Here is a 112,906-nt window from a genome sequence, read left to right on the forward strand (position 1 = left end):
CAGGTGCCCCAGCCAGAACGCCTGGGTGTCGGTCAGTCGGTGCGTCATGATTACCTCCGTTGAAACCACGGAGGCAGTCTGGCGAATCCGGCTCAGGCCGTTAAGATGGAGTTCGTGGACCGCTTACGGATTGTTCCTCGGGCTGGGTATCATGAAGCGTTTTGCCGTGAGGTGCTCGGGATGGGTCAAGTTGATGCAGTGACGGCTTGGCGAGCGCGTCAGCATGGGCCGTGTATTCATCAAGGCCAGCAAGCAGCTGTTTGTCGTCCGGACGCCCTGTTTTATTCAAGTTCATCGCGCTTTACTGGCCAAGGTGGCATTGATCTTCAGGAAAAGACACCACAAAGCAGCCATGGCACGGGTGCGTTGTACGCGGTGAGCGTTTAGGCCACATCTGCCTTGAGTCGTACCCCCAGTGCTTTCAGAACCCGGTTAATCGTGTCAAATCGGGGTTTGGCACCGGGGGCCAAGGCTTTGTAAAGACTCTCGCGCCCAAGTCCAGCCGCGCTTGCGACCTCACTCATCCCCTTGGCGCGGGCGACATTCTTGAGCGCTTCAAGCAGCTCATCCATATCACCATCGGCGAGAACCTCGGACAGGTAGCACGCGATTACCTCATCGTTGTCCAGGTACTGCGCAACATCGAAAGCGGTGATGCCGTATTTTTCATAAGCTTGTTGGTTAATAGTCATGGCGGTTCTCTCCTATGCCCCAAGATCGGCGGCCATGCGCTTGGCCTTCTCAATGTCTTTGTCCTGGCTGGCCTTGTCGCCACCGAGCAGCAGAAGATAGATCGACTCTCCCTGCTGGGTGAAATACACCCGGTAACCGGGTCCGGTCGGGATGCGCATCTCCCAAACACCGTCTTTTAGGTCCTTGCAGTCACCAAAGTTGCCCTTGCCCGCACGATCAATCCGGCGAACGATGCTGGCTTTCCCCATCGGGTCTTTCACCTTCCTCAGCCAATCCTTGAATGCTCGGGTTTGTTCGATGGTGTTCATATGTTAAGCGTATCTAATTGGATACGATGCCGCAAGAAGCTTGCGCTTTTTCCCTACCGTTTCACGCGGATCTGTGAAGAGCCAAGAAAAAGGGCAAGGTCACCGATTCGTTCTACGTCGGCGGCGATCAGGTGAAGGTTGGGTATGTCTTTCGGAACGGCTTCGAGTGCCGCGCTTTACCGGGAAAAGCGGCTTTAGGCAAAAGCGGAGGCCGTCTTTTGGCCGTAGCTTATGCCTGTCCGGCAGCAGCCATTCATTAACATTTTATTGCCACTCAATCTTGAGGTCTTTATGGGACTGTGCGCAGTCGCGCAAATAAAGATTAATGAGGCTCTGATACGGAAGATCTTTTTCCTCGGCCAAGTTTTTAAAATACGCGATGGTGTCCTCATCCAGTCGGATCGTAACCTGCTTCTTGAGCTTTTTGGCGTAAGGATTCTTAACGGACTCTGAGAAATCGTAATGATCACGCATATCTATACCCTTCATAAGTCTTTCGTTCTCGCTTGTTCGCCTTTCGCGCAGAAATGATTCGAATAATCTCACCGTCTCTAACGCAGTGACATACCACCAGCAAACGAGAATGGATGCTCGTTCCGAGGAGTATGAATCTATCCTCCTCATCAGAATGATCTGGGTCTGCTATTAAGCGGCCAAACTCGTCTGTAAAGGTGGTTTTGGCCTCGTAGAATGAGACGTCATGCTTGTTGCGGTTAGCGGCGTCATTGTCAGGATCCCAGTCAAAGGAAAAGTGTTTCATTAATTACATTATAATTATAATGCATCTACTGTCAAGGTGCCGAGTTAAATACCGCCAACAGTAGTTAAATCGAGTCTGCCGTTCCTCTCTGTGTCAGCCTTGCTGTCCAAGCTACACGATCAATCCAGGAACAATGCTGGCTTTCACATCGGGTCTTTGACCTGGGCGCTCTTGCAGTCAACTCTTTGTTGGTGTTGTATGCGGTCCTCGCAACGCTTGGACCAGATGGCGTAGCCGGTCAGAGCCGCGGCGCCGATGATCCCCAGGAGGATCCCCGAGGTCACACGTCAGAGCGGCCATGACCGGCTCTATCGTCACGCTCACATGATGGTTTCTCGAGCTGAGTATCATTAAGCGTTCCGCCGTCAGATGCTAGAGATGGGTCAAGTTCATGCGCTAACGGCTCAGCGAGCGCGTCAGCATGAGCGGTGTATCCATCAAGGCCAACAAGCAGCTGTCGTTCATCAAGAGGCGATGTATTATTTATAAGACACTAACCCAATGCTGGTTCCGGCATAGTTTCCACGCCTCAGCGCCATCCCATTACTCCGATAGATTGTCTGGGCTTCCAAGTTCGTTGCCGGCAGGCCCGCCAACAACGCCCTGGAGCCCGCGTTTTTTGACCCAGGCAATCGCGATGGCATCCATGTCCTCGGCGGGAATCTCAACGCTGAGACTGTCAATCATGCGCTCAGCCATTGTCTCCTTGGCAACCGAAAACTCGGTAGGCTGATTGATTTCCAGAAACACGCTTTCCGGCTCCGATCCGAGGTAGACTTGGTGGTAAAGGTGATAGCGCTCACCGGCTGCGATTGATGCCTTCGTGCTCATGGTGTCCTCTTTCAGTTTTAATGAGCTTGGTGATTGCGATCTGCTCTTTATCGGTGCTTTTCGCGGTCTTCGCAACGCTTGGACCAGATGGCGTAGCCGGTCAGAACCGCAGCACCGATGATCCCCAGGATAACGGCGGCCAGAACACCGGTTTCATGACTCATTATTCGCCTCTCCGTATTGGTCTGAAAACCTGCGGTATTGGCGCCAACGGCTGCCCGTGATCCAAGTTTGGTCGATCGCACCAAATGCTACAGATCCAGCGCTCCCGCGTGGTTGTCAAAGGCATCCGCTTCCCGAATGTAGCGCTCGAACGACTTTTGATCTCGATGGCCAGAGACCTTTTTGATGTCGTGATGGCGCTTGCCCTGGCGGTGGGCTTCAGTGATGAACCCCGCCCGGAAGCTATGGGGTGAGTAGCCCTGCTGTGATAAGCCGCTTTGGTCCAGGGCGTCTTTGAGGATCCGGTAGAAGCTGTTGTCGCTGAGTGCGCCTGCACCCTGGCGGCCTTTGGGGGATACCGAACGAAAGATCGCCCCTCGGGGTATGCCGCTCATCTCGATGTAGCGCCGCAGCTGGTAAACCGGGCACAGTTCCGGCGTATTGGGAAGGGCGATGATGGGTTTGGTCTCCGTACGCCCGCTGCGGTTGGTTTTGCTGTCGCGGATGTAGAGTTCCATTCCCTGATCGACAAAGATAACGTCGTCAATGCGCAGCCGGACCAGCTCACCGCGGCGGAACGCGCCGAAAAACGCCAGGCAGAACATGGTGTAGTTGCGGTAGTCGCGAACGTCCTCAAGGGTGATGGCACTGAGCAGTTGCCTCAGATGCTCAGGTGTCAGTGCCGGCGCGCTGTTCGCACGTGTATCCTGGGTTCGGGCCATGCCTTTAAGGACCCGTCTGACGTAGGTGCCTTTAACCGGGGAGGCAAGCCCGTGCATCTGGTGCCAGAGGTGGAGGCTGTTGGCGTAGCGCTTAACGGTGCTGTATTTCTTACCAGAACTCTGAATCTGATCGGACAGGAAGTTGGCGATTTCGGTCTCATCAGCGGGCAGCTGACCGCCCCAGCGGCTGAACACCTTGAGATCCGCTTTGACCGCGCGCGTGCTGTTCATCGACAGGCTGTCGATGATCAGCCGCCGCGATGTGGCATTAAGCTGCGGGGCGTTAGCGACAACCCGGGATGGATCCTCCTGGGTGTCAAACTGGACTGGACGCGCAAGCGGCTGCAGTGATTGGCTCATGCTTATCTTCCTTACACGGGAACTGTATATATAACCAGTTTTGCGTATGTGTGCAAGGTCTCAGCTGGAAGCCAACGATCGCCTGTCTCGCAGAAAAAGGCGCTCGTACTAGCGCTTGGTTAAGTTGATGGCTGGAAGGCGTCCGCGTCAGCCGCCATCCATGCCTCGTGAAGTCACGGGTACCGCCAACGGCTCAAGCGTTAGGATCTTGTTCCGTGTCTGCTGCTGGTCAATGCGCAGCTGATCAATCAACTGGCTCAGCGCATGGTGTTGGCTGTCGCTCAGGTTCTGGCTGGCGACCTCATCCAGTAATGTCATCTGGACGTGTAAGTCCTGGAAGTGGCCGAAACGTTTTTGTCGCTCCTTGAGGCCGCTGATGTTGCCGGCCAGATGGTCGGAGTCCAGGTCGATCAGGTAACGTACGCGTTTCAGTGACTTGCGAACCTGATGGAAATCCGTATCCGTGGACGTCGGGGTAAGCGCGTTGAACAGTCTGTCATGACGCGCAATCTGTTCGTCGAGGGTGTAGCGGATTCGCTTGCGCTTGATTCGGTTTGCAAGCTTGGCAACTGTGTCCCCTTGAACCAGTTTGCTCCAGCGTTGCATGTCTTTGGCGTACTGGTCGCTGTCCAGAACCTGGCAGAGCCGGAGGTGTTCGTCGGCCTGTTTTCGTTGGAACCAGGTTTGCAGATCCAGTGCGTCTATGGCCTCTCGCCGCTCCGGCACCTCGCGCCAGTTGGACAGAGTCTCCAGGAATACATCCAGATCCCGGAGATGGCTGGTTTCGCGGCCCTGACGCTTCAGTCCCTTAAGGCCCTTTTTTAGCGTGCTGTCCTTGAGGATCCGTTCCATTGACTCGCCAATGGCGCGGCTGCGTCGGATATTAACCCGGAACTGATGCAGAAATTCAGGGTCATACCCCCGGCGCACACCCGGCTCCAGTGCCTCAATCAGCCTGGCCTGGTGTTGCAGGCTTGCTGGGATCCGTTTTTTGATCTTTTTGCCGCCCATCCCCGGGGCTTTCGGTGCATTGCGGCGGAAGAGCTTGTAGTCAAGGTGTTCCGGTAGTAGTACGTCGCTGCACTCGCCGGTCTGGCGCCCAACCTGACGCCATGAGCGACCGGGCAGGGTGATCTGAACCGCCCCGCCCGTGGGGAGAGCCTGTAGTGGTATGTTGAGAAGCCGGTTGGCAAGGTTAAGCAGCGCCGGGTTGTGGCCGATGATCACAAGTGGCGACTGCGGGGTCTGGGATTGGAGCCATGAGAGAAGCCTGCCCCGGTCGAAGGTATAGAGCTCGTTATGAACCTGCACCTGTACTGTATCGCCGTCGGGCAATGCACCAACAATGGCTCTGGCGGTCTGCTGAGCGCGCTTCGCCGGGCTTATGAATAACGAGCCTTCGAACGCACCAGCGTCTCGCAGCGCGGGGCTGAGGGCACTGGCCTGGCGCCGGCCACGCTTTTTGAGCGGTCGCTCGTCGTCGGGTCGGCTTTCATCTTTCCAGCTCGATTTGCCGTGGCGCACAAGAAACAGAGTTTTCATGATTAAACTCCTGCGGGTGTTGGCGAACAGGGCCAGATCGAAGCTGGCGTTTCAATGGGCTCAGCTGTCGTCCAGCAGTTGCCGGTAGCGCGTGAGCACCGTCTCATCCCCTGCCGGGTACTCCGGTGCCAGGGTCCGCAGCGTGTCCGCTAGAAGACCGGCGACTATGGCGCGGGCTTCAGGTTTGTTGTCGGCGGGGATGATGTGCCACGGCGCCTCCGGTATATGAGTGGCAGCGATGGCCTCTTCCGCGTAGCCCATCAGTTCGTCCCGGCGTTGCCAGCCTTCGATGTCCGAGGGGTCGAACTTCCAGCGTTTGTGGGGTTTCTCGAGGCGCTTGCGCAGGCGTTTTTCGTGCTCCTGCTCAGAGGTGTGAAGCCAAAACTTGAGTATGCAGGTGCCTTCCCGCGTCAGGTGCTGTTCAAACTGGCGCAGTGAGGTGTAGCGCCCCTCCAGCTCCCCCGGCCCAGAGTGCCACACCGGCCAGGCCCTTTCGGCAATGACGGCTTCATGGTGGCTGCGGTTGAACGCCGAGACCTCCCCGAACGCCGGAAGGAAAGGCGTGACGCGCCAGAGGAAGTCGTGCCTTGTTTCGCTGCCGGTGGGCCGCGAGAAAGACCAGGCGTGGAAGCCGGCCGGGTCCATGTAGGTGGCCAGCGTTCGGATCAGGCTGTCCTTGCCGCTGGCGTCCGGGCCGTGGACCACCACTAGCAGAGCTTTTTCCTGGTTGGCCCAGAGGCGGCGCTGGTATTCGCCGATGGCCTTCAGGCTGGTATCAAGACCCGGCAGGGCCTCGGGGTGCTTCGCGCGGCATGAGTAGTGGCTCAGGTGGGGGTGTTTGGGGTTGAACTGCCAGTCCATGGGGCCTCGATCAGGTGGCGGAATTGGTCTGTTCAGCGTAGCCCATTTCCCGGGCCGACCTGTAGGAGCGCGCTTGCTCGCGGTGGTTTGGATATCGCTTGCGGGGCGAACTCTACAGAGGGTGGAGGCTGCGTTGCTTTTACTAAAACCAGGGCATATAATTCCAAATATATGTAAAAGAGGGGTGATTATGGGCCAGGTGACGATCTATCTGGATGACGAGACTGAAAAAAAGATGATCGAAAATGCCAGGGGCATGAAGCTTTCTAAAAGCAAATGGATTGCCGGTGTGATCCAGGAGAAGCTGGTGGATCAATGGCCTGATACAGTGCGGGAGCTTCCGGGAAGCTGGGGTGACTTCCCCTCACTGGAAGAGCTGCGAGCTGGAGAGAGCACTGATGCAGAGCGGGAAGCACTTTAATGTGGGTGCTGGATACCAACACGCTGATTTACTTTTTCAAGGGTGAGGGCCGGGTTGCGGAGCGGATGCTGGCGCGGGCGCCCCAGGATATTGGCATCCCCGCTATTGTCCTCTATGAACTGCAGGTTGGTATCGCCAAATCGGCATCGCTGGAAAAGCGTTCGAAGCAGCTCGCGGAACTTACCTCAGCGGTGCAGGTCCTGCCTTTTCACCAACGCGAGGCAAAGGCAGCTGCAGAAATCCGCGCCACCCTGGAGAACGAAGGCCAACCCATCGGCCCCTGTGACACCCTGATTGCCGGCACGGCGCTGGCTCATGGCTCCATTTTGGTCAGCCGTAATACCCGTGAATTTGAACGGATCGACCAGTTGCGTTTGGAGGATTGGTTCTAAGACAGATTAATTGAATCTGCTACTCCCGCAGGGATTCCAGCTTCTGGTCGCTGCTTAAAGGTTGAACTGACAGAACCCCGACATCCAGATCGCTCCCGGGTCTTTGCTGACCACTGGCGACGGAACCGAACACAACAATCAGCCGCACTCCCTCAAAGGGCTGCAGTGCCTGGATGATCTGATGTTCAGTCGTATGGTCCATAAATGCATCATGGCACGCGGATGAAACAGCACCAATCACGTGCCCGGTAGAAGAGAGTCCCGCTCGCAATCCTTGGGGTATCGTTTGTGGAGCGAGTTGCTACAGGAGGTGAGGAAACCGCTTGGGCACGGCGCTGAGGGGGATGCGTTCCTGTTCCAGGCGGGGCTGATCGCCATAGTCGCCGTTGAGCAGGGCGTGGTAGAGAGCCTGTTCCGCCTCGGTGAGGTTGGGGAGTTGGTGGTGGGTCGGTTTGGGCTCCGTGCCCATGAGCGACTGGTAAGTATTGAGGGTGGCGGCGTCCATCAGCAGTGAGCGGGTGTGTGGCAGGACGCTGCGCAGCTGGTTGAGGATGGCGAGGCCGTGGGTATCAATGTCGCCCCAGTAGTAGACGGGCTTTTCCTGGAGCCAGCCGGCCTCGGCAAGAAGTCTGTCCACGCCATAGCCCTGGCCGAAGATGACGATGGCGTCCGCCACTGGCGGGAAGGCGAGGGCGGTGATGTCGTTTTCCACGATCAGCACTGTCTCGATAGCCAGATTCAGGCCGTTGAATTCATGGACGGGGATCTGGAGATCACTGAGTCCGTGCAGGGTGTGGGCGGCGTCCAGAATGCGGAAACGGACTGTGGCGGGTTTGCTGGCAAAGCCGTAGCGGCGCTCGAACTGGTTGGCGCCGGGATCGATCGCGGCTTCGGGCAGCATGCGGTCAAGTAGCTGCGTGAGCAGTTTTCGGTGGCCCTCAACGAATTTGGTATCCACGCCGGGCAGATCCAGCTGGCGCAGGTAGATGCCCGGGCGCGGATTGTCTCTCAGCCAGTGCATGACAGCGCGCAGGCGCGGCCACTGGTCGTGGTGTTCAAGTACGGCCAGCGGATACGCCAGGGCCCAGTCGTGGAGTTCTGGGAAATCCGTGATCAGCGCATGGAAGCAGGCGCTGAAGCGCTCGGCCTGGCGCCGGTGGCGTATAAAGCCCAGTGCCTGTTCGGGCGTTTCGAACACGACCGCGCTGGGAATCTCGTTACGCCCGAGCTGGCGGTGGTTGCGGCTTTCCCACTCCAGCGAGAAATCCCCGCAGCGGGCTTGCTGTTGCCATTGGCGCGCCCATTCGCGGGCTTGCGGGAACTGCTCCAGAAGTTGCTTTGGGTCGGGTTTTTTCAGTGGCAGGCGCAGGGGGAAGTGCGCTTGCGGTTGCTGCCAGGCGCGCAGCAGTTCCCCCTTTTTGCCAGCGCTTGCGCAGGGTGGAGGCGACATCTTCCGGGGTGCTCCAGGGGCCGGAGGTGCTCATGCAGGGTGCTCGCGCTTGTGCTTCTCCGCCCGGTACTCCTCAATGGTGAGGTTGCGCAGCAGCGACTCACGCCCTTGCGGGTTGTACACAAAGCCCACCTGGGCCACGTAGGGTTCGATGATGTGGATCTTCTGCAACGGGGTGATGATCAGAAGCTGCAGGTTCAGCCGCTGGAACAGCTCCAGGCCGAAGCGGGCGGATTCGTCCGAGCCGCGCCCGAAGGCCTCGTCGATCATCACGAAGCGAAAGCTGCGTGAGTGCACCGCGCCCCATTCGAGCCCGAACTGGTAGGCCAGGCTTGCCGCCAGCACCGTGTAGGCCAGTTTCTCTTTCTGGCCGCCGGATTTGCCGCCGGAGTCGGTGTAGTGTTCGTACTCGGTGCCGGTGACGCTGCCCTCGGTACAGGCTTTGAGACTCTGCTGGAATTCGCGGATGTCCGGGTCCGGGTTGGTTTCAGCCTCCAGGCGGATGTAGCGCCCGGGGTTGTACTCGATGTCCGCCAGTGAGCGGTTGATCTGTTCGATGCGTTCGCGGATCAGTGCCTGCTCCTGATAGAGCTTGCCCTGGAAGCCGGCGATCTCCTGGATGGTGTTTTCGTTGAGCAGGGTCTTGAACTTGTGCTCAAAGCGCGGGAGATCGTCCTCTTTGAGGCTGGTGAGCAGGGCACGGTATTCGCCGGCAGCGTCGATACTCGCATCCATTTCCTGGGTGTCCAGTGGCCAGCGGCTGGCGAACTCATTCATCGCCCGCAGGATTTTCTCTTCCAGGTTTCGGATGCGTTTGGCTTCGTTGTCGAGTTTGCGCTGCAGCCACTCGCGCATCTCCTGCTCGCGGTTGGCGCAGGACTCGACGGTGAGCTGGTGCTCGCCCAGGGCCTGTTCGCGTAGACTATCCAGCTCCTCGAACCAGGGCTGATCCTGACCCTGTTGCTCGAGCAGTGTGTTCAACTCCTCGAGTTCGTTCCGGGCGTTCTGCTGTTTCTCCCGGGTGACGGCAAGCTGGCCGGAGAGCCGTTCCTTTTCGTTTTCGCTTTCCTCGATGCGTGTTTCCAGGGCATCGAGTTGCTCGTTCAGTGTCTGCAGCTGGTCGCTGGCCTTTTCAAGCTCGGTCTTTTCCCGCTCCAGCTCGGCAATGGCCCGCGCCGGCGTGTGCCAGTTGATCTCGCTGTAGTCCTGGATGGCCTGAAGTTTGACCAGGGTATCGCGCTGGTCGTTCAATTCCTCTTTCTGACGTTTGATCTCCGCCAGTTCGGCCCCCAGTTGCTGGATATCGCGTTCAAGGTCCGCCTGCTGGTTTTCCAGGGTGGCGATCTTGTCCTGGTTGCTCCAGCCGAGCATGAAGCGGCTGCGGTCGTTGAGCCGGTGGCGGTCGTCCTTTTCGTGGCGCTGCTCGTTGGTCTTGATCTGGCCGGCGCGGGTAATGGCGCGCGGCTCGCGGCGGAGCTGGGCGAGATCGTCGCAGCAGGCGTAGTCGAAGCGTTTGGCCAGTTCTTGCTCAAGCCAGGGGTGGAACTCGGAGTCGGGCTTGATGTCGAGCTTGGCCACCAGTGACCGGGCGTGGAGCTGTGACGGGGCGGTCACTCGGGGGTGACTGACGCGGAAATACACCAGCCGGCCCTTGAGGTGGGTCTGCTCGACCCATTCGGCAACGGCGCTGTAGCGCGCCTCCGGCACCAGCAGCGAGAGCGCGAAGTTGTGCAGTACGCGTTCGGCGGCGCCTTCCCAGTCGCTTTCATCCTCGCGCACGCGAATCAGTTCGCCGGCAAAGGGAAGGGCGTCCTCGTTCAGTGACAGGTCCTGGCACAGGCGCTCGCGGATGCGGATCTGGGCACTGGCGATGTTGGAGCGGCGCTGGCGCAGGGAATCGAGCTCGTCGCTCAGGCTCTGGTGCTCGCTGCGCCTCTGGCGAAGGGTGACCTCGGCTTCGGTGTTGCGGTTGGTCAGTGTCTGGTCGCGCTCCTGCAGCTCGCTGCGCTGGGTCTCAAGCTGTGTGAGGTTGTCGCCGAAGGTCTCCAGATCCGGGTGCTGGGTCAGGCCCAGCTGGCCGGCCAGGGTGGCGTAGTGTTCGGCTTTGCTCTGGCGCTGGTTGCGTTCGTCCTGGCGCCGGGCGATGTCGGTCTTGAGTTGTTCAATGCGGTCACCGCCGCGCTCGCCGATGGCCTGGCGCAGCCGGTCGCGTTCGCCGCGCTGCTCGGTCAGGGTGCTTTGCTGCTGCTCAAGCCGGCGTTGCTGGCGTTGGTGCTCTTCCGCGAGATTGTCCAGGCGTTTGTGCAGCAGTTGGCTCTTGTGGTGGGCGAAGTAGCTTTTCAGAGCGTCGCGGCACTGTTCCCAGTGCTGGTGCTGTTGCTGCAGGCTCTGATGCTCGTCGCAGTCGCCGACCAGCGGCTCCAGCGCCTCCATCTGGGCGCGGGCTTTGAGCACCGCCTCGTGGGCGCGGTTGAGGTCATCGAAGTGCTCGATCAGATCGTCGATGCGTGGGCCCACGTCGAAGGCCTCGAGCATGTGCTCGCGCACAAAGCCAGTGAGATTGCCGACTGATTTCATGGACACCGTCTGGTGGAACAGCTCCAGGGCCTGGTCATTGTCGATGCCGAACAGGCGGCGGAAAGCGGCCTCGTATTTGGCGAAGCTGTCGTGGATCTGGATATGGGGATTGTCGCGCAGGCGCTTGCGCAGGGTGTTGATGTCGGCGTTGAAGTTGGCGAAGTCGGTTTCGATGGCCAGATCCTGCTCGGCCACGATATGGATGCGCTCGGGCTGGCCCTGCTGGTCTTTGTGCCAGAACAGCTGGGCGAGGGTGACGGTCTGGTCAAATCCGGCGTTGTAGAAGCTGGCCAGGATCACCGAATAGCTGTTGTGATCACGCAGGGCTACGGGCCTGGCATTGGGGCCGGTGTCGCTGCGTTCGGATTTGTAGTAGCCGAGCACGTAGGAGCGCAGTGAGCGCTCCTTGCTTTCGGCGCCGGCGGCCTTGTTGTAGGCCGCACGCTGGGGCCGGACAAGTAGTGTGGTCATGGCATCCACCAGGGTGGACTTGCCGGAGCCGATGTCACCGGTCAAAAGCGCGTTGCGCCCGTCCAGGTTCAGTCGCCAGACGTGGTGGTTGAAGGTGCCCCAGTTGAGCACTTCCAGGCGCTGCAGGCGGAAACCGGCGAGCTGATCGTCACTGGCAAAATCGAGAAGCTGCTCCTGCATTGCCATCACTCGGTCCCGTCGTCGGTATGGGTGGCATCGCTGTCATCCGCGCTGATGTGCTCGCGGTAGGCCTGGAGTTTCTGGTCGAATTCGTTGAGCCACTGGGCATCCACGTAGGCCTTGATGATGCGTCGGACCTCGATCTTGTCCTTCTGGCCTTTCAGGCGGCGGATGAAGCCGAGTTTTTCGACGTTGTTGAGGTGGGTGTCGATGCGGTCGACCAGTTTTGCCTCGTTGGATGTCTCCGGCAGGAAGGTGCGCATCATGTTGACGATGTCCTCCCGGTCCAGAATCAGACGCGGGTCGCCGCCCTCGGTGTCGGACTCGGCGAGCTTGCGCCGCAGCAGCGCGATCAACAGGCTGACCGGGTACGACAGGGGCCGCCTTGGGCATCAGCTGGGGTATGTCGGCGTCGTGGTCTTCAGAGGTGTCCGAGGTCAGCCAGGCGTAGCCCTCGCTTTCGTCCACCCGCAGCGCCAGACCCATCACGGCCACATAGTCGCGGATACGCGGCTGCAGGTGGAGAAGCTGCTGCCACAGCCGCGGGTCGTCCTGCTCGAAGATCACGCCTTTGAGCAGTTTCACCACAATGGGCGACAGCGGGTTGGCCTCTCCGGATTCAGTGGCGTTGGTGGGCTCTTCCAAGATCAGCTCCGGGCTCGGGTGAACAGGACCAGCGGGGCTCGGGCATGGCGCCGGGTGCCGTCATCGTCCTGCCATTCTATGGTCTGGGGTTGTGTTTCATCAAAACTGGCTCGCGGGTCATCCCCGGCCAGTGAGAGGTAGCTCACCAGTTCCGCCAGACCGACCTGTAATGGATGGTTGCTTATGACATCCGCTAGGGTGACCTGTGAGCTGTGGCGCAGCTCGCGGGCAATGGCGGACTGAAGTCGGGCCTTATCCACCACGACCTGGTTGAACAGTGCCTGCGGGTCGACATCGGTTTCATCGCCGGTGGCCACGCTGGTCTCCAGCACCGGGCGCAGCGGCGGCGAGAACAGCGGCCGTTCCATAGGCAGATTGATGTCCGCCTTGGGGGATTCCAGCGTCATCCAGGTGCCATCCAGCGGGTCCCCGCGCAGGGCGATGGCGTGGGTTTCCGCGGATTGGATGAGCTGCATGATGCGCTTGTTCTCAAGAAAAGCCTGATCATCGAGAAACCGCCGCAATTGCGCCGAAAGCCGGGCCACGGTGCGCTGGGTCTGCTCTCCCGCCTCAAGCCAGTCGTAGTGGACGCGCTTGATGCGCGGGTCCGGGGCCATCTGCTGGACGGCCTCCAGTGACAGAACCTGCTCCAGGCCCTCCGTGAGCTGCTGCTGGCGGGTCGGCGACATCAGAAAATCCCAGAAGGCACGGAAGGTGCGGCCCTGGTCGGAGTCGGCGATGGCGTCGCGCTCGCCGAAGATCTCGTCGAGCAGCTCGCCCTTGCGGCCTTCCCAGGTGGTGATCTGTTCCCGGGCCTGGCGGTCGAGCTGGCGGAAGTTCTGCTCCACCTCGCGGAAGTCGGACAGCAGCTCGCGGGCGGTGGTGCTCAGCTGCTGGAAGCGCTCGCGCACGGCCGTTTCTTCCATGATCTCGATGTCACCGCTTTCCACTCGTGCGATCTCGTCCTCGATTTCGGCCTTGCGCCGCTGTAGATCGTTCAGCCGTGTCTGTTTGTCCGTCTCCACCCCTTCGAGCATCTGCTGGAGCAGATCGAACACCGTTTTCAGGCGCGACTCGGTGCCCACGAACTGGCGCTCGATGAGACTGTTGAGCCACTGGATGACCTTTTCGGCAGCCGGCGTGAGATCAAAGTGCGCTTCGTCCGAGTTGGCCGGATAGAACTTGCGCAGCCAGCCCTTGTCGTTGTCCGCCCAGTCGTTGAGGTAGTGCGCGGCCGTCTGCGGGAAGGCGTCCTCGCCCTCGGTCTCGCGCAGGTTGAACAGCCGGTCCTCCAGGCGGGCCTGCAGGTGGGATTCGCTCAGGCTGCGCTCGTTGGGCTGGATGAACACCTCATCGAGAAAGCTGATGGTCAGCGGGGCATGCTGGGCCTGCAGCAGTTTCCAGGCCGGGTGATGGCGGCGCAGCTGGGCAGCGGTGTGGTAATCCAATATCGAGCCCTGAATGTTGGGTGCCGGCTTAGGCCGGAGCAGGAGCCTCTCTGAGGTTTCTGATGAAAGAGCGCACGAACACCGCGAACACGCTCAGCATGCCACCAAGCATGGTGGCCAGGATGCAGATGAGCGCGCGCTGCGGGCCGCTTTTCTCCTGTGGGACGACGGCCGGGTCGATGGTCTGGAATACGTATTCGTTCTGGGCGTTGGCGAGCATGACGGTGCGGGTTTCGCTTTCAATGAGCTGGTAGAAGACCTGCTGCATGCCGGTGATGCTGGTCTCGTCCACCTGGTTTCGCAGGTAGTTGATACGGCTCTGCGCTTCTTCAACGTCTTTCTGGCGCATGTGCTCGTTGATATCGGCGATCAGCTGATCTACCCACTGCTGGGCGGCAACGGGCGAGAGGCTCTGGATACTGACGGTGATCATGCCGGTGTCGCTTGAGTCGGAGACCGAGAGCATCCCGCTGAAGCGTTTGACCAGATCCCAGTCCGTCGGCTCCAGGCTTTCGCCTTCTTCATCCTGTTGCCACTCGCCGGTTTCCGGGTTGTAGACCTCGCGGTTGATGATCCATTCGCGGGTCTCGGTGTTCCAGCCCTCGGTGGCCATCAGGGGCACGGCAAGCTCATGGCGGCGGATGAAATCACTGAGAAAGGCCCGCGACTGCAGGATCTGCTTGGCGATGACGGTTTTGGAGCCGCCACCCTCGCCGATGTTGACGCCGGCCATGCTGGCAAGACTGCCGAGCTGGCCGCTGATCTTAGGGCCCTGTTCCTCCGTCGCGGGCGCGACCATGGCCTCGGCGCGATACATATTGGGCTGCATCAGGGCGTAGACCACACCACCAACGGCGAAAACCAGGGTGATGCTGATGATCAGCCATTTGCCGTGCCACAGGGTGAGAAAGAGATCGCGCAGGTCGATCTCGTCGTCATCCCCAGCGGCGTTATAGGTCGGTTGTTCGCTCATGCCGTGTTCCCGTTTGCGTTGCTGAACATCAGAGGCCATCAATGGCGGCGGCGCCGAGTGACATCTGGTAGATGATCTGGCTTACGTCCGTCCACAGCTGCAGCTGGCTGAGCTGGTCCACATCCAGCGGCATCACAACGGTGTCACCCGGGCTGAGCTGGGTGCGGTTTGAGGCGAACCAGTTGCTGCGGTTGGGCAGTGACACGGAGCCATTCGCCCGGATGATGTAGACGCGGTCTTCATCGGCCTGGCTGTTGGGGCCGCCACTGCGCTCGATGTAGTCGTTCAGGGTCAGGCCCTGGTCATGCAGGTGACTGGTCGGGAACTGGACCTCGCCCAGAACTGAGACTGATTGCGGTTGCTCGGGTACGGTGAGTGAGTCGCCGTCCTGCAGGCGGATGCTTTGGTAGTCCGGGTCACGCAGCGCGCGTTTCAGGTCGATGACCATGCGCCCAACTGCCCGTGCCTCACTGATGCGATCCAGCAGCTCGCGGGTCTGCTGTTGGCCCTGTTTCTGGTTGGTGAAATCCTCTCCCTGGATCTGCTGGCCGAGCAGCCGGCCCTGGAGTTTTTCCTCGGCTTCTCGGAGGCGTTTGCGCTCGCGCTCTTTCAACGACTCCCGTGTGAAAACAGCCCCTTCAGGGAACGCGTATTGGGTGAGTCCGCCTGCGCGCTCGACGACCTCTTCCAGACTCTCTCCCTTTCTCAGGCTGTAGGTGCCGGGGAAGCGGATCTCGCCTCCGAGCGTGACGGTGCGGTTTTCATTGAACGCGGGAATGGACTTGATCTGGACCCGATCCCGGCTCTGCAGGTGGAAATCGTCGATTGTGCGGTCATTGGCCAGGGGTGTCACATCGAGGGTGCGGATCACGCGACTGCCATCGCCCTGATCGTCGCGCTTCAGGCGTGAGACTTCAGCTTCTTCCAGAGAGGCGCCGTCTTTGAGGCCACCGGCGAGCTTCAGCAGGTTGCTGAGCGAGCGCTCCTGAGTAATCGGGTAGCTGCCCGGGTAGCGGACTTCGCCGCTGATGGCGGCAACTGGCGCCGGCTGGTTCGGGGTCGATTCCTTGCGCAGGCGCTGGATAACGTTGCCCATCATCTGTTCGCGTCGCCACTGCTTCAGCTCGTTCCAGCGTTTTGCTTGTTCATCGGAGAGTTCGTTGTTGCTGGCGAGCTGGTCCATGCGCTGCACCAGAGTCCGGTCCTCACCGTTGGTTTCCGCTTCCTCATAAGCTGCTGCTGGCAGATCCGCCTTGGCGAGATCGGCGAAGAACAGAATCCGGTCTTTTTCCTGCAGTTCCGGGTCTGCATCTGACCCTGGGTTTTCAACGACCGCTCGCGGATTGATGAAGTGGGCGGCAATGAGGTCGGTTTCAGGGTCCCTGCGGATGAGCAGGGCAGCGGTATGATCGGCGGCCTCGTCCAGGTCGGTTCCCAGGTTGGCGATCAATGAGCTCAGGCGCATGCCCGGCATCCAGGCGAAGCGTCCGGAGCGAGTCACGGCGCCCTTCAGTTCCACATACTGGCCGGTGACATCGGCGATTGAGGGGATGCGGATATGATCGCCAGCCTGAACGGGGGCGTTCATCCCTTTCGGCTGTGAGGCGTCCACCTCGCCGAGCATCCGCAGGAAGTCATCATTGATGCGTTCGATTCGGACCCGCTTGGGGTAGGCCTGCTCGGTCATGCCGCCGGCCAGCGCAATGACTGACTCCAGCGTGGTTTCACCGCGCAGCTCGTAGCGGGCCGGACGCCGGACCTCACCGCCGACGCTGACGCGCTTGCCGACCGGCGGAATGAAGATCACATCGCCGGCCTGCAGGCGCGCGTCATCGCTGCTGTCGCCTTCCAGAAGAAGGTCGTAGAGATCAAAGGTGCCGATGACCTCGCCGTCGCGTTTGTGCTGAATGCGCCGCAGTGAGCCGGTTTTTTGGATGCCGCCGGAGACGAACAGCGCGTTGGTGAGCGTCGACAGCGAGCTCACGGTGTAGGCGCCCGGATTGCGTGCCTCGCCCAGCACGAATACGCGCATGCTGCGCAGCTCACCCAGGCGCACGCTGGATTCAACCCCAATGAAACGGTCGGTGACCATTTTCTGGATCTCGTTGCGCAGTTCGTTGAAGCTCAGGCCGGCCACGCTGAACGGGCCGATCTCCGGGATAGCAATGGTGCCGTCGCGGCCCACGGTGAGGTTGTACTGGCCGGTTTTCTTGCCATAAAGCTGCAGTTGGATGGTGTCACCGGTGCCGATGATGTAGCCAGTGGGCACGGGCACTTCTGTGACCGGCGCGAAGGTGGAGGGCTCGCCCTTGAACAGGTCATACCCGAATGCGTTCAGGGCATCGCTTTTGTCGGCTTTGCGGGCCTTTTCGTTGGCTTTGTCGTTCTCGCTTTCAGCGTCGCCGTTTCCGTTCTTACTCTTCGTGGGCTGCACTACCGGCGCGTCCGGTTTTTCCAGGGAACTGTCGCCGCCGCTGTTTCGCTGGCGCAGCTGGTCAATATCCACGCCATATTGCTGGGCCAGCTGTTCCTGTTGCGACTGGGGCAGGGACATGAAGCGGTCGACCTGTGACTGGGACAGGTTCTGTGCGCTACCGGTGAGAGGTAACAGCAGCAAGAGCAGGGCAGTAATAAGCCGGTTTGTAGGCATGGTGTTTCGTTCTTTCCTGTCGTGAGTACGGATTCTGGCTGTCATCAGAAGCGGTAGCGCCATTGGGCGGCAATACGCCATTGGTCGATCTTGCCGCTGAGGGTTTCAATCTTGGCATCGGAGTAGCTGGCTTCGCCGCTCAACCAGCCGCCGGCGACCTGAGTGCCAAGGTTGAGGGCCAAGTGTGTGACTGACTGGTCACGTCGGGGCACGAAGTAGCGCACGTCGTTCGAGCCGGGCTTTACGGTGGTTTCGCCATCGGTGTTGAGCTCAACGTGCGACAGCCGCGCACCCAGGTTGGTGCCGCTTGTGAGAAAGTGCCATCCGCCCAGGGTCAGCATGCGGGCATCGCCCCCCTGGCTGGCGGCCATGGTGCGTCCGTAGTAGTGCTGCCCAGTGTTGTAACGGCTGTGGCTGTAGGTGATGTTGGGTATGGCGTCTCCATTGAAATCATCCGCAATGGTGTTGCTGTATTCAACGAACCATTGCTGTTCAGCCGAAAACCAGTGGGTGGCGGCATCCGCGCCGAACAACCAGGATTTGCGAGCGGGGAAGGCGCCGGCTTCGTCCTCGCCCATCATCTGGGTGTAAACGCCCAGTGTGGTGGCGCCGACGTCCATGCCGTAGCGGATGTCGACCGCCCCCAGCTGGTCGCCGGGGTCGTTTTCTTCGAGCTGGCCGTTATCCCGGCCGATCAGTGCGTTCCAGTAGGTCGAGCTGCTTTCGGGGTAGCCCTTGCCGCCGAGCATGATCAGGCGTGAAAAACCAATATCCAGGCCCTGAAGCGGGCGCAGGGTCAGGCGCACGCCAAGAACCTTGGGGTCCGGAACCGTGCGTTCGCCTTCGAGCTCGCCCAGAAAGGCGGTGGCATCCCAGGGACCAATCCAGCTCAGCCAGTTGGATTGCGGGGCGGTGGCGTTGCGGCGGTTGATCCAGACCGAGGGAATGGGGCGCGCGTTATTGGACAGAATCAGACTTGATTGCCACCCGGGGCCCCACCAGCGTTCAATACTGCCGACGCCGAAAACCCAGTTGCCGGCAGAAAACGCTAGGTAGGAGCCATCCGCCCGGACTTCGTCGTCGTCATCCGGTGACTGGGTGAACGACGGTGACAGGCCCAGCGCCCAGTGGTTGCCGATCCATTCCAGCGTGAGTCCCGCTTGCCCACTGTCCTGGGGGCCTGCGTTGAAACCCTGGATGAGGGCACCCTCACTGGCGCTGGCCAGCGAGGCCTCGGCCCGGAAGCCGCGCTCGGCCTGGCGTTTACGCTCGAATTTGAGGTAGTTCAGCGTGGTGTCCGGCGTGGCGGCTGAGGCCCGGGTGTTCTGGTAGCCCTGCTCGAGGTTGCCCCACATCAGTGGCCATGTGGAGGTGGTGCGGTTCATAGCGCCCCTGTCCGCCAGCTTCTGGGCGGAGTAGCGGGCGCGGATGTCGCCGGGGTCAAGCCAGGGCGCGGCCATGGCCGGGAGGCCGGCTCCGAGTATGGCGGCGCCGACAAGGGCCCTGAACACAGGAGTCATTTTTTGAGCGTGATCCATACTGCTGTTGATTCCCTGGAGAGCTCTCTCGAGGGAATGAATCTACCATAGATGCAGATCGTCTCCAACGCGTTGCTGATGGTCTTATAATGAAGACAGACTGGCTCTGTGTAAGAATGCGCCTACATTCGGAGGGAGTAACGCCTGCCATGGGACGTTGGCTGTATTCATTGTGTCTGTATCTGGCATTGCCCGGTGTTCTGGCGTTTCTGGGGTACCGGAGCCTGCGCGAGCCGGGGTATCGCTCCAACCTGCGCCAGCGCTTTGGGCACGTGAGGCCGGATGGCGCGCAGCCCATCTGGGTGCATGCGGTCTCGGTGGGCGAGGTGCTGGCGGCGGCGCCGATGGTGCGGCGACTCATGGCCCGGTTCCCGGAGCACCCAATTGTGATGACGACCATGACCCCGACGGGCGCGGACCGGGTGCGGGATGTGTTTGGTGATGAGGTGGCGCACCGCTATGTGCCCTATGACCTGCCGCACATGGTCAACCGGTTTCTGACGCGGGTGCAGCCGGTGGCTCTGGTCATCATGGAAACGGAGGTCTGGCCCAACATGGTGCATGCCTGCGCCCAGCGCCGGATTCCGGTGATTCTGGCCAATGCCCGTCTTTCGGAAAAATCCGCTGGCGGTTACGCACGGTTGATGCCGCTGGGTCTGCCGCCGTTCCATAAACTGGACTGGATTGCGGCCCAGGCAAAGGCGGATGCCGAACGGTTCGTGGCCGTTGGGGCGGAACCGGCGAAGGTCACCGTCACCGGGTCGATCAAATACGATGTGAGCATTGGCGACCAGGCACGGGCGGCGGCGGCAGGGCTGCGTGAGCTGGTTGGGGAAGAGCGTCCGGTCTGGATTGCGGCCAGTACTCATGAAGGCGAGGAGGGGCCGGTTCTGGAGGCGCATTCGCGGTTGCTTGAGCGCCACCCGGAGGCGCTTCTGATCCTGGTGCCGCGCCATCCTGAGCGCTTTGGCACCGTGGCACGGCTTATTGGTGACAGGGGACTGACCATGGCGCGCCGTGCGGCTGGGGATGATCCCGCAGAAGCCCAGGTTTATCTGGCGGATACTATGGGCGAGCTGCTGATGCTGTTCGGATGCGCCCGTGCGGCCTTTATGGGCGGATCGTTCATTGCGCGTGGCGGGCATAACCCGCTGGAGGCGGCGGCGTGGTCGCTGCCGGTGCTTTCCGGACCGCACGTATTCAATTTTGCCAGCGTCTACAAGCAGCTCAGCACCGAGGGTGGTGTGGCGTTTGTTCATGACGGCGATGAGCTGGCGCGGCAACTGATCCATTTCTTTGACGAGCCGCGCCTGTGCACGGCAGCGGGTGAACGGGCCCGCGCCGTTATGGATGCCAACCAGGGGGCTCTGGATCGGCTCTATGAGGGGGTGTGCTGGCATATCCGCGGGTAAACGCACTTAATGCAAAAATCTTGGCCTCTATCTATAATGCAAACGCTCTTTCATTATTTTGCAAACTTAACGTGGTAGAGGCGACTTCATTTCTGATCAATATTCCAATCACCCTTCTGATGACGAAATCGACCTGGTGGATCTTGCCCGGGCGTTGATACGGCGCCGCTGGGTGATCATCGGTACCTTTCTGGTCTTTACGTTGGGAGCCGCGTTCTATGCGTTCTCTCAGGAGCGGGTCTATGCATTCACCACCAGTATTGAGCTGGGTGAGTTCGGGCCGCAGGAGTATGTGGCCAGCGCTTCAGGTACCCAAAACACCATTGAGGAACGTATTCTGCTGAGTGTGAAGCGGGCTTACCTGAAGGAGCAGGACCTGGAGCGGATGCCGTTTGATGTCTCGGTGGCCACCTCCGAGGAGAGCAGTTTTGTGAACCTGGTGACCCAGGCGCCGCTGGATCAGCAGGCGACGGTCGCGGCATTCCATGAGCGCATCTATAAGCGGCTGCGGGATGAGCACCAGTCGCGCCTGACCATTCTTGAGAACGAGAGTGATGCCAAGCTGAAGAACCTGCGTGCGTCACTCAAGGCCGAGAAGCGTCGGATGGAGGCACTCGAGGGGATGGCGGTGACCCCCAACCAAAAGGCTGGTAACGGTGAGACCCGGACGCAGACGCAGGCTGGTGAGGAAGTGCGCGCGACACTGACCAGCTCGGATGCGGCCCTGACGCTGCTGCTGAGCCAGCTGCAGCTGAATGAGCGGATTTCCGAGCGCGAGCAGCGCATGAATGAGATCCAGAGACAACTGCGCGAGGAAAAGACCCGCCGCTCGTGGATCAAGCCTACCCGAGCGGAGGACCTTGCCATTGCCTCCCTGAGCCCGGTGGGCACCAGCCGTTCCCTGATTCTGGTTCTGGGGGCGCTGCTGGGGGGTATGCTGGGCGTATTCATGGCGTTTTTCGCTGAATTCGCCGCCCGGGTGCGGGAGGTGGAAACCGGATAGGGGTCAGCCCTCCAACTCCGTGAGGATCATCAGCGCCTGCTCACGGCTGTTGCCGCATACGTCGTGCTCCGCCTGGAATGCCTCGCACACGGCGGGACGGCTGGGGTCACCGAAAAGCTTGCAGTGATGGTTCTCATCGAGTTGCACACAGGGCGTGCCGGCGGGCTTGCCGTTGGGCATGCCGGGGATGGGCGATGAGATGGAGGGCGCTATGCAGCAGGCGCCGCAGCCGGGTCGGCATTCGAAGTGGTCGGTCGAGGTCATGATCCGGGGGAGTCCGCCCGCAGTGGGTTTGCGGGCGGTATTGTGCAGCGCCTAGAAGGACATGCCAAGTTCCACGGAGCCGCCGACTTCTTCACTACTGGCCAGTGCCCCTGCCTCGATGCGCAGGGCCCAGGGCGAGAGGGCGAAACCGGCGGTGTACTGGGTCTCTTCCTCAATGCCGTTGGCTCCGGTCTCGCTGGCCAGGTTCTGGCGGGCGCCGGCGCGCAGGTTGATCCAGTCGTAGACGTTGAATTCACCGCCCAGAGCGACCCACTGCTGATCCGCCGCCGGGCCGATGCCTTCGTTCTTGGTCAGATCCACGTCCGCGGTGAGGGTGTGCCAGCTGCTGGTGTGGGCCACGCCGACGGTAACGAGGGGGTCCAGTGTCATTTCTTTCTGGTCGTAGATTTTTGAAAGGTTGTTATCTTTTACCGTTTTCAGAGTCTGCGGGATCAGGTTGCGCACGGAGGCGCCCAGCCGCCACTGGTTTTCAGCGCCCAGGTCGGTGCTGGCGCCGATGTCGACGTTGATGTGGGAGTCGTCGGTTTCGTATTCGGCGGCGTCAAAGTCGTCCTCGTCAAAGTCATCCACGCCCTGGGCGTAGTCGAAGGTGCGCATCTGCACGAGTTTGGGGGTGACGCCGATGTTCAGGTCCTGGCCCTGGATGTTGAAGGAGGTTGCCAGGGTCAGGCCGATTTCGCCGACGGCGCTGGCGAGGACGCGGCCGTCTGATTTGGGATTGATTTCGCCAGAGTCGTAAAGTGAACCAAGGGCGTTTTCAATGTCATTAGCGTTTTTCGGATTGTTGAGGTTTGCGACTCTGTCCAACGCCTCCAGATCTTTCGGATCAATACGGCTTTCTACGGTGGCACGGAGCTGTGCGTTTGCGTGTAAGCCCACACCCAATGTGGGCGAGGGCACCGCGAACAGAGTGCCCAAGCCGCCGTCGCCGCGCACGAATTCGTTGTTAACGCCGCGCAGCTGGGTGGCCAGTTGGCCGGCCTGATTCTGGGCGGTATCGATATCGGATTGGCTTGGGTTGTTGGAGTTAATGCTGTTAATGGCGGTTTCCAGCTGTTCGATCGTATCCTGGATCTGATCAACCTCGTCCACCACGTCCTCGTTTTCAGCGTACCGCGCGTTCACAGAGGGCAGCGTGACCGCGAATCCATCGTTCCAGCCGCTGTGATCGGCCGCCAGCAGCGATGGGTTGAGCAATGCGGCGCCACTGGGGCGGGCTGCCGCCACACCGGTGCCGCCCATGCCGAAGGCGCGCGCGTCACTAAACTGGGGCGGCGCGGCCTGGGCGCTGGCGGCGGTGGTGGCAAGGGCCACTGCCAGTGAGAGGCGGGAGAAAGGGGTGGCTAAGAAGCGTGAAGGCATTGTCATGGTTGCTCTGTCCTCTGCATCGGCGGTCATTAATGAATACAGCCTAGTTGATTGAGTGGCGAAGGCCACTTTGAAACACCTGTGGAAACGACTTTTTACATCGCGTTTCAAGGGCGCGCCCGCAGGGCAGCGATCAGATCTGGCGTGACACTTGCTTGCTTTCCCTCACACGCGTTGTGAACCGGTGACGTGCCATCGCTTGTGGAAGTTGGTGCTGGTCAGCCGGGGTGCAGGGAGGCAAGGGGTTGCCGGTGTCAGGGAGGGGTTGCGGAATTGTTAACGGGTCTGGAGAGAGCATGAACCTCAGGTTTGTGGGTTTTTGGGTCACCATCATGATGGTCTGCGTTGTGCCGGGCGCCTGGGCGGCGCCGGAGCAGAGCGAGGCCGTTAAAGGGCAGACGGTGTCGGTGCACTTTCCCCGGCGGGTGCGGCCCCAGCCTGCGATCTCCATTGTTGGTGGGATTGAATCGGCTGGACCTAAGGCGGTGGCTTCAGAAGCGGCTCCGAGCCGCCTGTGGCCACGGCCTGATAACGACGGCAAGCGTGCCTGGAACCAGCTGTATCAGCTGAAGACAGCGCCCACCGAAGCGGAACCAGGGGGCTGTGCGGATGACTATGCCAGGTCCCTGCGCCGGCGGGTGGGGGTGACGCGCTTCCAGCTTCTGGATTCCGAGGGCGCTGTTCTGGGCCGGCTGGACAATGTTGCGAAGGCGCTGCCGCGGATGCTGACCGAGGCATTGAGCGCGCGCGAGCGTGTTCTGATGCATTCGGCCTTTGATCGTCAGCTTTACGATCGGACCTTCAATGCGCCCACAGTCCAGGCGGTGGACCGGCGTCTGACCCGGGCCTCGGAACTGACCCGGGCGATGGGGGTGCAGTTCGTGATCTCGGGGGTCGTGCGCGATATTGGCGTGGAAGATCCGGGGGCCTGGGGGACGTCAACGGCGTCCTGGCTGGGGCGCGGGCTTGGGATCAGTAACCAGCGGCGCCGGCTTGCATTGGATCTGTTCGTGTATGACGGGCTCAGCGGGATGATTGTGATGCAGGATCAGATTGAGGTCCGTGGTGACTGGGGCCGTGCGCCAGAGGCGGATGTCGGGTTCGCCACGCCGGCGTTTTTAGCGACTGACTTTGGTGCGCGTATTGCGGAGCGGGTTTCGGAGCTGGCTGACACTGTGGTGGAAAAGCTGGCGTGCCAGCCGTTCATCGCGTCGGTTGAGCGGGTGGATGGCGAGCGCGTCCGCATCAGTGCCGGTGCGGACTCCGGGTTGCGGCCGGGACAGAGTATGGAGCTTCTGCGCGCTGAGCGCTATCTGGACCAGCCCGGGGCTTACCCGGCGCTGCGGCCCATAGGGCAGACCCTGGAGGTTGAGCAGGTTCAGCCGCGGTTCAGCAGCGGCCATCTGCCGGTGGAAGGCGGACGGATCAACGTGCGGCGCGGCGACCGGGTTGTGGTCTGGTAGTCACTCCTGCTCACGCCGAGCGATGGTCTGGATCTGTTCGACCATGGCGCGCAGGCCATTGCCACGGGTTGGCGAGATGTGGCGCATCAGGTCCAGTTCTTCAAACAGGCCCTCAAGATCGACCGTCAGAAGCTCTTTGGGTGTCCGCCCGTTGAGGGCGATCATGATGATGGCGGCCAGGCCGCGCACAATCATGGCGTCGCTGTCAATCAGCAGGTAAAGGCGGCCGCTTTCCGGGTCTTTGCGGTGAATGAGCCAGACCTGGCTCTGGCAGCCGTGGACGTAGTTCTGTTCGCGCCTCTCGGCCTCCGGGAAGGGCGGCAGCTTCTTGCCCAGGTCCATGATGTAGCCGTAGCGCTCTTCCCAGTCGTCAAGCAGCTCGAAGCCGTCCTGCACATCCTCGGTGGTGATGTCGGTGCCGAGTTCGGTGTTGGTAAAGTCGGCGGTGGTTTCAGCAGTCATTACAGCAACCCCAGTTCCAGTTTGGCTTCGTCGGTGAGCATCTCACTGCCCCAGGGCGGGTCGAAGGTGAGTTCCACTTCAACGTCCTCCACATTGGGCACGGACTCTACTTTACGCTTAACGTCATCGGCAATCACCGGGCCCATGCCACAGCCCGGTGCGGTGAGTGTCATCAGGATGTAGGCGTGGTTGCCGTCGCTGTCGCGCCAGACCTTGCAGTCGTAGATCAGGCCCAGATCGACAACGTTAACGGGGATCTCCGGGTCGTAGCAGGTCTGGAGTGCTTCCCACACCTGGTCCTCGTTGATGCTGCCGTCGCTGGGGGTTTCAAATTCGCTTGCCGCTACCTGTTTGCCGATGGCGTCCGCGTCTTTGCCGTCAATGCGTGCCAGGTTGCCGTTCACGGCGACGGAGAAGCTGCCGCCCAAAGCCTGTGTGAGAGTCACGAAGGTACCCTCGGGGATGTTGATGGCGGTGCCGGAGGGCACCAGCCGGGCTTCAACATCGCGCTGGGTTACGACAACTTCCCGATCCTGCATAGTCTGTTCCGGTTGCCTCAGTTCACCGCAAAGCTTTCGCCGCAGCCGCATTCGGCGGTGGCGTTGGGATTGCGGAATTCAAACATACTGTTGACGCCCTGTGTAATGAAACCAATCTCGGTGCCACCCACCATGGTGAGGTCGGTGCTGCTGACGTAGACGGTGACGTCATCGGCTACCGGGAAGGCAATGTCGTCTTCACCGGGTTGCTCCACGAAGGATGTGGTGTATTTGAACCCGGAACAGCCGGATTTCTTGGTGCCAAGGCGTACCCCGGCCATTTCCGGGCGCTTTTTCAGTTGTTCGCGACTGTGATCGATGGCGGCTTCGGTCATGGTGACGCCGGTCTGTGGCGTTACAGTTTCCGCTGTCATCTTGCCCTCCTGATTCCGATGGGCGATTGTGTTTCTTACTTGCCGGTGAACAGGCGCTGGATCTTCTGCAGACCCTGGAAGAACGAATCCACCTCTTCCACCGTATTATAAAACGCGAATGAGGCTCTGGCAGTCCCTGCAATGCCAAAATGCTCCATAAGCGGCATGCAGCAGTGATGGCCTGTGCGGATGGCAATGCCCTGCTGGTCCAGCAGGGTGCCCAGATCGCTGGGATGCAGACCCTCGAGCCAGAACGAGAGCACGGGTACCCGGTTGGGCGCCTGGCCGTAACGGGTCAGGCCGGGGAAGTCGCCGACCCAATCGTCCACGCGCCGGCCCAGGGCGGTCTCTGCCTCATGAACATTGTCATGGCCCAGGTCGTTGAGGTAGCGCATGGCGGTGGCCAGCCCGACGGCCTCGGCGATGGCCGGCGTGCCGGCCTCGAAGCGGTAGGGCGCTTTCTGGAAGCTGGTGCCCTCAAAGCTTACCCGGTGGATCATCTCACCACCGGTCTGGTAAACGGGCCATTCGTTAAGCAGGTCTTCTCGGCCGTACAGCACGCCGATGCCGGTGGGGCCGAACAGCTTGTGGCCGGAGAACACGTAGAAGTCACAGTCCAGCGCCTGTACGTCCGCACCCAGGTGCGGGATGGCCTGGGCGCCGTCGACCAGGGTGTACGCGCCCACCTGCTTGGCGGCGGCAACCATCGCCGTTGCCGGGTTGATGGTACCCAGAACGTTAGATACTTCGGTGATGGCGAAGACTTTTGTGCGCTCACTGAGCTGGTCACGGAAGCTCTGCTGATCCAGCTCGCCCTCGGGGGTGACCTCGATCACCTTCAGGGTTGCGCCGGTGGCCTCGGCCAGCATCTGCCAGGGCACGATGTTGGCGTGGTGTTCCATGCGCGAGACCAGGATCTCGTCACCCTGCTTCAGGCTGCGATAGAACCCGTTGGCCACCAGGTTGATGCCTTCGGTGGTGCCGCGTGTCCAGATGATCTCATTGGCGCTGGCGGCGTTGATCTGGGCGCGCACTGTTTCGCGGGCACCCTCGAACAACGACGTGGCGCGGTCGCCCAGGGTGTGGGCGCCGCGGTGTACGTTGGAGTGGGTCTCGCGCAGGTACTGGGTCATCGCCTCCATCACCGCCTGCGGCTTCTGCGACGAGGCGGCGTTGTCCAGATAGATCAGAGGCTTACCGTTGATCTGCTGCTCGAGAATGGGGAAATCCGTGCGCACCTGCTCCAGGTTCATTCAGCGGCCCTCCTGAAGCTGGCCTCGATGAAGTCCGTGAGGCGGGTGTTGACCGCCTCGCGGATGTCTTCGAGCGGCACTTGGCCCACCAGCTCATGCACGAAAGCCATGCTGAGCATGGTAGCAGCCGTGTCGCGGTCGATGCCGCGTGAGGTCAGGTAGAACAGCGAGCTCTCATCCAGCTGGCCGACGGTGGCGCCGTGGGCGCAGGTGACGTCGTCCGCATAGATCTCTAGCTCCGGCTTGGTATCGATCTCGGCGTTGGTCGACAGCAGCAGGTTTTTGTTGTTCATATCCGCGTGCGACTGCTGGGCGTCCGGGTGGATATGAATGCGACCGTTGAACACGGCATGTGAGCGATCCGCCGCTAGGCAGCGGTAGTTCTCGTCGCTGTCGCAGTTGGGCACCACATGGTCAATGGCCGTGTGGTTGTCGTAGTGCTGGCGGTCCTGGGTCAGGGCGATGCCGTTAAGCCGGGTGTAGCCGCCCTGGCCTTCAAGGCGCACCTGCAGATCGTGGCGGCGCAGGTCGCCGCCAAAGCCGATGCAGTGGCTGTCAAGCCGGGCATTGGCGCCAACCTTCACGCCGGTGGCGCCGACCTGGCGGACGTTGACCGGGTCCATGCACAGGCGGATGTAGGTGATATTGGCGCTGTCATCGAGCAGCAGCTCGGAGACGCTGTCCACCAGTACCGGCTGCTCGCCGTTACTGATGAACTCTTCCACCAGCGTCATCTTGCTGCCCTGGCCCGCTTCGACCATCAGGCGCGGGTAGTTGGAGCCGCTGGCGCCGGCATCCGTGACGTACTGCACGTATACTGGTTTGTCTACGCTGATGTCGGCGCCCAGCCGGATCAGCAGGCCGTCTTCCAGGCGCGCGGTGTTGAGCGCGGCGAGCTGGGTGGTGCCGTGATCCAGCGTGGTATCCAGTTTTTTCGCCACGCTTTGCGCAGTGACGTCGTCTAGGTCGGCGAACCGGCGGATGTCAACGCCGCTGGCAGTGGGCAGCTCGCTGTGGTCCAGGTCCACCACGCCATTGCGGATTACCAAACGGTAGATGCCTTCCACGCTGCGGTAATCGGCATCGCCGGTGGCCTGGGTCAGCGGTGCCAGTTCCGGATCCAGCTTGAGGTAACGGCTGGAGTATTTCCAGTTTTCGGTCCGGCGGTTGGGCAGGGCCATGCCGGTGATGGCGTTGCTGCGGATGTCGCGCAGGCTTTTCAGCGGCGCGGGCAGCTGCTTTCCGCCTTGCGGTGTGAAGGCAGTGTCCAGCGGTGTTGCGGGCGTCTTGTGCGCAAGTGTCATGGAACCTCCTTAACCGGCTGCTTCCGCTTCGTTGATGCCGAGCCAGCCATAGCCGTGTTCTTCGAGTTCCATCGCCAGCTGCTTGTCGCCGCTCTTGATGATCTGGCCACCGGCGAGCACGTGCACGACGTCCGGCACGATGTGGTTGAGCAGGCGCTGGTAGTGGGTAACAACCAGGAAGGAGCGGTTGTCATCGCGCAGGGTGTTGACGCCGCCGGCTATGGTTTTGAGGGCGTCGATGTCGAGCCCGGAGTCGGTCTCGTCGAGGATGCCCAGGCGCGGTTCCATCAGCAGCATCTGCATGATCTCGTTGCGCTTTTTCTCGCCGCCGGAGAAGCCTTCGTTGACGCCGCGCTTGAGGAAGTCGGTATTGAGGTCGACCTGCTTGGCTTTTTCCTTGGCGAGTTTCATGAAGCTGGGGGCGTCGAGCTCGTTCTGGCCACGGTGCTTGCGCAGGTTGTTGACGGCCTCGCGCAGGAACTGAAGGTTACTGACGCCGGGAATTTCGACCGGGTACTGGAACGCCAGGAACAGGCCGGCAAGTGCACGTTCTTCTACTTCCAGATCGAGCAGATTATGGCCGTCGAACAGGATTTCGCCGTCGGTTACTTCGAAGGCTTCATGGCCGACGAGGACCTGGGCGAGGGTGGATTTGCCGGAACCGTTGGGGCCCATGACGGCGTGCACTTCGCCGGGTTGGATGTCGAGGTTGATGCCCTTGAGGATGGGGGTGCCCTCGACGCTGGCGTGGAGGTTTTTGATGGTCAGCATGTGGGTGCTCTCTATAGCGTTTTCAGTTGTTTCAAGACTGATGATTTGTTGCCTGCGGCGGGTATGGCACTACTCACCGGGAATCGCTGTGAATACGTCCGTGTACGCTGCTCTTCCGCCATCCATGGCTCCAGAGCTTCCCGGTGAGTAGCGCCACACCCGCCTCGATTCGCACGCCCTGAATACGCAGGGCTCGAGCCTGGATCAGCCGACGGACCCTTCCAGGCTCACTTCCAGCAGTTTGCCGGCTTCGACGGCAAATTCCATGGGCAGTTCCTGGAAGACTTCCTTGCAGAAGCCGTTGACGATCATGGACACGGCCTGTTCCGGATCGATGCCGCGCTGGCGGCAGAACAGCATCTGTTCGTCGCTCACCTTGGAGGTGGTGGCTTCGTGTTCCACCGTTGCGGAGCTGTTTTTGTTCTCGATGTAGGGGAACGTGTGGGCGCCGCAGGTGTCGCCGATCAGCAGCGAGTCGCACTGGGTGAAGTTGCGCGCGCCTTCGGCAGTGGGCTGGAACTTCACCAGGCCGCGGTAGCTCTGGTCGCTGTGGCCGGCGGAGATCCCCTTGGCAATGATGGTGCTGCGGGTGTTCTTACCCAGGTGGACCATCTTGGTGCCGGTGTCGGCCTGCTGGTAGTTGTTGGTCAGCGCCACCGAATAGAACTCGCCGACGCTGTTGTCGCCCTTGAGCACGCAGCTGGGGTATTTCCAGGTGACGGCGGAACCGGTCTCGACCTGGGTCCAGGAGATCTTGGAGTTTTTGCCACGTGCCATACCGCGCTTGGTGACGAAGTTGAAGATGCCACCTTTGCCGTTTTCGTCACCGGGATACCAGTTCTGGACCGTAGAGTACTTGACCTCCGCGTCGTCGAGCGCGACCAGTTCAACAACGGCGGCGTGGAGCTGGTTCTCGTCGCGCTGGGGGGCGGTGCAGCCTTCGAGGTAGCTCACGGAGGCGCCTTCATCGGCAATGATCAGCGTGCGCTCGAACTGGCCGGTGTTTTCCGCGTTGATGCGGAAGTAGGTGGACAGCTCCATCGGGCACTTGACGCCCTTGGGCACGTACACGAAAGAGCCGTCACTGAACACGGCGGAGTTGAGTGAGGCGAAGTAGTTGTCGCCACGTGGCACAACGGAGCCGAGGTACTTCTTCACCAGCTCAGGATGCTCCTGCAGAGCTTCGGAGATGGAGCAGAAGATCACGCCTGCTTCGGCCAGCTTGTTCTTGAAGGTGGTGACGACGGAGACGGAGTCGAAGACCGCGTCCACGGCGACGTTGCTGTACGCGCCGCCTTCCTGTTCCGCACCTTCGTCACTGCCACCGACTTCGGCCTCTGCCGGGGTGCCAGCACCGGCGACGCCGGCGAGCGCTTTCTGCTCGTGCAGCGGGATGCCGAGTTTTTCATAGGTGCGCAGCAGCTCAGGGTCGACCTCGTCGAGGCTCTGCGGCTTGTCGGTGTCTTTCTTGGGCGCTGAGTAATAGGAAATGGACTGCAGGTCCACTGGTTCAAAGTTAACCTTCTGCCAGTTGGGCTCAGTCATCTCCTGGAACTGGCGGTAGGCTTCCAGGCGCCATTCGAGCATCCACTCCGGTTCGCCCTTGATCTCGGAAAGACGCTTGATAACGCCTTCGTTCAGACCGGGCTCGAAGGTGTCCGATTCGATGTCGGTGACAAAGCCGGCTTCGTATTCGTGCTTGACGAAGTCTTCGGGCTTATTGGATTCGGCCATGGCTGCAACTCCACTGTTTTCGGGCCCGCGCTGCGTGGCGCCGGCCTTTCATGAACGGATAAATTCGGAGAAGACAGCGTTAGCGGATGTCTTGCCGGAATTCATCCAACCCCAAATGCATGCGCTTTAAGCGCCCACTGGTTTCTACGCCCAGCCTTTTTATGCAGCCCAATTGTACAAAAGTTGAGTGTTTTTGTCAGGTATTTATTCAGCGTACTTCGGGTCACGCCAAAATCTGTTGGTGACCATGATTATACGAAAATGAGCATGGCCAGGGTTAATCGTGTTGATAGGGGATCTGTACGAGTAGAATCCGCATTTTCAAAGGTCAGCAGTAACCCATGAACAGATGCTGAGGTGGTGCATTTGCCGGCCATGCAGATTGGCCCGATCCGCTCAGAGTGCCTGGTTAATGCCCGTGCAGACACGGACATGTTTTGCCCGATAGTGCGCAGCGCCCTTCCTATTGTCAGAAACGTGTCACAAGCCCGCGCTAGTTTGGGTCGAGCTCGATCAGAGCATTAACCATAAACAAGGAGATGATCTATGTTGCGGCAACAGCACGGCAGAGTCTGTTTTCAGTTAGCGCTTGCCCCACTGACTATGGGATTAGCCATCACGCTGGGCGGTTGCGTTGGCGACGACGGCGACCAGGGACCACGAGGCGCGCAGGGGCCGTCAGGCCCGGAAGGGCCTCAGGGGCCGTCAGGTCCGGAAGGGTCTCAGGGGGCCGCGACGGTTGCCCTTGAGCAAACCGGTCGATATGCCCCAGTGGACGCCCCCTTCGACGAGGGCGCAGCGGAAATCGTCTCTTACAACAAGGGCACCCAGGAAATCTTTCTGGTGAATGCCAACGCTGGCGTAGCTCAGATCCTGAATATCAGCTCGCCCGCTAACCCCACCAAATCGGGGGATGACATTAATGCTGCCTCCGATGTGGAGGACGACAACGGGCTGAATGACGGGGCTATGGGCGATGTCAATTCCGTGGCGGTCGGGGGTGGCACCGTCGCCGTAGCCGTAGCCGCCGACGACGAACAGGCCAACGGCTATGTGGCCTTCTACCAGGCCAGCGACCGCACCTTCCTGGGTAGCGTGAAAGTGGGCGCCCTGCCGGACATGGTGACCTTCGCCGATGACAGCACCGTGCTGGTCGCCAATGAGGGCGAGCCCAATGACGACTACAGCAATGACCCCGAGGGTTCGGTAAGCATCATTGACCTGAGCGGTGGGGTGGCCTCGGCGTCCGAACAAAAAGCCGGGTTTACGGCCTTCAACCAGGGCAATGCCAAAGCCGGCGAGCTGCCCGACGACGTGCGGATCTTCGGGAACGAGGGCGTTCAGGGGCTGGGAGTGACCAGCGTCGCGGATACCGACCCGGCAACGGTCACGGTGGATGATGCTTCCGGAATCTCGGTTGACCAATGGGTGACCATCGCCAGTAACGACGATCCCGTCGCCTACCGCGTCACTTCCAAATCTGGAAACACCCTCACCCTCCACGACGAGCTGGACGGTGACACGAAAGAATACGATCAGCTCGGCGATCTCGCCGTCTACCCCTACGAGGGCGGTTCCACGGTCGCGCAGGACCTGGAGCCGGAGTACATCACAGTCGCCGAGGATGGCAAGACCGCTTGGGTTAGCCTTCAGGAGAACAACGCCCTCGCCAGGGTGGACTTGGCCGCTGCCGAGATCAGCGCCATCCAGGCCCTGGGTTTCAAGAACCACAATGTCCCCGGCATGGGCCTGGATGCCAGTGACGAGGATGGTCCGGCGGAAGAGGGCGCGGTCAATATCCAGACGCACCCCATCTCCGGTATGTACATGCCGGACTCGGTGGCCTCCTTTACCCAGAATGGAGAGACCTACGTGCTTACCGCCAACGAAGGGGACGCCCGGGAATACGACGCCCTTAGTGAAGAGATTGCCCTGGATGCTTTCGAGGGCCAGATTGATAGTGACTTCGATTACTCAGATGTCTTCAAGGATGAAAACGCCGGCGATCTGGATTCTACCTTCACACTGGGTGACGAGGACGGCGACGACAAAGTGGAAAAGCTCTACAGCTACGGTGCACGTTCTTTCTCCATTCGCGATGGCCAGGGCAATCTGATCTTTGACAGTGGCGACGAGTTTGCACGCAAGGTCGCCGAAGTGGCGCCTGAGCACTTTAACGTCGATAACGACGACGACCTGGGCGCTGAAGAGCGGAGCACCGCCAAAGGCACCGAGCCGGAGGCGTTGGCCGTTGGTGACGTGGATGGCCGCACCTTTGCTTTCATCGGCCTCGAGCGCCAGGGCGGGATAATGGTCTATGACGTGACCAACCCCCACGCCGCCGAATTCGTCCAGTACACCTCGAATCGGGATTTCACAGAAGACCGTTTCCTAAAAAAGGATGTGGATAACGACGGCGACAAGGAAGAGGTGGCCAACCCTGCGGCGGGCGACATCGGTCCGGAGGGCATGGCTTTCGTCCCCGCCGCTGCCAGCCCGGGTGATCGCCCGCTACTGATCGTGGGTAATGAAGTTAGTGGGAGCACATCCATTTACAGGATCGTCCTGCGCTAAAGCCAGCGCCTGGACATGAGTGGCACTGACGGGCCCCGATCTGGGCCCGTTTTTAGTGCAGCTATAGTCAATGCTTGAGGCCAAACCGGTACGTCAGTGCGGAAGTTTCAGTCGCAGTGCCAGCGGTACGGTGGCGGCCGAAAAGAGTGTGATGAAGCCCACGGCGGCAAGGGCCTGGCCGCTTGTATCGGCGGCGACGCCGCCGATGAGCGGGATCACGAATGCGAAGGTGTAGCCGATTGTGAAGTTACCGGCCGAGAGCTTCCCTGCCTCGCTGCTGCTGACAAGCTGTGGGGGCAGAGATACGATCAGGATCAACAGGATACCCGCGAAGAAGCTCATCAGGACGGCGAAGGCGACACCGACCCAGCCGTCCACGAGGATGAACCCGAGCATGGTGGTAACGCTGAGCCCCGCGCTCCAGAGGATCGGGCCGCGCCGGCCTACCCATTGCCGGGCCATCCAGAGCATCAGGGTCGAGGCGGCCACCTGGGCGAAGTTGAAACAGAGCAGCGTGGCATCAAGGCGTGCGAGTTCGCCCCGTTGTTCCAGCACGCTGGCCATGTAGGCATTGGTGCCGAAGAACAGCGAGGATGTGCCGGCCAGCAGCAGACCGAGTTTCCACATGAGTGGATCCCGCAGCCGGGGCAGCCATTGCGCATTGCCATCCCCGCCGTTGTGGCTGGTTTTCGGTACTAGGAGCAACAGGGCGATCAGGGCCGCCGGCAGCGACCAGACCAGCAGTGTTAGGCGCCAGCTTTCGCCGGTCAGGGGCATGATCACGGGCAGGGTAAGACCGGCACCGACGAACTCACCCATCAGCATGCCGTTCATGTAGCAGGCGGAACCCAGAGCGACCCGGGTCGGAGACAGCCAGCGCGGCAACAGGGCCGGCAACGAAGGCTGCATGACGGCGATGCCGAGGCCCATCAGGGCGCTCGCGGTCAGGAGCAGGACAGGACCCTCGGCGAGCCCTCGGCCCGCTGACATCACAGCGACGACCCCAAGGGCGGCAACCAGCGCGTTGCGTGGGCCCAGGCGCATGATGAGAAGCGATCCCATGAGGGCGCCCAGCGCCAGCATAAGGACGGGGAGGGTGGTCAGGGCCCCGATGTGGGTCTGGCTCAGGGTCAGTTCATCGGCAATGGCAGGTGCCAGGGCCGGGGCAACCAATATGGGCAGGCGCATGTAGAGACCGGCCAGCCAGAGCAGCGCCAGAAGGCCAGCGTCGCGATGCACGTGACGGTCCAGAACCATAAACCTCTCCGGATTTCCCGCGTTGTGGTGTCGGGAAATGCTTACATCAATGCACTGTTGTGGGGCAGGCTAGGCCCGGAAGCGACGCCGGGCCATGGGGAGAAACCGAGATGCGGGGGTCAGAAGTGGTACTGGATGGAGCCGCTGAGCAGGCCCAGGTCGTCGTCAGATGATGTGGCGCTGCCATAGTCGACACCGGGAATGTAGTCGAAATCCGCACGCAGGTAGAGGTTGTCGGTCACGCCCATCTGGGCACCCACACCAGTGCGCACACTGAAGCCGCTGTCATCCGCTGAGCCACTGCTGGCGTTCAGCTCGGAGTTCCAGAAAAGGCCGCCCACTTTGGCGAAAACATCAATGCGCTCAGCCAGTGGCAGGTGCACCAGACCGGTAATGTCCAGACCCTGAAGGCTGAGGTCAGTACTGGGCGAGTCGGCGAGCTCAAAATCCTGACTCTGGGTGTAACCGACTTCCACCCCGAAGTTCGACAGCAGCCGGGCGCCACTATAGACCCGGAAAAAGCTGGCTTCATCGTCGCAGCTTGAGCCGCGGTTATCGCAGGCGTCGGACAGGGACGCGAGGCCACCGCTGACGCCGGAATAAGGGTATTCATAGTCCCCGTTGGTCTGCGCCTGCAGAGGGAGGGCAGTTGCGATCAGGGCGATGGCGGGAAGAAGTCGATTCATGGTGGCGCCTCATCTGCTGGAATTCGCTGTAGGGGGCTGATTATGTGAGCAGAGGTATAGCCGCTGAGGCTATCTCTGTCAACGTGTGCGGCGCCGCACACCGGTCGCAAGAGCAAATGCACGCGGGGCTGATCTGTGGTTTGCTGCACATCCTGTTCCGGGGTTAAGGAGGTCATGGTGGCAAGTGATTCTGAGAAGGTTCTGGCGCGATTGCTGGAGGCGCACGTCCAGCATGAGCTGGCCCGCATGGATACGAATGCGCTGCGCGAGGATCTGGAAAGGGAGGTGGGTTATGTTTTTGAGGCGGCGGATCGCATCCGGATGAATGATGTGATCAGCGCGGAGACGGTCAACGGCATCATCCACCGCCACACAGTTGCACGTGAGATGCCGGCGGTCATTCCAGAGATGGCGGCGACCTTCACCCAGGAAGTGATTGGTTCGGCGTTTCACCGCCAGGCAACGCTGGCGGACATCATGGATCGGCAGCGGCTGGAGGGGTTCGTGGACCAGGTGCTGCTGCTCAGGGAGCAGCGACAGCAGCTGATCGACCGGATGCTGGATCAGCCGGTTTACCGGGAGCTGGTGGCGAACCTGATGTATGAAGCCATCGTGCGCTACGTCTATGAGGAGAACCTGCTGAGCCGTCGGGTGCCGGGGGTTGGTTCAGCACTCAGGTTCAGCTCGAAGATGCTCAACAAGGCGGTTTCCGGGCTGGATGAGGTCTGGGAGAAAAGCATCAAGAGCTCTATTTCGCGCAATGTGGAGAAGCTGACCCGCCAGAGCGCGGATTTCCTGGCTGAGCACCTGACGGATCAGGAGCTCAAGACCAGCGTGATGGATGCCTGGGATGCTTTCTGCGACCGCCCCCTGGAGGAGCTGGCGCAGGGTCTGGGCGAGGTGGAGTGGAGCGAGTTCGTGGTCATGGGGTATGACTATTGGCTCGCTTTCCGCAAGAGCGACTATTACCGCAACGCCTATGAAACGGTGGTCAACCGGCTGTTCGAGTTCTACGGGGATCGCTTTCTGGGGGAGTTGCTGGCCGAGTTCAATATTGACCAGGCAACGGTGATGACGGAAGTGGATGCAGTCCTCCCCCAGGTACTGGAGGCACTGAAGGCGAACGGTCTGCTGGAGGGGATTGTGCGCCGGCGGCTTGAGGCGTTCTACACCAGCGAGGCAGCGCTTTCGGCACTGGCGGAATAATGCGTACAACCTGTGACAGGAAACACATTTCCAGTTTTATGGCCTGTTACTGCAGTGCCAGCGCGTTATCCTCGGCGCGGCCTGTTTCGCAGCAGTAAGGGAGAATGAAAACCATGTCATCCAGGTTTGTTGTGCCATTTCTGGCCTGCCTGGCGGCGCCAGTGTGGGCCCAGGGCCCGTCCTTTTCCTTCGCTGAAGCTGGTGTTGCCCTCTACCCCAACTTTGAGAGCGAGACTCTTCTGGGGGCGCAGGTGCGGGGCAGTCAGACTCTGGCCCCGGAGTGGTTCATGTTGGGCGGGCTCAAGGCACTGACCGGGGATATCGACGTTACCGCGATCCACGGGGGTGGGGGCTACCGCTATGCAATGGATCACCGTACGGATGTCTGGGGTGGGCTGACGCTGGAGTATCAGGAAGTGCAAGTTGAGCGGTGTGTTACCAATACGTTCCAGGGGACCAAGTCATGCTCAGACGCCAGCACGGATGATGTGGCGCCGGGCCTGCGGGGCGGCATCCGCCGTCAGCTGCACCGGGACCTGGAAATCGGGGCTTCCGCGCGCTACATCAGTGGTGACATGGATTATCTCGGGGTCACCGGTACCGCCCGTTACAGTTGGCAGCGCAATGTGAGCGTGCTGGCGCAGGCCGATTATTACGATGGCAACGTCGGCATCATTGGCGGCCTGACAATGCACTTCTGAACCCCGAACGGCCTTCAGGCTGCTGAGTGGCGGGTGTTGCTGTCGCTTTCAGGCGGCATCCGGTAACGCGTCATCACCTCGCCGTTGTCCACGCTCTCGAGCGCGACATTGAACCCCCAGAGCCGGTGCACGTGCCTGAGCACCTCCTGAGTGTCGTCGTCCGCCATGGGGATGCCATTGACCCGGGTGTGGCGCAGCAGCAGTGAACGGTCGCCGCGGGTGTTCACGTTCCAGACCTGGATATTGGGGTCCTTGTAGCTCAGGTTGTACTGGCGGGCGAGTTTCTCGCGCACGCGCCGGTAACCCCGGTCGTCGTGAATGGCCTTGATCTCGTAGGCATCGTCGTCTTCCTCGTCGGCAATGGCGAACAGTTTGAGATCCCTCATCACTTTGGGGGAGAGGTACTGCAGGATGAAGCTTTCGTCCTTGAAGTTGCGCATGGCGAAATCCAGGGTCTGGCGCCAGTCACCGCCGGCGATGTCCGGGAACCATTCCCTGTCTTCCTCAGTGGGGGTCTGGCACATCCGCTTGAGATCCATATAGATGGAAAAGCCCAGAGTGTAGGGGTTGAGCCCGGAGTAGTAGCGGCTGTCGAATGGTGGTTGATAGATGACTGCCGTGTGGTTCTGGTAGAACTCCAGCATGAACCCGTCGTCCACCAGACCTTCCTCGTACATCTGGTGAATGATGGTGTAGTGCCAGAAGCTAGCCCAGCCCTCGTTCATCACCTGTGTCTGGCGTTGCGGGTAGAAGTACTGGGCAATCTTGCGCACGATGCGCACCAGCTCGCGCTGCCAGGTCTCCAGCAGGGGGGCGTTCTTCTCGATGAAATAGAGCAGATTTTCCTGCGGCTCTTCAGGGAAGCGCCGCTGCTGCGATTCGGGGTCGTCATCGCCGCCCATCTCGGGGATGGTTCGCCAGAGGTCGTTGACCTGTTGCTGGCGGTACGCTTCGCGCTCCTTCTGGCGCCGGCGTTCTTCCTCGGCGGAAATCGGGGCGGGGCGTTTGTAGCGGTCCACGCCCTGGTTCATCAACGCGTGGCAGGAGTCGAGTATGGCCTCGACTTCCTCTACGCCGTGGCGTTCCTCGCATTCGGCCACATAGTTGCGGGCGAACATCAGGTAGTCGATGATGGAGCTGGCGTCAGTCCAGGTGCGGAACAGGTAGTTGTTCTTGAAAAACGAATTATGGCCGTAGCTGGCGTGGGCGATGACCAGCGCCTGCATCATCATGGTGTTCTCCTCCATGAGATAGGCGATGCAGGGGTTGGAGTTGATGACGATCTCATAAGCCAGTCCCATCTGACCCCGCCGGTAGCCCTTCTGCGTCTGGACAAACTGTTTGCCGAAGGACCAGTGGTGGTAACCCACGGGCATGCCCACGGAGCTGTAGGCATCCATCATCTGTTCGGCACTGATCACCTCGATCTGGTTGGGATAGGTGTCCAGCCCGAAGTCGGCGGCGATGCGGGCGATCTCGCGGTCGTACTCCTCGATCAGCTCAAAAGACCAATCGGCACCACTGGATAGGGGCTTGTTCATGGCCACCTCCTCAGGCGGTTTTCGGTTCGAACAGTTTGCGGAAAACCGGGTAGATCTCGCTGGCGTCCGACAGTTGCTGCATGGCGAAGCGATCCGGCGCGTTTGCCTGCACCGCTTCGTATTCCTGCCACAGGGCCTGGTGCTCGTGGGGAGTGATCTCCACGTATGAGTAGTACTGCACCAGCGGCAGTATCTTTTCTTGCAGAAGCTGGCGGCACACGGGTGAGTCGTCGTTCCAGTTGTCGCCGTCCGAGGCCTGGGCCGCGTAGATGTTCCAGTCGTCGCTGGGGTAGCGTTCCTCAATGATGCGGTGCATCAGCTTGAGCGCGCTGGAGACGATGGTGCCGCCGGTCTCGCGGGAGTAGAAGAACTCCTCCTCGTCCACCTCCTTGGCAGCGGTATGGTGGCGGATGAACACCACCTCGATGCGCGTATAGTTTTTCTGCAGGAACAGGTACAGCAGGATGAAGAAGCGCTTGGCCATGTCCTTGTGCGTTTGGGTCATGGAGCCGGAGACGTCCATCAGGCAGAACATCACGGCACTGGTGGAGGGCTTGGGCTCCTTGCGGTGCTGGCGGTAGCGCAGGTCGATATCATCAATCCAGGGGATGCGCTTGACCTGGCGTTTGAGTTCGTCCCGCTCCTGCCGGAGTGTCTCAAGCTGGCTCTCCGCGCGAAGGGCAGGATCCGCTGAATGCGGTTGCGTCTCCAGCTCGCCAATCTGTTGCTCCAGCTCTTTGATCCGGCGTTTACGCGTTCCGGCCAGGCTGATGCGCCGGGCATAGGCCTTGCGCAGCGAACGCACCACATTGAGCTTGGCGGGCGTGCCGTCTGTGGTGAAGCCGGCGTGGACGTATTGGAAGGAGTCCGTGCTTTTGAGCTTCTTGCGCACCAGAAAGGGCAACTCAAGGTCATCGAACAGGAAATCCAGAAACTCTTCCTGGGTGATCTGGAACACAAATTCGTCCATGCCTTCGCCCTGATCGCTGGCCTGGCCCTGGCCGCTGCCACTCCCGGCGCCTTCCTCCGGCTTGGGCAGCCGGTCTCCGGTGACGAATTCCTTGTTGCCCGGGTGAACCATTTCGCGGTTGCCACCGGCACCGTGGTGGAAGACCGGCTCGTGAATGTCCTCGTTCGGGATACTGACCTGTTCGCCCTGCTCCATATCGGTGATGGAGCGGTTATGAACGGCTTCTGACACCGCTTTTTTGATGTGCTTGCGGTAACGGCGCAGGAACCGGTTACGGTTCACGGCGCTTTTGTTTTTGCCGTTCAGGCGACGGTCAACGACGTGACTGATCCCCATTAAGACACCTGCTTACCCTACTGGGATTTCCGGACCCGCAGATACCACTCCGCCAGCAGCTTGACCTGCTTCTCGGTGTAGCCACGCTCGATCATCCGGTCCACAAACTGCTGGTGCTTACGCTGGTCGTCCTCGGATGCTTTGGGGTTGAACGAGATTACCGGCAGCAGCTCTTCGGTGTTTGAGAACATCTTCTGCTCGATCACGCTGCGCAGCTTCTCGTAGCTGAGCCACGAGGGATTCTTGCCGTTGTTGCTGGCCCGCGCGCGCAGTACGAAGTTGACCACCTCGTTGCGGAAATCCTTGGGGTTGCTGATGCCGGCCGGTTTCTCGATCTTCTCGAGTTCTTCGTTGATGGCGGCGCGGTCGAACATTTCCCCGGTTTCGGGATCGCGATAGTCCTGATCCTGGATCCAGAAATCCGCATAAGTGACGTAGCGGTCGAACAGGTTCTGGCCGTACTCGGAGTAGGACTCCAGATAGGCGGTCTGGATCTCCTTGCCGATGAAGTCGACGTACTCCGGCGCCAGGAACTCCTTGATGAAGCGCAGGTAGCGCTCGTGGGTCTCGGGCGGAAACTGTTCCTGCTCGATCTGCTTCTCTAGGACGTAGAGCAGGTGCACGGGGTTGGCGGCTACTTCGGTGGTGTCGAAGTTGAACACCTTGGACAGGATCTTGAACGCGAAGCGGGTGGACAGCCCGTCCATGCCCTCGTTGACGCCGGCCGCGTCCCGGTATTCCTGGATCGATTTGGCCTTGGGGTCGGTGTCCTTGATGTTCTGACCGTCGTAGACCTTCATCTTGGAGTAGATGCTGGAGTTCTCCGGCTCTACCAGGCGCGAAAGAACCGTGAACTGCGCCAGCATGTTGAGGGTGTCAGGCGCGCAGGGGGCGCCTGCCAGTGAGCTTTCCCTGAGCAGCTTCTCGTAGATCTGCTTCTCTTCGGTAACTCTCAGGCAGTAGGGAACCTTGACGATGTTCACGCGATCCAGAAAGGCTTCGTTGTTCTTGTTGTTGCGGAAGGTCTGCCACTCGGACTCGTTCGAGTGGGCCATGATAATGCCGTCGAACGGGATCGAGGACATGCCCTCGGTGGTGTTGTAGTTGCCTTCCTGGGTGGCGGTCAGCAGCGGGTGCAGCACCTTGATGGGCGCCTTGAACATCTCCACGAATTCCATGATGCCCTGGTTGGCGCGGTTCAGACCGCCGCTGAAGCTGTAGGCGTCGGGGTCGTCCTGGCTGTAGTCCTCCAGCATGCGGATGTTGACCTTGCCCACCAGTGCCGAGATGTCCTGGTTGTTGTCATCGCCAGGCTCAGTCTTGGCGATGGCGGTCTGGTCAAGGATTGAGGGGTATTTCTTGACCACCCGGAACTGACTGATGTCGCCGCCGTATTCGTGCAGGCGCTTGACTGCCCAGGGCGACATGATGGGCTTGAGGTAACGCTTGGGAATGCCGTATTCCTCTTCAAGGAGCGGGCCGTCTTCTTCCGGGTCGAAAAGCCCCAGTGGCGATTCGTTCACGGGCGAGCCCTTGATGGCGTAGAAGGGGACCTTCTGCATCAGCGACTTGAGTTTTTCCGCGAGGGATGACTTGCCGCCGCCAACGGGGCCGAGCAGGTACAGGATCTGCTTCTTCTCCTCCAGGCCCTGGGCGGCGTGGCGGAAGTAGGAGACGATGGTCTCGACCGCCTCCTCCATGCCGTAGAACTCGGAGAATTCCGGGTAACGTTTGATGACTTTATTCTGGAAGATGCGGGAGAGGCGTGGGTCCAGAGAGGTATCGATAAGCTCCGGTTCGCCGATGGCGAGCAGCATGCGCTCGGCGGCGGTGGCGTAGGCAGAGGAATCCTCTCTGCAGATTCTGAGGTATTCCTCGAGGCTCATCTCTTCTTCCTTGGTTGCCTCGTAACGGTCCTGATAGCGCTGCAGTATGCTCATGCTTGGCCCTCTTGCTGTGACCTGGTGTGGGCCCGGGCGGAACGCTGGCCGCACTGGGGCCCCCTAGTGTCAGTTCATCATGCCTCTGTTCCGTGGATTCTGTTTTCAATTATGGGTAAGTCGGCGCACGTTGCGAGCCTGATTCGTTTTTCTGTGACTCGTTTGTGACCGGATGCTTTCTATTGAGACTAGTAGACGGTGGTGGGGTTGAACAGGGGCGTGTGGATTAAGGTTTCTGATCGGCGAGGGAGGATGGTCCGCGATCTGTTTCTGGGCGCAGACTTTGGGGGGCGCCGAAGGGGGTGGGCGCTTGAGTATGCCCTCCGCGATGTTTGCGCGGAGGGCATGACGCTCAGTCCGGAATGTCCGTTACCGCGCCGCCGGAGGCGGAGTTCACGGTCTTGGCGTATTTGGCCAGGGTGCCGCGGCGGTATTTGGGGGCCGGTTTCTGCCATTGGGTGCGGCGCTGTTCCAGTTCTGATTCGCTGATATCAACGTCGATCCGGTTGGTTTCGGCATCGATTGTGATGGTATCGCCGTCCTGGAGCAGGGCGAGTGGGCCGCCGTCGACGGCCTCGGGGGTGACGTGGCCGACGACGAAGCCGTGGCTGCCGCCGGAGAAGCGCCCGTCGGTGATCAGCGCTACCTGGTCGCCCAGGCCGCGGCCCATGATGGCGGAGGTGGGGGTCAGCATCTCGCGCATGCCCGGGCCGCCCTTGGGGCCTTCATAGCGGATGACTACTACGTCGCCGGCCTGGACGGTGCCGTCGTTGATACCCTCCTGGGCGTCCTCCTCGGACTGATAGCAGCGGGCGGTGCCGGTGAAGCGAGTGCCCTCCTTGCCGGTGATCTTGGCCACGGCGCCGGTGGGTGAGAGGTTGCCGTAGAGGATGCGCAGGTGGCTGTCCGGTTTTATGGGGTTGTCGAAGCTGTGGATGATGTCCTGGCTCTCCGGGTAGGGCTCCACGCCTTCAAGGTTCTCGGCGAGTGTTTTACCGGTCACCGTCAGGCAGCCGCCGTGCAGCAGGCCGCGATCAAGCAGTATCTTCATCAGCGGCTGGATCCCGCCGATGGCGACCAGCTCAGACATCATGTACTGCCCGCTTGGGCGCAGGTCCGCCAGTACCGGGACGCGCTTGCCGATCTCGGTGAAGTCATCCAGCGACAGTTCCACGCCGATGGTGTTGGCCATGGCCAGCAGGTGCAGCACCGCGTTGGTGGAGCCACCCAGCGCGATCACCACGGTGATGGCGTTCTCGAACGCCTGGCGGGTCATGATGTCCGAGGGTTTGATATTCTTCGCGATCAGGTCCAGCACCGCCGCACCTGCCGCCCGGCAGTCCTCCTCCTTGGTCTTGGAGACCGCGTTCTGCGCGGAACTGTCCGGCAGGCTCAGCCCCAGCGCCTCGATGGCCGAGGCCATGGTATTGGCCGTGTACATACCACCACAGGAACCGGGTCCCGGAATCGCCGTTTCCTCGATCTGCTTCACGTCGATCAGCGACTTGTCGCCCTTGGTGTAGGCGCCAACTGCCTCGAACACCGACACCAGGTCCGTGTGGTTCTCGCCCGGCTGGATGGTGCCGCCGTACACAAAGACCGAGGGCCGATCCAGCCGCGCCATGCCCATGACCAGCCCGGGCATGTTTTTGTCGCAGCCGCCGATGGTGACGATCCCGTCAAACCCCTCACAGCCGGTCACCGCCTCCACCGAGTCCGCGATGATCTCGCGCGAGACCAGCGAATACTTCATGCCCTCGGTGCCATTGGCGATGCCATCCGAGATGGTGATGGTGTTGAAGATCACGCTCTTGCCACCGGCCTCATCCGCGCCATTACCGGCATGCTCCGCCAGTTTGTTGATGTGCATATTGCAGGGCGTGACCATGCTCCAAGTGGAGGCGATCCCGATCTGGTTCTTCTGGAAATCCTCATCCTGGAACCCCACCGCCCGGAGCATGGCCCGGCTGGCGGATTTGCCGACTCCGTCGACGACTTGGCTGGAATAGCGGCGGTTATTGTCTTCGGCCATGGCGTGACTCTCTTCCTATCTGCACTTTTCGTTTTGGTTTACCGGCGTTCACCGTGGCACTGGAAGTAAGGGAGCGGGGAGTCCTGGACAGGACTCCCCGCTCCCTTACCGCAATAAGCTGGAACGCTGGTATGGTGATTCGGTAAACCGACATAGTATCGCGACACAGAACTCAGGGTAAGAGAATCCATCAATGTGGCAGCAACGCATTCTCCAATTATCCCCAAAATCCAAGGGCTTTCACCTCATCACCCACGAAGTCCTCGACCAGCTCGCCGAGATCACTGACATCCAGATCGGGCTGCTGCACCTGTTCATCCAGCACACCTCCGCCTCCCTGAGCCTGAACGAAAACGCCGACCCCAGCGTGCGCGGCGACATGGAACGCCACTTCCGCCACGCCGTGCCCGAAAATGCGCCATACTACGAACACACGATGGAAGGCCCCGACGACATGCCCGCCCACATCCGCTCCGTAATGCTCGGCGAATCCCTCAGCCTGCCGATTGGACAGGGCCGGCTGCTGTTGGGCACCTGGCAGGGCATCTACCTGGGCGAGCACCGCAACAACGGCGGCGCCCGCAGGGTCGTGGCCACCCTCAACGGCGACTGAACGGGAGCAGCACGTGATACCCGAGCACCTGACCGTACGCCTCAAGGAATGGGAAAGCTGGCTTCTGGAAAAGCCCGACCACGAGCATGGTCAGGCAGGGGCCTTCGCGCGTCGCCAGCTCAGGGTCGGTTATGCTGTGGGGCGGGACCTGATGGCTGGCCAGCTCAATCTGCACGCCATGAGTCTGGTCTATACCACGCTACTGTCGATGGTGCCACTGTTAGCGTTGAGCTTCTCCGTGCTCAAAGCGATGGGCGTACACAACCAGCTGACACCGCTGCTCTATCAGTTCTTTGAGCCGCTGGGCCAACAGGGTACCCAGATGGCGGATCAAGTTATCACCTTCGTGGACAACATCAAGGTTGGCGTTCTGGGGTCAGTCGGCCTGCTCCTGCTGGTCTATACCGTGATCGCGCTGGTGCAGAAAATCGAGCGCTCCTTCAACATGGTTTGGCGCGCGCCCATGGGCCGTTCGATGGGTCAGCGCTTCTCCAATTATCTGAGCGTGATCACCATCGGCCCACTACTGATGGTTTCGGGGATTGGGCTGTCCGCCACGGTTTTCGGTTCCGATATCGTTCAGCAGCTCAGTCAGATCGAGCCCGTCGGCACTCTGATCGCCGTAACCAGCCGCTCAATGCCTTTTCTGATCACCGTAGCGGCTTTCACCTTTGTCTATATTTTTGTGCCCAATACCCGGGTCCGCTTCCAGAGCGGGCTGATGGGTGGGCTGGTAGCTGGGGTGGCCTGGCAGGCGGCGAGTCTGGCCTTTGCTTCTTTCGCTGTGAACGCCAGCAGTTACGAGGCCATCTATTCCAGTTTTGCCATCGGGATCCTGTTGCTGATCTGGCTCTACATCAACTGGATTATTCTGCTCTCCGGGGCCAGCATCAGTTATTACCATCAGCATGAGCAGGCCATTTCCTCGCGGCGGGAAGTACGCTCTTCGCCAGAAGTGGAAGAACGCCTGGCAATGGCTCTGATGGAGCGCGTTGCGTCGGCTTTTGATCAGGGGAGCAACCCGCCGCGCCAGGAACTGCTGGCGCAGGATTTCGGCATCCCCGGCGATATTACGCAGCGGGTGAGTGACAAGTTGATCCGGTCCGGCGTCCTTCATCCGGGAGGCGATGACGGCGAGGAATTGATCCCGGGGCGCTCGCTGGATCGGATACAGGTCCGGGATATCCTGGAAGCCGCTCGCCACGACGAGGACCGGCTTGCCTGCCGCTTACCGGCCACACAAGGGGTTATCTTTTCCGAGCTGGAGGATGAGCGCCTGGGACTGACGTTGCTGGAGCTGGTGCGCGACGCTAATAGCCCTTTCTCCTAAACCCCCTTCATCCCGGCACGTTCTGTTGACGTATGCTTAACTGTAGTGACCCAGTGGTCGACAGTTGTGAGCGCCGTGTCATCCAAAAAACCAGTTCCGGCCCTACTGGCCTTGCTCATCGTAGCGTTAATGCTGGCTCTGCCCTGGCTGGCGGGCGCCCTGACGCAGCGTGATCATTATGGGGTGGGCACCGCTGGCCCCGTTCCGGATCTTCCCCAACTCAGTCGGGATCGGATGGAACAGCAAAGCATTGCGGCGACCTTTGTGTTTTTTGGTTATCAGGGGTGTACTGCTTCATGCCCCGCTCAACTGGTTAATATGCGTAAGCTCGCCAACCAGCTGGATCGCGATGATGTTCGATTCCTCTACATCACCCTCGCACCGGCTGATGTAACGGCCTCTGACCTGAGGCAATGGTTGCATACTCTGGGACCCGCTTTCGTCGGTCATCACCCCGAGGATGCTGACCATGCCCGCCGGCTCATCCAGTCTTTCGGCGGTTTTTCAGATCGATACAATGAATCGATGGCGCGCTTTTCGCACAGTGCAGACCTGTATCTTGTGGCCCGTAATCGCCAGATGCTGCGCTACTCAGGGGTTGCGTTGGATCTGGCACGGGTGCAGCAGGACCTTGTCGCCGTTACTGACTAACAACACAGGCTAACGTGGAGCTGTAAGACCATGACAATCCAGACTCAGGACGCTCGCGAGCGTCTACCCAATGACCAGTTGATGTTCGGGCTCCTGATGGCTCACGTTCCGGTGGTGGGGCTGATCATACCCTGGGGGTATGACACCACCGCCTTTGCGCTGACCGCGTCCGTGGCGCTGGGCCTGATCGTGGGTCTGGCCTATGCCACGCTCCGGGGGCAGCGGGCGTTTTCTGTGGTGGTTGCCATGGCCCTAATGGCGTTTTCAGCGATCATGATCCAGGCCCAGATGGGCCGGATCGAGATGCATTTCCACATCTTCGGTGCCCTGGCTTTTGTGGTTCTTTATCGGGATTGGCTGCCGGTGGTCGCCGGGGCAGCCGTGATCGCGCTCCACCACCTTGCGATGACAGCCTTGCAGCTAGGGGCCGTATCGTTGGGTGATATGCCGGTGATGATCTTCAACTACGGCTGCAGTTGGGGTATTGCGTTTCTGCACGCGGCATTTGTGGTGTTTGAGGCGGCCATACTGGTGTTCATGGCGCTGCGTCTGGGGGCTGAGAAGAAGCGTACCCAGCGCATGCAGGAGCTTGTTGAGCGTGTCGCTGGTGACGGCGACTTGGGGATGCGGTTGAGTGGCAGCGAACAGGATGCCAGCGCGGCGGCGTTCAACCGGCTGATGGATCAGTTTGAACAGCTGGTGAGCCGTGCCTCGGGCCTGTCCGAGCAGCTCCAGTCGGTTTCCTCACGTCTTGATGAACTCTGTGAAGACACGACCTCCGCTTCTGATAATCTGCAGAGTCAGACTGCCCAGGCTGCTTCTGCGATGGAAGAGATGACGTCGTCGGTGCGCGGGGTGGCGGATAACGCGGCTCAGGGCTCTGAAGCCGCCAAGAGTGCGGCGACCCGGGTCAGCAGCAGCCGCACCGATGCCGACCAGGCACAGACGGTTACTGAAGCCAGCCATGAGGCCATGGAGCAGGCCAGTGGTGTCATCCGCCGATTGAGTGAACAGGTCACCGAGATTCATGGGGCGGTCAGCGCCATCAATGAGATCTCTGATCAGACCAACCTGCTGGCGCTCAATGCGGCGATTGAGGCGGCGCGCGCTGGCGAACACGGGCGGGGATTCGCTGTTGTGGCGGATGAAGTGCGTAACCTCTCCCAGCGAACCCAGTCTTTCACCCAGCAGGTCCAGACCATCGTCGGTCAGCTGAATGATGGTAGTGAACAGGCACTGGCGGCCATTGATATGGGAACAACACGCTCAGGGGAGGCGCTGCAGCAGATGACGCGTGTCAGCGAGGGGGCTCAGGAGCTGGAAACACTGGTGAACGATCTCAGTGGACTCAGCAATCAGATTGCCGTGGCCGCAGAGCAGCAATCGTCCGCCGCGGACGAGATCAGCAGCAGCGTTCAGGCTGCGGCGGATGAAAACGCTACCGTAACGCAGAAATCCGGCGAAACCCGTGAATCAGCCGCGGAGGTGCGCTCCCTCGCGGGCGAGATTCAACAGCTCATGGGCGGTTTCAGCATGAAGCGCGATTGAATCGCGCTCATTGCGCCATGCCGTCGTAGTCGGCCTCAGGCAGCTGGCCATTGCGTTTGAGTGCTCGCAGCTGCTTGTCCCATGCATCGGCCAGCGACTGAGCGTTTTCCAGAGCGCGTGAGACAAAGAAGTGAACGCCGAGCTGCCCAATGATGTCTCTGTCCAGCCCATTCAGCTGATGGTGTGCAATGGTGGTTTCCGCCGGGGTCTGGTAATTGAGCAGGTAATCAGCTCGATCAAACTGGATCATCCGCAAGGCTGACTTATGGCCATTGGCCTCGATGATCTGCATCGCATCACGGTGTTCTTCAAAGAAGCGCCCCAGCTGACCGTAGGTATAGCCTTTGATCAGAATGACGCGCTTGTCTTTCAGCTCGTTCACATTCGATATTGATTCCGTACTTTTCTGGCGATAGAGCGCAATTGTGAGCTTGGCAGCCGGCTCCTGGGATTCGACAGCGGTGTCGGTTAACCGGTGCAGCCCCGCGGCGCCCAGAGTGAAGGCTGTCTCGCCCGATTCCATCTGGCGGTAGAGCCGCGTTGCCGGATGCTGCACAAAGCGAACCGGCTGATCCATACCCTCAAAAACGCGCCGAGCCAGTGCCACCAGATACCCCTTTGAACGCCCTTCATCATCCGTGTAACCGAAGGGCGGGAGGTTAACGTAACCAAACTCCAGCTCTTTCGCTTCTGCTGACGCAGGCAGGGACAGGAGCATGACAAAAAGCAGTAAGAGACTGACGCATGAAATGGGCAAGCTTATGCGTATCATTGATTACCTGGCGGAAAGAGGGCATTAATGAGGCCTAGACATTCTATAGACAGCCCATGCGGTTTGTCCGCCGATGTTCGTAAACAAATTCAAAACCTTGAGCAATGCGATCGTATAGGGCGGGGCGACACCTGTTAACTGCTTCACAGAACACCGTTTCCATACTAATGGGCTTTTTCTCGCACCGGCGTGATAAGCTCAAAAGCATGGGCATTGAGCTCAAGGCGCCGTGTTATGATCAGGGCGGGAACTGACACGTAATTTCCAGCCTTTCCGGAAACGTCCCCGAACGAGGATTACCTTAATCATGGCCCCGTGTCTGGTATCCAGGCTCCGGGGTGGCCCCTGGGAAAATCCGCAAGCGCCTGGAGTCAGATTTTCAAACCTATCGGCGGGGGGTGCTTAGAACATCGTCGCCCCGAAGATAAAGGTCAGTTGCGCCAGACCCGCCAGGAAGCCCAGTGCGGCGCCGGCGGCGATGAGCTTGATCTCGTCCTCCTGGAAGCAGGGGCGCAGCAGTTGTTGGAACTCCTCCGGGGACAGCTCGACCATGCGCCGGCGCATGATGTCCTCGACGGCGCTGGCGCGGTCATTTTCGAACATGGGGTCGTCAAAGGTTTCCTCAGCAATCTCGATGGACAGGTCGCCTACACGCTGTTTGAGATGGGCGAAGGAGGTGGGGCCGAACGCAACCTGGGTGAAGGCTTTGCCCATGCCGGCGGTTTCGTCCACCAGCTTCTTCATGTGTTTGCGCACCAGATTACGGGCGCGGTCGGCTTTGGGGCCGTTGAGGATGGCATCCACCAGGTTGCCCACGGTCAGGATCTCGTGGGTGACGAGGTGGCAGAACGCGTTGGCCACCTCCGGCTGGCGGCGCAGGAACTGGCCCTGGAGGCGGAAGGGGCCGATTTTAACCGGGTAGAGTGGCCGAAAGATGAAGTTGAGCGCAATCCAATTGGTGGCCCAGCCCACCAGCAGTCCGAAAAAGGGCAGGATCCAGCCGGCCTGAAAGTAGTACCAGACGATCATCTGGATGATCCCGAAACCGAAGCCGAAGTAGAGCCCGGAGTTGATGATGAACCGGAACTCTTTCTCGCCGCATTCCAGGAAAATGCGGTTGAGCAGCGAGCGATCTTCACCGAGCTGGGTGACCACCATGTTCTGGATGTCGAGCAGGTCTTCGGCATTGGCGGAGAAGTCATCAACCAGGTTGTCCACCAGTTCCGGTGAACGCTCGCGCACCCGCTGATAGACTTTTTCGCGCGCTTTCTGGGGCAGGTTTTCCCAGAAGGTGGGGTGTTCCGCCAGCATGATCTCGTCCACGTATTCCTCGGTGCGCGGCACCGTGTGGTCCACAACGTACTGGGTCAGCACCCGCGGGTCGATGTACTCAAAGATTTCCTGAACGGTACCGATCTTGGAGATGGTCGAGTCCACGGCGATGCGCGCCATCTTCTCGGCCTTGGAGGGAATGATGCCATGCCAGCCAAGGAAGGGGCGGATGCCGATGAATTCCTTGGGGTAGAAGGTGAGATTGATGGCCATCCAGTTGGTGATCCAGCCGATGAGCGCGGCGATTACCGGGATGCTCAGGTACTTCCAGAATTCCGGGGTGGTGAACAGATCCATCATTCACTCGTTTCCTTACTGCCGGATTGGAAGTCGCCCCAGAGCCATTGGCACAGGCCAATAGCTGCGACTGGCGCGGTTTCAGTGCGCAATACCCGCGGGCCCAGGGCCAGTGGGGCAAAGCCGGCGTTGGCGGCGGCGCTGAGTTCGTCCTCGTTCAGCCCACCCTCAGGGCCAATGAGCAGGGCGATGGAGGCTGGCGTCACTGCTTGCCTGCCAGTGGCCTGGCCTTCGTGGTGGAGGACAAGCCGTGCCTCCTGATCACACGCCGCCAACCAGTCGTTCAGTCTGAGCGGCGCGTGAATCACAGGGATCCGGGCCCGACCGCATTGTTCCGCGGCGCTGACTGCGACCTGTTGCCAGTTCTTCAGGCGCTTACGTTCGCGTTCCGGGTTGAGCCGTACCTCGCAGCGAGCGCTGTCCAGAGGCTGGATGGCCGTGACGCCCATTTCCGTGGCCTTCTGGATGGCGTAATCCATGCGCTCGCCCCGGGAAATAACCTGGCCCAGAGTGATCGCCAGCGGGGATTCCGTGCCGGGATCGTGCGGTGATTCAATACGCACGGTGAGCCGTTTGCGACCCGCTTCCAGGATTTGCGCTGGGTAGTCCAGGCCGTCGCCGTTGAACAGCACCACCCGATCGCCCGCATTCATGCGTAGGACGGTACCCGCGTGATGGGCGCCGTTGCCGGTCAGCGTGTGTTCACCCGGCGCCAGTGGCTCCGGGGTGTGGATCCGGGGGGTGCGCATCGGTGCCTCAGTCCCTGGTGGCCTTATCGATACCTTCCGTGGCCACGGTCGCCAGGTGCCGGATCTGGTCCTCGCTGATCACGTACGGCGGCATGAAATAGGTGACATTGCCCAGGGGGCGCAGCAGCGCCTCGCGGGTGATCGAGTGCTGATAAACCCGAAGGCCGCGGCGTTCCTGCCAGGGGAACGGTTCCATGGTTGCTTTGTCTTTGACCAGCTCCATGGCCTGGATCATGCCGTGCTGGCGGATGTCGCCTACGTGCGGGTGCTCGCGCAGGTGCTCAACGCTCTCACCCATGATGCGGGCTTTCTGGCGGTTGGCTTCGATGACGTTGTCGTCCCGGAAGATGTCGAGCGTGGCCCTGGCGACGGCACAGCCGATGGGGTTGCCGGTGTAGCTGTGCGAGTGCAGGAAGGCTTTCATGGTCTCAAAGTCGTCGTAGAACGCCTCAAAGACATCATCCGTGGTCATGGTGATCGACAGCGGCAGGTAGCCGGCGGTCAGGCCCTTGGACAGGCACATGAAATCCGGCGAGATGCTGGCCTGTTCGCAGGCGAAGAGGGTGCCGGTGCGGCCGAAGCCCACGGCAATCTCATCGGCGATCAGGTGGATGTTATAGCGGTCGCAGGCCTCGCGCAGTTTTTTCAGGTAGATGGCGTCGTACATGCGCATGTGGCCGGCGCACTGGACCAGGGGCTCGACGATGACGGCGCAGACATTGTCGGCGTTCTCCGCCATGAGCTTTTCCATGTGTTCGAACTGGCGCAGGGCGTAGTCTTCCCAGCTCTCGCCCTTTTCCCGGTAGAAGGCGTCCGGGGCAGGGGCCGTGAGCATCTCCATCAGCAGCGGCTCGTAGGTCTCGCGGTACAGGCCCACATCGCTCAGCGCCAGCGCACCCAGAGTCTCGCCGTGGTAGCTGTTGGAAATGTTGATGAAGTTCTTTTTCTGCGGCTTGCCGGTGTTGCGGAAGTAGTGGTAGCTCATCTTGAGTGCGACCTCGATCGCGGATGAGCCGTTGTCCGCGTAGAAGCACCGGTTGAGGCCTTTGGGGGTTACCTCGATCAGTCGCTCGGAGAGATCAATGACCGGTTCATGGGTGAAGCCGGCGAGCATGGCGTGCTCAAGCTGCTGAGTCTGCTGGTTGATGGCCTCGTTGATGCGCGGGTTGGCGTGGCCAAACAGGTTCACCCACCAGGAGCTGACAGCGTCGATGTAGCGGTTGCCATCAAAGTCATAGAGCCAGACGCCTTCACCACGCTTGAAGGGAATCAGTGGCAGGGTTTCGTGATCTTTCATCTGGGTGCAGGGGTGCCAGACGGCTTTCAGGTCACGCTCGATCATCTCGCGGTTGGATGTCACGACTGCCTCCCGGGGAATTGTTTACAGATGCATCAATGGGAGAATGATGATACGGGCCCGGGCCCGGCCATGGAAGGGCTGTGGTGACGGGGGTGGATGGGAGAGGAGCAAGCCCGGCGCCCGACAGCTGTGAACGCCTGCGGGACCTACTCCCATCGGTGACGGCGGTGTTCAGAATGCGATCTTTTCCTGCACCTGCTCATCCAGACCCAGGTTCCTCCAGATGCGCATGCTGGGATCGGCCTGGTTAAGGGTATAGAAATGCAATCCTGGCGCGCCGGCATCAAGCAGCTGCTCACACATACGGGTGACAACTTCTTCACCGAACTGCTGGATGGAGTCGGTGTCGTCACCGAACGCTTCCATCTGTCGGCGGATCCAGCGGGGTACGTCCGCGCCGCACATCTCACTGAACTGGCAGACTTTCTGGAAGTTCACGATCGGCATGATGCCGGGAACCACCGGAATGTCCACGCCCATCTTCTCCAGCCGGTCGATGAAGTGGAAATAGCTCTCGACGTTGAAGAAGTACTGGGTGATGGCGCTGTTGGCACCGGCTTCAACCTTGCGCTTGAAGTTCATCAGGTCCGCTTCGGCACTCGGGGCCTGCGGATGGAATTCGGGATACGCGGCCACTTCCAGTGAGAAGTGGTCACCGCTGTGTTCGCGGATGAATTCGACCAGCTCATTGGCGTAGCGCAGCTCACCGTAGCCGGTATTGCCCATGCCGGAGGGAATGTCGCCACGCAGGGCCACGATCCGCTCCACGCCCCCTTCTTTATAGGTATCGAGGAGTTCGGAAAGGATCTCCTTATTGGCCCCGACGCAGGACAGGTGCGGCGCGGTTGAGATGCCTTTCTGGTTGAGTTCGAGCACTGTGTTCTTGGTGCCTTCGCGGGTGGAACCGCCAGCACCGAAGGTGACCGAGAAGAATTCGGGGTCGAGCGTCGCGAGCTTGTCGCGCGTCTGGTGCAGAGTCTCAGCGCCTTTGTCGCTCTTCGGGGGGAAGAACTCAAAGCTGAAACGTCGCTTGAACTGCTTCTGGCTTTTCATGGTTGTGTTCCTTTCGGGCCCTTGGCCCGGTCAATCACTGATCCAAAACCGGGAAAACCGGGGCCCAGGAGGCCCCGGTTGAAACCTGTACGGATCGTTCCCGATCAGTACTTGTAAGTTTCCGCCTTGAACGGCCCTTTGACCGGAACGCCGACGTACTCGGACTGATCTTGGGTCATACGGGTAATGGTGCCGCCGAAGCCTTCGACCATGTACTGGGCAACTTCTTCGTCCAGTTCCTTCGGCAGGACGCGAACGTAGAGGTTGTCCTTCTTCTCGCTCTCTGGCAGATCGGCGAACTTGCGTTCGAACAGATACATCTGTGCCGCGACCTGGTTGGCAAAGGAGCCGTCCATGATCCGCGACGGATGGCCTGTGGCGTTACCCAGGTTAACCAGGCGCCCTTCAGCCAGCAGGAAGAGATGGTCGTCCTTAGAGCGATCACGGTAGATCTTGTGGACCTGCGGCTTGATCTCGTCCCATTCCCAGTTCTCGCGCATGTAAGCGGTATCGATCTCGTTGTCGAAGTGACCGATGTTGCACACGATGGCGCCGGATTTAACGGCCGCGAGCATGTGCTTGTCGCAGACATCCACGTTACCGGTGGTGGTTACGAGTACGTCAGTGTCCTGCAGAAGCTGCTTGTTGAGGCAGTCCGCAGTACCCTTGTTCTCGCCGTTGATGTAGGGAGAAACAACTTCGTAGCCGTCCATGCACGCCTGCATGGCACAGATCGGGTCGATCTCGGTGACACGCACAATCATGCCTTCCTGACGCAGTGACTGGGCTGAGCCCTTGCCAACGTCGCCATAACCAACCACCAGGGCTTTCTTGCCGGCCATGAGGTGGTCGAGTGACCGCTTGAGTGCGTCGCTCAGGCTGTGCTGGCAACCGTACTTGTTGTCGTTCTTGGACTTGGTGACCGAGTCGTTCACGTTGATCGCCGGCACCTTGAGGCTGCCTTCCTGGATCATGTGCTCGAGACGGTGAACGCCAGTGGTGGTTTCCTCGGAAATACCGTGGCAGTTCTTGAGGATTTCCGGATACTTTTCGTGCAGCATCTCGGTCAGGTCGCCGCCGTCGTCCAGGATCATGTTCGGTTCCCAGCCATCAACGTCAGCACCGATGGTGCGCTCGATGCACCACTCGTACTCTTCTTCGGTCTCACCTTTCCAGGCGAATACCGGAACGCCAGTCGAGGCGATGGCGGCAGCGGCCTGATCCTGAGTGGAGAAGATGTTGCACGAGGACCAGCGCACGCTAGCGCCCAGGGCGGTCAGGGTCTCAATCAGCACGGCCGTCTGCACGGTCATGTGGATGCAGCCCATCACGTTGGCGCCTTTCAGCGGCTGCTGTGCACGATACTTCTCGCGCAGCTTGATCAGCGCCGGCATTTCGCTTTCGGCGATGGCGATTTCCTTGCGGCCCCAGCCGGCAAGGTCGATATCAGCGACTTTGTAGTCAGTAAAATTACTGTCCAAGGGCATTATTAGTACTCCTGATTTTTTGAGGTCATTCTTTGTCGTTGCAGGGGTGGCCCGAAGCCGCCCCTGCAGGGTCGAGATTGATTACTTGGCTGCGGCCTTCAACTCTTCCGCTTTGTCCGTCTTCTCCCAGGGGAAGGCGGTGAAGGTTTCACCATTAACGGTTTCCTGGAACGGTTCGCGGCCGAAGTGGCCATAACCGGCAGTGTGGCGATACATCGGGTGCAGCAGATCCAATTGCTTGGTCAGCGCATAGGGACGCAGATCGAAGGTCTTGCGAACCAGCTGCTCGATCTGACGGTCATCCAACTTGCCAGTGCCGAAGGTGTTGATGGAGATAGATGTCGGCTCGGCAACGCCGATGGCGTAGGAGATCTGGATCTCGCACTTGTCAGCCAAGCCGGCAGCGACCACGTTCTTGGCAACATAACGGCCGGCATAGGCCGCGCTGCGGTCAACCTTGGACGGATCCTTACCGGAGAAGGCGCCGCCACCGTGGCGTGCCATGCCGCCGTAGGTGTCAACGATGATCTTGCGACCGGTCAGACCCGCATCACCTACCGGACCACCGATTTCGAAGTTGCCGGTCGGGTTGATGTGGAACTTGGTGTCGTTGTGGATCAGGTTGGACGGAATCACGTCCTTAACGATTTCTTCCATGACTGCTTCACGCAGCTGGTCCATGGACACGTCCGGGCTGTGCTGTGTAGACAGGACAACGGCATCGATACCGGAGACCTTGCCGTCTTCGTAGCGGCAGCTGACCTGACTCTTGGCGTCCGGGCGCAGCCAGTCAAGCTTATTGCTCTGAAGCAGCTCGGCCTGACGCTCACACAGACGGTGTGCGTAGCAGATCGGGGCCGGCATCAGCACATCCGTCTCGTTACAGGCGTAGCCGAACATCAGGCCCTGGTCGCCCGCGCCCTGGTCTTCCGGCTTGGAGCGGTCAACGCCCTGGGCAATGTCAACGGATTGCTTGCCGACAACGTTGATGAAGGCGCAGGTGTTGCCGTCAAAGCCAACGTCGGAGTCGTTGTAGCCGATGTCGGTGATCGCCTTACGTGCGACTTCTTCAAACTCGATGTTGGTGTTGGTGGTGATCTCACCGGCAATCAAGCACATGCCAGTCTTGACCACAGTCTCACAGGCGACACGCGCATAGGGGTCGTCCTGCAGGATGCGGTCAAGAATGGCATCGGATACGGCGTCGGACAGCTTGTCCGGATGACCTGCTGTTACCGACTCGGATGTAAAGAGACTATAGTCACTCATGCTTGCTTTCCTCCTTTTGAAGGTTAATAAAGGTCATTGGGGAAGCCGGTTCGCTAGCCCGTGAACTCCCTGACCTGGATCTGAAAACCATTGCGCAGGCCGATAAACAGGGTTTCACCCTGTTTCAGCCCTGCGTCTGCTGCCCACCCCGTTAGTTCTTCCGGCTCAAAGCCTTGCCAGATGTCACCGCAGTTATCCCTGACCCAGCTCTGTTCATGCCGGCAGAGCTCACTGATCATCAGTCGGCCCCCGGGTTTCAGCAGCTGGGCGCTGTCGCGGAAGATGTTCGCGGGGCTGGCCACGTGGTGCAGCACCATGTTGGCCGCCACCAGATTGAACCTGTCTTCGCGTTCAATCACATCAGGGCACTCGCCATGTAAAAGACGCACGTTAGTGAGTCCCTGCTGTTCACAGTACTGGGCGGCGCGCTCAAGCATGGCCTGGACGTTGTCTACAGCTACCACGTCGCTGAAGCAGTTCGCCAGTACCGGCAGAAAAGGGCCTTCACCCGGCCCGATCTCCAGCGCATTACCGCTGCCATCGCAGGGGTAGCGCCGGTGGATCAGCTCTGCCACCGGCTGCGCGTAGCGCTGGTGATTGGCGATCAGCTCCTGCTGCTCCCGGAAACGCCGGGCATGGCGCGCGAAAAAGATCTGGGACTGTTCCGAGCGTTGACGCCGTATCGTACGAATCCGCTCCAGCAGTTCCTCAGTGAGCTGGATCTGGTCCACGGCTTCAAAGATGGAGCGAACGGCGGTGTAACGCGGTTCGTCTCCAGTCCGCAGCAGCGGACGCCGATAGAAGGTGGCGTTGCCCTCCCGCTGGGGTTCAAGCAATCCAGCCTGAGTCAGCACCTTCAGGTGGTGGCTCATACCGGACTGGCGCATGTTAAAGAGCCGGCACAGCTCCATGACCCCGAAGGTGTCGCGTTGCAGGACACGAAGTATATCGAGTCTCAGCGGTTCGCCCGCAGCCTTGTAGAGGCCGCCCAGCGCATGGAGCGCTGTCTCGGTATCTGCGGATTTGACGTGTGCCGTTGAATTCATTGCCCCTACTCTACGGTTGGCGCTGAAGAAAGGTCAACAGCTATATCAAAAAAAATTGATATAGCGATGGTAAAAAGAGCGGCTGACATTTGCTCAATCGGGTGGCGATCGGTGAAAATACGCGCCTCTTGAAACGGTCCAGTGGGCCGTAGCCAATCAGCCAGTGGGAGACAAAATCCGATGCCGTCGCGTAAAGACCTTGCCAATGCAGTACGCGCGCTCAGTATGGACGCGGTGCAGAAGGCGCAGTCCGGCCACCCAGGTGCGCCCATGGGGCTGGCCGACGTGGCCGAGGTTCTTTGGAATGACTTTTTCAGACATAACCCGGCGAACCCCGGCTGGCCGGACCGCGACCGTTTTGTCCTCTCCAATGGCCATGGCTCCATGCTCCAGTACAGCCTGCTGCACCTCAGCGGTTACGACCTGGGCATTGAGGACCTGAAACAATTCCGCCAACTTCACTCGCGCACGCCGGGGCATCCTGAATTCGGCTACACCCCGGGCGTCGAAACCACGACCGGGCCGCTCGGGCAGGGCCTGGCCAATGCCGTGGGTATGGCACTGGCCGAGAAAAATCTTGCGGCCCAGTTCAATCGCGATGGCCATGAGGTTGTGGGTCACCATACGTACTGCATCGTTGGCGATGGCTGTCTGATGGAGGGCATCTCCCATGAGGCGGCCTCGCTGGCCGGCACGCTCGGCCTTGGCAAGCTGGTGGTGTTCTACGATGACAATGGCATCTCCATCGACGGAGACGTCAGTGGCTGGTTCACCGACGATACCGCGAAGCGCTTTGAGGGCTACAACTGGCAGGTGATTCCAGGGGTGGATGGGCACGACCCCGAGGCGGTCAGGAGTGCCATTGAGCAGGCGCGTGGCAACCATGAACAGCCCACGCTCATCTGCTGCCGCACCGTGATCGGCTTCGGGTCGCCCGGTAAGGCGGGCTCAGAGAGCAGCCATGGTGCGCCGTTGGGTGATGATGAGATCGAGGCGACCCGTAGCAACCTTGGCTGGCATCATGGCGCGTTTGAGGTACCGAACGAACTGTATCAGGGCTGGGATGCGCGCGAGGCTGGGGCCGCCGCCGAGAACGACTGGCATGAACGCCTTGCCGCCTATGAGAAAGCGCATCCGGAGCTGGCGGCTGAACTTAAACGCCGGCTGGCCGGTGATCTGCCTGATGATTTCTCGCAGAAGGCTCAGGACTATATCCAGCAGTGCCAGGAAAGTGGCGAGAACATGGCGACCCGCAAGGCCTCGCAGAAAACCCTCAATGCCTATGGGCCGGCGTTGCCCGAGCTGGTGGGCGGTTCCGCGGATCTGGCCGGTTCCAACAATACGCTCTGGAGCGACTGTCAGCCGATCACGGCTGCTGATGCCAGTGGCAATTATGTCTATTACGGCGTGCGCGAGTTCGCGATGACCGCTATAGGCAGTGGCATGGCGCTGCACGGCGGCATTGTGCCCTATGTGGCGACCTTCCTGATCTTCATGGAGTACGCACGTAACGCCACGCGTATGGCCGCGCTTATGAAGCAGCGCAATGTGCTGGTCTACACCCACGATTCCATCGGGCTGGGTGAAGACGGGCCGACCCATCAGCCGGTGGAGCAGCTGGCCTCTCTTCGCCAGACGCCGAACATGAGTCTGTGGCGTCCCTGTGACACGGTGGAGACGGCGGCTGCCTGGAAGGCCGCACTTGAGCGCACGGACGGCCCTAGTGCGCTGGTGTTTACCCGTCAGGCGCTGGCGCACCAGGAACGTGATCAGCAGCAGGTTGCTGATATTGCCCGTGGCGGCTACATCCTGTCGGATTCCGACGGTTTCCCGGAGATCATCCTGATTGCCACCGGCTCTGAGGTAGCGCTCGCTCAGGAAACCGCGGCGCAGTTGCGTGATCAGGGTCGTCAGGTGCGAGTGGTGTCCATGCCCAGTACTGATGTCTTTGACAGTCAGCCGGCTGAATACCGTCAGAAAGTGTTACCGGCTGAGGTCACCTGCCGTGTTGCGGTTGAAGCGGGCATTGCCGATTACTGGAGTAAGTACGTGGGCATGGAAGGGCGCGTGCTTGGCATGACCACCTTTGGTGAGTCCGCCCCGGCTGGTCCGCTGTTCGAGGCGTTCGGCTTTACTGTGGACAATCTGCTCGCCATCAGCGAGACCCTGCTGGACGATATGGCGTGAACGGGGAGCGACCGATGGCGGCTCGGGTAGCGATCAATGGTTACGGGCGCATCGGTCAATGCCTGCTGCGCGCGCTTTATGAGAATGGCTATCGTGATCGGCTGCAGGTTGTCGCCATCAATGAGCTTTCTGACCCTGAAACCATTGCGCACCTGACCCGTTTTGATACGACCCATGGCCGCTTTGCCGGTCAGGTGGCGGTCAGCGGGGAAGGCCTGATCGTCGATGGTGACCCCATCCGCATTGTGCGCGAGCCGGATGCGGCGACACTGCCCTGGGGTGACATCGGGGTCGATCTGGTGCTTGATTGTACCGGCCTTGGCGCTACGCGGGAGCAGGGGCAGAAGCATCTGGATGCCGGTGCTGGCCGGGTGCTGTTTTCCCAGCCCGGCGATGCGGATCTGGATGCCACACTGGTCTACGGCGTCAACCATGAAACCCTGAGCGCCGGCGACCGCATCGTTTCCAACGCGTCCTGCACCACCAATTGCATTGTGCCAATCATCCAGGCGCTGGATGCGGCCTATGGGATTGAGCAGGGCGCGACCACCACCATCCACTCGGCGATGAACGATCAGCCGGTGATCGATGCCTATCACCATCAGGATCTGCGCCGTACCCGCAGTGCCTTCCATAACATGGTGCCGGTGGATACCGGGCTGGCTCGCGGGATCGAGCGGTTGCTGCCTGCCATGGTCGGGCGCTTCAGTTCGGTGGCGGTGCGGGTGCCGACCATCAACGTTTCGGCCATTGATATGACGGTAACGGTACGCTCGGAGACGGACACGGCGTCGGTGAACGGGGTGTTGCAGGCGACCGCGGCGGCATCGCTGGATGGCATTGTTGGTTACACCGAGGAGCTTCTGGCGAGTACGGATTTCAACCATGATGCCCGCTCCGGGATTGTGGACGCGGGGCAGACCCGGGTCAGTGGGGGGCGGATGGTTAAGGTGTTGTGCTGGTTTGATAATGAGTGGGGGTATGCGAACCGGATGCTGGATGTGGCTCGGTATTGGGCCTCTCTCTAGTTTGCACCGACCAGACAGGGATGTGGCTGCAGGTGCCGAAGTGGGGGTACCCTTTCCGGGACCGCTGTGAACCCATCCCTGGGCGCCGGCGCGGCGGCTTCCTGCCGCCGAGCCTCCGGGAAAGGGCACCCCCACTCCGTCACTCCGGCTTTGCTGGTGTCGCTGAGCCGGAGAACGGCTGGTTTCGGGTAGAGTTTTGAAAATTCATCGTTAGTCGCGCTTTTGAGGAATCGCACCAATGAGCATTAAACGCATGACCGACATGGATCTGAAGGGCAAGCGGGTTCTGATCCGGGAGGATCTGAACGTGCCCATCAAGGATGGTGAGGTGACGGGGGATGCCCGTCTGCGGGCGTCGCTGGAGACGATCAGTGCGGCCCGGGATGCCGGTGGGCGTGTGATGCTCATGTCGCATCTGGGGCGCCCGGAGGAGGGCGTCTATTCCGAGGAGGATTCCCTCAAGCCGGTGGCGAAGCGCCTGGGTGAGCTGCTGGGGCAGCAGGTGCGGGTTCTGGATGACTACCTCGATGGCGTTGAAGTTGCCGAGGGTGAGGTGGTGCTGTGTGAGAACGTGCGCTTCAACAAGGGCGAGAAGAAGGACGATGAGGCGCTGGCGAAGCGTTATGCGGCGCTGTGCGATGTGTTCGTGATGGATGCCTTTGGGACGGCGCACCGGGCGCAGGCGTCCACGCACGGGGTGGCGAAGTTCGCGCCGGAGGCGTGCGCGGGTCCGCTGTTGGCCGGGGAGCTGGATGCGTTGACGAAGGCGCTGGATAACCCGCGGAAGCCGGTGGTGGCGATTGTGGGCGGCTCCAAGGTGTCCACCAAGCTGACGGTTCTGGAGCAGCTTTCCAAAGTCGTTGATAAGCTCATTGTGGGCGGTGGTATTACCAACACGTTCCTGGCGGCCAGTGGCAAGCCGGTGGGCAACTCGCTGTGCGAACACGACATGCTGGATGAGGCGAAGGCGCTGATGGAGAAAGTCGAGATCGCCCAACCCACGGATGTTGTGGTCGCGAGCGAAGTGTCCGACAACGCCCGGGCCACTACCAAACAGGTGGCGGATGTCGGTGGGGATGACATGATCCTGGACATTGGTCCGGACACCTCAGCGGCACTGGCCGAGGAGCTCAAAGGGGCGAACACCATTATCTGGAACGGGCCTGTGGGTGTGTTCGAGATTGAGGCGTTTTCCCATGGCACGCGCAAGCTCGGTGATGCCATTGCCAGTAGCGGTGCGTTTTCTCTGGCAGGCGGGGGTGATACCGTAGCTGCCATTGACGAATTCGGTCTGAGCGACCGGATTTCCTACATTTCGACCGGTGGGGGCGCCTTCCTGGAGTTTGTGGAGGGTAAGACGCTGCCGGCGGTTGCCGTACTTGAGGAGCGCGGCGCTTGAGCGCCGTCACCCAACCTGATAATAAGGAGAGGCCGACATGGCACTGATTTCCATGCGACAACTGCTGGACCATGCCGCCGAACACGGTTACGGCGTGCCAGCATTCAACGTGAACAATCTGGAGCAGATGCGCGCCATCATGATGGCCGCAAACAAAACGGACAGCCCAGTGATCGTTCAGGCGTCCGCGGGGGCGCGTAAGTACGCCGGTGCCCCATTCCTTCGCCGCTTGATGGAGGGCGCAGCCGAGGAATGGCCGCATATTCCGATTGCTGTGCACCAGGATCACGGCACCAGCCCGGCGGTGTGCCAGCGCTCCATCCAGCTCGGTTTCACCTCTGTGATGATGGACGGTTCCCTTGGTGAGGATGGCAAGACGCCCATGGATTACGACTACAACATGGGCGTTACGCGCCAAACCGTTGAGATGGCGCATGCCTGCGGTGTGTCCGTGGAAGGTGAGCTGGGTTGTCTGGGATCGCTGGAATCCGGTGAAGCCGGCGAGGAAGACGGCGTGGGCGCCTCCGGCAAGCTCAGCCAGGACCAGATGCTGACGGATCCGGAAGAGGCGGCTCAGTTCGTCAAGGATACCTATTGCGACGCGCTAGCGATCGCCATCGGCACCAGCCACGGCGCCTACAAGTTCACCCGCCCGCCGACCGGCGACATCCTGGCCATTGACCGTATCAAGGAGATCCACGCGCGCATTCCGGATACCCATCTGGTGATGCACGGCTCGTCCTCGGTTCCGCAGGAGTGGCTGGACATTATCAACGAGTACGGCGGTGAGATTCCGGAAACCTACGGTGTTCCGGTGGAAGAGATCGCGGAAGGCATTCGCCATGGCGTGCGCAAGGTGAACGTCGATACCGACCTGCGTCTGGCGGCCACCGCTTCGGTACGCCGTTTCCTGGCTCAGAACCCGGCGGAATTTGATCCGCGCAAGTTCATGAAAGAAGCCCTCGCCGGTATGTACGATGTGTGCGTGAAGCGCTACGAGGCGTTTGGCACAGCGGGCAATGCCAGCAAGATCACGCCGATCAAGCTCGAGGACATGGTCAGCCGTTACGACAGCGGCGAGCTGGATCCCAAAGTCAACTGAGCTCTGGTCATTCGCGCCCCTCATCAAGCATGAAGGGGCCGCGATCGCGGCCCCTTCCGGCATCCGAAGCAGCCTCCGGCCCTATTCACGACTTTCGGGTTGAGGGTCGGGATCTTTGAAGTCGCGGATAAAGATGCCCCAGAAGGCGGTGAACAGGGCTGCAATCAGCGGGCCGATAACGAAGCCATTGACGCCGAACAGGATCAGCCCGCCCAGGGTGGAGAGCAGTACCATATAGTCCGGCAGTTTGGTGTCGCGTCCAACCAGGACCGGGCGCAGCAGGTTATCGATCAGTCCGATGACCACGGTTCCGAACAGCACCAGTATGATGGACTGGATCCAGTTGCCGATGGCGAACAGGTAAATCGCCGCCGGAACCCAGATCAGGCCGGCACCCACTGCAGGGATCAGCGACAGTACCCCCATAACCACGCCCCAGAGGATGGCCGCCGGCAGCGCCAGAGTCCAGAAAATGAACCCGCCGAGAAAGCCCTGGATCGCGGCGATGACGACGTTGCCCTTGATGGTGGCGCGGGTGACCTCAGCAAACTTGCCAAGCAGCAGCTGTTCGCGTTCCTGGCTCAGAGGGATGGCCTGGCCGATGAGATTGCGCAGGTGATCACCGTCACGCAGCAGGAAGAACGCCAGATAGAGCATGACACCAAAATGGATGAAGAATCGGGCCGTGTTCTGCCCGATGTTGAGCGCCGACTGGGCGAAGAACTGACCGCCCTGCATCACGGTTTTGACCGCGCGTTCGCGCAGTGACTCGATGTCAACGCCAAAGTATTCCAGGGCGGTACCAATGAACGGAACAGTCTCCCCGATTCGGTCCATAAAGGCCCGGGGATCGATTTCACCCGCCTGGATCTGCTGGTAAAGATTGACGCCCTCAAAGACGAACGAAGCAGCCACGAACAGGGTCGGCAGGATCACGATGGTCAGGCAGAACCCTAGCGTGGCCAGAGCTGTAATATTCGGCCGCTCGCCCCAGAGTCGTGTAAAATACTGCTGTGCCGGGAAGAAAATGATGGCAATGGCGCAGGCCCAGAAAATGGCGCCAAAGAACGGCTGCATCAGATACAGAAAAAGCGCTGTGACGATGAGTAGCAGGAACAGGAAGCTGCGCTGTTCGAGACGTGCCTGCATGGAGTGGATCCTTCCCGGGTTGATGAGAGCAGAGGATACTGCGGGCGATGACGGATGCACAAACCAACAATGACAGCTGGCCGGTGCCGGCGGGTGAAACCGAAGCGGAAACCGGGGTGCGAAAAAGCCGGTTCATAGCCAGGGCGGCACCGGCTTTGAGCCGGGAAGAAGCGCTGGCTTTTGTGGCGCGGGCGCGCAGGGAACACCCCGAGGCCCGGCATCACTGCTGGGCCTGTGTGATTGGCGCCCCGGGCAGGGCAACCAGTGCGGCCATGAACGATGATGGTGAGCCATCAGGCACAGCCGGCAGGCCGATTCTCAATGTGATTGAGCATAAGGGGATTGGCGACATCGTGGTTGTCGTCATCCGCTACTTCGGCGGCGTGAAGCTGGGCGCGGGTGGTCTGGTGCGTGCCTATGCGGGCGCGGCGGAAGCGGTTCTGTCATCGCTGGCTGTCGATCACCGTGAACCCAAAGCCACGTTGAAGCTTGAGGCCGGTTTCGCGGATGAGCAGCCCCTGCGGCTGGCGTTGGATCGGCTGGGTGGCGAGCTCGAAGCCATTGAGTACGCGCAGGGGATTTCCACTCGCATTTCTGTTCCCGAGACGGCGCGCGAGGCACTTTGCTGCTGGGCCGCTGATCGAGGCCTGACAGTGACGGCGTTCTCCCCCTAGAAGCGAAGTTGGGCGCCGATGCCGTTCGCGGTCAGGTAGACATTGGTCCGCACCTTAACTGCGGCCTGCCCGATGCCGATCACGTTGGCCTCGCTCATGGTACGCGGAAAAGTCCAGAGCTTGATCTCATTGACCAGCATTCCGGTTACCGCCACCTGTAGCGCGTCATCATGGCGGCCATCCCCTTCGGCGATGGCGTGATAGGCGCCGCTATTAACGATCAGCGACCCCACACGCCCGCGCCAGCCCGTACGGCTCTGTTCGGCTCGGGCCAGCGCCCTGGCATTGCGGCGGGCGTCATCCAGCGCGCCCGTGCCATCCCGGTCAATGGCATGGTGATCCTGATAGGCCGCCAGGTGGGGGGGTGTTTTGATGATGGTATCCAGTAATCCAAGTGTTGAGGTGATGGCACGCACCCGCGCGTCATACTCATCCGCTTGGGTTTCAGCGGTGGCGCTGGAAAGCGCGCTGAAAGCGGCGGAGCCGGCGAAGAAAAGGCTCCAGCGCTGGCGCCAGGTCTGGGCGCTGTCCAGGCCCTCCGCCATGACCTGGTCGAGCGTCTGCCATTGCGGCTGCTGTTGGGCTTTGGCGGGCAGGGTAGCAACGGCTGTTGCTAATAGAGGGCCAGCTATCAGCAGGCGGGTTGAACGGCCCATTGCGCTCCTCCGGATCAGTCGTGATTGCGTTTGAGCCGGTATTGTGGGCATGTACAGCCCTTCGATGATGTGATGGAGCGCACTGGAGCGGAGTTTCTTGCCATTCATCAAAGGGGTCCGGTATCCTCCGCAACAATGTCCAGCCCTAGGAGCACCCCGAACTGATGCTGCCTGCCGTTCTTTCCGGATTCATTCTGGCGCTGTTCGCCCCGCTGATCTGCAGGGTGGCCGGTGACCGGTGTGGCTGGGTGTTCGCGCTGCTTCCAGCAACCCTTTTCGTGTGGTTTGCGGGGCTGCTTCCGGACGTCATGGCCAATGGCGCCCAGGTGGTGCGTTACCCATGGTTCCCGGCCATGGACGTCAATCTGGATTTCCTGGTGGATGGTCTGTCGCTGATGTTCGCATTGCTGATCAGTGGCATCGGCACTTTTATTCTCATCTATGCGGGAGGTTATCTGAAAGGCCACGCCTTCCTGGGGCGGTTCTATGTGTGCATGCTCAGTTTCATGGCCTCTATGCTCGGGGTGGTGCTGTCGGATAATCTCGTGACGTTCTTTGTGTTCTGGGAACTGACCAGCATCACCTCCTATCTGCTGATTGGTTTTGAGCACGAGGACGTCAAGGCCCGGGCCAGCGCCCTCCAGGGTCTGTTTGTAACAGTTGCCGGGGGGTTGGCCCTGATGGCCGGGCTCATCATGCTGGCGACCGTGGCAGGCTCCTATTCACTGAGCGGTGTGCTGGCCTCGGAGGCGGATCTGATCGGTCATGAGTGGGCCGTGCCCATGCTGCTGTGCATCCTGGCGGGCGCGTTCACCAAATCGGCGCAGGTGCCGTTCCACTTCTGGCTGCCCAACGCCATGGCCGCGCCCACTCCGGTTTCAGCCTTTCTGCATTCGGCCACCATGGTGAAAGCCGGGGTCTATCTTCTGGCGCGGCTGAACCCGGCGCTGGGCGAGGCCCAGCTGTGGACACTTCTGCTCAGCCTGTTCGGCGGCCTGACCATGTTCACCGGTGCCTTCCTGGCCATCACCCATACCGGGGCGAAGAAAGTGCTGGCTTATTCCACCATCATGGCGTTGGGCACCCTGGTGATGCTGATCGGCATAGGCACCCATTACGCGCTGGTGGCCTTCGCGACCTTCCTGATAGCGCATTCGCTGTATAAGGGGGCGCTTTTCATGATCGCAGGTATCCTGGATCACGAGACCGGTACCAAGGATGTGGCGGAGATGGGAGGGCTGGCACGGCTGATGCCAGTTACTGCGATAGCAGCGGCGGTAGCCGCGCTGTCGCTTGCAGGGTTGCCGCCGCTGCTTGGTTTTGTTGGTAAGGAACTGATGTTTGAGGCGGTGCTTGAGGCGCCTGCCTGGCAGCGTCTTCTGCCGGTGCTGGCGGTTGGAGCGGGTATTGGCGTGATGGTGGCGGCTGGCATTATCGCCATCAAACCCTTCTTTGGTGAGCGCCGTGAAACTCCGAAGCACCCGCATGAGGCGCCGTTGTCCATGCTGGCCGGGCCTGTGGTTCTGGCCGGGCTGTCGCTTTTGTTCGGGGTGGCTCTGTTCATCCCAGAGCAGACTCTGGTGGGCCCCGTTGTGGCATCGCTCGGCGGTGTGGCTCAGAAAGTGCACCTGTCCCTTTGGCATGGTGTGAATCTGCCCCTGATGTTGTCGCTCGGCTGCCTGTTGGTGGCCGTGGTGATCCTGCGCTTCTGGTCGAGTCTGCAGCCGCAACTGGCTATTGTGCGAGACGGGCTCGGGCGCTTTGGTCCCGAAGCGGGGTATTTCCGCATCATGGAGTGGCTGACCCGCATTGCTACCTGGCAGACCCGGGTGCTGCAGAATGGCACCATGGGCAACTACATGATTACGCTGGCGCTGACCACCGTCGGTATTACTGGCTTCACACTGTTTACCCAGTATGGTCTGCCACTGCGGCTGCCGGTGCCTGATTCCGGTTTTGCCGCAGGAATCGCTCTGCTTATGGTGATGTCGGCTTTCTTCGCCACGAGTACAATCTCACGGCTGGGGGCTGTCGCCGCCATGAGTGTCGTCGGGTTTGCCGTAGCTCTGATTTTCATTCTTTTCAGTGCGCCTGATCTGGGCATCACTCAGATTCTGGTCGAGACGCTGACCGTGATCCTGCTGGTTCTGGTGCTTTTCCGGCTGCCTGGGTTCACGCGCATGTCGTCGCCGCTGGAACGCGGGCGTGACATCATCGTGGCGGTGCTGTTCGGCTCGCTCATGACTGTATTGATTCTGGCGGCGACCGAGGTACAGTTCTTCGATCCCATCTCGGCGGAGCATGTCGCGCGCAGTGTTTCGGACGGGCATGGGCGCAACATTGTCAATGTGATCCTGGTCGATTTCCGGGCGCTGGACACCCTTGGTGAGATCTTTGTGCTCGCTCTGGCAGCGACCGGCGTCTACTCGATGATCCGGTTCAAGGCGGAGGAGCAGTCCGCATGAAGGAAGCCAATACACTGATTCTGCGCACAGCGGCGCTGTTCCTGGTGCCTATGCAGCTGCTGTTCTCGGTTTTTCTCTTGCTACGGGGCCATGATGAGCCCGGTGGTGGTTTCATCGCCGGGCTCGTGGCCTCGGGGGCAGTGGTCCTGTTCCTGTTCTCCTATGGTGTCAGCGCAACGCGCGAGCTGTTACGCGTGGACCCGCGTGATTTTCTGGGCGTGGGGCTGCTGATCGGGTTGGCCTCGATCGTACCCTCACTGGTGCTGGGCCAGCCGGCTATGACCGCCCAGTGGTGGGCGATTCCACTGCCTGGCGGTGACTACTACAAGTTCTCGACGCCGCTGATTTTTGATGTCGGCGTTTACCTGACTGTTATCGGTTCGATTCTCACTATGGTCGTGGGTCTTTCCGAGTCGGAGGAATCCGATGCCTGAGTACGGAGGCTGCTGATGGAAACACTGATGGCCTACATCGTAGGCGCGCTCTTTGCCGCGGCGTTATACATGATGCTGCGCCGCTCCATCGTCAAGCTGGTGATTGGCCTGATGCTGATCAGCAATGCGGCCAATCTGCTGATTTTTACTGTGGCAGGGATGCGCGAAGGGGCTCCGCCTCTGATTCCTGAGGGCGCACAGGTTCCGGCCTCAGCCGTTGCCGACCCGCTGCCGCAGGCGCTGATCCTGACCGCCATCGTCATCGCTTTCGGAGTGCTGGCGTTCTCGGTCGTATTGATCCATCGCGCCTACGAAGTGGTCGGCACGGATGACCTCGACCGGATGAAGGATACCGATACCTGATGTCCCTGGCTGTTGCTCCCATTCTGGTTCCGCTTTTCTTCGGGGCCCTGTCGCTGGCGTTGTGGCGTTACCGTATCGCCCAGCGTGTGCTGGGCTTGGCCGGAACCCTGGTACTGCTTCTGGTGTCGGTGCGCCTGCTGCAGGTGGTGCACGCCGAAGGCATGGTGGTGCTCCACATGGGCGGTTGGGCCGCGCCGCTGGGGATCACGCTGGCTGTGGATATGCTGGGCGCCATCATGGTTGCGCTCACCGGCATAACAGGCCTTGCTATTGCCCTGTTCTCCATGGGCGACACACCAGAGCGCCATGAACACTTTGGCTACTACCCGCTGATGCACTTGCTGTTGGCGGGGGTTGTCGGGTCCTTCGTGACCGGTGATATTTTTAATCTCTATGTCTGGTTCGAGGTGATGCTGATTGCCTCTTTTGCGCTTCTGACCCTGGGAGGTGAACGGGCGCAGATGGAGGGGGCGATCAAGTATGTGACCCTGAACCTGTTTTCCTCGGCGATTTTCCTGTCCGCCGTGGGGATCCTCTACGGGCTGCTCGGGACCCTGAACATGGCCGATATCGCCCTGAAAATTGATCAGGTGGAGAACACCGCCCTGATCAACGTGGTGGCCGTGATGTTCATGGTGGCCTTCGGCATCAAGGCCTCGGCTTTTCCGCTGTTCTTCTGGCTGCCGGCCTCCTATCACACGCCGCTGGTAGGTGTTTCAGCGTTGTTCGCGGGGCTGCTTACCAAGGTCGGGGTCTATGCGCTGTTCCGCATGTTTACCATTGTGTTCGATCACGATATAGCCTACACCCACGAGATTCTGGTCTGGGTAGCCGGCTTTACCATGCTTTCCGGGGTGCTCGGCGCCGCCGCCCAGTACGAGTTCCGGCGGATCCTGTCATTCCATATCGTCAGCCAGATTGGCTATATGATTCTGGGGCTGGCGTTGTTTACACCTCTGGCGATTATTGGGGGTGTGTTCTACATCATGCACCACATCATCGTTAAGACGACGCTTTTCCTGATCAGTGGTGTGACGTACCGGTTAACCGGAACCCATGAGCTCAAAGCGCTGGGCGGGTATTACCGCAGCCGGCCGATGCTGTCGATCCTCTTCCTTATTCCGGCATTCTCGCTGGCGGGAATGCCGCCGCTTTCCGGATTCTTCGCCAAGTTCATCGTCATCCGTGCCGGTATCGAGGCGCAGGCCTGGGGCGTGACTGCTGTGGCTCTGCTGGTGGGGCTTCTGACGCTTTATTCCATGACCAAGATCTGGGCCGAAGTTTTCTGGAAGGCGGCGCCGGATACCGAGTCAGGGGCGGTAACCGAGGGGAGTGCAGCGGCGAACACTGCGGGGCTGGGCTGGATGTACACGGCCATAGCGGGGCTGGCTGCCTGTACGCTGTTCATTGGTCTCAACGGTGAGCCCATTTACGCTCTGGCGGAGACAGCGGCGCAGCAGCTGCTCAACCCTGACCGTTACATCGAGGCGGTACTGGAGGCGCGGCCATGATTCCTTTCTTCTGGAACGTGATTCTGGCCCTGTTGTGGGTGGCGCTGACCGGCAGCTTTTCCGGTGGCAACCTGTTGGCCGGCTTTTTCTTCGGGTACCTGGCGCTGGCGGTGCTGCAGCGCCATGTCCCAGTGCTCTATGGCTATTCCCAGCGGGCGCCAAGGTTTCTGGCTTTCGCGGTGTTTTTTCTCAAAGAGTTGATCGTCGCTAATGTGCGGGTGGCGTACGACGTCATCACCCCGGTCTGGTACATGAAGCCCGGCGTGATCGCCATGCGCCTGGAGGCGGAAACGGATATCGAGATCACGCTGGTGGCGAATCTGATCTCGCTCACCCCGGGCACTCTGAGCCTGGACGTTTCCGACGACCGCAAGGTGCTCTACATCCATGCCATGTTCATGGCTGATGAACAGGAACTGCGCGACAGCCTGCAAGAGCTGGAGCGCCGGATCCTGCGTGTGCTGCGTTAGCATAAAGGTCTGTGGGGGATTGATACGATGAACGGCTTTGTGCTGACACTGGTGTACTCGATGCTGGCGCTAGCCATGCTGATGGCCGCCATTCGTCTGGGGAAGGGGCCATCGCTGCCGGATCGGGTGGTGGCACTTGAACTGATCAGCTCCATGGTGGTCGGCATTATAGGGGTGCACGCGCTCGATACCGGCGTGCTCAGTTTTCTGGACGTGGCGATTGTGGTGGCGTTGGTTGCATTCCTGGCGGCCATTGGGTTCGCGCGGTTTATTGAGCGGGGAGGGCCACGCGAGTGATCGACCTGATTATTGGTGCTTTTCTGATCAGTGGCGCCGCCTTCATGCTTCTGGCCGCCCTCGGCATCCTGCGCCTTCCGGATCTGCCCACCCGCATGCACTCCTCCACCAAGGCGGGCGCTCTTGGGGCGATGCTGATCATGGGCGGTGTGGTACTGGGGTTCGCGCAATGGTTGGCGCTGGCACGCGGGGTGGCGATTGTGCTGTTTATCATGATGACCACACCCATTGCTGCTCACGCCATCGGGCGTGCTGGTTATCTCATCGGCGTGCCGTTGTGGGATGGCACCATTAAGGATGAGCTGAGGGAGAACTACGACAGCCGCACCCACAGCCTGCGCAGTGATGCTGCGGATGACGACGAGCCGCGCGTCTGAACCACGGCTGACTTCCCGCCGCTGAGCCGGTAAGGTGACCTGCAGAGGTTGCAATCCCCATCAACCGGAGGCAGTTGGCCCATGACATCTTCATTCCGCTGGTCCCTGCCGTCGCTGGGCGCGGTGCGCGAGGCTCTGCTGCGCCCGGGCGTGGATGATGAACGGCTGAACGCGGCGCTGGCCCGGGCACGTGAACAGCAGCCCCCGCCCGTTGTCTGGCTGCTGGGCAAAGCTCAGTCCGGTAAGACGTCCATCATTCGCGCCCTGACTGGCAGCAGCCGAGCCACCATTGGTAATGGCTTCCAGGCCTGCACACGTACTGCTGCTTTCTATGATTTTCCGGAACAGGCACCGGTGGTGCGCTTTCTGGACACCCGCGGACTGGGGGAAGTGGTCTACGACGCGGGCGAGGACCTCGCGTTCTGTGAATCCCAGGCCCACTTGGTGATGGCGGTAATGAAAGTCTCCGACCCGGATCAGGAGGCCGTCCTGGCGGCCCTTGAAAAGGTGCGTCGGCGCCACCCTGAATGGCCAGTAGTCCTCGTGTATACAGCGCTGCATGAGCTTTATCCGCCAGGTGGGGATCATGTGATGCCATGGCCCTTTGACCGAACACCACTGCCGGAGTCGATTCCTGCGGATCTGCGTCGAGTGCTGGCCGAACGCTGCGAGCTGGAAAGAACATTACCAGGGCATGCGCCGGTAGTTTCGGTGGCGGTGGATCTCACGCTGCAAGAGGATGGATTCGCCACACCGGATTACGGTCTTGAAGGGCTGTGGCAGGCCATCGAGGAGACAGCGGCGTTTGAGCTTCGGGCACGGCTGCAGCAGGATCCGGAGCTGCGTGACCTTTTCAGCCATGCTGCCCATCCGCAGATTACAGGGTACAGCCTGGCGGCCGCCGGCGCGGGCGCCTTGCCGCTGGTCGACGCGGCCCTGCTGCCGGCGCTGCAGGTTCGGATGCTGCATGCTCTCGGTCGGATCTATCAGCAGCCCTGGGATCTGCGCCGCAGCTCCGAGTTCTTCGGATTTCTGGGGCTGGGGGCGCTGGCCGGCTATGGTCTGCGCTGGGCCGGACGCAGCCTGGTGAAGATGGTTCCGGTCTGGGGGCAGACGCTTGGGGCCGCCTGGGGCGCGTCAACTGCCGGGGCTGTGACCTATGCGCTGGGCAAAACGGCGGATTACTACCTGGCGCGTTCAGCGCATGGCATGCCGGTTGAGGCTGAGGCCATCCGCCGTCTCTACCGGGATGCCTTCGAGCAGGGCCTGCGCCTGGGGCGTGACAAGGACGCTGAATGAGGGCCCTGCTGCGCGAGTTCGGCTACCTGAGGCTGGTTGCCGTGGCAGTGTCCTTCCTGCCGCTGCTGGTATTGCCCGCGCTGGGCGTGGTCTGGCTCTGGGAGTCCGGTCGGCTTCTGGTATGGTTTCTGGTTCTTGCCGGCTGCGGAACGCTGGGCTATGCACTGCATTGGGTGGCACGTTCCCTCAGCCGTGAGCAGGTTCCCCCGGCCACGCAACCGGGCGAACACTGGCCGCCGGATTCCCACCAGGCCTGGCAGCGGGTCGAGGCGCGGGCCGATGCGGCCACACCGGAGCAGTATCCACTCAGTGACGCCACAGGCCTGTTCTGGCTTGGGCGGGAGACACTGGAAGAGGTTGCCCATCACTACCATCCCCGTCGTGAGCGCCCGCTTCTGGAGCTGACGCTTCCGCATATGCTGCTGATCATTGAGCGCGCTAGCCGCGAGTTGCGAGCGGAGATCGTCGATCATGTCCCGCTCAGCCACCGGCTGACTCTGGGTAGTATGGCGCGGCTGCGGCGCTGGCGGGATACGGCCGTGCGCCTGGAAGGGCTTTACCGTCTGGGGCATGCGGCGGTGGATCCGACCAGCGTGGTCTTCCGCGAACTGCGTCGGGATCTGGGCAACCGGGTGCTGGGCTATGGCTCTGAGCAGGTCCAGACCTGGCTGCTGCGTGAATACATCCGCAAGGTGGGCTATTACGCCATTGAGCTCTACAGCGGTCGTCTTTTGCTGGAGTCCGAAACACCGGTGGATTCTGTCACCCGTGCCTCCCTGTTACAGCAGCAGCAAAGCCAGGCACGCGCTGAGGCGCCGGAGCCACTGCGTATCCTGCTTCTGGGCCGTGGCAACAGCGGCCGTTCGAGCCTGGTGAATGCGCTTATCGGAGAGCCGGTCGCGCCGGCTGACAGCACTGCAGGCACCAGCGAGACCATCCAGGCTTACAGCTGGGCCGGCAGTGGCGGGGATGAAGTGTTGCTGATCGACACACCAGGGTTGGAGAGCGATGCCCTGGATACAGCAACACTGCGCCGCGAGGTTCTGGGCGCGGATCTGGTGCTCTGGGTGACGCCGGCACTGCGTGCCGACCGCGAGGGGGAGCGCGAGGTGCTGGAGCGCATCCGCGGGTGGTTCCGTGATGATCCGTCCCGGCGCCCGCCACCGTTGATTGGGGTGGTAACGGGGGTGGATGCGGTGCGTCCGGCCAGAGAGTGGCAGCCACCCTATTCATTGGTGCAGCCGGCTACGCCCAAGGGCCGGAATATAGTGGCGGCGGTGACGGCCGTTGGTGATGAGCTTTCCCTGGAAGTCAAGCATTGTGTGGCGGTGAGCCTGCAGGGACAAACGCCGTTCAATGTCTCGCCGGGGCTGCTTGAGGTTATGGGAAACGAACTGGATGAGGCGCGTCGCGTGCGGTTGCTACGGTGCCTGCGTGAACGCCGCCGTGATGAGACCTGGCGCTATCTATGGCGCCAGGTCCGTAATTCCGCCCAGACACTGGCCAGCAAAGCAGGGAGGCGCGATTGAGGCCAATGGAGACGCAGCCCCGCGCGCCAGGCCGTGAGATCTTCGGCTCGGCCATGTTCGACTTTGCCAATCAGGCCTATACGCTGCTGATCATTACCGTGGTTTTCGGGGATCTGTTCACCCGCGTGATCGTCGGCGACGGTCCGGACTACCGGCTGGGTAATTTCCTGTGGAGTCTGGCGCTGGCGCTCAGTTATGGACTGGTGGTGGTCGCCAACCCGGTCTGTGGCGCCGTTATGGATTACACCCGCTCGCGAAAGCGCTTTCTGTTTGCCAGCTACCTCGTCACTGTTGCGGCCACCGGCCTGCTTTATTTTGTGGAGCCGGGCTGGGTCACTATTGCCATGGTACTGATCATTGTCTCCAACTTCGCCTATGCCATCGGCGAGGGCTTTATCTCCAGTTTCCTGCCGGATCTGGGCCCGCGCGAGGCGCTGGGGTGGATTTCCGGGCTGGGCTGGAGTCTGGGCTACATCGGCGGGCTGGTTGCTACGGCCTTCACATTGGCGTTCCTGGGGGATGTGTCGGCGGACAATTACGACACCATCCGCTGGGTCGGGCCCTTCGCCGCTGTGTTCTTTCTGGTGACCGCCATCCCCACCTTCGTCTGGGTGCGCGAGCGGGGCGAGGCCAGGGCGGTACCTGAGGGGTGGTCGCTGGCGCGCCTGGGTGTCAGCCGCCTTATTGCCACAGGGCAGGTTGTGAACCAATTCCGGGATCTGCGCTGGTTGTTGGTTTCGATCTTTTTCTCCATGGCGGGGATCTACATCATTGTCAGTTTTTCGTTCATTTATGGCTCCCAGGTGATTGGCTGGGATGAGACTACCCGCACACTGATGTTCATCACCGTTCAGATCACCGCGGCCATCGGGGCGCTGCTGTTTGGGTGGCTCCAGGGGCGCTGGGGGGCGCGGCGTACCTATCTCGTCACCCTCTGGCTCTGGGTGATCGCGATACTGGCCATCTGGCAGACGCCCAACATGACGCTGCTGCTGGAGCAGATAGCCGGACTGGCCTTCGAGGCCCAGGAAGTATTCCTGGTGGCCGGAGTACTCGCTGGGCTCAGCCTGGGGTCAGCCCAGTCCGCTGGAAGGGCGCTGGTCGGAGTGCTCACGCCCACGGGCAAGGCGGCCGAGTTCTTCGGCTTTTGGGGCACCGCCTCCAAGCTGGCCGCCATCGTTGGCATTCTGGGACTGGGGCTGATCCAGTGGGCACTGGGGCTGGCCGATGCCATTCTGTTCTGCCTGGCGCTGTTCGTGCTGGCCATGCTGACGGTGCTGCCGGTGAACGAAGGGCGTGGGCGGGAAGTTGCCGAGAACTGGCGGGAAGGGGAGGTGGCGTGGAGGGAACCATGGAATTAGCCGCTCTTGTGGTACTGGGCGTCGTGCTGGTGGTGGCGGCCTCCATTCTGTGGTCAACCCTGCGTACTGGCATGCCGCCCATGCCCAGCATCGGGCGGGCGCCGGAGGCGATGCTTGCAATGGTGCCGGAATCGCCAGCGGGCGCCATTGCGGACATGGGGTCCGGGTGGGGCACGCTCGCGATCCGCTTTGCCAGACGCTTCCCGCATAAGCGGGTGGTCGGGTACGAGGTGTCGTTCTTCCCCTGGCTGGTGTCCGTGTTGCTGGCGCGGCTGATGCGTCTGGAAAACCTGCGCTTTTATCGGCGCGATTTCCGGGAGGCGGATCTGGAAGGAGTGACGGTGCTTCTTTGCTACTTGATGCCGGGCGGTATGCACGCGGTGCAGCAGCGGCTGGTGGATGACCCTGGCTCCGTGCGGTGGGTCATCAGCCATTGCTTCGCCCTGCGTGGGCATGAGCCTGAAGCTGTAAAAGAGCTCCCGGACCTCTACGCCACGCCGGTCTATTGCTATCGTTACCAGTAACGCCCGCCGGTGGCGATGACCACCACGACCAGCCCGATGATCAGATTGATGGCCACGAACTTGCGGATCTGGCCGACCCGGCGCTTGCCTTCTTCAATGTCACCACTGTCCACCGCCAGCTTGAGGCGCTTATACGGGGCGAAGAAGATGTGCAGGAACAGCAGCATCATCAAAAGCCCCAGCCCGTGCATCACGTGGATGTGCCAGTTGACATTGCCCATGCCGCCGTAAGCGTGGATGAGTCCATAGCCGGTGACCAGCAGAATGCCTACGGCGGCCCATACCCAGCGGAAGAACAGTGACAGGGCGTGACACCACAGCACAGGGCGCTGGGAAGGGTCCACTACCCGCACTACGGCGGGGCGCATGGCCATGTAGGCGAAGAACATGCCGCCGACCCAGATGACGGCGGCGAGGGCATGCAGTGAAAGGGACAGTCCGGTCATTGCGTGGTCTCCATTGAATCCTGGTGCGTGTTGTCTGTTACAGCGGTTTTGGTTTCACGGGCCCTGAGGGCCTGAACCTGCTCACGTTCATAGCGCTTGGCGGCACCGGCAATGGCGCCGCTGCTGCCGGTGCGCAGCCAACGCCGGACGCGCCCGGCGTCGCCAAGTGGGGTGTGCTTGCCGAATGCATTCAGGAACACCATGCCCACTGGCCGATCGTCCACCGGCGTCACCATCATCAGGCAGCGCCCGGCGTCGTCAAGGTAGCCGGTTTTGGTCAGCCGTATCGGCCAGCCGCGTCGGTGCACCAGCATGTTGGTGTTGCCATAGCGCAGCTGGTAGCGCGGGCTCCGGAAGTGCACCGTATGGTAACGCGTGGTTGAAAGCTCGCGTAGGGTCTCATTCTTCCAGGCGGCACGCATCAGCCGTGTCAGGTCTGCGGCTGTGGACTGATTCTTCGAGGACAGGCCGGCCGGGTCTACGAACCGGGTGTTATTCATCCCGAGCAGGGTGGCCTTGCGGTTCATGGCCTCGATAAAGGCGTCATAGCCGCCAGGGTGGTGACGGGCCAGCTGGTGAGCCGCCAGATTTTCGGAAGCCATCAGCGCGATGCGCATCAGGTCGCGGCGGGTGGCTTGTGAGCCGATCCGGATACGCGAGTAGGCGTTGACCGGTGCCGAGCGATCGCGCTCCAGGATGGTGAGGTGTTCATCCAGCGGCTGTTCGGATTCCAGGACTACCAGGGCTGTCATCATCTTGGTGACTGAGGCGATGGGGACGGGGACCTGGGCATGTTTGCCGTGGATGATGGAACCGGTTTCAAGGTCGACCACGGCGGCGTGGACGGAGGCAACATTCAGCCTGGCGGTATCAAGTCCTTGCGTGAGCGGTGACGCACCGGCGCCGACCGGACTCAGGATGAAAAGGCACAAAAGCGCTGTCAGCCAGTGTTTTGCCATCAATGAAACCCCTGATGAACCGAAAAAGGCATTGTTCCACACCCATCAGCGCGGTGGAAGCAACATCGCCTGGTGTTTACTGGACGGTAACCACCTTGCTGGCTCGGCGATAGCGCACCTGCCAGCCTTTCCAGCTGGGCAACTCCCAGCGTTTCGGCGGTGTCTTACGCGGGCCGTGACGGTAATCCAATGTGATCCGCCGAGCCGCGGGCTCATAGCTTACATCCATAACCAGGTCCCCCAGCGAGACACAGCGTGGATGGCGCCGGTCAAAGGCTTCGCGTTCCCATTCGGGAATACCTTCAAAAGCCAGATCCCCGGGCTCAATCAGTTGCTCGTCGCCGGGCTCGGTCACGCCCAATGCGTCCAGGCGTTGGCACAGCCATTGGTCTGCGGAATCCGGAACCTGGCCCTCGCCATGGCCGAGTGCCACATAGAGGCTCCATTGCTGGATGTCTGACGCCAGCTGTTCGCCCACTGCGGGCAGCAGCTCGCCTTGCAGAATCAGGTCGGCCAGCGCCTGGCGCAGCTCTGAGCCAGTAGGCGCGGTGTCCGCCGTGCTGACCACCCGGTTGGCGAAGACACGTTCGCGGCGGACACGGGGTTCGCCGTCCTCGATGCGCACTTGGCCAAAGCGCACTTCGCCCAGATCCAGCTCGTCCAGCAGCTCAAGCGGTACCGGAGCAAGGCAGGTGGCGATGGTGATGGTCTGGCGGTGCCCGCGTTTGCCCGGGATGCTGTGCTCATCCAGTACCAGTGCGGCTTCGGTTTCTTCCGGCAGGCGGGAGGTATCATCCGGCAGCGCCTCGCGGGCATCGTTGCCCATGGCCTGACGACGTTTTTCCCGTCGGACAAAGATCAGCTCCGGCGCTGCCCGGGCGATGGCCTGGCGCAGGTGAGCAGGATCCGCGAGGGGCTCATTCGGGATCGCTGGTAGTTCCAGTGCCTCGCGGATGCGTCCGGCCAGTTGCCGTGCCTCCCGGCGCGCCTGCTCGCTTACGCTGAGCGGCGATGGCGGGCGGGTACGCAGCATGGCAATCAGGGTGGTGGCGTCGCAGGGTTCCGGGAGCCAGTCGCCCAGGGCCCGGCGCCGGTCTTCGTCCTCCGGAAAGCGGAACAGGCGTGGACGGGTGCTCAAGGCGGCGGTCAGATCCGCCATGGCGCCACGGGTTGGGGCGTCCGGCATGGCCGAGATCAGGTGCGCGAAGAAACTGTCGATGGGGAGCTGGAACAGTCGCTGGCCGTAATCGGTGGCAACACCGCTGTCATCCACGGCGCCCATGTGATGCAGACGCGCAAACGCCGCCTGGTAGGCTTTGGCCGGCAGTGGGTCCGGGAAACTGAGTGTGCCCGCGGAGGTGCCCGCGCAGCCAGCGGCCAGCACCAGCTCGGTCAGCTCTTCGCGCTGGATTTCCGGGGCAGTCCGGGTTTCAAGCGGGGCACCACGGCCCCACAGCCGGATGGCCCTGCCGGGTTCGGTACGCCCGGCGCGCCCACTGCGCTGGTCCGCCGCCGCCTGGCTGATGGCGGCCAGGCCGAGCACGGTGCGGCCGTTGCGTTGGTGGGTGCGTCGTTCCAGCCCGGAGTCCACCACGGCGGTGACGCCGGGGATGGTGAGCGAGGTTTCCGCTACATTGGTGGCCAGGATTACGCGCTGGCCACCGTCTTCCGCCAGGGCAGCCTCCCTGGACTCGGCGTCAACGGTGGCATGCAGCGTCACTACCGCTACACCCGGCTCGCCCAGCGCCTGCGCGGTATCACGGATCTCGCCACGCCCCGGCAGGAACGCCAGTACCGGGCCTTGCGTGTCTTTCAGTGCCCTGCGCACGGTGCGTGCCATGCGCTCGGCGAGATGACGCCCGTCGGGCATCTGGCGCTCGTCTTTCGCCTCATATTCGACAGTGACCGGGAATCGCCGACCCTCTGCCTCGATCAGTGGGGCGGCCAGATGACGGCTGAGCGACTCGGCGGCAAACGTGGCGGAGGTGACCACCAGGTGGTGCATACCCTGATGGTGGAGCAGGGCCAGCAGCAGGTCGGTGTCCCAGCGGCGTTCATGGAATTCGTCCAGGATTACGGTGCTGAATCGTTCCAGCCCGCCTTCACCAAGCCAGCGCAGCGCCATGCCGGGCGTGGCGAAGACCAGAGGAGTTTGGTCGGTGCAGCGGACATCAAAGCGCACCGCGTGGCCGATGCCCTCGCCCAGGCGCGTTTCCTGTTGCCGGGCAAGGAAGTCCACGAGTGCGGTGCAGGCCACGCGGCGGGGCTCGATGACCAGAGTTGCGCCTTTTTCGGTAGCCCATAGAGGCAGTCGGGTGGATTTGCCGGAGCCGGTGTCCGCGGTCACCACCACATGCCCCCGCTCCAGAGCCTGATTGAACGAGCCGCGGTGATCGTCGATGGGGAGTCGATGCATTCGGTTGCAGTCTGTAGTTGTTGGCCATTCGCTGAGCTAGGTAATAACGCTCGCTGACATTCTATCACCCGCTGGAATAGGCTTGCGTCATCCCGGCGGCGTTTCTTGTGGTGGCGCTTGTTGACGCTGCCGCACTGGCTTCTCCAAGTGCTTGATCGTCTTTTGCGCTTTTTTGATCCGCTTCCCGGCCTCTTTGATCCGAAGATCACCGAGGCAGAAATCAACGCATTCTTATCGAGCGAGGTGGTGGATGCCAAGAGCCATGCGGGCTGTTTCGGAGTCTACTCGCGCCGCTTCTGCGGTCAGCACCCAGAGTCAGGCTAACCTGCAGCAGGATGTGCAGATCAACCTGCAGAAAAAGCAGATGGAAATGCAGGAGGCAAACGCCAGTCAGCTCCTGACCGCGCTATCCGAGGCAGGCGGTGTTCAGGATCCCGCTGCGGGTTCCGCGAATCCGCCAGAAGCGGTGGGCGGTACCGTTAACGTTTCATCCTGAAACCAGCGTTCAGAACAATCCCGTCTTTTCGCCGCCAAGACGCCGGAACAATCCGGTGTCCAGAGGCTCTGCCTCGTGCCTATTCAGTCCCACCCTCACTATACCCGGCTTACTGAGTTCCACCACAAACCTCTGAAACTTGGGACTCAAACCGATGCGCAATGGTGTTTTGAGTTGTACGTGCCTTCATTTGGGCGGGTGTATAAATAATCAGTACCCGCGTCAAAGCCTTATGTTATGGAAAGGTTGGCGTTACTTGATGCGATAAGTAAAAACTAAAGGTTCTATCGTTAGGCGTTAATTGCATATAGTGCGTTATCCATTCATGATTATGGAACTGGCGGCAGCGATCGGAGACAGAAGCTGCCCGGAAATAATCCATCACTTCAAAGTTAAGGAGAAAAATCATGACATTACGGCTTGGGGATACAGCACCGGATTTCACGGCGGCAAGCACCACGGGAACCATCCACTTCCATGACTGGATTGGCGACTCCTGGGCCTTCCTGTTCAGCCACCCTGCGGATTTCACGCCAGTATGCACCACTGAAATGGGGCGGACCGCTCAGCTGGCCGATCAGTTCGAGCGCCGGTGTGTGAAACCCATCGGGCTTTCTACCGAGACCGCCGAGGAACACCTGAAGTGGATCGAGGATGTTAACGACACACAGAACTGCGCCCTCGACTTTCCGATCCTGGCGGATGCGGATTTCAGTATCGCCCGGCTCTACGACATGATCCATCCGGGGGAGAGTGAGACGGCCGCGGTGCGCAGTGTTTTTATCATCGATCCGGACAAGCGGATCCGTCTGACGATGACCTATCCGATGACCGTGGGTCGGAATTTCGATGAGATTCTGCGTGCCATCGATGCGCTGCAGACCAGTGATAACCGCACCTGCGCGCTTCCCGCTGACTGGAATCAGGGTGATGACGTGATCATCCCGCCGTCGATTGCGAATGAGCGCGCCAGTGAGCTCTTCCCGAACGGGTGGGAGGAACTGCGGCCGTATCTGCGTATGGCCAAACTCTGAGGGCGCTAGGCCATCCCTGGTGCTGCGATAGCGTCCGGGGATGGTCCCGATAATCACGCCCCATTGCTTTATATGTCTATTGGGATTAACGTTATAACCAAATAGGCAATCATTCAGTGAAGCTCATCAACTTGTCTGGAGGCGATATGAAGACGTTCGAGCATTCCAGCAGCACAGGCACCGGCAAGCCGGATGTAGCCGGGTTCTACGACCCGCGGACTTTCAGCATTCAGTACGTGGTTTCTGATCCCGCAACCAACCAGTGCGCGATCATTGATCCGGTGCTTGATTACGACGAGAAATCGGGCGCGACGGGGACCCATCACGCGGATGAGATCCTGGAATACGTGGCGGACCAGGGACTCACCGTTGAATGGATCCTGGATACCCATCCGCACGCCGACCATTTCTCCGCCGCCCAGTACCTGAAGGGCAAAACCGGCGCGCCAACAGCGATTGGCAGCCAGGTGACCGCCGTACAGGCGCTGTGGAAAGACATCTACAACTTCCCGGACCTGGCGACTGATGGCAGTCAGTGGGACCGCTTGTTCAGTGAAGGTGACCGTTTCACCGTGGGTGAGATGGAAGCGGAGGTGATGTTCTCGCCAGGCCATACACTGGCATCCATCACCTATGTGATCGGCGACGCGGCCTTTGTTCACGACACGCTGTTCCAGCCCGATTTCGGTACCGCCAGGGCGGACTTCCCGGGCGGCAGCGCCGAGCAGCTCTGGGAGTCCATTCAGGCCATTGTTGAGCTGCCGGATGAAACCCGGGTCTTCACCGGTCACGACTACATGCCTGATGGCCGCGAACCTGAGTGGGAAAGCACCGTGGGCGAGCAGCGCCGCACCAACAAGCATCTGGTGGACCAGAGCCGGGAGGCCTATGTCGCGATGCGAGTCAAGCGCGACAGCCAGTTGCCGATGCCGAAGCTGATCCTGCACGCGCTGCAGGTGAATACTCGTGGCGGAAGGCTGCCGGAACCTGAGGACAATGGCCGGCGCTACATCAAACTTCCGCTGGATACGCTCTCTGGAGCGGCCTGGGGTGACTGAACGGAGGTAGAGGCAATGACGATCCAACAGGTTGAGGATGATATCGGGCTGGCCGGCGCGATGACGGTTGAAGACCTCGAGAGCGCTCGCCAGCGGGGCTATCAGGCTCTGATCTGCAACCGGCGCCCGGCTGAGGCGCCGGAGCATGATGAGCAGGCGCTGGCGGAGAAGGCGCAGGAACTGGGTCTTGCCTGGAGCTGCATTCCGGTGGCGACCGGTGAGTACTCGGCTGCCGACGTTGCCGCCTTTCATCAGGCACTGGAAAGCCTGCCGCGCCCGCTTTTGATCTTCTGTCGTAGCGGTCGGCGCTCCATCCACCTGTGGGCGCTGGCCCGCATTCGCCATGACGGCGAGCAGCCGGAGACGGTGCTGGAGCGCATGCGGGCCCTGGGGCATGATCCCCACACTCTGCGCCCGCTACTGGAGCCGGCCGGGGATAGCCCCGAACCGGACTGACCTGAATCAACTGGAGACATCCCATGAGTGATCACACCGCAACGCCGGCACCCACAACAACCCACCAGATTGTGATCATCGGTGGTGGGGCAGCGGGGATATCCGTTGCTGCCAGCCTGCTCAAGCGCCAGCGCAGCCTGGATATCGCCATTGTTGAGCCTTCGGAGGTGCACAGCTACCAGCCGGGGTGGACGATGGTCGGGGGAGGCGTATTCTCCCCAGAGTCCACCCGAAGGCCAATGGCGAGCGTGATGCCTCGGGATGTCAGCTGGTACCGCACCAGCGCCAGCCGCATTGAGCCGGGGAACCGGCTGGTAACACTGGGTGATGGCCGTGTTCTGGGGTGGCGGCGGCTGATCGTGGCACCCGGCCTGGAGCTGGATTGGGACGCGATTGAAGGGCTCAGCGGCACGCTCGGCTGCAATGGCGTCACCTCCAATTACCGCTATGACCTGGCACCCTATACCTGGTCGCTGGTCCAGTCCCTGAAAAAGGGGACGGCGCTGTTCTCACAGCCACCGATGCCGATCAAGTGCGCGGGTGCGCCGCAGAAAGCCATGTACCTGTCCTGCCATTACTGGCAGCGTCAGGGGCGGCTTGACGACATTGACGTGCACTTCTGCAACGCCGGCGGTGTGCTGTTCGGGGTGAAGGATTATGTCCCAGCCCTGGAGCGCTATGTCGATCAGTACGGGATCCATACCCAGTTCCAGAATCGTTTGGTGGCCGTTGATGGCCCCTCACGGACCGCGCAGTTCGCGGTGAACGGGGATGACGGTGAGCATTTGGTGGAACGGCGCTTTGATATGCTGCATGCCGTGCCGCCGCAGACGGCGCCTGGATTCATTGCCGAGGCCGGGCTGGGTAATGACGGAGGCTGGCTGGATCTCGACCCGGAGACCCTGCAGCACCGGCGTTACCCTGCGATCTTCGGGCTGGGCGATGCCAGCGGTACACCCAACGCAAAAACCGCAGCAGCGGTGCGCTCACAGGCACCAGTGGTGGCCGAAAATCTGATGGCAACGTTCAGTGGCGACCCCATGCCAGCTGCCTATCGCGGGTACGGCTCTTGCCCGCTGACTGTTGAGCGCGGGCGTATCGTTCTGGCGGAGTTCGGCTATGGCGGTGAACTTCAGCCCACCTTCCCCAAATGGATCAATGATGGGACGAAGCCAACCCGCCTGGCCTGGTGGTTGAAAGCCGGGCAACTGCCCTGGATCTACTGGCAGCTTTCGCTGCGCGGCCATGAGTGGTTGGCGCGTCCGGCACGCAGGGACATCAGTCAGATCTCAGGAGGCGATGCACCGGTATGAATCTGGAGCGCTGGTTACCACTGGCCGGCTGGCTGCGCGGGTATGGGCGGGATACGCTCCTGCGCGATGTGATAGCGGCTGTTATCGTGACCCTGATGCTGGTGCCTCAGGCGCTGGCCTACGCCATGCTCGCCGGGTTACCGCCGGAGGTGGGGCTGTACGCCAGTATGTTGCCGTTGGTGCTCTACGCGCTGCTCGGCACATCGGCGACGCTGGCGGTCGGACCGGTGGCGGTGGCTTCACTGATGACTGCCGCGGCGCTTGGCAGCATCGCCGAGGCTGGGACACCGGAGTATGTGGCTGGTGCCCTGGTGCTCGCGGCTCTTTCCGGTCTGATTCTGGTCGGTATGGGGATTCTGCGGCTTGGGTTTCTTGCCAACTTTCTCAGCCACCCGGTGATTTCGGGATTCGTAACCGCCTCTGGAATCCTTATAGCAGCAAGCCAGCTGCGCCATATTTTTGGTGTCGAGGCCTCCGGACATAACCTGGTTCAGCTCGTGCCGGCCCTGTGGCAGGGGATGGACAACATCAGCGGTCTGACTCTGTTGATTGGTGGCGGTGCCTGGCTCTATCTGGTGCTGTGCCGGCGTCATCTGCGAACGGGCCTGCAGAAGCTGGGTCTGCCAGGTCAGGCCCCGGATCTGATGGCCAAAGCTGCTCCGGTCTCGGCGGTAATCGTGACGACGCTCCTTGCCTGGGGGTTCAATCTCAAGGCTCAGGGCGTGGAGCTGGTCGGGAAGGTCCCCAGCGGCCTGCCTTCTCTGGCGATGCCGAGTCTCGATGGTGAGCTCTGGTCCACGCTGCTTCCGGCCGCGGTACTGATCAGCCTGGTCGGGTTCGTCGAGTCGGTGTCAGTAGCGCAGACCCTGGCCGCTAAACGGCGTCAGCGGATCGATCCGAATCAGGAGCTGATCGCCCTGGGTGTTGCCAATATCGGTGCTGGAGTCAGCGGTGGTTCACCCGTTTCGGGAGGCTTCTCCCGCTCGGTAGTGAATTTTGACGCTGGGGCTGTCACGCCTCTGGCCGGTGCCCTCACCGCGCTCGGTATTGCGCTATCCACGCTGCTGCTAACCACACCACTGGCTTTCCTGCCTAAGGCAACGCTGGCGGCGACCATTATCGTCGCGGTAGGTACCCTGATCGATCTGCCCGCCATCCGCCGCACATGGGCCTATTCCCGAGGGGATGGCGTAGCGATGGTGGCGACGCTGGCGCTGACACTGTTCCATGGTGTCGAGAGCGGCATTCTGACCGGTGTGGCGCTCTCGCTGGGTCTGCATCTGTACCGCACGAGCCAACCTCATAGCGCGGTGGTGGGGCGCGTTCCCGGCACTGAGCATTTCCGCAACATTGAGCGCCATAGTGTGGAGACGGACCGCCACCTGGCGCTGCTGCGGGTTGATGAGAGTCTGTATTTCGCCAATGCCCGCTACCTTGAAGACACAGTTCTGGAGCTGGTTGCCCGGCGCCCGGAGGTGTGTGACCTGGTGTTGACCTGCCAGGCCGTCAACGTCATTGACGCCTCGGCGCTGGAGAGTCTGGAGGCGATCAACAGTCGACTCAGCGATGCTGGCGTTCGCCTGCATCTGGCGGAGGTGAAGGGGCCGGTCATGGACCAGCTCGACAACTCCGATCTACCCCATGAGCTTAGTGGGCGAATTTTTCTGAGCACGTATGAGGCCTGGCAGGCCTTGGGTGGTGATGGCGCACCAGGAAAAGGCAGCTGACCTTTTTTCCCATCGGCGCGATCGCCATTATTGATAGTAATAACCACTTTGATCCCGTCTTTCCGGAGGCTTTATGGATCTCGATCCCGTTCTTCTGTCACGCATACAGTTTGCTTTCGTGGTGTCATTCCACGCCATATTCCCGGTGTTCACGATAGGGCTGGCGTCGTTCATCGCCTTCCTCGAAACCTGTGCGTATGCCTCCGGCAATCCGCTTTACACGCGCCTTTCCAAGTTCTGGATCAAGGTTTTCGCCGTGGTTTTCGGCATGGGCGTAGTCTCGGGAATTGTCATGTCGTTCCAGTTTGGTACGAACTGGAGTAACTTCGCCCAGGCAACGGCCAATTTTCTCGGGCCGGTCCTGAGCTATGAGGTGGTGACGGCGTTTTTCCTTGAGGCCGCCTTCCTCGGCATCCTTCTTTTTGGTCGGGACCGGGTGCCGGCCGGCATCTATCTGTTCGCCTCGTTCATGGTGGCCATTGGCACCTTCATCTCATCGTTCTGGATTCTTTCCGCAAACAGCTGGATGCATACACCGGCGGGAACCGTGATGGAAAACGGCATGCACCAGGTCGTTTCCTGGAGTGAAGCAATATTCAGCCCCTCGTTCTGGTACCGGTTTACACACATGGGGCTGGCGTCATTCCTGACCGGCGGATTTGTGGTGGCGTCGCTCAGTGCCTGGTTCCTGTTGAACGGGCGTGAAATTGAGGCCAACCGGCGTGCATTGTCCATGTGCCTCTGGCTTCTTCTGGTGATTGCGCCCGCTCAGCTGTGGGTGGGGGACCTTCATGGTCTCAACACGCTCAAGCATCAGCCCACCAAGGTGGCGGCGATGGAAGGTAACTGGGAGACCTCATCCAACGTTCCACTGCTTCTGTTCGCCTGGCCGGACCAGCAGGCCCAGACGAATCACTGGGAGATCGGTATTCCCGGGCTGGCGAGCCTGCTCCTGAAGCACGACACTGAAGGCGTTGTCCCCGGCGTTTCGGCAGTCCCCAGGGACGAGCAGCCGCCGGTCGCGATCGTCTTCTGGTCGTTCCGTGTCATGGTTGGTCTTGGCATGCTGATGATCGCGTTCGCAATCGCTGGTCTCCTGTTGCGTCCCGGAGGCCGCTACTGGCAGAGCCGGTGGTTCCTCAAGGGGCTTGTTCCGATGGGCGTGGCACCCTTTGTGGCTGTGCTCGCGGGCTGGTTCGTCACCGAAATCGGCCGTGCACCCTGGTTGGTTTACGGCCAGATGACGCAGTCGGAAGGCATAACTCCTTCTCTGACCGGTGGCATGGCACTGTTCACGCTTATCGGTTACATCGTGGTCTACGCCCTGGTCTTCACCTCTGGGCTCTACTACCTCGGACGTCTGTTTGAAAGCGGTGTCGAGGATGCCGGTCATGACAGCACCCTTGATCACGAGGAAGTGGAGCGGGCCAAAAGACCGTTTTCCGCCGCTCATGTGCCGCTTGAACACGAAGGAGGGCGCGCCTGATGGAACCGTTTGACCTGACACTGATCTGGGCCGGAATCATCGCGTTTGGCGTGATCATGTATGTCCTGATGGATGGCTTTGACCTTGGGGTTGGCATCCTGTTTCCGCTGGCACCGGATGAAGAGTCCCGTGACCTGATGATGAACTCGGTTGCGCCGGTATGGGACGGCAACGAAACCTGGCTGGTGCTGGGAGGGGCCGGTCTTCTGGCGGCGTTCCCGATGGTCTACTCGATCATGCTGCCGGCGCTTTACTTGGGCGTTTTCCTGATGCTGGCAGGGCTTATTTTCCGGGGTATTGCCTTCGAGTTCCGGTTCAAGGCCAATCGCTCCCGTTATCTGTGGAATATTGCCTTCGCCGGTGGTTCGACCCTGGCCGCATTTGCCCAGGGCATGGTGGTGGGCAAGTACATTGAAGGGATCAATACCGCCAACGGCGTGTACGTCGGCGGGCCTCTGGATTTCGTAACACCCTTCACGCTGCTGACCGGAGTGGGCCTGGTGGCCGGGTATGCGCTGCTTGGCAGCACCTGGACCATTATGAAGACGGAGGGCGCGACCCAGGCATGGGCTCGGCGTATGGCCCGGCCCCTGCTTATGATCGTGCTGGCCGTGTTTGGCGTTATCAGCCTCTGGACGCCATTCGTGGATGAAGCTGTCTATGACCGCTGGTTCTCAAACCTGCACCTGATCTGGGTGCTCCCGGCGCTGGCACTGTTCTTCGCCTGGCGGATCTGGCACGGGGTTACGCACAAGCGTGAGGGTATGCCGTTCGTGGCGACGATGGGTTTGTTCGTGTTTACTTATCTCGGGCTTCTGGTCAGTAAATGGCCCTACGTTGTCCCCCCCGAGATCACGCTCTATGACGCAGCGTCGGCTTGGGAGTCGCAACTGTTCCTGCTTCTTGGGCTGCTGTTCGTGATCCCGATTGTGCTCACCTACACCGCATGGACGTACTGGGTTTTCCGGGGCAAGGTGAGGGCCGGTGACGGCTACCACTGATTCGCGGGCCGGCGCGAAATGGCTGAGCCATTGGGCGCAGAATGCCAATAGGTATCTTGCGCTGGGCGTCATTGCGGGCGTTGTGCAGGCGCTCGCCATGGTGGTTCAGCTCGGTTTGATGGCCTGGTTCGTGGATCGTCTTATCGTCCACGACCAGCCAGTAAGCCTGGTTGTCATTGGTGCTGCTCTGGTATTGGCGGTGGTTGTACGCAGCACCGGGCAGTGGCTTCAGGAGATGGCTGGTCTGCGCGCCAGTCATCAGGTGCGGCGTCAGGTGCGCCGGGCACTTCTGAATGCCTGGGCGAGTGCGGGGCCAGTTGGCCTCAGTAGCTGCGACTCAGGCCGGCTATCCAGTGAGTGGACTGAGCAGGTTGATTCGCTCGACGGCTACTACGCCCGGTTCCTTCCCCAGATGGTCCTGGCGGTTATCGTTCCCCTCATTATTCTCACCGTGGTCGCGGTTCAAGACTGGCTGGCGGCGCTGTTCCTGTTTGCTGCAGCTCCCCTGATTCCGCTGTTCATGGCTTTGATCGGGCTGGGGGCGGAGCGCGTGAACCAGCGCCACTACGAATCCCTTGCGCGTCTGTCCGGCCACTTCCTGGACCGTATCCGTGGCATGACGACCCTGCAGCTTTTCGGGCGCAGTGCGGATGCGGTGGCTGATGTCGCGGCAGCCACTGATCATTATCGGCGATTGAATATGGCGACCTTACGGGTCGCGTTCCTCTCCTCCGCGGTGCTGGAGTTTTTCGCGTCCGTGGCCATCGCCGCTGTTGCGATCTATGTCGGCTTCGCGCTGTTGGGGATGATTTCTTTCGGACCGGCAGACGAAATGAGCCTGTTCAGCGGGCTCTTTGTGCTTCTCCTGGCTCCAGAGTTCTTTCAGCCTCTCAGGCTGCTGTCACAGTACTACCACGACAGGGCCGCCGCATTGGGGGCAGCGGCTCACCTGAGTGCGAGATTGGTTGCCAGCCACAGTCTGGTTCCGCAGGCGGTGGAAGCAGAGCGCCAGGAGCCTGACAACTCAGGCATCCGGGTGTCTGGACTGGGCGTGCGCTATCCGAATGGGCGTGAGGTGCTGAGTGATCTGGATTTCGAACTTCCATCGGGACAGACGCTTGTTGTGACAGGACCTTCAGGTTGTGGGAAGTCAACGCTTCTGGCGGTTCTTGCGGGGTTCATGGCGCCCTCACAGGGAGAGGCCAGAGTCTGCGGGCTATCACCGGGATTGATGCCAGTGGGCTGGGTTGGGCAGGTGCCCTGGCTGGTGCCCGGGAGTTGGCGTCACAACCTGAGGCTGACCGCGCCAGAGGCGAGCGAAGGGGCGATGCAGGAGGCGATCGATCGGGTAGGACTCAGGCCCGTGCTGGATGGGCTTGCTGATGGGCTCTCAACCCGGATCGGCGAGGGTGGGCTCGGGCTTTCAGGTGGCCAGGCCCGCCGTCTGGCACTGGCTCGTCTTTTTCTCACCTCATCCACCGTGATGCTGCTGGATGAGCCGACGGCCGGGCTCGATGAGGCAACCGAAGCGGAAGTGATTGAGGGAGTGAGAGGGATCACAGGGGGGCAGCGCCTTTGCGTCATTGCCTCCCATCAGCCGGCGCTGCGCGCACTCGGAGATCAGCATCTGGCATTGGGGAGCGCACATCATGCGTGAATTCCGGCCCTGGTTACGCCTGCTACAGCGCCATCGCCGGCAGTTGGCGGCCGGTCTTGTGCTGATGGCCTCAACACTGATGGCGGGTTTGGGACTTCTTGCTCTCTCTGGCTGGTTCATTACAGCTACCGCTATTACTGCAATGGCCTGGGCCGCTGGGGTGAACGCCAGCCTGAACCTTTATGCCCCCGGAGGGGGTATTCGGTTCTTCGCTCTGGCGCGAACGGCCAGTCGTTATTTTGAGCGTCTGGTCAACCATGATGCGGTGCTCCGGCTGCTGGCTGATATCCGGGTAGAGCTCTTCCGCAAACTGCTCAGGGCCGAGGCATACAGCGCTAAGCGTTTGGGGTCGGCAGCCTTCCTGAACAGGCTGGTCAGTGACGTGGATACGCTCGATAATCTCTATCTGCGTCAGATCGCGCCGCCATTGGTAGCGCTTGCAGGAAGCCTGGGGGCCGCCGGGCTGATTGCTGTGTTTGCCCCGGCGCTGTCACTGGTGGTGCTGGCTGTGCTCGTGCCCTGGCTTGGCGTGGTGACGCTGGGCATGGCCTGGTGGACGCGGCGGCATGGTGCAGCGGAAATGGAAGCCGCGGAGCGGCTGCGCAGTCATGCCCTGACCGAACTTGAAGGGATGGCAGAGTTGTCCGCCGCCGGACGGCTGGCACACGATCAGTACGATCTGCTGGCTGAGGAGCACGCCCAGCGCAACCGTCAGATGCAGCAGGAGGCTTCGGCCATCACCGGGCAGGCGCTGAATACGCTGGTGATTCACCTTTTGGTGGTGGCACTGCTGCTGTTCGCGTCCCAGGCATGGCAGGCGAATCAGGTCTCGGGCGCCGTCATGGTGCTCATTCCATTGGTTGTCATGGCCCTGTCTGAAGGCTTCCTGCCATTACCCAAGGCGTTTGTTCGCTGGGGAGCAACAGAAGCGGCGGCCGGGCGCCTCAACGCTGAGGGCGCGGCTGAGCCAGATCTGCCAGAGCAGTTGTCGGAGATGAGCCTGCCTGAGCATCCGACCCTGACCTGGTCCCACATCCGAGTTGCCCGGGGCGTGCCGGCCGTTTTTGATGATTTCAGTTTATCGGTGTTGCCGGGAGAGCGACTTGTCATAACGGGCGCGTCAGGCAGTGGTAAGTCCAGTCTGGCTTCATTCGCGGCCCGACTGACAGCACCGGACGGGGGACAGGTGCTTGCCAATGGCCATGATGGCGCGATGTTTTCGCTCACTGAATGGCGTGAGCGCATCAGCGTCCTGACCCAGGATGCCCATCTGTTCAATGAGTCCATCGCCGCCAATCTCCGGGTGGGAAATACCGGTGCCAGTGATGGCCAGCTGTGGCGGGTTCTTGAAGCGGTAGACCTGGCGCCGCTGGTGGCGTCGCTTGACCATGGCCTTACAACGTCTGTCGGCGAAGGGGGAGGGCAGCTGTCCGGTGGTGAGGGGCGGCGTCTGGCGCTCGCGCGGGTGCTGCTGCGCTCTGCCCCGGTGGTCATTCTTGATGAGCCCTTCACAGGGCTTGATGGGGCGACAGCGACACGAGTCTGGAACGGCATTCAACCCTGGCTCAACGGGTGCAGCGTTGTGCTCATGCTGCATGACTCAATGCCCTTTATTGAGGCGGATAGGGTCATTCCACTGACGGCGGGCGGGAGGATGTAAAGGGGCGTGCCGGCGGTCCCTCTCAGGGGAACCGCCTTAGTGAGCAGGTGCGCGGCGGGATGATGAACTCATTGCCTTTACGCCAGTCTGCGGGCAACGCACTGGTTCTGTGAGCTAGAAGCGATTGATGGGGACCTTGAGGTACACCTGACCATTGTCCTCAGCGGGCGGCATCTCCCCAGCTCGCATGTTGACCTGGACTGAGGGCAGGATCAGGCGTGGCATGTTAAGCGTCGCGTCACGCTCGGTTCTCATCTTCACGAACTCATCCTCTTTGATGCCCTCGCGGACATGGATGTTGCGTTCACGCTGTTCCGCAACCGTTGTCTCGTGGACAAAGTCATCACGCCCCGGTGCCTTATAGTCATGGCAGAGGAAGATGCGTGTTTCTGGTGGCAGAGCCAACACCTTCTGGACTGAGTGGTACATGGTATGCGCGTCTCCCCCCGGGAAATCACAGCGCGCGGTACCGGCGTCAGGGGCAAAGAGGGTGTCGCCAACGAAGGCGGCATCGCCAATGACGTACGTCAGGCACGCGGGGGTATGGCCTGGTGTGTGCAGAACCCTCCCTTCGAGGTTGCCGATCGTGAAGGTGTCACCTTCACTGAAAAGCCGGTCAAACTGACTGCCGTCACGGGCGAATTCGGTACCCGCATTGAAGGCTTTTCCGAAGATATCCTGAACTTCCATGATCTTCTGGCCGATGCCTGTCTGACCACCCAGCTGCTCATGCAAGTAGGGCGCCGCCGAAAGGTGGTCAGCATGAACGTGCGTTTCGAGGATCCATTCAACCTCTAGCTGATTGTCTCTGATGAAACGAATGATCTCGTCAGCCGACCGCACGTCCGTGCGTCCGGCCGCGTAATCAAAGTCCAATACCGAATCGATGATGGCGCAGGCACTGCTGTCAGGGTCCTGAACCACGTAGCTGAACGTGTTTGTGGGTTCGTCGAAAAAGTGTTGTACCTGTGGGCTATTCATAGCGTCGTCACCTTTGCACGGTTGGTCACCTATTTGACAATTAGAACATCCTAATAATTATAACGATAGACTTGATCGAAATATAAAGCCTCTACCTTTGATAGCTTGGCTCAATGAAAGTTGGATTGAATTCCGCAGCATGAAGGCGCAGCATAGTGTTTGAAAGAATAACAATATTCTTTTTAAGATTATAAGATCGGGAGATTGAGTCATGACAGTCAATATCGGTGCTTTGGATCGCAGCATTCGTGCCATAGTCGGGGTGGTTCTGGTCGCCCTGGTTTTTATCGGACCTGAAAGTGCATGGGGCCTGATCGGTCTGATTCCTCTAGCGACGGCTGCTATGGGCAATTGCCCGGCTTACAGCTTGATCGGGATCAGCACCTGCAAGACCGGTAACCGTTAAAAAGGAGGAAACGCTATGATCAAGAGAGCGGTTGGGACAGTGATGCTTGCGCTGATGGTGTGTTTGCCCATGAGCGTCTCTGCGTCGGGCCATGATGGAGCAGTTGGTAAGGTGATGATCATCCTTTCAAGCAACTCGCCACAGACCCAGGGATGAGGCCAAAGAGTTAGTCAAACTTTCAAAGAGAGGAAGAGGTCTATGAAGACGAACCAGTTGACCAAGCCAGCTTTAATACTGGGCCTGGCGCTCAGTGTCAGCCTGGGCGTGTCAGGTTGCGCCCACGTTCACCATGGGAATGAGTCGCCTGATGCGTCCTCCGTCAGCCAGGGTGCGCTGCAGCGTGGGCAGCCGTTTGATACCAGCATTGATGCTGGGATGGCGCCTTTCGGCGATGTCATGACAAACGCTGTGGCGAATTACAACCGGCCGTCGCCGTACATCGGAACAGGCGGTCGTGTGTCTGCTGGTGCTATGCCAGAACTCAAGCAGATGGGGTTCAGAACCGTGGTCAGCCTCCTCACTCCGGAAGAGGGGCTGAGCGATGAGCGTGAGGCGGCCGGTGATGCAGGACTGGGGTTCCACGGCATCAGCGTATCTGGTGGGCCACCCACGGCGGACCAGGTGGATGAGTTCGCCAGAATCGTCTCGGAACAGGGCAACTACCCCATCCTCATGCATTGCGCCAGTGGTAACCGCGCGGGGGCGATGTGGGCCCTGTACCGGCATCAAGTCGGCGTTTCGGCAGAAATCGCCCTGGAGGAAGGCAGGGCCGTAGGGCTGGACAGCCTTGAGCCGGGCGTGCGTGAGCGACTTGGCCTGGGTGCTTCTGACTAGCTGATCAGTTCGAACTCCCGGCCCCGGGAGAGGTCGAAGACGATACAAAAGGCAGCTGCTGAGCTGCCTTTTCAGTATAGGCCCTGATGGCTTGCGCCTCGCGTCGGCAAAAATCCGCGACCGCTGGCCTCAGCTGCTCATCGCCCACCCAGTGGAAGGATTCGAACAGCTCCGGCTGGAAGCCGCGCTTGAGCTTGTGCTCGCCCTGGGCGCCGGCGTCGAAGCGGCTCAGTCCGTACTCGATGCACAGGTCGATGCCCTGGTAGTAGCAGGCTTCAAAGTGAAGCTGGTCGTACTCCTCGAGGCAGCCCCAGTAGCGGCCGTAGAGGCGCTGCTCATCGTGCAGGAAGAGAGCAGCGGCCACGTAATGCTCCTGGTGTACCGCCATGACCAGAGTGAGCTGTTCTGGCATGCGATCTGCCAGGTACTGGAAGAAATCCCGGTTAAGGTAGGGGCGCTGACCGCGTTTGAGGTAGGTAGCCTGATAGAAAACATGGAAGGCCTCGAGTGCGCTCTCTGGAATGCCGCTGCGTCCGTGGTAATGGCGGAATTCAATGTCCTGATCCGCGACCAGGCGCCGCTCGCGTCGGATCTGCTTGCGCTTGCGCGATTTCAGAGTGGCCAGGAAGGCCTCGAAGTTGGCAAACCCTGGGTTGTGCCAGTGGAATTCGCAGCTCAGGCGTCGCAGCCACTGGTCCCGATCCAGCAATTGCCGCGATGCCGTGTCCGGAAAAAGCAGGTGCCAGCTGGATATCGAACCGGTTTCCGTTTCTGCCAGGATAGCTTGCGTGGCGCGCAAACCAGCGTTTAGCCCCTCAGCGTCAGGGTGCAGCAACAACCTTGGCCCCTCGCAGGGGGTGAAGGGCACGGCGCTTAAAAGCTTGGGGTAATAGTCCCGTCCGTAATGCGCCCAGGCCTCGGCCCAAGCCCAGTCAAAGACGTATTCGCCGAACGAGTGATGCTTGTGGTAGCTGGGTAGAGCGCCAGTGAGCTGGCCCTGTTCATCGCGCTCGATCCAGTGGTGCGGTGCCCAGCCGGTGGCGGCTGTGGTGCAGCCGGTTGTCTCCAGGCCGTACAGGAACTCGTAGCGCAGGAAAGGGGAATGAGCTCCCTGGAGCCGATTCCATTCGTCCGGTTCGACGACGCCGAGACTGTCGATGAATGCCATGGTGGATTCCCCTATTGGGCCGGAATGGACAGCAGCGCAGAGGCGAGGCTGAAGTAGACAAGGATGCCGGCAACGTCCGCGATGAATGAAACCACCGGGGCGCTGGCGGTGGCCGGGTCCATGTTGAGCTTGTTGAGCACGAAGGGTAACGACATGCCGATGAGACTACCACTGAGGACCACGATAACCATGGTCAGCGACACTACGTGAGCCAGTTCGATGCCGCCGCGATAGAGTCCGATGGCGGCTACCGCTGCGGCCATGGTCAGCCCCAACATCAGTCCTAGGCCGATCTCGCGCAACAGCATGCGAAACCAGTCCCGGCTGATGACATCGCCGGTGGCGATGGCGCGCACCATCAGCGTAGCGGATTGCGAGCCGGCGTTACCGGCGCTGGCGATCAGCAGTGGCAGAAAGAACACCAGCCCGACATGGGCCTGAATGGTCTCTTCGTAGAGCGAAATACTGGCGCCAGAAAAAACATTGGCGAATACCAGCAGAACCAGCCACAGGATGCGTTTCTGGTAGAGGGTGGTCAGAGCGGTTTGCTTGAGGCTTCCAGGGAGATCGCCAACACTGGCGCCCTTGTGAATGTCCTCGGTGGCCTCGGCCTCCTGAACGTCCATGGCGTCGTCATGGGTTACGATCCCGACCATACGCTCTTCGTCGTCCACCACAGGCAGCGCGAGCAGGTCATAATCGGCGATCAGTCGGGCGGCCTCGGCGCTGGGGGCGTCTGTGTGGACGTTCACGACCTCGGTCTGCATCAGGTCCTCAACCGAATCGCCGGGTGAGGCCACCACCAGGCCGCTGAGGGTGACGATGCCAAGAAGATGGCGCTCGGTATCGAGCACGTAGGCAACGTAGATGGTTTCTTTGTTCAGTGCCTGCAGCCGCAATCGTTCGATGGCCTGACGGGCGCTGATGTGCGCGGGCACTGTGGCGTACTCGCTGGTCATGACCGAGCCGACGGTGCCTTCAGGGTAGCTGGTCAGCCGCAGCAGGTCCTCGCGCTCGGCCTTGGCCAGTGCCGGCATCAGTGCCTCCTGAACGTCGCCGGGCAGCTCTTGGTAGAGGTCGGCGCGTTCGTCGGCGTTCATGTCCGTCAGCAGCCGGGCCTGGGTGTGGCGCCCCAGGTGCTGGACCATTTTCAGCTGATGGGTTGGCTGCATGTAGGGCAGGATGCGTGCTTGGGTGCGGCGGTCGAGCTGGTCGAAAAGGGCGTAGGCTGGTTCGGCGTCAAGCTCGTCAATAACCCCGCCGATTTCCGCAGGGTGGCGGTTATTGATGAACTCAACGGCGGCCTCGAGATCGCCCTGATCAAGCAGCGTTCGGACTTCGGACTCGAGTTCAACGGTTTCGGTCATGGCCGTCTCCGGTCAGTCGGTTTTGAGCGCTGCCAGATCCTCTTCGGAGAGCATCTGTTCAAGGGCCGGGGAGATCCGGGTACGGAAACGCTGCTGTGCGTGCTCAATGACAAGTACGGCAATGCCGTGGTTGCGAGCATAGTCGAGGGTGGCCTCCACGCCCATGACCATGAAGGCGGTGGCCAGCGCATCCGCCATGCGGTTGCTGGGGTGGAAAACGCTGGCTGAGGCCAGTGAATGTGTAACGGGTCGCCCGTCGCGCGGGTCAATGGTATGCGAGTAACGCTGCCCGTCCACTTCGAAATAGTTACGGTAATCGCCGGATGTCGCCAGTGACATATCCGATAGCGGTAGCACATGATGAGCGCTCTGAGGCCCATCCCGGGGAACTTCAATGCCGATTCGCCAGGGCGAGCTCTCTGCCTTGCGACCGCTGGCTTTGAGGTCCCCGCCGATATTTACCAGGTGGTTGGGGTAACCGCGCTCCTTCAGTAGCCGGGCCACCCGGTCTACAGCCTCGCCCTTGGCAATGGCGGAAAGATCCACGAAAAGGTCTGTCATTCGTCGGGCGCGGTTGTTATCAGAGTCAAGTTCCAGGTTCGCGTGGCCAACTCGCTTCAGGCGAGCTTCGATGGCGGCATCCGAGGGCACTTCAGTAGGCCGGGCTTCGGGCCCGAAGCTCCAGAGGTTTACAAGGTCTCCGATGGTGGCGTCGAAGGCCCCATCGGTGCGCTCTGACAACCTTTCGGCGGTGCTGACAACATCGATAACGCCTTCAGGCAGCTCTACCCATTTACCCGGAGGGTGATTGTTCAGGCGCATAAGATCGGAATCATCGCGGTAGGTGGACATACTCAGGTCAACATTCTGGAGTGTTCCGCGTACCGCTTCATGCAGAGTTTCCTTGCGACTCTGGGCGAGTGTTTCCGCAACGCTGACTCGGTAGAAGGTACCGAAGATCCGCCCTTCCAGGTGGGTAACAGGGATCTCGCGACTGTCCGGCTCATTGGCATCGCCGCATGCACTCAGCAACAGCAACGGAAGCAGCAGGGCGAGAATACAGACGGACAGACGCATGGTACTGCTTGGCATGGCGGCTCCGGCAAGGTCAGTGGCTGACGTTATTATACCCGCTTGGAGCGGGCTTAACATCCGTGGGGCGGACACAAAAAAGCCCGGCCGGAGCCGGGCTTGAGCTGATTCCTTTTGTAAAAAGAGCGAATCAGCCGTCGCTGGAAGCCATTTCCTCTTCGGTTGTTTCAACCTTTTCAAGGATGGTGTCGAGGATTTCCTGGCCTTTTTCACCAGCCTGTTCCAGATAGATCTGACGTACGTCCTTGCTGGCTTCGCGGAAGACATCGCGCTCTTCCTCGGTCAGTTCAACCCACTCAGTACCACCTTCATCGAGGATTGTCTGGAGACGCTCCTCGTTGTATTCGCGCTGCTTCTTGGCGATCCAGGGTGCCATGTTACCCCGCACATCCATGATCAGCTCCTGGCGCTCATCCGAGAGGTTGTTGAACCAGTTGTTGCCGGTTGCCAGAGTGGTAATGAACTGTGCGTGGCGTGCGGAGGTCAGAACGTCCTGTTCCTCGTAGAAGCTCATCTCCTCAATGGCGAAGATCGGGTTCACCTGGCCGTCGATCTGACCCAGCTGCAGACCACTGTAGACCTCGGAATAGGGTGTCGGCGTTGGATTGGCGCCATAGGCCTTATAGGACTCCACCAGGATAGGCGAGGTCATGGTGCGGATTTTGAAATCCGCGAAGTCTTCCGGGCTGCGGAGCGCTTTGTCACCACTCCAGACCATCCAGCCTTCCGGGATGATATCAAGCAGGCGCAGGTCCTGATCGTTGTAGAGCGGCTGAAAAAGGCCGTACACCTCCGGGTCGGAGAGCACCTTGCTGTTCACCTTCGGATTCTCTGAGAGTACGAAGTGCAACGTGAAGATGCCGACTTCCGGGATGGCGTCCGCCAGATGACCGGGGGAAGCAAACGCCATTTCAATGGCGCCGTTCTGAAGCAGTTCGGTCAGCTGCGAGGACGTGCCGAGGGTTCCGTAGGGATAGACCTCAACCGTTACCTCACCATCAGTGCGATCTTCAATGCGGCTCTTGAATTCCTGAGCATAGGCGTCCTGAACGCTGCCCTCGACTTCCTCCAGCGCAAAGCGCCAGGTGTCGGATTCACGTTGTTGCGCCAGTTCCTCGTCACGGTCCATCTCTTCCTGCGACTGTCCCTCCTGTTCACTGGCGGAGTCGCCACTGGTGGCGTCGCCACTGTCGGAGCAGCCGTAAAGAAATGCCATGGCGAGCAGCATGATAAGGCCCGTAAGCCATTGGCGGGGTTGATTCATACCCTGTCTCCCTTTGTCGGATTTTCTTATTGATCCAGTTTAAACATAACACATCTTTACACAAGCAAAAGCGCTGAACGGGAATTTCCCGCAACGGGCAATGCAATGTTGCTGAACCCCGGCCGTGCAGACTATCGTTACAGGCAATCAGCCTGCGGAGTGTCCCATTATGGACCAACCCCAAGTCGGCCATGGTGGTGGCTGGCGTAATGCCCTGAAGGTGCCATTTGATTGGATTGATTCGGGCCTTGACTGGTTTGAGCGCAGTGCACTGATTGCATGCGTTGCGGGTATGGCAACGGTGACAGTAAGCAACGTGATTGCCCGTAACCTACTTGGCTTCAGCCTTCAGTTCGCTAATGATACGGCCCAGATGCTGCTGGTGATGGTCACCTTTCTCGGGATCGGGATCGGTGCCCGCCATGCCCGCCATATCCGGGTTTCCGCCTTACATGACCTGCTGCCCCACCTGGGCCAGAAGATTCTTCTTGTTTTCGTGAATCTGACCACAGCCTGGCTGTTGTTAGCTCTGGCGGATTTTGGCTGGAACTATGCCACCTCGGTGCAGCGAACCTGCCGTGTGCTGCCTGATGCAATGGGGCTGGGGTTTTTCTCTGTTCCTATCGGGGGGATGCCCCTGACAGTGGGTATTGTGGTCACCCTCATCGTTTTCGCGCTGGGCGGGCATCTGATCCGGCTCGCGACTGAAGGCGGCGAGCGCCTATTGGCCCGTTTCGAGGGGCTGCGCCATCACGCCGTAGCACTGCTGGGATTGACCGTGCTGGCACTGCTGGCCTGGGGCGTGTTCCATGTGTTTATTGAAATGGTCAATGCCCGAAGCGGGCAGTGCCGGGTAACCTCTTCAACCGGTTTCCCGGTTTACCTTAATTACATGGTGGTACCACTGGGCTTTCTGTTTGGCGGTATCCAGTTCTTTCTGGCCGGCGTCAGGAATCTCATCAGTCCGGAGAATTACCTGTCCTGGTACCAGAAGGATGAATACGAAGAAGAGGGCGCTGACCCGGGCATGACCGGCGGCTTCGATCCCGAAGAGGACCTGACAGAGGATCGCGACCGTGGCTGAACTGATTGAATGGCTCAACCTCGCATCCATGACCACACCGGATGTTGCTCTGCTGGTGGGGATCGTGATGATCGTGCTGCTGCTGATGGGGTATCCCATGATGGTCCCGCTTACAGCGGGGGCACTGTTGCTTATGGCGGCCAAGTTCTCCGGACTCAATGAGGCCACCCTTATCCAGCAGATGATCGGGGGCGTTGAACAGACGGTACTGGTGGCGGTGCCCATGTTCATCCTGGCCGCTGACATCATGATCAAAGGGAATACCGCCAACCGGCTTCTGGATCTGGTGAGCAAGTTTGTGGGCCATATCCGGGGTGGGCTACCGGTGACGACGGCCATTTCCTGCACGCTGTTTGGGGCAGTGTCCGGCTCGACTCAGGCTACGGTGGTAGCCATGGGGCGGCCGCTGCGGCCCAGGCTGATCGAGGCCGGTTATACGGACCGGTTCGCCATCGCGCTGATCATCAATGCCAGCGATATTGCCCTGCTGATTCCGCCGTCCATCGGCATGATCATTTATGGGGTTGTTTCCGGTACCTCAGTCGGGGCGCTGTTTATTGCCGGCATCGGGCCGGGGCTTATGATCCTGACACTTTTTGCCATCTACTGTTATGGCATATCGGTGTGGAGAGATATTCCGGTGCTGCCCAGGGCCAGCTGGCAGGAGCGGCTGGTAGCTCTGAAACGGGCCAGTCTGGCGACCGGTTTCCCGGTGATCATCATTGGGGGGATTTACACCGGCACGTTCAGCCCCACCGAGGCGGCCTCGATGTCCGTGGCTTATGCGCTGTTTCTGGAAATGGTGCTGTACCGGCAGGTGCGCCCGTCTCAGCTTCCGGAGATCGCCTTGTCGACCGGTATGATCACGGCCGTGGTCTTCATTCTTGTGGCAGCGGGTATGGCGTTCTCCTGGATGATCTCCTTTGCGCAGATTCCGAGCCTGGTTCTGGGGGATATGCTGGCCGAGGCCTCGCAGCACCCGTACCAGTTGCTGGTGCTGATTGCGGTGGCGTACTTCGTGGGCTGTATGTTCGTGGATCCGATTGTGGTGATCCTGGTACTGACGCCCATCTTCTCTCCTGCCATTGCCACGGCCGGTCTGGATCCTGTGCATGTAGGCACATTGGTGGTACTGCAAGCGGCGATTGGATCGGCGACGCCACCGTTCGGCTGTGACATCTTCACGGCGGTGGCGATCTTCCGGCGGCCCTACCTGGAGGTTATCCGCGGAACGCCACCGTTTGTGCTGATTCTTCTGCTTTCCACAGCACTGCTGATCATGTTCCCGCAGATTGCGCTTTTTCTGCCTAACCTGATGCGGTAACACCAACTTGAAAGGATGCGCTTTATGAGTCACGAGCCCAATGATGTGCAATTCAACGTTAATGGCGAGGCACTAGCCGGCTGGTGGTTCCAGCCGGAGCTGGCGGTGCGCACGCCGTGCCCCTGCATCGTGATGGCGCATGGCCTTGGGGGAACCCGTGATGCGGGTCTTGAGCCCTATGCCCGGGCCTTTGCGGCAGCGGGGTTTGCTGTGCTGCTGTTTGACTACCGTTGTTTCGGGGCCAGTGAGGGGCAGCCACGCCAGCTTGTTTCCGTCCGCCACCAGCTGGTGGACTGGCAGGGAGCCATTGATTTCGCACGCCAGCAGCCGGGCATTGATCCTGAACGAATCGCCCTCTGGGGGTCCTCTTTCTCAGGAGGCCATGTGCTGGTGGCGGCGGCCCGGGATGGCAGCGTAGCCGCCGTATCAGCCCAGGGGCCGATGGTGGATGGACTGGCTGCCGTGTTCAATGTGGTGAGTTATGCCGGTATTGGCGGAATCGTGCGGCTGAGCACGCTGGCACTCAGGGATCAATTCCAGGCCCTTGTGGGCGGCGCCCCCCTTTATGCACCCATTGTGGGCCAGCCGGGTGAGACCGCTGCCATGGCGACTGCGGATGCCTATGACGGTTACCGGGCAATTGCCCCTCCGGACTGGCGTAATGAGCTTGCGGCCAGGCTGGCGCTGCAGCTGCCGCTATACCGCCCCGTGCGATCTGCCCGTGAGCTCCCGTGCCCGGCTCTGATCCAGGTCTGTGGCCGTGACTCAGTAGCACCGCCGGAGGCGGCGGAAAAGGCGGCGCGCAAGGCGGGGGCCCGGGCGGAGCTGCGCCGTTACGACGATCTGGGGCATTTCGACATCTATGTCGGCGATGGTTTTGACCGTTCCTCGTCGGACCAGATTGATTTCTTCCAGCGTCATCTTCTGCCGTGAAAGAAGCGCCGATCCCGGATGACGAACCGCAGCGCCAAGCGGCACTGGAGGAATACGAACTCCTGAACCAGGGCCCCTAGGCGTGGTTTGACGACATTGTGGCCGTGGCGGTTGAGGTCTGCGGCACCGACATGGCCATGCTAAACCTGCTCGATAATGGGCAGCAGCTGTACAAGGCCGCCTTCGGGATGAATCGCGAACACTTCATTCCGGAGCGTTCCTACTCCTTCTGCGGCCACGCCATTGTGCAGCCCGGCTTATCGGATGCGCGAGCTCGATGCCCGCTACCAGCGCTAGACGTCTCTGGTAGCAGTGACGGCCCACAGCGCTTCGGAGCCGGACACCCAGCAACGCCAGTTCATGGACGCGTACCTGACCAAGCTGCTGACCTTTCTGGGGCTCTACCGGCCGCTTAGCCAATGGCTGGATACCAGGGAAGATCCGTGGGCCGGCACTCCTGTGGACGGGGAGGTCGTCGATGAGATGTCGAACGAAGGGCGTTCACTGGCGGATGAGCGCATGGTGGAAAGGGAGCTGGTTTTGCAGAATCTGGGCGGGAACCCGCGGTCGGTTATTTCACTGCCGGCTGAGCAGGTCGTCTTCAGCAACCAGTATGGTCAGTTCCGAGGGGCATCCATTGTTCAGTCGAGAAAACGGAACATGCGCTGGAAGTGGGCGATTTCCAGTATCTCCTGAACCACGCCGGAGACGTTGCTGAGCACGATCTCGATGTTGCGGTTCTGGGCCTTTTCGCGCAGCAGCAACAGGGTGCCCAGGGCGGCGCTGTCGAGATAGTCAAGATTGCTCAGGTCCAGCACGATGTATTGGGTGCCTGGCGTTTCCAGTGCTTGCGTCTGCTTGGGTTTGAAGTCGGTATAGACATTAAAGTCGAACTGGCCATGGAGGCTCAGAGTGACAGTGCCTTCACCGTCGTCGTGTTTTTCAATGCTGAACATGGCAAAGTTCTCGGTCTGGGTCAGAGTAAGTCCATGCTGCCTGTGGACATGGACTTCCGGGTCAAAGTCGCATCCTGAGCACTAGCGCCCTCGCCCCGTGCATTGGGTCAGCCTGGATGTCATCATTAACGGACTGTTTCAGTGTCTCCCTGAATTAAGCTTATGCGGTCTCATTGCTGGGTCAAACGGTATTTGCCTGGACGAAGGCCCTGCTGGAGACAGGGATCAGTGTTCAACCTTTGTTCAGGATCAGTCTGGATGCCGCAGTACGATAGTGCCACCCACTCTGGCTGGGACCGCGACGCGGTTGTTGCCTCGCTTCCGCCATTCAGCTTTGCTGATACCCCCGCGCCGGATGCTGTGGTAGCGACCTATCTGGCCTTCTACAACCTTGAACCCGGCCCGGAGTTCCCGTCGGTCAGCCACCACCTGGGGTGGCTACGTGCGGCGGGCTATCGCATAGCCGCCCACTACTACGAGCAGCGCAGATCTCACGGCACGGTCTTTCTCTTCCACGGCTATTTTGACCATGCAGGTCTCTATACCCGGATGATTCGCTACTGCCTGGGGCTCGGCCTGAACGTGTTGATCTATGATCTGCCTGGGCATGGTCTCTCCAGTGGCCGGCCCACCGCCATCGGGAGTTTCCGCGAGTACCAGCGGGTTCTGCTCACGGTGTTGGGTCTTTCCCGGGATCATGCTCCCACGCCCTGGGTTGGCATCGGCCAAAGTACCGGCGGCGCTGTTCTGATTGATTATCTGCTTTCCTGTCATGAAGCACCGGATGCCGTCGCGTTCAGCGGTGTGGTGCTGATGGCGCCACTGGTTCGTCCTATGGGATTCCGTAGTGGTAAGTGGCTGCATATGGTTATGAACCCGTTCCGTGAAACCTGGAAGCGGGTGTTCACCGCCAACAGCAATGACAATGAATTCGTGCGCTTTCTCAAGGAACACGATCCGCTGCAGGCACGGTTCATGGCGATGAACTGGGTGACCGCGCTGAAGCGCTGGATTCCGCGTATCGAGGCGGCCCCACCAGTGGACTATGGTCTGGCGGTGGTTCAGGGCGAGCAGGACATGACCGTGGACTGGCGGCACAACCTGCGGGTGCTGCGGCGCAAGTTCGAGCGCCTGCGCCTTTACCAGATCCCCGAGGGCAGGCATCATCTGGCGAACGAGTCGGATCCTATTCTGAGCCAGGTTCAGGATGCCGTTGGTGCTGAGATTGAACGGGTCCTGGCGGAGGCGGTGGTGCCGGGTACCCATAAGAAGGGGAGTGAGGAATGAAGAAAACGCTGATAGCAGTTGCTCTGAGCACCACCATGATTGGTGGTTGTGCGACCCAGGATGCCTACACTGGTGAGCAGCAAACCTCGAAAACGGTGATCGGCAGCGTGATCGGCGCGGTTGCCGGAGCGGCGACGGGGGCGGCTACATCGAGCAAAGGCGACCGTGAGAAGGGCATGATCACCGGTGCCGTTGCGGGTGGGCTTCTTGGCGCCGGGGTTGGCCAATATATGGACCGCCAGGAAGCTGAGCTGCGTAAGCGCCTTGAGGGGACCGGGGTGCGAGTCAAGCGCGATGGCAATAACATCGAGCTGATTATGCCCGGTAACATTACCTTCGATGTGGACCAGTCGAACATCCGGAGCTCGTTCTATGATGTGCTGGAATCAGTGGTGATGGTGGTCAAGGAGTTTGATCAGACCGCTATTGCCGTAGGCGGGCATACCGACAGCACCGGCAGTTTTGAATATAACCAGCAGCTCAGTGAGAAGCGCGCTGAGTCGGTAGCGCAGTATCTGCTTAATCAGGGCGTTGCCCAGGGGCGGGTTCATACCCGCGGATATGGGCCGCGCTTTCCGATCGCCAGCAACGATACCGAGCAGGGCAGGCAGCAGAATCGCCGCGTCGAAATCGATCTGATGCCCATGGAGTAAGGCCTCAGGTTGCGCCGGCAGGATAGACGGTGCTGACGCTCAGCACCGTCATAACGCCGCAGAGGACGTTCAGGGGCAGGCCGGCCTTCATGAAATCCGTAAAATGGAAACCGCCCGGGCCAAAGACCATGAGATTGGTCTGGTAGCCCAGCGGCGTGCTGAAACTGGCTGAGGCGGCCATCATCAGCGTCAGCACGAAGGGTTCGGCTGGCATACCAGTACTCTGGGTGATGGCCAGAATAATGGGCAGCGTCAGCAAGGCCGCCGCATTGTTGGTGATCATCTCCGTCATAACGTTCACCAGCGCATAGGTAGCCACCAGCATCAGCAGATAATCTCCGGCCGTCAGGGTGAGTACGCCATGGGCCAGCCAGACGGCGGCGCCGGTCTTGTCCAGAGCGTTGCCCAGCGCAAAGGAGCAGGCAATGGTCAGCAGCACATGGCCATCCAGACTCCTGCGAGCCAGGTTGAGGGTCAGGCAGTTACTGGCCAGCAGTGCCAGAGCGCCCACCATGGACGCATGAAGCATCGACAGGGTGTTCGTGGCCGCCATCAGTATAACCCCGATCAGAATGGCCCAGGCCCGCCAGGATTTGCGGTGATCGGGGCTCTCCTCCTCCGTATCATTAACCAGCAGAAAATCCCGTGAATAGCGCTGGCGGGTCACGAACACCGGTCGTGCCTCCAGCAGGAGGGTGTCCGCGGCTTCCAGCCGGATATTGCCCAGGTTGCCCTCAATCCGCTTGCCATTACGGGCAATGGCAAGCACAACGGCGCCATACTTTTCCCGGAAACGGCTCTCGCGGATGGTGCTGCCTACGGCCAGGCACTCCGGTGACACCACGGCCTCAACAATGCGCCGTTCTGGCGCCTCCTTGGCCAGAAGTGGCTGTTCCTCGGTCGAGGGCACCAGACCGCGAATCTGGCGCAGCTCAATAATCGACTGTACATCCCCTGCAAAGACCAGACGATCGCCGCTGCGCAGCCGCTCCTCCGAGGGCACAGCGGTGACTACGCCGCCCTCGCGCTCGATCTCCACCAGATAGAGCCCCTGAAGGTGGCGCAGGCCGGCTTCCGCCACGGTCTGGCCAACCAGTGGCCCGTCATTGGCTACAGCCATTTCCACCGTGTATTCACGGAAGTCGCCGAACATCTGCCGGCCATTGCCTTTACGGCTACGCAGTACAAGCGGCAGCCAGAGCACGATGAAGGCCAGACCTGCAACAATCACCGGGAGACTGATCCGGGTAATGTCGAAAAGGTGGAAGCCATCGGTGTCCGCCAGATCCATGTACAGTCCGTTGACGATCAGGTTGGTGCTGGTACCGATGAGCGTCAGGGTGCCACCGAGGATAGCGGCATAGCTCAAAGTCATGAGCAGCGGCGCCACGGGAATGTCGTGGTGGCGGGCCCAGCGTGCAATAGCCGGGATGAAAGTGGCGACCACCGGGGTATTGTTCAGGAAACCGCTCAGACCGGCCACTGGCGCGATGACCCGAGCCTGGGCATAGCGGGTGGACTCGGGGTGTCCCAGGAGATGCTTGATGATCCAGTCCAGCCCGCCCGTGTTGTGAATACCAGCGGCGATCACGTACATGAAGGCAACGGTGATCAGGCCACCATTACTGAACCCAGCCAGCGCTTCCTGGTGGGTCAGGATGCCGGAGACGGTCAGAAAGATCAGGGCGGTCAGCATGACCAGGTCGGTCCCCAGGCGTGTCGTCATCAGGGTGATGAGCACACCGGCTACCGTTAGAAGGCTTGTCCAGCCAGTCCAGTCCATTCCGTCTCTCGGTCGTCTGTAAAATACAGGGAGAGGCTATCACTGGCCGTTATTACCACAAAGCCTTAATAGTAATTTTGATATTCTTGTGGGGTCTATTTTGGCGGAGAATAACCGAGGAGAGAGGACGGCACCCGACAGGGCGGGTGCCAAAAGCCGAGTCAGGAGCGCCGATTGAGGAAGTCCTCAACTTTGCCCTTGACCTCATTCAGGTGTGACTCGCCACTGGCGCGCACTTCCTTGAGCTTCGCACGGGCCGCGTCGATGTCCTCCTGGAGATCGGCAATCCGCTTGGCGGTCTTCTCCTTGAGTTCCTCGGTGGCCTCGTGGTTCTCGGCTTTCGCCTTGTATTCGTTGAACTGCGCCCGGAGGCTGTCGAGCTTGGTCTCCCAGCTCTCAACCTGCTTTTCCAGCTTCTGGGTCAGCGTATCCTTCAGTGACATGTCACACCTCCTCGAGAGTGTCAGAACAGTACTCGTGCCTTGATGGTGCCTTTCACTTCACGCAATTTGCGCAGGGCTACATCGCTGTACTCTTTGTTGACGTCAATGACGACATAGCCAATCTGATCATTGGTGCGCAGGTACTGTCCACAGACGTTGATGTCATTTTCCGAGAAGATCTGGTTGATTTCGGACATGACACCGGGAATGTTCTCGTGGATGTGCAGCAGCCGGTGCTGGTTCGGGTGCTCGGGAAGAGCAACTTCCGGGAAGTTCACTGAACCCACGGAGGTACCGTTGTCACTGTAGGTGGCCAGCTTACCCGCAACCTCGCCGCCGATGTTCTGCTGCGCCTCTACTGTGGAGCCGCCCACATGGGGGGTGAGAATGACGTTGTCGAACTCGCGCAGTGGCGAGATGAATTCCTCGTCGTTGGACTTGGGCTCGGTCGGAAAGACGTCGATGGCGGCGCCCAGAAGCTTCCCCGAACGCAGTGTCTCAGAAAGGGCCTCGATGTCGACCACGGTACCACGTGAGGCGTTGATGAGGATGCTGCCCTGCTTCATCTGGGCCAGTTCATCAGCACCGAACATGTTGCGGGTGGATTCGGTCTCGGGCACATGCAGCGTGACCACGTCGGACATCGCCAGAAGCTCTTTCATCGAGCCAACCTGAGTGGCGTTGCCTAGCGACAGCTTGGCAATGACGTCGTAATAGTAGACGTGCATGCCCAGTGACTCGGCCAGCACGCTCAGCTGTGAGCCGATATTGCCGTAGCCGATAATCCCGAGGTTCTTACCGCGGGTTTCATAGCTGTTACTGGCGGATTTCATCCACACGCCGCGGTGTGCGGCTGCGTTTTTCTCAGGCGTACCGCGCAGCAGCAGAATGGTCTGCGCGATGACCAGCTCCGCAACACTGCGGGTGTTGGAGTGCGGCGCGTTGAATACGGCAATGCCGCGCTTCTTGGCGGCTTCCAGGTCTACCTGATTGGTGCCGATGCAGAAGCAGCCGACAGCCACGAGCTTGTTGGCGTGCTGGAATACCTTTTCAGTGAGCTGGGTGCGCGAACGAATGCCCACGAAGTGCGCATCACTGATCTTCTCCAGCAGTTCGTCCTCCGGCAGGGAGTGACTGATGTGCTCAATGTTGGTGTAACCGGCCGCATTAAGGGTATCCACGGCCGACTGGTGAACGCCCTCAAGAAGCAGAAAGCGGATTTTGCTCTTGTCGAGTGATGTCTTAGCCATGACAGAAAATTCCAGTCTGAGTCAGAGTTTTCGAAAAAATTGATTTTAAATCAGAAAATTGCGGTCTCCGCCGCATTGATGAAGAAGCTATGGTAGCATAGCTGGTGACCTTTTCCCGACTTTTGAACAGATTTTGAACAGTTCCTGGAGGAATCCCGACGCTATGAATACAACGGCAACGGCGTTTGATCCGCAGATACTTGAAGGACTTCTTACTGACGGGGGCAAGGTTGTGACCGCCCCGGATGATCTGGCTGCCTATGGCTGTGACTGGACGCGCATCTACGATCCAGCGCCGCTGGCCGTGGTGCTCCCCAAGTCGACTGAGGAGGTGCAGGCCATCGTCCGCTATGCCAATGAGCAGCACATGGCCCTGGTGCCATCCGGTGGGCGCACCGGTCTGAGTGCGGGCGCAGTGGCTGCCAACGGTGAGCTGGTGGTGGCCATGGACCGCATGAACCGGATTCTGGACTTCAATGCCAATGACCGCCTGGTGCAGTGCGAGGCGGGTGTGGTCACCGAGCAGCTCCAGCACTACGCCGAGGAGCAGGGCCTGTACTACCCGGTGGACTTTGCCTCTGCGGGGTCCAGTGAACTGGGCGGCAATATCGCCACCAATGCCGGTGGCATCAAGGTCATTCGTTACGGCATGACCCGCGATTGGGTTCTGGGCCTGAAAGTCGTTACCGGCACGGGCGAGATCCTTGAGCTCAACAACGGACTTGAGAAGAACAACACCGGTTACGATCTGCGCCATCTGTTCATCGGTGGCGAGGGCACCCTGGGCTTCATTACCGAGGCAACCATGAAACTGGCGCGCCAGCCCTCCAACCTCACGGTGATGGTGCTGGGCCTGAATGACCTGACCAATACCATGGATGTGCTCCAGAGTTTCCGTTCGAAGCTGGATCTGACCGCCTACGAGTTCTTCTCCAATGAAGCGATCGGTCACGTTCAATCGCATGCGGAAGTGCCGCGGCCGTTCGAGACCGAGTGCCCTTATTACGCGCTGCTGGAGTTCGAGGCGATCTCCGAGGGCGTAATGGAAGAGGCCATGGGGCTGTTCGAGCACTGCGTGGAACAGGGCTGGGTGGTTGATGGTGTTATCAGCCAGAGCGAAAGTCAGGCAGCAAAGCTGTGGCAGCTGCGCGAGCGGATCTCGGAGTCCATCGCGCCGCACACGCCCTATAAGAACGATCTGTCGGTGCGGATCTCACACGTGCCGGAGTTCCTTAACGAGATCCATTCGGTGGTGCAGTCGCAGTACCCGGACTTTGAGATCATCTGGTACGGCCACATTGGTGACGGCAATCTGCATTTGAATATCCTGAAGCCGTCGGATATGGAAAAGCAGGAGTTCTTCAAACGCTGCGAAACCGTGAACGATCTGGTGTTCGAGATCGTGCAGCGCTATGAGGGCAGTGTCTCCGCTGAACACGGCGTTGGAATGGTGAAGAAGAAGTACCTCGGATTCACCAAGAGCGCCGAGGAGATTGCCGTGATGAAGGGCATCAAGAAAGTGTTTGACCCTAACGGCATCATGAATCCCGGCAAGTTGATCGACGCGGACTGATTCAGTTTGTCCGCGGGGCGCTGAAGGTGGCTTCTGGTTCGTTGCGGATGACGAACTGGGGGCTGCTTTCAGCGACCGCTGTGAACCCATCCTTGGGCGCTGGCGCGATGGCATCCCTGCCATCGAGCCTCGCTGAAAGCAGCCCCCACTCGGTCATTGGATCGGCTTTCCGTGGCTTCCCCGCGAGTGCCCGCCTTTACGCCTCGCCCTCAAGATACTCTTCCAGAAGAGGACGGAAATCGGTCTTCACGCCCAGGCGTTTCATCATCCAGTAGTGGCCGGCGATCATGCGGTCGATGAGGATGCTTTCGACCGGCGGCTTGAAGGCGTTCAGGTGTTTAAAGACCGTATGGGTATGGGCAGCCACCTGCTGGTGAAGGTCGGACTGGCCAAAGTCGTAAGGTTGGTTCTCCGGCGCGAAGGGCTGGTAGAGGATGTTTCGCCACATGGCGTAATACTCGGGGTCTATCGGCGGGTGATCCTCCACACGCGCGCCCAGGTGGATGAGGTGTTGATCGAGGGCGGTGTAGTCCTCATTGAGGGCAGCGATGATGCAGTTGCGATAGGCCGCCACGGTTGAGGGGCGCAGACTTTTGACGCAGCCGAAGTCATAGAGGATGACGGTACCGTCTGGCCGGTAGGCGAAATTGCCGGCATGAGGGTCGCCGTGGATGCAGCGGTGGCGGAACAGGCCGTCGGCCATGGTGCGGAAGATCCGGTGGCCGATGAGATTGAGGGTGGCCTGGTCGTAACGCTCAGGGGTGACCTCGCTGATGTGGTCCCCCTCCACTTTCTCCATGGTGAGCACACGCCTTGAGCTGCACTCAGGGATGGCTTCGGGAATCAGGATGCCATCATCGTCCCTGTGCTGCTGGGCGAAGTGATGGATGTTGCCGGCTTCGTTCTCATAGTCGAGTTCTTCGTGAAGCCGGTCGCGGACTTCGTTGAACAGCTCGTCGACGCTTTCCTTAGGCATCTTCAGCAGGCCCCCCAGACGCAGCGCGGTACGCAGCTGGCGCAGGTCGGAGTCGCAGGAGCGGTCGACACCAGGGTACTGGATCTTGATCACGACTTCGCGGCCATCGTGCAGCCACCCCGTGTGAACCTGGCCAATGGAGGCGGCCGCGTAGGGCGTCTCGTCGATGCTGGCGAATAGGTTTTCGACGGTGTCCTCAAGCTCATGTTCGATCTGCTGGCGGATAACGGCGAATTCCATCGCCGGTGCCTCCTTTTGGAGGCGCTGCAGCGCATCAGTGAGCTCACGCGGGAGGAAGTCCTGGGTCTGGGAGGCGATCTGGCCGACTTTCATGACGGCGCCCTTGAGTTCGCCCAAAGTATCAACGATCTCTTCGGCCATGCGGCTGTAATACTCGTGGCGACTTTCCTCGCTCTCCTCGCTGAACAGGCCCCGGGCCTTGCGGGCGGCGTAGCTGGAGGCGACCGAGCCGGTCATGCCGGCTAGCCGGAAGAAGCGCCCGGTACGGGTTGTTACCGGTTTACGGCTCATGAGGTAGCGTGACTCCGCTCAGGATACAGTGGTTTCAATACTCAGCCGGTCTTCCAGGGTGAGGGTAAGGGCGTCGCCGGGGGCAAGTTTGCCCACCCCGGCTGGCGTTCCTGTTAGCACAACATCCCCGGGGGCCAGCGTAAAGTGCTCACTCATATACGACACCAGTGCCGGAATGGGTTTGAGCATCTGTGCCGTATCACCGTGCTGGCATGGTTCACCGTTGATATGCAGGCTGAACTGGAAACGCCAGGTGGCTGGAAACTGGTGCCTGGGGATGAATGCCGACAACGGACAGGCGCCGTCAAAGGCCTTGGCGATTTCCCATGGGTGGCCTTCCTGCTTGAGCCGACTCTGGGTCTCGCGCAGTGTCAGGTCCAGGGCCAGTCCAAGCCCAATGACAGCGTCGTCCACATCGTCTTCACTGGCGTGGCTCAAGCGCTGGCCGATCAACAGAGCCAGTTCGGTCTCATAGTGCACCGGTTCGTCCCGTTCCGGCAGGGTCACGCCGGTTTCCAGTTCCGCCACGGCCGAAGGGGGTTTGATGAACACAAGCGGATGGGAGGGAACGGGGTTGTTCAGCTCAGTCGCATGTTCAGCGTAGTTCCGACCTACGCAGACAACCTTGGTAACCGGGTTGTTGTTGCCTGAACCATCGGTCAGGCGCCCTTGTGGCATTGTCATTGGTCACTCCGTGATTAATTGGCCCAAGCATAGCCGAGTGTATGGTGGCAATGCACGGTCATTCCGGGGGTTAATGCATAA

At 60.5% G+C, this 112,906-nt stretch carries 103 protein-coding genes and 1 pseudogene; 47 read left to right on the plus strand and 57 right to left on the minus strand.

The window, feature by feature from the left end:
* Positions 1-383: 383 nt before the first annotated feature.
* The 8 genes from AAF659_RS00005 to AAF659_RS00040 form a co-directional block, all read right to left on the minus strand.
* Complete coding sequence (locus AAF659_RS00005; RefSeq protein ID WP_349749636.1) at positions 384-692, minus strand: addiction module antidote protein; 309 nt, start codon at positions 690-692, stop codon at positions 384-386.
* A gap of 12 nt (positions 693-704) precedes the next feature.
* Positions 705-1,001, minus strand: coding sequence for a type II toxin-antitoxin system RelE/ParE family toxin (locus AAF659_RS00010; RefSeq protein WP_349749637.1), 297 nt, complete (start codon positions 999-1,001; stop codon positions 705-707).
* Between the two features lie 264 nt (positions 1,002-1,265).
* A complete protein-coding gene (locus AAF659_RS00015) occupies positions 1,266-1,547 on the minus strand; it encodes a BrnA antitoxin family protein (RefSeq protein WP_502949176.1) in 282 nt (93 codons plus the stop codon).
* Complete coding sequence (locus tag AAF659_RS00020) at positions 1,468-1,761, minus strand: BrnT family toxin (RefSeq protein WP_349749639.1); 294 nt, start codon at positions 1,759-1,761, stop codon at positions 1,468-1,470. The genes AAF659_RS00015 and AAF659_RS00020 overlap by 80 nt, the downstream gene beginning before the upstream one ends.
* A gap of 543 nt (positions 1,762-2,304) precedes the next feature.
* Positions 2,305-2,592: a hypothetical protein gene (locus AAF659_RS00025; protein WP_349749640.1), complete on the minus strand. Its 288-nt coding sequence runs from the start codon at positions 2,590-2,592 to the stop codon at positions 2,305-2,307.
* 251 nt (positions 2,593-2,843) lie between these two features.
* Positions 2,844-3,836, minus strand: a complete 993-nt coding sequence (locus tag AAF659_RS00030) for a site-specific integrase (RefSeq protein WP_349749641.1) — start codon at positions 3,834-3,836, stop codon at positions 2,844-2,846.
* A gap of 147 nt (positions 3,837-3,983) precedes the next feature.
* Positions 3,984-5,378 (minus strand): CHAD domain-containing protein, encoded by a 1,395-nt coding sequence (locus tag AAF659_RS00035; protein ID WP_349749642.1) that lies wholly within the window; start codon positions 5,376-5,378, stop codon positions 3,984-3,986.
* A gap of 60 nt (positions 5,379-5,438) precedes the next feature.
* Positions 5,439-6,239 carry a polyphosphate kinase 2 family protein gene (locus AAF659_RS00040; RefSeq protein WP_349749643.1) on the minus strand — a complete coding sequence of 267 codons (801 nt, stop codon included), beginning with the start codon at positions 6,237-6,239 and terminating at the stop codon, positions 5,439-5,441.
* A 190-nt stretch (positions 6,240-6,429) separates the two neighbouring features.
* Between AAF659_RS00040 and AAF659_RS00045 the strand changes: the two genes are divergently transcribed.
* Both AAF659_RS00045 and AAF659_RS00050 read left to right on the plus strand, forming a co-directional pair.
* A complete protein-coding gene (locus AAF659_RS00045; protein WP_349749644.1) occupies positions 6,430-6,660 on the plus strand; it encodes a CopG family transcriptional regulator in 231 nt (76 codons plus the stop codon).
* On the plus strand, positions 6,660-7,052 hold the full coding sequence (locus tag AAF659_RS00050) for a type II toxin-antitoxin system VapC family toxin (protein ID WP_349749645.1): 393 nt from the start codon (positions 6,660-6,662) through the stop codon (positions 7,050-7,052). Before AAF659_RS00045 ends, AAF659_RS00050 begins: the two co-directional genes overlap by 1 nt.
* Positions 7,053-7,071: 19 nt before the next feature.
* Here the strand turns inward: AAF659_RS00050 and AAF659_RS00055 are convergent, their stop codons facing one another.
* The 9 genes and pseudogenes from AAF659_RS00055 to AAF659_RS00090 form a co-directional block, all read right to left on the minus strand.
* The gene (locus AAF659_RS00055; RefSeq protein WP_349749646.1) at positions 7,072-7,254 is read right to left on the minus strand and encodes a nucleotidyltransferase domain-containing protein; all 183 of its coding nucleotides are present in this window, start codon (positions 7,252-7,254) and stop codon (positions 7,072-7,074) included.
* Between the two features lie 99 nt (positions 7,255-7,353).
* On the minus strand, positions 7,354-8,502 hold the full coding sequence (locus AAF659_RS00060; protein WP_349749647.1) for a Wadjet anti-phage system protein JetD domain-containing protein: 1,149 nt from the start codon (positions 8,500-8,502) through the stop codon (positions 7,354-7,356).
* Between the two features lie 30 nt (positions 8,503-8,532).
* The gene (locus AAF659_RS00065) at positions 8,533-11,736 is read right to left on the minus strand and encodes an ATP-binding protein (protein ID WP_349749648.1); all 3,204 of its coding nucleotides are present in this window, start codon (positions 11,734-11,736) and stop codon (positions 8,533-8,535) included.
* The gene (locus AAF659_RS00070; RefSeq protein ID WP_349749649.1) at positions 11,736-12,086 is read right to left on the minus strand and encodes a DUF4194 domain-containing protein; all 351 of its coding nucleotides are present in this window, start codon (positions 12,084-12,086) and stop codon (positions 11,736-11,738) included. Before AAF659_RS00070 ends, AAF659_RS00065 begins: the two co-directional genes overlap by 1 nt.
* A gap of 88 nt (positions 12,087-12,174) precedes the next feature.
* A pseudogene (locus AAF659_RS15020) lies at positions 12,175-12,318 on the minus strand (DUF4194 domain-containing protein); the annotation flags it as partial.
* Between the two features lie 59 nt (positions 12,319-12,377).
* Positions 12,378-13,823, minus strand: a complete 1,446-nt coding sequence (locus AAF659_RS00075) for a DUF3375 domain-containing protein (RefSeq protein WP_349749650.1) — start codon at positions 13,821-13,823, stop codon at positions 12,378-12,380.
* Between the two features lie 28 nt (positions 13,824-13,851).
* On the minus strand, positions 13,852-14,796 hold the full coding sequence (locus AAF659_RS00080; RefSeq protein ID WP_349749651.1) for a Wzz/FepE/Etk N-terminal domain-containing protein: 945 nt from the start codon (positions 14,794-14,796) through the stop codon (positions 13,852-13,854).
* A 28-nt stretch (positions 14,797-14,824) separates the two neighbouring features.
* Positions 14,825-17,446 (minus strand): SLBB domain-containing protein, encoded by a 2,622-nt coding sequence (locus AAF659_RS00085; RefSeq protein WP_349749652.1) that lies wholly within the window; start codon positions 17,444-17,446, stop codon positions 14,825-14,827.
* Positions 17,447-17,490: 44 nt separating this feature from the next.
* Entirely contained in the window at positions 17,491-18,966 is a 1,476-nt protein-coding gene (locus AAF659_RS00090; protein ID WP_349749653.1) for a capsule assembly Wzi family protein, read from the minus strand.
* Positions 18,967-19,133: 167 nt separating this feature from the next.
* Here AAF659_RS00090 and waaA point away from each other — a divergent pair, with 167 nt between their 5' ends.
* Positions 19,134-20,396, plus strand: a complete 1,263-nt coding sequence (gene waaA, locus AAF659_RS00095; RefSeq protein ID WP_349749654.1) for a lipid IV(A) 3-deoxy-D-manno-octulosonic acid transferase — start codon at positions 19,134-19,136, stop codon at positions 20,394-20,396.
* 133 nt (positions 20,397-20,529) lie between these two features.
* Positions 20,530-21,399, plus strand: coding sequence for a Wzz/FepE/Etk N-terminal domain-containing protein (locus AAF659_RS00100; protein WP_349750727.1), 870 nt, complete (start codon positions 20,530-20,532; stop codon positions 21,397-21,399).
* Positions 21,400-21,402: 3 nt separating this feature from the next.
* Here the strand turns inward: AAF659_RS00100 and AAF659_RS00105 are convergent, their stop codons facing one another.
* Together AAF659_RS00105 and traF are read right to left on the minus strand one after the other, a co-directional pair.
* On the minus strand, positions 21,403-21,663 hold the full coding sequence (locus AAF659_RS00105) for a YkgJ family cysteine cluster protein (RefSeq protein WP_349749655.1): 261 nt from the start codon (positions 21,661-21,663) through the stop codon (positions 21,403-21,405).
* 51 nt (positions 21,664-21,714) lie between these two features.
* Positions 21,715-23,052 (minus strand): conjugal transfer protein TraF, encoded by a 1,338-nt coding sequence (traF, locus tag AAF659_RS00110; RefSeq protein WP_349749656.1) that lies wholly within the window; start codon positions 23,050-23,052, stop codon positions 21,715-21,717.
* A gap of 296 nt (positions 23,053-23,348) precedes the next feature.
* Here traF and AAF659_RS00115 point away from each other — a divergent pair, with 296 nt between their 5' ends.
* Positions 23,349-24,515, plus strand: a complete 1,167-nt coding sequence (locus tag AAF659_RS00115; protein WP_349749657.1) for a flagella assembly protein FlgT middle domain-containing protein — start codon at positions 23,349-23,351, stop codon at positions 24,513-24,515.
* Here AAF659_RS00115 and AAF659_RS00120 read toward each other — a convergent pair whose 3' ends face one another.
* The 7 genes from AAF659_RS00120 to sufB form a co-directional block, all read right to left on the minus strand.
* Complete coding sequence (locus tag AAF659_RS00120; protein ID WP_349749658.1) at positions 24,516-24,977, minus strand: SufE family protein; 462 nt, start codon at positions 24,975-24,977, stop codon at positions 24,516-24,518.
* Positions 24,977-25,516 carry a putative Fe-S cluster assembly protein SufT gene (gene sufT, locus AAF659_RS00125; protein WP_349749659.1) on the minus strand — a complete coding sequence of 180 codons (540 nt, stop codon included), beginning with the start codon at positions 25,514-25,516 and terminating at the stop codon, positions 24,977-24,979. The genes AAF659_RS00120 and sufT overlap by 1 nt, the downstream gene beginning before the upstream one ends.
* A 17-nt stretch (positions 25,517-25,533) precedes the next feature.
* Positions 25,534-25,890 carry a HesB/IscA family protein gene (locus tag AAF659_RS00130; RefSeq protein WP_349749660.1) on the minus strand — a complete coding sequence of 119 codons (357 nt, stop codon included), beginning with the start codon at positions 25,888-25,890 and terminating at the stop codon, positions 25,534-25,536.
* 35 nt (positions 25,891-25,925) lie between these two features.
* Positions 25,926-27,143, minus strand: coding sequence for a cysteine desulfurase (locus tag AAF659_RS00135; protein ID WP_349749661.1), 1,218 nt, complete (start codon positions 27,141-27,143; stop codon positions 25,926-25,928).
* Positions 27,140-28,447: a Fe-S cluster assembly protein SufD gene (gene sufD / locus AAF659_RS00140; protein WP_349749662.1), complete on the minus strand. Its 1,308-nt coding sequence runs from the start codon at positions 28,445-28,447 to the stop codon at positions 27,140-27,142. The genes AAF659_RS00135 and sufD overlap by 4 nt, the downstream gene beginning before the upstream one ends.
* Before the next feature lie 9 nt (positions 28,448-28,456).
* Positions 28,457-29,218, minus strand: coding sequence for a Fe-S cluster assembly ATPase SufC (sufC, locus tag AAF659_RS00145; RefSeq protein ID WP_349749663.1), 762 nt, complete (start codon positions 29,216-29,218; stop codon positions 28,457-28,459).
* A 204-nt stretch (positions 29,219-29,422) separates the two neighbouring features.
* The gene (gene sufB, locus AAF659_RS00150; protein WP_349749664.1) at positions 29,423-30,952 is read right to left on the minus strand and encodes a Fe-S cluster assembly protein SufB; all 1,530 of its coding nucleotides are present in this window, start codon (positions 30,950-30,952) and stop codon (positions 29,423-29,425) included.
* Positions 30,953-31,498: 546 nt separating this feature from the next.
* On the opposite strand from sufB, the gene AAF659_RS00155 reads away from it, so the two are divergent.
* A complete protein-coding gene (locus tag AAF659_RS00155) occupies positions 31,499-33,526 on the plus strand; it encodes a choice-of-anchor I family protein (RefSeq protein ID WP_349749665.1) in 2,028 nt (675 codons plus the stop codon).
* A 93-nt stretch (positions 33,527-33,619) separates the two neighbouring features.
* Here the strand turns inward: AAF659_RS00155 and AAF659_RS00160 are convergent, their stop codons facing one another.
* Complete coding sequence (locus AAF659_RS00160; protein WP_349749666.1) at positions 33,620-34,765, minus strand: MFS transporter; 1,146 nt, start codon at positions 34,763-34,765, stop codon at positions 33,620-33,622.
* A 137-nt stretch (positions 34,766-34,902) separates the two neighbouring features.
* Positions 34,903-35,469 (minus strand): outer membrane beta-barrel protein, encoded by a 567-nt coding sequence (locus tag AAF659_RS00165; RefSeq protein ID WP_349749667.1) that lies wholly within the window; start codon positions 35,467-35,469, stop codon positions 34,903-34,905.
* Positions 35,470-35,643: 174 nt separating this feature from the next.
* On the opposite strand from AAF659_RS00165, the gene AAF659_RS00170 reads away from it, so the two are divergent.
* Positions 35,644-36,675 (plus strand): hypothetical protein, encoded by a 1,032-nt coding sequence (locus tag AAF659_RS00170; protein ID WP_349749668.1) that lies wholly within the window; start codon positions 35,644-35,646, stop codon positions 36,673-36,675.
* Between the two features lie 113 nt (positions 36,676-36,788).
* Positions 36,789-37,376: a hypothetical protein gene (locus AAF659_RS00175; protein WP_349749669.1), complete on the plus strand. Its 588-nt coding sequence runs from the start codon at positions 36,789-36,791 to the stop codon at positions 37,374-37,376.
* 14 nt (positions 37,377-37,390) lie between these two features.
* Here the strand turns inward: AAF659_RS00175 and AAF659_RS00180 are convergent, their stop codons facing one another.
* The 4 genes from AAF659_RS00180 to ilvD all read right to left on the minus strand — a co-directional run bounded on the left by AAF659_RS00180 (position 37,391) and on the right by ilvD (position 44,195).
* On the minus strand, positions 37,391-38,917 hold the full coding sequence (locus AAF659_RS00180; RefSeq protein ID WP_349749670.1) for a SpoVR family protein: 1,527 nt from the start codon (positions 38,915-38,917) through the stop codon (positions 37,391-37,393).
* A gap of 10 nt (positions 38,918-38,927) precedes the next feature.
* Positions 38,928-40,223, minus strand: coding sequence for a YeaH/YhbH family protein (locus AAF659_RS00185; RefSeq protein WP_502949177.1), 1,296 nt, complete (start codon positions 40,221-40,223; stop codon positions 38,928-38,930).
* Between the two features lie 17 nt (positions 40,224-40,240).
* The gene (locus tag AAF659_RS00190) at positions 40,241-42,163 is read right to left on the minus strand and encodes a PrkA family serine protein kinase (RefSeq protein ID WP_349749671.1); all 1,923 of its coding nucleotides are present in this window, start codon (positions 42,161-42,163) and stop codon (positions 40,241-40,243) included.
* Between the two features lie 352 nt (positions 42,164-42,515).
* Positions 42,516-44,195 carry a dihydroxy-acid dehydratase gene (gene ilvD, locus AAF659_RS00195; protein WP_349749672.1) on the minus strand — a complete coding sequence of 560 codons (1,680 nt, stop codon included), beginning with the start codon at positions 44,193-44,195 and terminating at the stop codon, positions 42,516-42,518.
* A gap of 193 nt (positions 44,196-44,388) precedes the next feature.
* On the opposite strand from ilvD, the gene AAF659_RS00200 reads away from it, so the two are divergent.
* The 4 genes from AAF659_RS00200 (at position 44,389) to AAF659_RS00215 (ending at position 48,337) form a co-directional block, all read left to right on the plus strand.
* Entirely contained in the window at positions 44,389-44,808 is a 420-nt protein-coding gene (locus tag AAF659_RS00200) for a secondary thiamine-phosphate synthase enzyme YjbQ (RefSeq protein WP_349749673.1), read from the plus strand.
* A 13-nt stretch (positions 44,809-44,821) separates the two neighbouring features.
* Positions 44,822-46,138, plus strand: coding sequence for a YihY/virulence factor BrkB family protein (locus AAF659_RS00205; RefSeq protein ID WP_349749674.1), 1,317 nt, complete (start codon positions 44,822-44,824; stop codon positions 46,136-46,138).
* A 129-nt stretch (positions 46,139-46,267) separates the two neighbouring features.
* On the plus strand, positions 46,268-46,789 hold the full coding sequence (locus tag AAF659_RS00210) for an SCO family protein (protein ID WP_349749675.1): 522 nt from the start codon (positions 46,268-46,270) through the stop codon (positions 46,787-46,789).
* A 30-nt stretch (positions 46,790-46,819) separates the two neighbouring features.
* Positions 46,820-48,337, plus strand: coding sequence for a methyl-accepting chemotaxis protein (locus AAF659_RS00215; RefSeq protein ID WP_349749676.1), 1,518 nt, complete (start codon positions 46,820-46,822; stop codon positions 48,335-48,337).
* Between the two features lie 7 nt (positions 48,338-48,344).
* Here the strand turns inward: AAF659_RS00215 and AAF659_RS00220 are convergent, their stop codons facing one another.
* The 8 genes from AAF659_RS00220 to AAF659_RS00255 form a co-directional block, all read right to left on the minus strand.
* A complete protein-coding gene (locus AAF659_RS00220) occupies positions 48,345-49,055 on the minus strand; it encodes a substrate-binding periplasmic protein (RefSeq protein ID WP_349749677.1) in 711 nt (236 codons plus the stop codon).
* 456 nt (positions 49,056-49,511) lie between these two features.
* Entirely contained in the window at positions 49,512-50,741 is a 1,230-nt protein-coding gene (locus AAF659_RS00225; protein WP_349749678.1) for a DUF445 domain-containing protein, read from the minus strand.
* Positions 50,738-51,487: a 16S rRNA (uracil(1498)-N(3))-methyltransferase gene (locus AAF659_RS00230; RefSeq protein WP_349749679.1), complete on the minus strand. Its 750-nt coding sequence runs from the start codon at positions 51,485-51,487 to the stop codon at positions 50,738-50,740. The genes AAF659_RS00225 and AAF659_RS00230 overlap by 4 nt, the downstream gene beginning before the upstream one ends.
* Before the next feature lie 7 nt (positions 51,488-51,494).
* Entirely contained in the window at positions 51,495-52,847 is a 1,353-nt protein-coding gene (locus AAF659_RS00235; RefSeq protein ID WP_349749680.1) for an adenosylmethionine--8-amino-7-oxononanoate transaminase, read from the minus strand.
* 171 nt (positions 52,848-53,018) lie between these two features.
* Positions 53,019-53,900: a methylenetetrahydrofolate reductase [NAD(P)H] gene (gene metF, locus AAF659_RS00240; protein ID WP_349749681.1), complete on the minus strand. Its 882-nt coding sequence runs from the start codon at positions 53,898-53,900 to the stop codon at positions 53,019-53,021.
* 104 nt (positions 53,901-54,004) lie between these two features.
* Complete coding sequence (gene ahcY, locus AAF659_RS00245) at positions 54,005-55,387, minus strand: adenosylhomocysteinase (RefSeq protein ID WP_349749682.1); 1,383 nt, start codon at positions 55,385-55,387, stop codon at positions 54,005-54,007.
* A gap of 81 nt (positions 55,388-55,468) precedes the next feature.
* On the minus strand, positions 55,469-56,656 hold the full coding sequence (metK, locus tag AAF659_RS00250; RefSeq protein WP_349749683.1) for a methionine adenosyltransferase: 1,188 nt from the start codon (positions 56,654-56,656) through the stop codon (positions 55,469-55,471).
* 53 nt (positions 56,657-56,709) lie between these two features.
* Positions 56,710-57,702: a metalloregulator ArsR/SmtB family transcription factor gene (locus AAF659_RS00255; protein WP_349749684.1), complete on the minus strand. Its 993-nt coding sequence runs from the start codon at positions 57,700-57,702 to the stop codon at positions 56,710-56,712.
* Positions 57,703-57,882: 180 nt separating this feature from the next.
* Between AAF659_RS00255 and tkt the strand changes: the two genes are divergently transcribed.
* The 4 genes from tkt (at position 57,883) to fba (ending at position 63,418) form a co-directional block, all read left to right on the plus strand.
* Positions 57,883-59,889, plus strand: a complete 2,007-nt coding sequence (gene tkt, locus AAF659_RS00260; RefSeq protein WP_349749685.1) for a transketolase — start codon at positions 57,883-57,885, stop codon at positions 59,887-59,889.
* Positions 59,890-59,903: 14 nt separating this feature from the next.
* A complete protein-coding gene (locus AAF659_RS00265; RefSeq protein WP_349749686.1) occupies positions 59,904-60,917 on the plus strand; it encodes a type I glyceraldehyde-3-phosphate dehydrogenase in 1,014 nt (337 codons plus the stop codon).
* 238 nt (positions 60,918-61,155) lie between these two features.
* Positions 61,156-62,316, plus strand: coding sequence for a phosphoglycerate kinase (locus tag AAF659_RS00270; protein ID WP_349749687.1), 1,161 nt, complete (start codon positions 61,156-61,158; stop codon positions 62,314-62,316).
* A gap of 37 nt (positions 62,317-62,353) precedes the next feature.
* Positions 62,354-63,418 (plus strand): class II fructose-bisphosphate aldolase, encoded by a 1,065-nt coding sequence (gene fba, locus AAF659_RS00275; RefSeq protein WP_349749688.1) that lies wholly within the window; start codon positions 62,354-62,356, stop codon positions 63,416-63,418.
* A gap of 81 nt (positions 63,419-63,499) precedes the next feature.
* Here the strand turns inward: fba and AAF659_RS00280 are convergent, their stop codons facing one another.
* The gene (locus AAF659_RS00280; protein ID WP_349749689.1) at positions 63,500-64,567 is read right to left on the minus strand and encodes an AI-2E family transporter; all 1,068 of its coding nucleotides are present in this window, start codon (positions 64,565-64,567) and stop codon (positions 63,500-63,502) included.
* A 47-nt stretch (positions 64,568-64,614) separates the two neighbouring features.
* On the opposite strand from AAF659_RS00280, the gene AAF659_RS00285 reads away from it, so the two are divergent.
* On the plus strand, positions 64,615-65,241 hold the full coding sequence (locus AAF659_RS00285; protein WP_349749690.1) for a YigZ family protein: 627 nt from the start codon (positions 64,615-64,617) through the stop codon (positions 65,239-65,241).
* Here the strand turns inward: AAF659_RS00285 and AAF659_RS00290 are convergent.
* Positions 65,238-65,897 carry a hypothetical protein gene (locus tag AAF659_RS00290; protein ID WP_349749691.1) on the minus strand — a complete coding sequence of 220 codons (660 nt, stop codon included), beginning with the start codon at positions 65,895-65,897 and terminating at the stop codon, positions 65,238-65,240. The genes AAF659_RS00285 and AAF659_RS00290 overlap by 4 nt on opposite strands.
* 164 nt (positions 65,898-66,061) lie before the next feature.
* On the opposite strand from AAF659_RS00290, the gene AAF659_RS00295 reads away from it, so the two are divergent.
* The 11 genes from AAF659_RS00295 to AAF659_RS00345 all read left to right on the plus strand — a co-directional run bounded on the left by AAF659_RS00295 (position 66,062) and on the right by AAF659_RS00345 (position 76,527).
* Entirely contained in the window at positions 66,062-68,362 is a 2,301-nt protein-coding gene (locus AAF659_RS00295; RefSeq protein ID WP_349749692.1) for a putative monovalent cation/H+ antiporter subunit A, read from the plus strand.
* Positions 68,359-68,796 (plus strand): Na+/H+ antiporter subunit B, encoded by a 438-nt coding sequence (locus AAF659_RS00300; protein WP_349749693.1) that lies wholly within the window; start codon positions 68,359-68,361, stop codon positions 68,794-68,796. The genes AAF659_RS00295 and AAF659_RS00300 overlap by 4 nt, the downstream gene beginning before the upstream one ends.
* Before the next feature lie 15 nt (positions 68,797-68,811).
* Positions 68,812-69,159 carry a Na+/H+ antiporter subunit C gene (locus AAF659_RS00305; RefSeq protein WP_349749694.1) on the plus strand — a complete coding sequence of 116 codons (348 nt, stop codon included), beginning with the start codon at positions 68,812-68,814 and terminating at the stop codon, positions 69,157-69,159.
* Complete coding sequence (locus AAF659_RS00310) at positions 69,159-70,670, plus strand: Na+/H+ antiporter subunit D (protein ID WP_349749695.1); 1,512 nt, start codon at positions 69,159-69,161, stop codon at positions 70,668-70,670. Before AAF659_RS00305 ends, AAF659_RS00310 begins: the two co-directional genes overlap by 1 nt.
* Complete coding sequence (locus AAF659_RS00315; protein WP_349749696.1) at positions 70,667-71,140, plus strand: Na+/H+ antiporter subunit E; 474 nt, start codon at positions 70,667-70,669, stop codon at positions 71,138-71,140. Before AAF659_RS00310 ends, AAF659_RS00315 begins: the two co-directional genes overlap by 4 nt.
* 60 nt (positions 71,141-71,200) lie before the next feature.
* On the plus strand, positions 71,201-71,437 hold the full coding sequence (locus tag AAF659_RS00320; protein ID WP_416635634.1) for an MrpF/PhaF family protein: 237 nt from the start codon (positions 71,201-71,203) through the stop codon (positions 71,435-71,437).
* Positions 71,434-71,814, plus strand: a complete 381-nt coding sequence (gene mnhG / locus AAF659_RS00325; RefSeq protein ID WP_349749698.1) for a monovalent cation/H(+) antiporter subunit G — start codon at positions 71,434-71,436, stop codon at positions 71,812-71,814. Before AAF659_RS00320 ends, mnhG begins: the two co-directional genes overlap by 4 nt.
* 81 nt (positions 71,815-71,895) lie before the next feature.
* Positions 71,896-73,113: a YcjF family protein gene (locus AAF659_RS00330; RefSeq protein WP_349749699.1), complete on the plus strand. Its 1,218-nt coding sequence runs from the start codon at positions 71,896-71,898 to the stop codon at positions 73,111-73,113.
* Positions 73,110-74,642 carry a GTPase family protein gene (locus AAF659_RS00335; RefSeq protein ID WP_349749700.1) on the plus strand — a complete coding sequence of 511 codons (1,533 nt, stop codon included), beginning with the start codon at positions 73,110-73,112 and terminating at the stop codon, positions 74,640-74,642. The genes AAF659_RS00330 and AAF659_RS00335 overlap by 4 nt, the downstream gene beginning before the upstream one ends.
* A gap of 5 nt (positions 74,643-74,647) precedes the next feature.
* Positions 74,648-76,003 (plus strand): MFS transporter, encoded by a 1,356-nt coding sequence (locus AAF659_RS00340; RefSeq protein ID WP_349749701.1) that lies wholly within the window; start codon positions 74,648-74,650, stop codon positions 76,001-76,003.
* Positions 75,994-76,527: a methyltransferase gene (locus AAF659_RS00345; protein WP_349749702.1), complete on the plus strand. Its 534-nt coding sequence runs from the start codon at positions 75,994-75,996 to the stop codon at positions 76,525-76,527. The genes AAF659_RS00340 and AAF659_RS00345 overlap by 10 nt, the downstream gene beginning before the upstream one ends.
* On the opposite strand, the gene AAF659_RS00350 is transcribed toward AAF659_RS00345, so the two are convergent.
* The 3 genes from AAF659_RS00350 to AAF659_RS00360 all read right to left on the minus strand — a co-directional run bounded on the left by AAF659_RS00350 (position 76,518) and on the right by AAF659_RS00360 (position 80,348).
* Positions 76,518-76,973 (minus strand): CopD family protein, encoded by a 456-nt coding sequence (locus AAF659_RS00350; protein ID WP_349749703.1) that lies wholly within the window; start codon positions 76,971-76,973, stop codon positions 76,518-76,520. The genes AAF659_RS00345 and AAF659_RS00350 overlap by 10 nt on opposite strands.
* Entirely contained in the window at positions 76,970-77,932 is a 963-nt protein-coding gene (gene pbpG / locus AAF659_RS00355) for a D-alanyl-D-alanine endopeptidase (protein ID WP_349749704.1), read from the minus strand. Before pbpG ends, AAF659_RS00350 begins: the two co-directional genes overlap by 4 nt.
* Positions 77,933-78,008: 76 nt before the next feature.
* Positions 78,009-80,348: a helicase-related protein gene (locus tag AAF659_RS00360; RefSeq protein ID WP_349749705.1), complete on the minus strand. Its 2,340-nt coding sequence runs from the start codon at positions 80,346-80,348 to the stop codon at positions 78,009-78,011.
* A gap of 262 nt (positions 80,349-80,610) precedes the next feature.
* Between AAF659_RS00360 and AAF659_RS00365 the strand changes: the two genes are divergently transcribed.
* The 10 genes from AAF659_RS00365 (at position 80,611) to cydC (ending at position 92,236) form a co-directional block, all read left to right on the plus strand.
* On the plus strand, positions 80,611-80,844 hold the full coding sequence (locus AAF659_RS00365) for a YjfB family protein (RefSeq protein ID WP_349749706.1): 234 nt from the start codon (positions 80,611-80,613) through the stop codon (positions 80,842-80,844).
* Positions 80,845-81,251: 407 nt separating this feature from the next.
* Positions 81,252-81,878 carry a peroxiredoxin gene (locus AAF659_RS00370; RefSeq protein WP_349749707.1) on the plus strand — a complete coding sequence of 209 codons (627 nt, stop codon included), beginning with the start codon at positions 81,252-81,254 and terminating at the stop codon, positions 81,876-81,878.
* A 146-nt stretch (positions 81,879-82,024) separates the two neighbouring features.
* Complete coding sequence (locus tag AAF659_RS00375; RefSeq protein WP_349749708.1) at positions 82,025-82,936, plus strand: MBL fold metallo-hydrolase; 912 nt, start codon at positions 82,025-82,027, stop codon at positions 82,934-82,936.
* Between the two features lie 15 nt (positions 82,937-82,951).
* Entirely contained in the window at positions 82,952-83,392 is a 441-nt protein-coding gene (locus tag AAF659_RS00380; protein ID WP_349749709.1) for a protein tyrosine phosphatase family protein, read from the plus strand.
* A 23-nt stretch (positions 83,393-83,415) separates the two neighbouring features.
* Entirely contained in the window at positions 83,416-84,705 is a 1,290-nt protein-coding gene (locus AAF659_RS00385) for an NAD(P)/FAD-dependent oxidoreductase (protein WP_349749710.1), read from the plus strand.
* On the plus strand, positions 84,702-86,432 hold the full coding sequence (locus AAF659_RS00390) for a SulP family inorganic anion transporter (RefSeq protein ID WP_349749711.1): 1,731 nt from the start codon (positions 84,702-84,704) through the stop codon (positions 86,430-86,432). The genes AAF659_RS00385 and AAF659_RS00390 overlap by 4 nt, the downstream gene beginning before the upstream one ends.
* Before the next feature lie 73 nt (positions 86,433-86,505).
* Entirely contained in the window at positions 86,506-87,918 is a 1,413-nt protein-coding gene (locus tag AAF659_RS00395; protein ID WP_349749712.1) for a cytochrome ubiquinol oxidase subunit I, read from the plus strand.
* The gene (cydB, locus tag AAF659_RS00400) at positions 87,918-88,919 is read left to right on the plus strand and encodes a cytochrome d ubiquinol oxidase subunit II (RefSeq protein ID WP_349749713.1); all 1,002 of its coding nucleotides are present in this window, start codon (positions 87,918-87,920) and stop codon (positions 88,917-88,919) included. The genes AAF659_RS00395 and cydB overlap by 1 nt, the downstream gene beginning before the upstream one ends.
* Positions 88,903-90,576: a thiol reductant ABC exporter subunit CydD gene (cydD, locus tag AAF659_RS00405; RefSeq protein WP_349749714.1), complete on the plus strand. Its 1,674-nt coding sequence runs from the start codon at positions 88,903-88,905 to the stop codon at positions 90,574-90,576. Before cydB ends, cydD begins: the two co-directional genes overlap by 17 nt.
* Positions 90,569-92,236, plus strand: coding sequence for a thiol reductant ABC exporter subunit CydC (cydC, locus tag AAF659_RS00410; RefSeq protein WP_349749715.1), 1,668 nt, complete (start codon positions 90,569-90,571; stop codon positions 92,234-92,236). Before cydD ends, cydC begins: the two co-directional genes overlap by 8 nt.
* Before the next feature lie 114 nt (positions 92,237-92,350).
* Here cydC and AAF659_RS00415 read toward each other — a convergent pair whose 3' ends face one another.
* Positions 92,351-93,217, minus strand: a complete 867-nt coding sequence (locus AAF659_RS00415; protein WP_349749716.1) for an MBL fold metallo-hydrolase — start codon at positions 93,215-93,217, stop codon at positions 92,351-92,353.
* 211 nt (positions 93,218-93,428) lie between these two features.
* Here AAF659_RS00415 and AAF659_RS00420 point away from each other — a divergent pair, with 211 nt between their 5' ends.
* The gene (locus AAF659_RS00420; protein WP_349749717.1) at positions 93,429-93,623 is read left to right on the plus strand and encodes a YgaP family membrane protein; all 195 of its coding nucleotides are present in this window, start codon (positions 93,429-93,431) and stop codon (positions 93,621-93,623) included.
* Positions 93,624-93,821: 198 nt separating this feature from the next.
* On the plus strand, positions 93,822-94,457 hold the full coding sequence (locus tag AAF659_RS00425) for a protein tyrosine phosphatase family protein (protein WP_349749718.1): 636 nt from the start codon (positions 93,822-93,824) through the stop codon (positions 94,455-94,457).
* A gap of 4 nt (positions 94,458-94,461) precedes the next feature.
* Here the strand turns inward: AAF659_RS00425 and AAF659_RS00430 are convergent, their stop codons facing one another.
* From AAF659_RS00430 to AAF659_RS00445, 4 genes are all read right to left on the minus strand, one after another.
* Positions 94,462-95,625 carry a GNAT family N-acetyltransferase gene (locus tag AAF659_RS00430; protein WP_349749719.1) on the minus strand — a complete coding sequence of 388 codons (1,164 nt, stop codon included), beginning with the start codon at positions 95,623-95,625 and terminating at the stop codon, positions 94,462-94,464.
* Positions 95,626-95,636: 11 nt separating this feature from the next.
* A complete protein-coding gene (mgtE, locus tag AAF659_RS00435; protein ID WP_349749720.1) occupies positions 95,637-96,992 on the minus strand; it encodes a magnesium transporter in 1,356 nt (451 codons plus the stop codon).
* Between the two features lie 12 nt (positions 96,993-97,004).
* A complete protein-coding gene (locus tag AAF659_RS00440; protein WP_349749721.1) occupies positions 97,005-98,084 on the minus strand; it encodes an FAD:protein FMN transferase in 1,080 nt (359 codons plus the stop codon).
* 130 nt (positions 98,085-98,214) lie between these two features.
* On the minus strand, positions 98,215-99,348 hold the full coding sequence (locus AAF659_RS00445) for a TRAP transporter substrate-binding protein (RefSeq protein ID WP_349749722.1): 1,134 nt from the start codon (positions 99,346-99,348) through the stop codon (positions 98,215-98,217).
* A 169-nt stretch (positions 99,349-99,517) separates the two neighbouring features.
* Here AAF659_RS00445 and AAF659_RS00450 point away from each other — a divergent pair, with 169 nt between their 5' ends.
* The 4 genes from AAF659_RS00450 (at position 99,518) to AAF659_RS00465 (ending at position 103,385) form a co-directional block, all read left to right on the plus strand.
* Positions 99,518-100,432 carry a TRAP transporter small permease gene (locus tag AAF659_RS00450; protein WP_349749723.1) on the plus strand — a complete coding sequence of 305 codons (915 nt, stop codon included), beginning with the start codon at positions 99,518-99,520 and terminating at the stop codon, positions 100,430-100,432.
* Positions 100,433-100,460: 28 nt separating this feature from the next.
* Positions 100,461-101,756 (plus strand): TRAP transporter large permease, encoded by a 1,296-nt coding sequence (locus AAF659_RS00455; protein ID WP_349750729.1) that lies wholly within the window; start codon positions 100,461-100,463, stop codon positions 101,754-101,756.
* A 24-nt stretch (positions 101,757-101,780) separates the two neighbouring features.
* Positions 101,781-102,689: an alpha/beta hydrolase gene (locus AAF659_RS00460; protein WP_349749724.1), complete on the plus strand. Its 909-nt coding sequence runs from the start codon at positions 101,781-101,783 to the stop codon at positions 102,687-102,689.
* Positions 102,690-103,001: 312 nt separating this feature from the next.
* The gene (locus AAF659_RS00465; protein ID WP_349749725.1) at positions 103,002-103,385 is read left to right on the plus strand and encodes a hypothetical protein; all 384 of its coding nucleotides are present in this window, start codon (positions 103,002-103,004) and stop codon (positions 103,383-103,385) included.
* Here AAF659_RS00465 and AAF659_RS00470 read toward each other — a convergent pair.
* Positions 103,331-103,645, minus strand: a complete 315-nt coding sequence (locus tag AAF659_RS00470) for an STAS domain-containing protein (RefSeq protein ID WP_349749726.1) — start codon at positions 103,643-103,645, stop codon at positions 103,331-103,333. The two genes, AAF659_RS00465 and AAF659_RS00470, sit on opposite strands and share 55 nt — an antisense overlap.
* A gap of 258 nt (positions 103,646-103,903) precedes the next feature.
* Here AAF659_RS00470 and AAF659_RS00475 point away from each other — a divergent pair, with 258 nt between their 5' ends.
* Both AAF659_RS00475 and AAF659_RS00480 read left to right on the plus strand, forming a co-directional pair.
* Positions 103,904-104,932: an alpha/beta hydrolase gene (locus AAF659_RS00475; protein ID WP_349749727.1), complete on the plus strand. Its 1,029-nt coding sequence runs from the start codon at positions 103,904-103,906 to the stop codon at positions 104,930-104,932.
* Positions 104,929-105,585 carry a YiaD family glycine zipper/OmpA-like lipoprotein gene (locus AAF659_RS00480; RefSeq protein WP_349749728.1) on the plus strand — a complete coding sequence of 219 codons (657 nt, stop codon included), beginning with the start codon at positions 104,929-104,931 and terminating at the stop codon, positions 105,583-105,585. Before AAF659_RS00475 ends, AAF659_RS00480 begins: the two co-directional genes overlap by 4 nt.
* Before the next feature lie 4 nt (positions 105,586-105,589).
* Here the strand turns inward: AAF659_RS00480 and AAF659_RS00485 are convergent, their stop codons facing one another.
* From AAF659_RS00485 to serA, 3 genes are all read right to left on the minus strand, one after another.
* Positions 105,590-107,368, minus strand: a complete 1,779-nt coding sequence (locus tag AAF659_RS00485) for an SLC13 family permease (protein WP_349749729.1) — start codon at positions 107,366-107,368, stop codon at positions 105,590-105,592.
* A gap of 161 nt (positions 107,369-107,529) precedes the next feature.
* Complete coding sequence (locus AAF659_RS00490; RefSeq protein ID WP_349749730.1) at positions 107,530-107,811, minus strand: sll1863 family stress response protein; 282 nt, start codon at positions 107,809-107,811, stop codon at positions 107,530-107,532.
* 20 nt (positions 107,812-107,831) lie between these two features.
* Entirely contained in the window at positions 107,832-109,061 is a 1,230-nt protein-coding gene (gene serA, locus AAF659_RS00495) for a phosphoglycerate dehydrogenase (RefSeq protein ID WP_349749731.1), read from the minus strand.
* Positions 109,062-109,224: 163 nt separating this feature from the next.
* Between serA and AAF659_RS00500 the strand changes: the two genes are divergently transcribed.
* Positions 109,225-110,634 carry a D-2-hydroxyglutarate dehydrogenase gene (locus tag AAF659_RS00500; protein ID WP_349749732.1) on the plus strand — a complete coding sequence of 470 codons (1,410 nt, stop codon included), beginning with the start codon at positions 109,225-109,227 and terminating at the stop codon, positions 110,632-110,634.
* A 1-nt stretch (position 110,635) separates the two neighbouring features.
* Here the strand turns inward: AAF659_RS00500 and AAF659_RS00505 are convergent, their stop codons facing one another.
* From AAF659_RS00505 to AAF659_RS00515, 3 genes are read right to left on the minus strand one after another with little or no spacing between them, the layout of a single operon-like run.
* Positions 110,636-110,791, minus strand: a complete 156-nt coding sequence (locus AAF659_RS00505) for a hypothetical protein (protein WP_349749733.1) — start codon at positions 110,789-110,791, stop codon at positions 110,636-110,638.
* Between the two features lie 39 nt (positions 110,792-110,830).
* Positions 110,831-112,141 carry an ABC1 kinase family protein gene (locus tag AAF659_RS00510; protein ID WP_349749734.1) on the minus strand — a complete coding sequence of 437 codons (1,311 nt, stop codon included), beginning with the start codon at positions 112,139-112,141 and terminating at the stop codon, positions 110,831-110,833.
* A gap of 18 nt (positions 112,142-112,159) precedes the next feature.
* A complete protein-coding gene (locus AAF659_RS00515) occupies positions 112,160-112,819 on the minus strand; it encodes a fumarylacetoacetate hydrolase family protein (protein WP_502949191.1) in 660 nt (219 codons plus the stop codon).
* Between the last annotated feature and the right edge of the window lie 87 nt (positions 112,820-112,906).

Source organism: Salicola sp. Rm-C-2C1-2, from assembly GCF_040196175.1.
Lineage (GTDB): Bacteria > Pseudomonadota > Gammaproteobacteria > Pseudomonadales > Oleiphilaceae > Halospina.

Excerpts from the sequence above, each read along its gene's own strand:
- AAF659_RS00005 (WP_349749636.1), bottom strand. The coding sequence starts at position 692 with ATGACTATTAACCAACAAGCTTATGAAAAATACGGCATCACCGCTTTC.
- AAF659_RS00010 (WP_349749637.1), bottom strand. The coding sequence starts at position 1,001 with ATGAACACCATCGAACAAACCCGAGCATTCAAGGATTGGCTGAGGAAG.
- AAF659_RS00020 (WP_349749639.1), bottom strand. The coding sequence starts at position 1,761 with ATGAAACACTTTTCCTTTGACTGGGATCCTGACAATGACGCCGCTAAC.
- AAF659_RS00025 (WP_349749640.1), bottom strand. The coding sequence starts at position 2,592 with ATGAGCACGAAGGCATCAATCGCAGCCGGTGAGCGCTATCACCTTTAC.
- AAF659_RS00030 (WP_349749641.1), bottom strand. The coding sequence starts at position 3,836 with ATGAGCCAATCACTGCAGCCGCTTGCGCGTCCAGTCCAGTTTGACACC.
- AAF659_RS00035 (WP_349749642.1), bottom strand. The coding sequence starts at position 5,378 with ATGAAAACTCTGTTTCTTGTGCGCCACGGCAAATCGAGCTGGAAAGAT.
- AAF659_RS00040 (WP_349749643.1), bottom strand. The coding sequence starts at position 6,239 with ATGGACTGGCAGTTCAACCCCAAACACCCCCACCTGAGCCACTACTCA.
- AAF659_RS00045 (WP_349749644.1), top strand. The coding sequence starts at position 6,430 with ATGGGCCAGGTGACGATCTATCTGGATGACGAGACTGAAAAAAAGATG.
- AAF659_RS00050 (WP_349749645.1), top strand. The coding sequence starts at position 6,660 with ATGTGGGTGCTGGATACCAACACGCTGATTTACTTTTTCAAGGGTGAG.
- AAF659_RS00055 (WP_349749646.1), bottom strand. The coding sequence starts at position 7,254 with ATGGACCATACGACTGAACATCAGATCATCCAGGCACTGCAGCCCTTT.
- AAF659_RS00060 (WP_349749647.1), bottom strand. The coding sequence starts at position 8,502 with ATGTCGCCTCCACCCTGCGCAAGCGCTGGCAAAAAGGGGGAACTGCTG.
- AAF659_RS00065 (WP_349749648.1), bottom strand. The coding sequence starts at position 11,736 with ATGGCAATGCAGGAGCAGCTTCTCGATTTTGCCAGTGACGATCAGCTC.
- AAF659_RS00080 (WP_349749651.1), bottom strand. The coding sequence starts at position 14,796 with ATGAGCGAACAACCGACCTATAACGCCGCTGGGGATGACGACGAGATC.
- AAF659_RS00085 (WP_349749652.1), bottom strand. The coding sequence starts at position 17,446 with ATGCCTACAAACCGGCTTATTACTGCCCTGCTCTTGCTGCTGTTACCT.
- AAF659_RS00090 (WP_349749653.1), bottom strand. The coding sequence starts at position 18,966 with ATGACTCCTGTGTTCAGGGCCCTTGTCGGCGCCGCCATACTCGGAGCC.
- waaA (WP_349749654.1), top strand. The coding sequence starts at position 19,134 with ATGGGACGTTGGCTGTATTCATTGTGTCTGTATCTGGCATTGCCCGGT.
- AAF659_RS00105 (WP_349749655.1), bottom strand. The coding sequence starts at position 21,663 with ATGACCTCGACCGACCACTTCGAATGCCGACCCGGCTGCGGCGCCTGC.
- traF (WP_349749656.1), bottom strand. The coding sequence starts at position 23,052 with ATGACAATGCCTTCACGCTTCTTAGCCACCCCTTTCTCCCGCCTCTCA.
- AAF659_RS00115 (WP_349749657.1), top strand. The coding sequence starts at position 23,349 with ATGAACCTCAGGTTTGTGGGTTTTTGGGTCACCATCATGATGGTCTGC.
- AAF659_RS00120 (WP_349749658.1), bottom strand. The coding sequence starts at position 24,977 with ATGACTGCTGAAACCACCGCCGACTTTACCAACACCGAACTCGGCACC.
- sufT (WP_349749659.1), bottom strand. The coding sequence starts at position 25,516 with ATGCAGGATCGGGAAGTTGTCGTAACCCAGCGCGATGTTGAAGCCCGG.
- AAF659_RS00130 (WP_349749660.1), bottom strand. The coding sequence starts at position 25,890 with ATGACAGCGGAAACTGTAACGCCACAGACCGGCGTCACCATGACCGAA.
- AAF659_RS00135 (WP_349749661.1), bottom strand. The coding sequence starts at position 27,143 with ATGAACCTGGAGCAGGTGCGCACGGATTTCCCCATTCTCGAGCAGCAG.
- sufD (WP_349749662.1), bottom strand. The coding sequence starts at position 28,447 with ATGACACTTGCGCACAAGACGCCCGCAACACCGCTGGACACTGCCTTC.
- sufC (WP_349749663.1), bottom strand. The coding sequence starts at position 29,218 with ATGCTGACCATCAAAAACCTCCACGCCAGCGTCGAGGGCACCCCCATC.
- sufB (WP_349749664.1), bottom strand. The coding sequence starts at position 30,952 with ATGGCCGAATCCAATAAGCCCGAAGACTTCGTCAAGCACGAATACGAA.
- AAF659_RS00155 (WP_349749665.1), top strand. The coding sequence starts at position 31,499 with ATGTTGCGGCAACAGCACGGCAGAGTCTGTTTTCAGTTAGCGCTTGCC.
- AAF659_RS00165 (WP_349749667.1), bottom strand. The coding sequence starts at position 35,469 with ATGAATCGACTTCTTCCCGCCATCGCCCTGATCGCAACTGCCCTCCCT.
- AAF659_RS00170 (WP_349749668.1), top strand. The coding sequence starts at position 35,644 with ATGGTGGCAAGTGATTCTGAGAAGGTTCTGGCGCGATTGCTGGAGGCG.
- AAF659_RS00175 (WP_349749669.1), top strand. The coding sequence starts at position 36,789 with ATGTCATCCAGGTTTGTTGTGCCATTTCTGGCCTGCCTGGCGGCGCCA.
- AAF659_RS00180 (WP_349749670.1), bottom strand. The coding sequence starts at position 38,917 with ATGAACAAGCCCCTATCCAGTGGTGCCGATTGGTCTTTTGAGCTGATC.
- AAF659_RS00185 (WP_502949177.1), bottom strand. The coding sequence starts at position 40,223 with ATGGGGATCAGTCACGTCGTTGACCGTCGCCTGAACGGCAAAAACAAA.
- AAF659_RS00190 (WP_349749671.1), bottom strand. The coding sequence starts at position 42,163 with ATGAGCATACTGCAGCGCTATCAGGACCGTTACGAGGCAACCAAGGAA.
- ilvD (WP_349749672.1), bottom strand. The coding sequence starts at position 44,195 with ATGGCCGAAGACAATAACCGCCGCTATTCCAGCCAAGTCGTCGACGGA.
- AAF659_RS00200 (WP_349749673.1), top strand. The coding sequence starts at position 44,389 with ATGTGGCAGCAACGCATTCTCCAATTATCCCCAAAATCCAAGGGCTTT.
- AAF659_RS00210 (WP_349749675.1), top strand. The coding sequence starts at position 46,268 with ATGCTGGCTCTGCCCTGGCTGGCGGGCGCCCTGACGCAGCGTGATCAT.
- AAF659_RS00215 (WP_349749676.1), top strand. The coding sequence starts at position 46,820 with ATGACAATCCAGACTCAGGACGCTCGCGAGCGTCTACCCAATGACCAG.
- AAF659_RS00220 (WP_349749677.1), bottom strand. The coding sequence starts at position 49,055 with ATGCTCCTGTCCCTGCCTGCGTCAGCAGAAGCGAAAGAGCTGGAGTTT.
- AAF659_RS00225 (WP_349749678.1), bottom strand. The coding sequence starts at position 50,741 with ATGATGGATCTGTTCACCACCCCGGAATTCTGGAAGTACCTGAGCATC.
- AAF659_RS00230 (WP_349749679.1), bottom strand. The coding sequence starts at position 51,487 with ATGCGCACCCCCCGGATCCACACCCCGGAGCCACTGGCGCCGGGTGAA.
- metF (WP_349749681.1), bottom strand. The coding sequence starts at position 53,900 with ATGAAAAGCCAGAAGCAGTTCAAGCGACGTTTCAGCTTTGAGTTCTTC.
- ahcY (WP_349749682.1), bottom strand. The coding sequence starts at position 55,387 with ATGCCCTTGGACAGTAATTTTACTGACTACAAAGTCGCTGATATCGAC.
- metK (WP_349749683.1), bottom strand. The coding sequence starts at position 56,656 with ATGAGTGACTATAGTCTCTTTACATCCGAGTCGGTAACAGCAGGTCAT.
- AAF659_RS00255 (WP_349749684.1), bottom strand. The coding sequence starts at position 57,702 with ATGAATTCAACGGCACACGTCAAATCCGCAGATACCGAGACAGCGCTC.
- tkt (WP_349749685.1), top strand. The coding sequence starts at position 57,883 with ATGCCGTCGCGTAAAGACCTTGCCAATGCAGTACGCGCGCTCAGTATG.
- AAF659_RS00265 (WP_349749686.1), top strand. The coding sequence starts at position 59,904 with ATGGCGGCTCGGGTAGCGATCAATGGTTACGGGCGCATCGGTCAATGC.
- AAF659_RS00270 (WP_349749687.1), top strand. The coding sequence starts at position 61,156 with ATGAGCATTAAACGCATGACCGACATGGATCTGAAGGGCAAGCGGGTT.
- fba (WP_349749688.1), top strand. The coding sequence starts at position 62,354 with ATGGCACTGATTTCCATGCGACAACTGCTGGACCATGCCGCCGAACAC.
- AAF659_RS00280 (WP_349749689.1), bottom strand. The coding sequence starts at position 64,567 with ATGCAGGCACGTCTCGAACAGCGCAGCTTCCTGTTCCTGCTACTCATC.
- AAF659_RS00285 (WP_349749690.1), top strand. The coding sequence starts at position 64,615 with ATGACGGATGCACAAACCAACAATGACAGCTGGCCGGTGCCGGCGGGT.
- AAF659_RS00290 (WP_349749691.1), bottom strand. The coding sequence starts at position 65,897 with ATGGGCCGTTCAACCCGCCTGCTGATAGCTGGCCCTCTATTAGCAACA.
- AAF659_RS00295 (WP_349749692.1), top strand. The coding sequence starts at position 66,062 with ATGCTGCCTGCCGTTCTTTCCGGATTCATTCTGGCGCTGTTCGCCCCG.
- AAF659_RS00300 (WP_349749693.1), top strand. The coding sequence starts at position 68,359 with ATGAAGGAAGCCAATACACTGATTCTGCGCACAGCGGCGCTGTTCCTG.
- AAF659_RS00305 (WP_349749694.1), top strand. The coding sequence starts at position 68,812 with ATGGAAACACTGATGGCCTACATCGTAGGCGCGCTCTTTGCCGCGGCG.
- AAF659_RS00310 (WP_349749695.1), top strand. The coding sequence starts at position 69,159 with ATGTCCCTGGCTGTTGCTCCCATTCTGGTTCCGCTTTTCTTCGGGGCC.
- AAF659_RS00315 (WP_349749696.1), top strand. The coding sequence starts at position 70,667 with ATGATTCCTTTCTTCTGGAACGTGATTCTGGCCCTGTTGTGGGTGGCG.
- AAF659_RS00320 (WP_416635634.1), top strand. The coding sequence starts at position 71,201 with ATGCTGGCGCTAGCCATGCTGATGGCCGCCATTCGTCTGGGGAAGGGG.
- AAF659_RS00330 (WP_349749699.1), top strand. The coding sequence starts at position 71,896 with ATGACATCTTCATTCCGCTGGTCCCTGCCGTCGCTGGGCGCGGTGCGC.
- AAF659_RS00335 (WP_349749700.1), top strand. The coding sequence starts at position 73,110 with ATGAGGGCCCTGCTGCGCGAGTTCGGCTACCTGAGGCTGGTTGCCGTG.
- AAF659_RS00340 (WP_349749701.1), top strand. The coding sequence starts at position 74,648 with ATGGAGACGCAGCCCCGCGCGCCAGGCCGTGAGATCTTCGGCTCGGCC.
- AAF659_RS00345 (WP_349749702.1), top strand. The coding sequence starts at position 75,994 with ATGGAATTAGCCGCTCTTGTGGTACTGGGCGTCGTGCTGGTGGTGGCG.
- AAF659_RS00350 (WP_349749703.1), bottom strand. The coding sequence starts at position 76,973 with ATGACCGGACTGTCCCTTTCACTGCATGCCCTCGCCGCCGTCATCTGG.
- pbpG (WP_349749704.1), bottom strand. The coding sequence starts at position 77,932 with ATGGCAAAACACTGGCTGACAGCGCTTTTGTGCCTTTTCATCCTGAGT.
- AAF659_RS00360 (WP_349749705.1), bottom strand. The coding sequence starts at position 80,348 with ATGCATCGACTCCCCATCGACGATCACCGCGGCTCGTTCAATCAGGCT.
- AAF659_RS00365 (WP_349749706.1), top strand. The coding sequence starts at position 80,611 with ATGCGGGCTGTTTCGGAGTCTACTCGCGCCGCTTCTGCGGTCAGCACC.
- AAF659_RS00370 (WP_349749707.1), top strand. The coding sequence starts at position 81,252 with ATGACATTACGGCTTGGGGATACAGCACCGGATTTCACGGCGGCAAGC.
- AAF659_RS00375 (WP_349749708.1), top strand. The coding sequence starts at position 82,025 with ATGAAGACGTTCGAGCATTCCAGCAGCACAGGCACCGGCAAGCCGGAT.
- AAF659_RS00380 (WP_349749709.1), top strand. The coding sequence starts at position 82,952 with ATGACGATCCAACAGGTTGAGGATGATATCGGGCTGGCCGGCGCGATG.
- AAF659_RS00385 (WP_349749710.1), top strand. The coding sequence starts at position 83,416 with ATGAGTGATCACACCGCAACGCCGGCACCCACAACAACCCACCAGATT.
- AAF659_RS00390 (WP_349749711.1), top strand. The coding sequence starts at position 84,702 with ATGAATCTGGAGCGCTGGTTACCACTGGCCGGCTGGCTGCGCGGGTAT.
- AAF659_RS00395 (WP_349749712.1), top strand. The coding sequence starts at position 86,506 with ATGGATCTCGATCCCGTTCTTCTGTCACGCATACAGTTTGCTTTCGTG.
- cydB (WP_349749713.1), top strand. The coding sequence starts at position 87,918 with ATGGAACCGTTTGACCTGACACTGATCTGGGCCGGAATCATCGCGTTT.
- cydC (WP_349749715.1), top strand. The coding sequence starts at position 90,569 with ATGCGTGAATTCCGGCCCTGGTTACGCCTGCTACAGCGCCATCGCCGG.
- AAF659_RS00415 (WP_349749716.1), bottom strand. The coding sequence starts at position 93,217 with ATGAATAGCCCACAGGTACAACACTTTTTCGACGAACCCACAAACACG.
- AAF659_RS00420 (WP_349749717.1), top strand. The coding sequence starts at position 93,429 with ATGACAGTCAATATCGGTGCTTTGGATCGCAGCATTCGTGCCATAGTC.
- AAF659_RS00425 (WP_349749718.1), top strand. The coding sequence starts at position 93,822 with ATGAAGACGAACCAGTTGACCAAGCCAGCTTTAATACTGGGCCTGGCG.
- AAF659_RS00430 (WP_349749719.1), bottom strand. The coding sequence starts at position 95,625 with ATGGCATTCATCGACAGTCTCGGCGTCGTCGAACCGGACGAATGGAAT.
- mgtE (WP_349749720.1), bottom strand. The coding sequence starts at position 96,992 with ATGACCGAAACCGTTGAACTCGAGTCCGAAGTCCGAACGCTGCTTGAT.
- AAF659_RS00440 (WP_349749721.1), bottom strand. The coding sequence starts at position 98,084 with ATGCCAAGCAGTACCATGCGTCTGTCCGTCTGTATTCTCGCCCTGCTG.
- AAF659_RS00445 (WP_349749722.1), bottom strand. The coding sequence starts at position 99,348 with ATGAATCAACCCCGCCAATGGCTTACGGGCCTTATCATGCTGCTCGCC.
- AAF659_RS00450 (WP_349749723.1), top strand. The coding sequence starts at position 99,518 with ATGGACCAACCCCAAGTCGGCCATGGTGGTGGCTGGCGTAATGCCCTG.
- AAF659_RS00455 (WP_349750729.1), top strand. The coding sequence starts at position 100,461 with ATGACCACACCGGATGTTGCTCTGCTGGTGGGGATCGTGATGATCGTG.
- AAF659_RS00460 (WP_349749724.1), top strand. The coding sequence starts at position 101,781 with ATGAGTCACGAGCCCAATGATGTGCAATTCAACGTTAATGGCGAGGCA.
- AAF659_RS00470 (WP_349749726.1), bottom strand. The coding sequence starts at position 103,645 with ATGTTCAGCATTGAAAAACACGACGACGGTGAAGGCACTGTCACTCTG.
- AAF659_RS00475 (WP_349749727.1), top strand. The coding sequence starts at position 103,904 with ATGCCGCAGTACGATAGTGCCACCCACTCTGGCTGGGACCGCGACGCG.
- AAF659_RS00480 (WP_349749728.1), top strand. The coding sequence starts at position 104,929 with ATGAAGAAAACGCTGATAGCAGTTGCTCTGAGCACCACCATGATTGGT.
- AAF659_RS00485 (WP_349749729.1), bottom strand. The coding sequence starts at position 107,368 with ATGGACTGGACTGGCTGGACAAGCCTTCTAACGGTAGCCGGTGTGCTC.
- AAF659_RS00490 (WP_349749730.1), bottom strand. The coding sequence starts at position 107,811 with ATGTCACTGAAGGATACGCTGACCCAGAAGCTGGAAAAGCAGGTTGAG.
- serA (WP_349749731.1), bottom strand. The coding sequence starts at position 109,061 with ATGGCTAAGACATCACTCGACAAGAGCAAAATCCGCTTTCTGCTTCTT.
- AAF659_RS00500 (WP_349749732.1), top strand. The coding sequence starts at position 109,225 with ATGAATACAACGGCAACGGCGTTTGATCCGCAGATACTTGAAGGACTT.
- AAF659_RS00505 (WP_349749733.1), bottom strand. The coding sequence starts at position 110,791 with ATGACCGAGTGGGGGCTGCTTTCAGCGAGGCTCGATGGCAGGGATGCC.
- AAF659_RS00510 (WP_349749734.1), bottom strand. The coding sequence starts at position 112,141 with ATGAGCCGTAAACCGGTAACAACCCGTACCGGGCGCTTCTTCCGGCTA.
- AAF659_RS00515 (WP_502949191.1), bottom strand. The coding sequence starts at position 112,819 with ATGCCACAAGGGCGCCTGACCGATGGTTCAGGCAACAACAACCCGGTT.